Here is a 115,343-nt window from a genome sequence, read left to right as displayed (position 1 = left end):
TGCGGACCACGATGTTCTCGTCGGCCTTGAAGACGTTGGCGGAGCTCGTCACGTCCTCGGTACCGCCGACCTTCTTGAAGGCCTGCAGGTTCATGTAGTCGTACTGCATGGTCTGGAACGTGCCCTCGCCCGCGAGGTTCGTGCTGAACTCCACGGTCTCCTGTCCCGAGATGGTCTTGTCGTAGTAGGAGAGGTAGAAGTAGCCCGTCGCCTTGCCGTTTTCCTTGGCACCGTAGGCCTTGCGACTCACCACGTTGCCCAGCTCGTCGGGCTCGCAGTCGGTCTCGGAGCCCCAGCTGTTCTTGACGATCCAGGCGCCGTTGCCGGGGGCCGTCTCTGCGAAGTTGGTCGCAGGATAGTTGTCGTCGTAGCCAACGATGCAGACGCCGTGATTGGGGGGCTGGTTATCATCGTAGACGTACTGGCTGAACATCACCCCGCCGTCGTCGGTGGTGTTGGCGAAGGTCTTGTCGGTCGTGCCCTTTTCGGTCATTCCCGGGGCGTGGTAGGTGAGCATGATGCCGCGGCCGTTGAGCAGCTCCTGCTTCATGGCGCGCTGGGCGTCGGTGTTGATCGCGCCGCCAACCCAGTAGTCCGGCAGGAAGTTGCCGCTCTTGAGCACGTAGCCAGCGGTGAGCAGGCGGGTGCTACGGCCCATTCCGTCAACCTCGGGGACACGCCAGTCGTCCTTGCTGCTGTAGGTCATGGTCTCAGCGGTTTGGCTGCGCAGGAGCTCCTTGTACCGAGCAAATGCCTCATCATCGGTTAGATGACGTGCTTCGGCGAGTTCATGCAGGTACGCTTCGTAGGTCTTGCCTGCTGCAGCGGCCTCCTTCTCAAGCTGGGCCCTGGTGGCGGCGTCCGGATCCTCGTCAAAGTCGTCGAGCGTGGTGCGGGCATCCTTGCCGCGGTACGGGAAGGCCGCCTCCGGCAGGGGGCCGACGCCCTGCGCGTAGAGCGAGGTCATCATGATGCTGTTGCCGCCGTTGTCAAAGGGGGCGTTGATGTCCTCGCTCTTGAGCTGCGTACCCTCGCCGGCCTGCGCGGGATCGTCCGCTGCCGAGACGGGAGTCAGGGAGTACCAGACCAGATGACGCTCGGAGAGGTTTAAAGGATTACCCTTGGCGACGGTTTCTGCGTAGGTCGTTCCCGCTGCCGAAAGGAGCGAGCTCTCGCACGCGGCGGTGCCACCGAACGACCAGCAGGACTGGAACGGGCCCTGCTGCTTGACCGGGGTGACGAGCCCGTCGTCTCTGAGGTCATACTTTGACGGAAGCGCGGCCTGCGTCGTCATGGCATCAGGGGTCGACTCCCCGGTGTCCTGGGCCCATTCGGGGACGTCCGTGCTGATGGACTGGTCCGCCCCGGCGACGCCGGGGACCAGCGACGCGGCAAGCGTCACCCCCAACAGGCCGACGAGCGGCACATACCGAAACTTGGAACTGCGGCGACCTAACATAAGGCCTCCTCTCTGTCCGGCGGGGACGCGCATCGTCCCCGACGCGATTCCGATAGTTCGAAAGCTACCTGAAGGCAGACTGAAGGCTCGCCCCCGCTCGGCAATCGGTACGCAAAGGAAGGACGGATGCGGCAGCGGCCCGTCAGTCGTGGAGGCGATGTGTAGAGTTCCGCAACCCCAGAAGACGCAAGGGGGCTCAGCGAGCGCCGTACGGCGAGGCGCCGCGCCGCAAAGGGGGCGCAGGAAGCAGAGGCCGTTCTCTTCTCGGCACGTGATGAGCACTCCCACACCCGGACGCCAACCTGCGCGCGAGCACGCTCGAGCGCCGAGAGGCCATCGTCGGGCACGGACCCTCGCGGGTGGGCGAGGACGCTCGCTGTCATGCACGGCCCCGAGCACGGGGGCGTGTGGCAGTGGCCGTTACCTAACAAAAAAAGCCCCCGAGGAGCCTCGGGGGCGTGCGTTCGATCTGCGTGCGTGGCAGGGGCCGCTGGCGACTAGTCCTCGGCAGCGAGCTGCTCGGCGACCTCGTCGGAGACCTCCATGGAGGTGTAGACGCTCTGGACGTCGTCAAGCTCCTCGAGCTTGTCGATGAGGCGCTGGACCTTCTTGGCGTCAGCGAGCTCGAGGGAGTTGGGCGTGTTGGGGACCATGGTGAGCTCGGAGCCCTTGACCTCGATGCCCTGGGCCTCGAGGGCCTTCTGGACGGCCTGCATCTGGTCGTAGGCGGTGTAGACGATCCACTCCTCGCCGGCGTCCTCGTAGTCCTCGCCGTCGGCCTCGAGGACGGCCATCTCGAAGGCCTCCTCGTCCACGGCGTTCTCGCGGTCGGCGACCTTCTTGTCGTCGGACTTGATGATCTTGTCGATCGCGATGGAGCCCTTGCGGGTGAACTGGAAGGCGACGGAGCCGGAGGTGCCCAGCGAGCCGCCCGCGTGCGTGAAGGCGGAGCGGACGTCAGCCGCGGTGCGGTTGAGGTTGTCGGTCAGGCACTCGACGTAGAAGGCGACGCCAGCGGGGCCGTAGCCCTCGTAGGTGACCTCCTTGTAGACGACGGACTCGGCACCGGTGCCGAAGGCCTTGTCGATGGCGGCCTTGATCTTGGCGTTGGGCATGGAGACCATGCGGGCACGCGCGACGGCGGCGGCCAGGGAGGCGTTGTTGTCCGGGTTGGGGTCGCCGCCGGTGCGAGCGGCAACGGTGATGTTGCGGGAGTGCTTGGAGAAGAGCGCCGAGCGCTTGGCGTCGATGGCGGCCTTCTTGTGCTTGGTGGTGGCCCACTTAGAGTGTCCGGACATGTGATACTCCTTCTGACATTGGCAAAAACATATGAATGATACGAAATTGGGAACGCAAGGGCAAGGGGTTAATCCGAAGCTCCATCATGCGGCCTCGGATTGGCCCACATCGAAGGGAGCCCTTCGCCGCCCTGGTGCAAAAACGTGGTCCCGTGCGAAGATTCGCGAACCGGCCGAGCAAAAAGCGCCCTCCGTGCACAATCGCCCTCCCCCGGCCGGGGGCTCTCACGCGGGCATGCTGCATAAAAACAGACGTTCGCGCAGGTAAGCCGTGAAAGTATTCACGGCAAAGGCGTTAGACGCCGAGCGGATGCCGTAAGAACTTGCCACGGAAGGGCAAAACTGCTCACGCACACTCGAAATCTTTCCACGGAGGGTGGGTTTTGCATCGGCGGACGCCTCGGGAGCGCGGATGCCAGGCACAGAGATCCTAGGAGCCGGGCGTGACCTCGCGAACGAGCGCCTCGACGGCGAAGGGATCGTCGGTCAGCTTGGCGGAGTCCGCGACCTTGGAGGGCACGCTAGCCTCGGCTTCGGTCACGCTGCCGTGGCCGGAGAAGGCAAGCGCCACGTTCAGGTTCGCCTTGACGGGCACCGGCACGCCGTCGCCTGCGGGCACGCTGAACTCGAGGTCGAAGGCGACGGAGCGCGGGCGGCACTCGCGGTCGAAGCGGACGCGCAGCTCGCCGTCGCCGAGGAGGTCGACGATCTGGTCGACGTCCACGTCGGCGAAGGAGGCGGAGATGTCGCCCGAGCCCACGAAGGCGCGCAGCGCGGAGGCCGCGGGGATGGAGAGCTCGTAGGCGACCTGGTCGTCGGAGTCGTAGGCGACGCGCATGAACTTTGCCTCGGAGAGGACCCTGACCACCGTGGCGACGTCGATCTTGGTCGGCAGGGTGACCTCAGCACGACTCCACGCGCCCGGCGCGTCGTTGGGGCGCGTGACGTAGGCCACGACGCTCGGCCCCTGCTGCTCGACGTAGCCCATATAGGTGTGGCGCGACCCTCCGACCGAGGAGAGGTCGACGTCGACGGTCCCGCGCGCGGTCGTCGCGGCGGCGCTGCCCGAGATGTCGACGGGGATGCGCGTGCGGAACCCGGCAGCCTTCACCACGAGGTCGGCAGAGCCCTCCATGGCGTAGTTGCCGCAGTCGGGATGGGCGGCGAAGCGCACGAGGAGGTCCTCGGTGCTCGCGGGCTCGCCCAGGAAGGCGCAGCCGGCGAGGGCGCAGACCGCGACGGCTGCGACGAGCAGGGCGCAGGCCCTTCTTAGCTGTGCAAGTCTCATCTCTCCCCCATCGGTCTCGGTGTGGCGTGTGCCGGCCTGTGGCGCGCGGGCCCGGGAGTTCCGGGCCCGCGGGGCTACATCAGCTTGGTCTCCTCGAGCTTCTCCTCCATCCACTCGTTCACGCCCACGAGCGGCTTGCGCAGGACGAGGCCCAGCAGCAGGGCGGGGACGAGGTAGAGCGCGAGCGTGCCCATGGACAGCAGCCAGTCGTTGCCGTAGGTGCCGAACATGGCCGCGCGGAAGGCGTTCTCGGAGTAGACGAACGGCAGGAACGAGTAGAGCTTCTGGAAGATTGCAGGCAGCATCTGCACCGGGAAGGTGCCGCCGGAGCCTGCCACCTGGATGACCATGAACAGGACGCCGATCGCCTTGCCCACGTCGCCGAAGGACGTGGCGAGCGAGTAGATGATGTTGATGAACACGAACGACGCGAGCCAGCCCGTGAGCATGAACAGCCACGGGTTCACGCACTGCACGCCCAGGAAGAACAGGTCGCCCAGGAGCAGGATCGTGGACTGGAAGAAGCCGACCGTGAGGAAGAACGCGAGGCGGCCGAAGTAGGCATGGCGCGGGCGGGCGCGGGTCTCCTCGAGCGCGGCGTGGCTGAGGCCCGTGTAGAACAGGATGCCGAGCAGCGTGCCGCCGACCCAGAGCGCCATGGTGGTGTAGTACGGCGTCATGGCCGAGCCGTTGTTCTCGATCGGGTAGATGGCCGTGCGCTCGAGCTGGACGGGCGCGGCGAGGAAGTCGACGAGCGAGGACGGGTCGGCCGAGAAGATCTGGCGCAGGGTGTTGACGTCGCCGGAGGTGGCGGCGCTGCGAGCCTTGTCGTGGAGGGCGTCGACCTTGTCGGCGGCGGCGTTGAGCTTGCCCTCGGCCTCCTGGAGCGTCGACTCGAGCTTCGCCATGCCGCCCGTGGCCCCGTCGAGCATCGGCGAGACGCGGTCGACCTCGCCGCGCAGGCTGGTCGCGACGCCCTCGGCGCCGTTGGCGGCGTTGTCGATGGAGTCGGCCATGTCGGAGAGCGACGTGGTCAGCGTGGAGTCGATGCCGGAGCGCACGCCCTCGATGTCGGCCTTGGCCTGGTCGGCCAGGCGGCGGATCTCGTCCTTGGAGGCATGGGCGTCGGCGCGCGCGGTCTCGACGTCGGTGGTGGTGGAGTCGATGGTCTGGATGAGCGTGTCGAGGCTTGCGATCGCGGTGCCCACGCGGGCCTTGAGGTCGGCGCACATGCCCGCGACGGCATGCGCGCGCTCGACGACGATCGAGGACTCGTGGACCGCCTCGACGCGGGAGGCGAGGTCGTTGGCCGCGCCCTCCAGGGTCTGAAGGCGGTCGTAGAGGTTCTGCAGGCCGTCGCGGGCGCGGCTCGCGATGTCGCGCGCCTGGCCGAGGCCGGAGACGAGCTTGTCGACGTCGCCATCCGCGGAGGCGAAGGCGTTGTCAATGGTGGCACGCACGTCGTCGACCGAGGCCGAGCCGCGGTCGATCGCACCGGTGACCGTGGCGCTGGCGTCACCCGCGCTCTGCTTGAAGTCGCGCACGCCCGAGGCCGCGTCGCGCAGGCGCTGGGCCGCGTCGACGGAGAGCGAGTTCTTGCCCAGCACGACGTCGGAGCTGGATGCGACGTCGCGCATGGCGGCGAGCACGGAGCGGTAGGCGCCGAGGTCGCCCGAGGCGCGCCTCAGCGACGAGGAGCTCTTGTCGAGCGCCGACTCAAGGCGGCTCGCGAGGCCGATGACGTTGTCGTCGCTCGTGAAGTTCGAGACGTCGTCCATAACGCTGGTGGCGGCCTCGCTGACGGCCGCCGTGAAGCCCTCGTCGATCATGGTCTTGACCGAGCCGGAGGCCTTGTTCGTGACGATCGAGGCGATGGCGTTGCGCTTCTGGTTGACGTAGTAGTCGAGCTGCGGGTGCGTGGGGTCGGAGCTGGCCACGCTGAGCAGGCGCTCGGTGAAGTCGCGCGGGATGACGACCGCGGCGTAGTACTCGCCGGAGGCCACGCCCTCGCGGGCCTTTTCCTCGCTGGTGACGACGTAGCCGATCTTGGTGCTGCCGGTGAGCGACGTCACGACGCGCTCGCCGACGTTGACGTGCAGCGGGATGACGGTGCCCTCGAGCCCCTCGTCGGAGTTGGCGAGCGCGACCTTGACCTGGCCGGTGTTTCCGTAGGGGTCCCAGCCGCCCGCGATGTTGAACCACGCGTAGAGCGACGGCATGAAAGCCAGGCCCACGCAGACGAGAAGGACGATGACGTTGTTGCTGACGTGGCGGAAGTCACGCCTGATGACGGCAAGGATGCGACTCATCACGCATCGCCTCCCCTCTCGTAATCGCTGTCTTGGGCGGTGTCGGTGGCGCCGGGGGCGTCGGTGGAATCGGGAGCGTCGGGGGCGCCGGGGGCGTTGATGGCGGTGGTGGCGTCGGGGGAAGGCGGCTCGCTCTTCTCGGCGTCGTCATGCGATAGGACGCGCTGGCGGATGGACTCGATGACCTGGCCCTGCCTCTCCTGCAGCTGCTCGACCCTCTCGCGGCGCCCCTCGCGGCGCTCCTCCTGGCGCTCGCGGCGCTCGTCCTGGCGCTCGAGCACCTTGTCGATGGGCGCGAAGGGCATGAGCTCGTCGCGCAGGGTGTCGTTGAGGACCTCGCGCAGCTCCTCGCGTGGCATGTCGGTCAGGGCGCGCTTGTGGGCGATGCGGTCGTGGAAGTACTCGACCACGATCAGGAAGGAGTAGATGAGGATGAGGGCGACGACCAGCAGCGCGATGGTGGGCAGCTGGGCGTCGAGGAAGAGCATGAGCAGGAAGAAGAAGAGCGGCAGCAGGAAGAGGGCGAGGATGCCGCCGCGCACGAGGCCGGGATAGGCGCGCTCGAAGGCGGCGCTGCGCTCGTCGAAGGTGGCGCGGTACTCGCGCGGACTGTGGTAGGCCTTGACGACCGTGGCCAGGCGGTAGTGGTTGCCCTCGATGGCGACCGGCTCGCTGACGGCGAGGTGGTCCGTCTCGCGCAGCCTGTGGTCGAACAGGGCGTTGACGTTGACGAGGTGGCCGCGGGCCGTCACGCCGACGAGGATCGCCGGGATGACGAAGACGAGCAGCATGGCCAGGTTGAAGGCGAGGTTGGAGCCGTAGAGGCCGGCGATGGCCTCGCGCATGGCGTTGTTGGAGTAGGTGAAGGGAAGCCAGGGGCCGATGGCCTGGAAGAACGGAGGCATCATCTCGATGGGATAGGTGCCGGCAGACCCCGGGACCTGCAGGATGACGAGGGTGAAGGCGAGTGCCTTGCCCAGGTGCTTGAAGGCCACGGAGAGCGCGTAGATGATGTTCACGAACGCGAACGACGCGACGATCGCGGAGAGGAAGAGCGCCCAGGGGTGCGCGCACTGGATGCCGATGACGAGGTCGCCGGCGACGCAGATGACGGCCTGCAGGACGCCGACGAGGACGAACAGCATCCAGCGGCCGAAGTAGGCCTGCCACGGGCGGACGCGGCCGACGCCCTCCTCGTCGACCTCGAGCTTGAAGATGGCGACCAGCGCGATGCCGCCGACCCAGAGCGCGAGGCTCGTGAAGAACGGGGCGACGCCCGAGGCGTAGTTCTCGACCGGAAAGAGGGCGACCTGGTTGACGTCGACCGGGGCGGAGAGGAAGTCGCTCACTCCCTCGGGGGTGGCGCCCGAGACGCCCTTGATGGTCTGCCAGGCGCTGGAGGCGCGGATGGCGGAGAGCTCTGACTCGATGTTGGAGACCTCGGTGTTGAGGTCCTGCACGGTCTTGCGGGTGCCGTCGAGGGCGCCGCCGGTCTTGTTGAGCGCCTCGGCGAGGCGGCGCGAGAGCGAGGAGGCCTGCGAGATGACGGGGTCGACGAGGCCCGCGGCGGTCTCGAGCTCCTGGCCGCGCTCGGCGAAGGTGTCGAGCACCTGGTTGACCTTGGTCAGCGTGCTGGTGACGGTCTCGTTCTGGGTCGTGGAGAGCGCGGAGGTCGCCGCCTGGACCCTGTCGTTGATGGTGCCGGACAGGCCCTTGACCTCCTGCACCGAGGCCTTGATCTTCTCGGACAGGGCCTTGAGCTCTTCGATCTTGGAGCGCTGCTCGTTGACGATGCCGTCGAGCGTGTCGATGTTGCCGGAGAGCTCGGAGCGGACGCGGTCCTTGATGGAGCGGGAGTCGGGGTCGACGGGGTCGATCGCGTCGAGGAGGTCGCGGGCGCGCACGAGCTGGTCGCGGACGCTCTCGCCCTCGCGGACCTGGGTCTCGAGGGCTGCGATGGCACCGTCGACCTGGGCCTGCGCCGAGGCGATGTCGCCCGAGAGCGCGGAGACGTCATAGGTCGCGCGCGAGGAGAGCGACGAGATCGAGCCGGACGCCGAGCCGAGGCGGCCGTTGAGGTCGGAGAGCAGGGCGTCGGCGTTGCTGCGGGTCTCGCCGAGGCGCGCGCGGGCGCCGGAGAGCTGGCCGCTGACGCGCGAGCCGAGGCCCTGCAGCGGGTCGAGCTTGTCGGCGGCGCCGTTGAGGGCGTCGCGCGCGGAGTTGATGCTGGTCTGGAGGTCGCCGAGCTGGGAGTCGACGTTGGAGAGCGCGGTGCGGACGTCGCCCAGGGTCGTCGAGCCGCGGCCGAGGGCGCCGTCGGTGTCCCCGGCGATCTTGTCGAGCGCGACGCCGACCTTCTCGGTGACGACCTCCCCCACCTTGGCGATGTACTTGCTGTCGATCTGGCTCTCGATGGTCGACGCGCCGGCGTCGGTCACCTTGGGGGCGATGGGGTTGACCTTCTCGTTGACGTAGTACTTGAGCTTGGCCTTCTCGGTGTTGCCGCTGAGGACGCCGGTGAGGTGGCCGGTGAAGTCGTTCGGGATCACGATGGCTGCGTAGTAGCGGCCGGAGCGCACGCCCTCGAGGGCCTCGTCCTCGTCGGTGAAGCGCCAGCCGATCTGGGTGTTCTCCTTGAGGGCGTCGACCATGAGGTCGCCGGCGCAGACGCTGCCGATGCTCTCGAGCGTGACCGCCTTGTCCTGGTTGACGACGGCGACCGGCACGTCGCTCGTGTTCTCGTAGGGGTCCCAGTTGGCGAGCACGTTGATCCACGCGTACAGGCACGGGACGACGGCGATGCCGATCACCACGACCAGGGCGACCGGGCTGCGGAAGATCCTGCGCAGGTCGCGACGAAATACTTCAAATGCCTTCTTCAAGATGCCACTCCAAGGTACGGTCTGCTTCTTGTCTCGGCCGCCGCACGGGTGCGCGCCTAGGCGGAGCCGATCTCGACGCGCTCGCCCTGCCGACATGAGGCGACGGAGCCTGCGGCGAAAGCCAGTAATGCCAATCCTAAATACCCTATTTTCGTACAAGTACGCAGTCGATGTAAGGTCAAATCGAATCACTATCCATGTGCGTGCGGACTGGCGACGAGACGCACTGGGTAAACGGAGAGACCTGCAGCTCAAAGTGGCCTCGAGGGCGCGAGTGCCGATGGCCCTCAGCGCAAAAGCGAGTCGAGGGCGCGAGTTTTTTGGCGTCTGCAGCGCAAAACAGCCTCGAGGGCGCGAGTTTTTGATGCCTTGCAGCGCAAATGCGGGTTGAGGGCGCGACCGTCAGCGCAGAATGGCCTCGAGGGCGCGACTGACCTCACGCCCTCGAGGCGGTATTGCGCTGCAGCTCACGCCCTCAACGGCATTCTGCGCTGACCCCTCGCGCCCTCGAGACCAGTTTGCGCTGCAGCTCACGCCCTCAACGGCATTCTGCGCTGACCCCTCGCGCCCTCGAAGCCAGTTTGCGCTGCAGTCGATTTTCGGTCACGCCCTCGAGGCACATTTGCGCCGCATGCATGACTGATGTATTCCGCGACCGCCAATCCCGGCGAGCGCCAATGAACCGGTTCGTTCGGTTTTTGATCTTATTTAGAAGGTAATTGAGGAGCCGCGCAACCCAAGGGCCCAATGATCGCCGAGCCCGATTTCTAACCTGCTGAAACATCCGCGTGTTGTGCATCTTCCGTGAAGCCCTAGTTGGGACCACGGCTCAGCACATCCACCACAACCCCATCTACCTGCTCCTAAAGATAAATGGTTCAGTCAGGTGCAAGCTGCAGGCCAGCCAGGGACAAGGTCGGAAGAGGATAACGTTCGCATGGACATCTACGTAACAGGGCCACGAGCCCTCGCGCTCATTCGCGAATCCCGCACCGGCGGAACCGCGCGCCTCCAGCCAGCTCCCAGCGCACAGGCGGGAACGGGCACGAGGCAGCTGCCCCCTGCGGAGCGCTTGTCGGTCGTCGCGCCCAAGGCTTTCGCGGACATTTCGGAGCGACGACCGCTTGACCTGACCTATGCGGACAAGGCCGAGCGCCGAAGGTCGAGACTAGTCCGGCCCCACTACGGCAAGGCCTCGGTGCCTGGCTCTTCCAGCAGGCTCGCGGTCCCGGCGGGCGTCCTGAGGTCCGCAGGACTTCCAAGCGACCTGCGGATCTTCGCAGACTCCCCCGCCCAGGCGTTCCTCAACGCGGCCGAGACGCTCTCGCGGCTCCAGGGCACCGGCAGCGTCGACCACACCTCGGCCGTCCTACGTCTCATATCGCTCGGCAGCGAGCTCTGCGGCAGCTACTCGCGCGACCCGCTCAGGCCGCACGGCGCCGACGTAACCTACAAGATCGCACCCGCTTCATCAGCAGAGGAAATCAGGTCTTACCTGCACCTCCGTGACCGTGTGCGGGGCATCGCGCTGGCACGGGAGGCCGCGGCGCACCTCACCGACGGCCTCGCCTCCCCTCTCGAGTGCGCGTTCTACTACGCCCTCGCCCTCCAACCCCGCCTGGGCGGCGCGTCCTTCCCAAAGCCCTTGGTCAACAAGCCGCTCGTGGAGGCGAGCCCAGAAGAGGGCGCCCCGTCAGCCGACTTCCCGTTCACGCACAACAGCAGGATCACGCCCGACCTCCAGTGGCCGCTCTCCAGCCTCGGCATCGCGGTCGAGGTCGACGGCTTCGTCTTCCATTCCGACAAGCAAGCCTTCAACACCGACCGTCTCCGCGACCAGGACTGCGCGCAGCACGGCTACCAGGTCATCCACGTGACGCACGAGAACCTCGCCTCGGTCGAGAGCCTCGAGCGCATCCTGGCGCTGCTGGTCGACAAGGCCGCCGACCGCCTTCCGCCCTCGCGCGTCGCCAACCTGCGCAGGAACCTGGCCAACCCCAAGGCGTCCGAGAGACGCGCGACCCTCATCGCCATCCTCGGCTGAACACGCCGGCCGCCGGCCTGCCCGCCGAGAAGAGCCTACGCATCGGACCCCACGATGCCTCGCGCCTAGCAGGCGACGACGCCTCCGAGCCAGCCCCAGCGCGGCTGGACGCTGGCCCCGTAGTAGGCCACCCACTCGGACAGTCTCATCTCTCGGACATATCCGTACACGGAGTCGCGGATCGAGCCGTTTCCGACGTAGATGCCCACGTGGCCGTAGATGGACCCTGCCTCGGTGTGCGGGTGGCTCGAAACGGCCACGATCATGCCGGGGCGGATGTCGGAGAGGCTGCCGCTCGCGCAGTACCAGTCGTAGAGGTCGCAGGCGTTGCCCATGAAGTCGCCGAGGCCGGCATTGGCGACCACGTTCTCGACCCAGGCGGCGCACCAGCCGGCCGGCGTGGCGGGCGTCCAGTGGGCGGCGTCGAGCAGGGTCGAGAGAATCCCGGATGCGGCGCTGAGCACACCGTCATTGTTGGCCCACAGCCACGAGCCAAGCCAGACGGCGTCGTTTCTCAGCTCGAATCCGTACTCACCGCGACCGAAGTAGCGCAGGCCGTCGACGACGAACTCGCCCACGCGGGCAAGCGACCAGCCGCCGTGGGTGCCGAGGTAGTAACGCTGCGTGCCCCGGCCGAAGGCGTCGGTGATAAGCCAGCCGTCGCCCGCGGCCAGCCGGCCGTCGCCGTTGGCGAGCCAGGCCCAGCCGTCGCCGCGGTCAACCGCGCCGCGCACCACGGCGCCCGTGCCGGTGGCGTACGCATAGTAGCCGGAGCCCTCGGACGCCTCGACGACGCGGTTGCGCGCGAGGGCGGCGTCGGAGCCGACCCAGTAGCGCTCGAGCGTGCCCCAGGAGCTGGTTACGAGCCAGAACCCGTCAATCCTGAGCTGGGCGTGGGAGGAGGCGCGCCAGGCCTCGCCCTCGCCACGCCAGCCGGCGGCGCGCAGGACGGCGTCCTCGGCGGTGCTGGTCGTGAAGTTGTGCGTGCCCGACGTAGCGTAAGGGTTGTACTGGCGAAGCACCGCCAGCGAGGCGGACGTAGCATCGGAGTACCAACCGATTCCCTCGTAGCGCCAGCCGACCGCCACGAGGTGGTCGCGCTCGACGGTCGAGAGCGTGTAGTGATGGTCGCCGCCGTAGGGATTGTAGAGGCGATAGACCGGGTCGCCCGCGTCGGGCGCGACCCAGCCGACGGACTCCCACTGCCAGCCGGCCTCGGCGACAGACTTCGCCTCGAAGAGCGAGGCCGTGTAGAAGTGCTCGCCGGACCACGGGTTGTAGAGGCGGTACATGTTGGAGTAGGTGGGCTGCGCCGCCTCGGCGACCTCCGCCTTGGCGGCGGGTGCGGGCTGAGTGGCGGAAGCGGACTGCGGTGCGGGCGTGACCTTGGCGGCGGGCGTGGGCTGCGCGGGCTCGGTGCCGGTGGGAGCCCCGCCCGGGTTCGCAGGCAGGGATGCGCTCTTCTCGGCGGCGCCCTCGTCCGGGGACGCGGGACTGGGCTTGGCGGTGGGGTCAGCGGTGTGGTCGACGATGGGGTCGGCGGTGTAGTCGACGGGCAGCGCGGCGTCCTTCGCTGGCGCGTCGGGGTCGGCGGCGTCTCGCGGGGACGCTGCATCGACGGGGGTCGCGGACGCGTCGGGCTCCGTCAGGCCGGCCGGCGCAGGCGTGGGAGCGCACGCCGGGGTGTCGGCGGGCGCGGAGGCGAAGTCGAGGGCGAGGGCCGCGTGCGGCGCGGCGAGCGCGAGGGCGATTGCGAGCGGGGCCGCGCGGAGCAGCGTGCGTGCGGGGAGGCGAGATGTCATGGGCCGACCAATCGGTTGCGGGATGGCGCAAAGACGAGCGCATAGCGCTTGAAAGTGCGAGGATACAGCACCCGCGCGGCCGATGGGGCGCCCTTTCGGCAGACGCGGCTAGAGCTCGAGCTTGGACTTGAGCGCCTGCCAGAGCTTGTGGGAGCCGGCCGACGTGGGGTGCACGTTGTCCTCGTTGAAGTCGGCGGTACCGACCGTGAGCGTGTCGAGCTGGGAGACACAGGTGCGGCCCTGCTCCGCGCAGACGGCCTCGAGCGCCGAGGCGATCTGGTCCATCCCGTAGAGCGGCGAGGCGTCGGTGCGCGCGTTGTCAGGCGGGCAGACGACCACGAGCTCCTTGCTCTTCTCGGCGGCCGCGGCGATGCCGGTTGCCGCGAAGGCGCGGAACTCGTCGACGGAGCAGTGGCAGGCGTCGTTGGTGCCCAGCATGACGATGGTGAGGTCGGCGCCGTCGGCGAGCCAGGCGTCGGGGGCCTGCGCGAGGTACTCCATGCGGAAGCCCGGGATGCCGGCGTTGACGAAGCTGGTCACGCCGTGGGCGGACGCCCACGTACGGAAGTCGTTGGCCCAGCAGGCGACCTGCGGGGACGTCTCGTTGTAGGTGCCCTGAGGGCCGGAGTAGATGACGACGTCGGTGTCGGGGTACTCGCCGAAGCCGTCGCAGAGCCAGCCGGCCGTGATCGAGTCGCCGATGAGGCGGATGGACCTGATGTCGCCCGCGGCGATCATCTTGGCGAGGCGGCCGTTGCCGAGGGGGTCGGCCGTGGTCGTGGCCGTGGTCGCGGGGGCGGCGGAGGTCGAAGTCGCGGCGCTGCCGGAGGAGGCGGACTGGGACGCGGTATCGGAGCTGGTGGACTGCGAGCGCGCCGGGGCGAGCAGGCCTCCCGGCTGGCTCAGCAGGACGAAGGCGGCTACGCCGCCCGCAAGCAGGACGAGCGTCGCGGTCAAGGCGATGGTGGCGCGACGTGCTGTGCTCTTCTCGGACATGAGGCCTGCCTTTCGATGCGGCGCAAGGCGCCGGGACGTTTGTCCCACAAGTCTAGCGCAGGGGGCGGGTGCCGCCCGAGGGCGCCGCGCCTACTGGAAGAGGCGGATGACGCCGCGGGGCTCGCCGTTGTCCCACATGTTGGCGACCCAGACGGAGGTGCCGGGGCCGGCGGCCTCGATGATGGTGTCGTCGCCGAGGTAGATCGCGACGTGGCCGACCCAGGAGATGAGGTCGCCGCGGCGGCGGTCGCCAAGCCCCACGTGCATGGCGCTGCCGTAGTCCCAGAGGTTGTTGGCGTCGTGGCTGTGCCAGCCGTCGTCGCCGGTGGCCATGTGGTCGAAGGGGTTGAACTCGCCGAGGTCCATCCCGACGGCGTAGCAGCACTGCATGACGAGGCCGACGCAGTCGACGCCGTCGCCCGGCGCCATGGCGTAGTTCCAGCGGTAGGGCGTGCCGAGGTACTCGGTCGCGCGCTGGATGAAGGCCTCGACACAGGCCTCGCGCGAGGCGTCGGGGCGGATGCGCGAGGGCGTCACGTAGGTGAAGTAGCCGTTGGCGTACGAGGGAAGCCGCACGTTGTAGGCGCTGACCTGGTAGAAGCCCGCGGGGTTCTGCCAGCCGATCTTGCCCGAGTCGATGCGCGAGGTCTTGCCGTCGCCGTCGGCCCAGTACCAGCCCGACGAGCGCCAGATGCACTCGTTGCACGAGACGTAGCCGCGCGCGGGGTCGGCGTAGTAGGTGGCGCCGTCCTGGTCGAACCAGCCGACGCGCGCCAGCGCATAGCCGCCCTGGTCGTGGAACCAGTAGCGCCTCAGGTTGCCGCCGTCGTAGGCGCCCGTGACGACCCAGCCGTTGCCGGTAGCGAGGCGGCCGTCCTGGTCGGCGTACCAGGCCCAGCCGTCGCCGCGGTCACGCGCGCCGCGCACGACCGCGCCCGAGCCGGTCGCATAGGCCCTCCAGCCGGAGCCCTCGGAGGGCTCGACCAGACGGTTGCGGGCGAGAAGAGCGTCGGCGCCGACCCAGTAGCGCTCAAGCGAGCCCCAGGCATTCGTTACGAGCCAGAACCCGTCAATCTTGATCCTGTCGTGCTTGGAGGCACGCCACGCCTCGCCCTCGCGGCGCCAGCCGAGGGACGCGAGGTGGCCGTCCTCCATCGTGCTGGTCGTGAAGTTGTGCGTGCCCGACGTAGCGTAGGGGTTGTACTGGCGAAGCACCGCCAGCGAGGCGGACGTGGCATCGGAGTACCAGCCGATGCCCTCGTAGCGCCAGCCGACCGACACGAGGTGGTCGCGCTCGACGGTCGAGAGCGTGTAGTGGTGGTCTCCCGCATAGGGGTTGTAGAGGCGGTAGACCGGGTCGCCCGCGTCGGGCGCGACCCAGCCCACGGACTCCCACTGCCAGCCGGCCTCGGCGACGGACTTCGCCTCGAAGAGCGAGGCCGTGTAGAAGTGCTCGCCGGTCCACGGGTTGTAGAGGCGGTACATGTTGGAGTAGGTGACCGTGGCGGCCTCGGCGACCTCGGCCTTGGAGGCGGGGGCCGCGACGGGCTTCGGGGCGTCCGCCGGCTTCGGGGCGTCCGCCGGCTTGGCAGACGAGGCAGCAGGCTGCGCGGGAGCGGCGTCCTGACCGGCCGGCTCGGCCGCGGGCGCGGCGCCCGTGGTCCCGGAGGCGGCCGCGAGCTCCTGTGGGAGGCTCTTCTCGCCGTCCGCGGGCGTAGCGGGAGACTGGGACGTAGGCTCCTCCCCCGCACCGGAGGCGGTCGGCGCGTCTGCGGCCTGCGGCGAGTCGCCGCCATGGCCGTCCGCGGGCAGGTCGCCCGTCGCGGGCGCGCCGGACGGGGCGTCGGCCTTGTCGGAGGAGGCGGGCAGCGAGACGCCGGGCTCGGCATCCGCCTCGGCATCGCCGAGCGGGACGACGACGCCCAGGGCCTTGTCGTCGGTCGGGGCCATGCCATCGCTTGCGAGCGCAAGCGACGGGGCGGCAAAGGTCAGCGCGGCCAAGATCGCAGCGGCGCACACCGCGCCGCGCGCAACAACTCGTCTCTCCATGACGTCACCCTCGTCAGAATAGGCAGCCCATGCAGGCTGCGACATATCAATGGCTGAATCAGAGCGTTAGCGCAGACTCTAGCACTAACGACGACGGGCAGCCCACAGACAAAGGGAAGAGCGCACAAGGTGAGCCTTGTCGCGCAGTGTCGCGAGAGGGGTCGTGGATTTGCAGGAGGTCCGCCCCGCTAGCCGCGGCGCATCCGACGGCGCGCGCGGCGCGCAGCCACACCCAGCACCACAAGCGAGACGCCCGCGGCCACGGCCATCGCAACGAGCGCGAGCGCAGCGGGGTCTCCCGTGGCCGCAAGCTGCACCACGTCGGCCGGCGTCGCGGCTGGGGCCGCCTTGGCCGCCGCGATCTCGTAGGTGGAGAAGCGGTCGGACGAGAAGGACAGCGTCGCGCCCGCGACCTCGTGGTCGACCAGGGCAGCCGAGCCACCGTGGTCGCGCGCCACCGCATAGGGGCCCGCGGCGAAGCCGTCGGGCAGGTCGAGCGCGACCACCACCGGCTCGAGCAGATCGCTGACCTGGCGCGGCTCGGCGTCCCCCACGCGCAGCCAGACCGTCACGTCGAGGTACGCCGCCGGGCCCACGTCCGGGCCGACCGCAGCGTCGAGCCTCGCGCGCACGTCGCCCGCGACGGTCGAGCCCACCTCGGCGACCTTGACCCACACGACGCCGTCCACGCCCGCGGCAATCAGCACGCGCTCATCCTCCGTGAGCTCGACCGAGCGCGCCAGCGTCGCGTCATCGACGCCCAGCCGTGCGCTTCCCCAGTTCTCGGGCCTGAGCTGCTGCGTGATCGTGCCGGGGTCGGTCGGCTCCCACTGCGCGTACAGCGTGTCGCCCCCGAGCGAGAGCGTGAACTCGTCGCCGGGCGAGAAGAGCCTGCCCGACCCGTCGGCGGCCGTGTTCCAGCCCGTGAAGCGATGCGCCGGGTAGAGGTAGTCGCAGGCCGCGACCGTGACCTTCTCGCCCTCGCGCCCGAGCTGCGTCTCGACCGATCCGAGCGGCGCGCCGTTGGCGTCGTAGGCAAGCTCGCCGGGCGGGAACCACTGTGCGAAGAGCACGTCGTCCTCCTCGGTCAGCGTGTACGTGTCGCCGGCCGCATACGCCGCACCCGACCCGTCGGGCTTGGTGTTCCAGCCCACGAACTCGTGCTTCTCCCATGAGAAGCCACCCTCGGGCACGATCACGCCCTCGCCGGTGCGGCCCTCCACGGCAGCGGTGCCGCCCGTCACGCGAGACCCGTTGGGGTCGAAGGTCAGCGTGTCGGGCACCACCTCGAAGGCAACCACGCCCTCGATGCCCTCCCAGTTGTCGGTCTCGTCCACGCGTGCGCGCATCTCCCACGAGCCGGCCTCGCCGGGCGCATCGGGCGACCACGCGTCCTCCCCCGCGCCGACGCGGCGGTACTCGAACGCGACCGCGCCGAAGCGCGCCTCGCCGACAGGAACCGACGGCGCCTGGCCGGCCACCCAGCCCTCGATGGCGGGCGCGACCACCCACTCGTTGGGCGCCTGCGTGACGCGCCAGGTGTGCGAGAGCTCGGGCGCACCCACGGCCGGCAGCTCGTAGTTCGCGGCCCTCTCGCCCGCAAGCGCGGTCGCGGTGAGGTCGTAGGCGCCGACGTCCGTGGCCGCGAGCCGCCCCTCGTAGGTGCCGACCGAGACATCGTCTCCCGCCAGCGCGTTTGCCAGCGCGGCCGCGGCGTAGCTCTTCTCGGCGCCGTCGTATACGAAGGAGTCGGGCGTGGCCCACGAAAGCTCGGCCACGCGCCGCGTGACCGTGAGCGCGGCGTCAACGAACGTCACATCATAGTTCGGCGAGCTCAGACCGCCCGGACGGACCGCGTAGGCGCCCACGTCCCATCCGACCTGGTAGGGAACGAGGTCCGCACCCTCGACCTTGCCGAACGCGTAGGTCAGCGTGCCGAGAAGAGCGCCCGCCGCGGGCTCGGGCTCGGCCGCGGAGGGGTCAGCCACGTCGGCCGGGGCGAGGTTCTCGAAGGTCACGCCGGCACCCTCGGGCACCTCGCCGTAGGTGACCGTCACCGGGCGGGCGCCCACAGTGAGCGCGCGGCGCCCCACGGAAAGCGGCCCGGCCACGTAGGAGAGCCCGTAGTTTCCGGCCACCGTCGCGCCCGCGGGGATGATCTGGTAGGTTCCGGCGGCGCTGCCCGGCGCGTAGGCGGCGCCCGAGCCGTCGGCGCGCTCGTTGTAGGCGTAGGAGACGCTCAGGCCGCCGAGGGCAGACTCACCCTCGCCCGGCGCGAAGCCCGCGAAGTCGACGCCGTCGTTGGCCGCCGCCTCGCCGTAGGTGACGGACGCGGGCCTGGCCGTGGCCGTGAGCGGGCGACGGGAGATGGCGAAGGCGGCCTTGGCGGTGGCACCGGCGTAGTCCGCGGTCTCGGCGATCGTGGCCCTGACCCAGTAGTCGCCCGCCTGCGTTGGCGCGCCCGACGGCGAGAGCTGGGTGGCCGGCGTCTCGCAGGCCTCGTCGGTGAAGTATGCGTAGGTGGCGGTCTCCGCACCGAAGTCCGCGGTGGTCACCGGCGCCTTGGCGGCCTCCCCGTAGGTCCAGCCCTCAATCGATACCGTGGCCGCGTTGGTTGCCTGAAGGATGTGCCACTCGTGGGAGGCATCGGCGGGAAGCACGTAGTTGGCGGCACGCGCACCGCCAAGCGTCGCGGCCGTGGCGGTGTAGGCGCCGGCGTGCGTGGCCGAGGTGGTGCCCGTGTACGAGGCGACCGTGACGGAGTCGCTGCCCACGAGCCCGCCCGGGGTCGCGCCGCCAAAGCTCTGCTCGGCGCCGTTGTAGGTGAGGTCTTCGGCCCACGAGAGCGTGACCGTCTTGGGCGTGACCGTGAGCGCGCCGGAGGCGATGGTGACGTCGTAGTTCGCGGCCGTGAGGTGTGAGGGCGTGATGTAGTAGGTGCCCGCGTCGCTGCCCGCGGCGTAGGCGGTGCCCGCGCCGGACGCGGCCGTGGTGTAGGCGTAGGCGGCCGTGCCCTCGACGACGCCCGCCTTGGGCTCGTCGCCGTCGCGGTCGGCGTCGACGAGGCCCGCATAGGACACGCCGTCGTTGGCGGCCGCGTCGCCGTAGGTGATGGTCTTGGGTTTGGCCGTGACCGTGAGCGGCGCGGGCGTGACGTCGAAGTTCGCCGAGACGGGACGTGCCGCGCAGACGGAACCCGCGGCCGTGGGCGTGACGGTGACCGTCGCCTTGGAGGAGGCCGAGGTGACGTTGACGTTGTTGTCCCAGCTGAGGGTGTAGTCGACGCCCTGCGTGAGCGCGCGACCATCGTCGTCGGTGACGGCGAAGGCTGGCTCGCGCCCGGTCCCGGCGTAGGTGGCCGAGGGGACCGTGGGCACCGTGAGCTCGATGGGCTCCCACGCGGCATAGAGCTCGGTCTCGCCGGCGACGCCCACGCGGTCGGACGGCGACCACACGCGGCCGGATCCGTCTGCCGTCTCGCACCAGCCGCGGAAGCGCCAGCCGCGCGGGACCTCGATGCCGGTCGCCGTGCGCTCAGGCAGGCTCACCTGGCCGTTGTCCGTCTCTGCGCGCAGGTCGGCGCCGGCGTAAGCAACGGGCGCAAGACCGGTCGAGGACGGGTAGTTGGACTCGAGCGTGACCTGCGGTCCCGCAGGCGCGGGCGCGTCGCCGTAGGCGGCGTAGACGTCGGCGTCGGAGGAGAGCGTGATCGTGCCGCCCACGAGGCTGGCCGGGTCGCCGAGGCTGGTGGTCGGGTCCTGGCCCGCCGACCAGCCGAGAAAGGAGACGGGCTCGCCGCCCACGGTGGTCGCCTGGAGCTTGGGCGCGTCGAGGTTCACGCGGGCTCCCGAGAAGAACGTGTTGGGGCTCCGCCTGCTCGTGCCGTCCGCGTCGTGGTAGGTGATCGTGCAGACCTTGCCGCTGATCCACTTGGCGTGGAGGGTGGTGTCGGCCGTGACGCGGTCGACCTCGAAGTCCCAGGGGACGAGGAACTCCTCGTCGCGGTACCAGCCGGCGAAGGTGTAGTCGACGGTCTCGCCGCCGATCTCCTCGCTGCGCGTCGGGTCGACGGGGCGCTCGAGGCGGTCGCCGGAGTCGACGGTCACGGGGTCGATGGGGCTGCCCTCCCCCGTGTCGAAGGTGACCGTGCGCTTGACGGGGACCCAGCCGGCGTAGGCGACGGTGTCCTTCTGCATCGTGTCGGAGGAGAAGTCGATACGACGGACCTGGGACTCCTCCTTCTCCGGGTTGTTCGCGGCGTCGGTGTCGAGGAACCAGCCCGCAAAGCGATAGGTGCGCCCGCCGATCGTGCGCGTGGCGGACCCGGTCAGGCCGGGGTCGAAGCTCGTGAGCGGCATGCCGAAGCTGACCGTGCGCGAGGTGGGCTCGACGAGGCCCATGCTCGCCCAGTCGACCGCCTCGACGTTCGCGAAGGAGAGCGTGTAGCTGTTGCGCGTGTAGTAGTAGTCGAGGCGATAGACGCCGTTGTCGTTGTAGGCCTTCTGCGGGTTGCGCTGTGTTTTCGGGAAGGCCTCCGTTATTTTGGCATTGCTGTTGTTGCCGCAGCTCCACGCCCACTTCGAGAAGCCCTCGGTCGAGAAGTACTCCTCGGACGGCTCCACGCGGATCTGATGATCGCGCCAGGCGTACGACGTCTGGCGGTCGCGCGTCTTGGCGGGGTCGGAGCGAAGCGTGCGCGTCACGCCGTCGAAGGTCACCTGGATGACCTCGCCCTCCTCACCCGAGGGCTCCTCGTCGCCGTCGATCACCTCGTAGTAGAAGGTCTCGCGGATGGACGATGCGTACACCCACAGGTAGACGTGCATGTTCATGCTCGTCTTGTCGGGCAGGGCCATGCTGGGATACTGCGGGTACGACGAGGTCCAGCTCAGGTTGTCGCTCAGCGACACGGTGCTGACGCTCGACTCGAAGACGCAGTAGCGCGTGCCCGCCGAGTTGTGGCACTGCATGAGGTACTCGCGCACGCGCCCCTGGGCGTCCCAGACCTCCGGGTCCTCGCCCCACTTGACGTAGCCCTCGTACTTCGGGTCGTTGCCGACGTCGATCGGGGTGGACGCGTTCTGCTTGTAGTAGGAGGGCCGGTACCTGTTGCGGTTGTGGTACACGTTCTTCGTCGCGATCCCGTCCGGCGTCACGGTCACGACCGTGGCATTGGCGGCCGGCCCGGGGCCGAGCTCGCCCTCGCCCGCAATGTGATACTCGGCGATCTCGTAGGGCTCGAGGGCGATTTCGCTTCCCACCGGCCCGACTCGCGACTCGGTGCTGTAGTAGGCGTAGGTTCCCTCGCCGGGGCCACCCTCGGGTCCCTCGATCCAGTGGACGATCGAGTAGGTCGCCTGGTCGGGGACCCACTTGGCATAGACGACGGCAGTGGGGTCGTCGATCGTCCTCTCGGGATCGTCGGCCGTGATGGGGTCGGAGTACTCCCAGGTCTCGGGGTCGTCCCCCGTGCGCGTGAGGTACCACCCGTCGAAGACGTAGCCCTGGCGGAATCCCGCGGCAGAGGCGGCTTCGGTGGGAAGGTCCTCATAGGAGAGCGTCCAGCGGTTGTCGGTCCCGTCGACGAGCGGGGCGAAGACGTTCGAGAGCGAAGGGGCGCCGGACATGTCGAGCCTGACCCACTGGCCCTGGGCGAGCACCGGGAAGAGATGGGCATCGGCCGAGAGCGTGATCTTCGCGTCCGCCCCATAGGTGGCGATGTACCTGTCGCCGTCGTAGGCGTCCCAGCCCACGAGCTTGAAGCCGCCCTCCGGCGCGAAGGACGAGCGCGAGAGGTCGCACTCGCCGCCCGCGGAGGACTTGACGCTGTCGGCGACGAGGCCGGAGTTCTCCTCGCCGTGGGGAGCCTTGTGCAGGTAGGCGCGCCAGCCGACGCCGAAGTCGGCAGTGGCCGTGAGGGCGCTGAGGTTGTCGGCGCCCGCGACCGCGCTGCCGAGTGCGGCGAGCGCGGCAACGTCGGCCGCGGCGAGCGTGCGGTTGAGGTAGGGCGTGATGTCGGTGTCGCCGACCTTCCAGGCGGCGAGGACCTTGCCGTCCTCCGGCGGCGTGGGGTCGGGCGCCTCGATGGTGTCGCCCTCGCGCACGACCTGCGTGGAGAGAAGCACGTGGTTGCTCGTGAAGGTGACGCTCGCGCGCTGGAAGACGTCGGGGCGTGTGACGTCGCCGACGATGCCGTAGACGGAGAAGTCGGTGGCCGCGAAGTCCGCGCGGGAGGGGTCGGCGCCAGCAACGACCTCGGCCGATCCGTCGTCGCGGACGTGGACCGCCGAGAAGGACTGGCCGTCGGGCGCCCAGAGGGGGCGCAGGCTGACGCTGACGGAGGTGCCAGCCGCGGGCTCGACCTCGTAGCCGTCGGAGATGAACGAGATGTCGACCGCGCGGGCGTCGACGGGGTCGCCGTCGACCACGTTACGGGCGGCGTCGAGGAAGGCGTCGCGGTCGGCGGAGCGGACGCTTGCGACCGTACCCGCGGGAAAGGCGCCTTCAGGCGCGTGGAGCTCGACGATCACGCCGTTGCTCGCGGACATGACGAGGTCGAGGGCTGGGGCGTCGGAGGAGGCGGGATCGGCAGGGGCGGCGTCCGGGGCGGCGGCGTCCGGCGTGGCGGCGTCAAGCGCGGCGTCCGGCCGGGCGACGTCGTCAGTCAGAGCGGCGCCGTCGGAGGAGTCGGTGGCCAGGGGTGCTGACTCGCTCCCCGAGGCCTGCTCGGACAAGGATTGCGCGCTCTTCTCGTCGAGCCCTGACGCTGCGGAGGGAGCCTCGTCGCCCGACGACGGCGCCGCCACCGCGACGGCGCGCGCGGGCATGCCCTGCGTCGCAAGCGCGACGGAGAGCATGATCGCTGCGGCGAGCCGTGCGCCGCGCTGCTTCCTGTCGGTTCGAGGGTGGCGCATCGCCGTTCCGTCTCTCGCGTGTTTACGTGCCGTTTGAGCAGTGCGTTCTCACCAGAAACGTACCAAAGGGCAGATGGTCGCACAAGGAATTGTCGGCGTCGTAGCAGCATAGGGACGCGAACGATGCGGCGGGCGGCGCGGCAGGCGCGGCCGCCAGACGTATCTGCAGCGCAAAATGCCGTTGAGGGCGTGAATCAGCAGCGCAGAAGTGCCTCGAGGGCGCGAGTTTTTCCAGCATTCGTGCATCCACTCGGCATCGTACTTGCTTCATACGTCCGTGTACCCCTGACGCCCCAACAGGCTCTGCCGCCGCTCACGGCTCCGAGCTGCCCGTCGTTTGCAACCTCCTTGCCAGATGAGGCAATGACCGCAGATAATCTTGCATACATTGATGACGCCAACAGTTTTTTATCGCCTTGTAGTGCAAGAGCCGAAAACCAGAAGGCGAGGACTCGTCTCGAACCGCAGACGGTACATGAGCTCAGCGAAGTGTTTTGAAAGAAAACGACTTGAATGACGACAGCTCGATATGGGGCTGCGGTGAAGATGGACAAGGGCGTGACTGACACGAGTTATTCGACAGCTGGGACGGAGGCGGCTGCGTCATGAAGAGGGTATCGAGAGAGCCGAAGAGTCTTTTGCTGGCATTGGTGCTGGCCATTGGGTTCTTGTTTGCGACGAGTGGGACGGCATATGCGGTCGAGAATGTCAGCTACGTCGAGAAGAGCTGGGACGGCACGAAGGTCACGTCGGAAACGAAGACCGCCGAGTGTGCGCCCATTACAAAAGACACTGAGAGCATACAAGGCTGGTACTACGTGAGCGGTGACGTCGAGAGCAAGAATAGAATCAAGGTTGCGGAGGGGGCGGAGGCCAACATCATCCTCACGGACGGTTCCAAGCTCACGCTGGAAAAGGGCATCAATGTCTATTGGTCATCGAAGATCAACATCTATGCCCAGCAGGGAGAAACAGGCGAGCTAGTCTGCTATGCCGACACCAGCAAAGAGAACGCGCCAATAGGCTCCGACAATAACACGGGTCCGAACGGCCCCATCACGATTCATGGCGGCAAAATAACTGCCAATAACGATAACAATGACGCTCACGCAGCGGGCATCGGTGCCGGCAAAACGGGTGCCGGCGGCACCATCACCATCTACGGCGGCACGATCGAGGCACGTGGCGGCAACGGCTCCGCCGGCATCGGCGGCGGCGATGCCTACGGCCCAGGCCGGGACGGCGGCGTAATCACCATCTACGGAGGCGATGTCAAGGCGTACGGCGGTGGTGGGGCCGCCGGCATCGGCGGTAGTAGGGGCGGAAACGGCGGCACCATCACCATCTGGGGCGGCAAGGTCTATGCAAAAGGCGGCCCTCAGTCATCTTATAGCTTTCCCAATGATAGCGGCGCAGGTATCGGTTCGGGCGACGACGACGCGGGCAGCACGGCAACCACTGGCGGCACGATTAGCATCTACGGCGGCGAGGTCGAGGCCTACGGCGGCCCGGACGGCGCAGGCATTGGCGGTGGCGATGGCTGCATCGGGGGTAACATCACCATTGCCGGTGGTACTGTGAAAGCCTCGAGCAATGGCTACGCATCGGGTATCGGTGCAGGTGATGACACCGACGGCAGGGTCAATGCCAGCACTATCAATATCACTGGCGGCACTATAGAAGCTACGGGCGGCAAGTATGGGGCCGGCATCGGCGGCGGCGAAGGCGGCGGTGGCGGCAACATCAACATTTCCGGTGGCGCCGTAACTGCAAGCGCTGGATCCGATGCAGCTGGTATCGGCGGCGGGAAGGGCGGCAACGGCGACAACGTCACCATCTCCGGCGGCACTGTTGTAGCCACCGGCAACGCAGGCGGCGCGGGCATCGGCGGCGGCGACCGTGGCGCCGGCACCACCATCACCATCAGTGGCGGCACCGTAGAATCCATAGGTGGCGCCAATGGATCTGGCATCGGCAACGGTAAAGATGGAACCGGCCTTGCGACCACCATCACGCTGAAGTACGCCGAAGACGAATACGACATAAGTGTCAAAGCGACTTCTTACCGCTGCAACAACGAAGATACGTCAGTCACACTGACGATGGAAAGACCCTTCACGGACAAGAGTACAAGGGAAGCCTTTGCGGCCACGAGTTATACTGCAGCTAATCTTGACACGCTTAATAACAAGACTTTGGTTCGTGCGAGCACCTTTGGGGTTACCGCGTCTGAGGCTCAAGGCGGCAGCGTTGTCGTCGGCAAGTCTCGTGCGGTGCCGGGTAGCACAGTGACTCTCACCGTAGCGCCGGACGCAGGCGGCTGGGTGCTAAAGCCCGGCACACTGAAGGCTACAGCTGGAGAAACCGAGCTCGCGCTCACTCAGGATACAAGCGATTCTTCCAAATACACCTTCGCCATGCCCGCGGCAGATGTGACCGTAACGGCAGAATTCGTGAGGAAGGTTGCCGTGGAGAGCGTCTCGCTCAACAAGGAGGAAACCAATCTTGTCGTAGGTAACACAGAGACACTGGTGGCCACGGTTTCACCCGAAGGCTCTGACACCATCGTGGTGGACAAGACCGTCACCTGGAAAAGCAGCAACGAGAGCGTCGCCACGGTGGATAGTACCGGCAAGGTGTCCGCCGTTGCTGTGGGCGAGTCGACCATCACCGTCACCGCGACCAACGGAACGGACGATACAGCAGATGACAAGACTGCAACCTGCTCGGTAAAGGTAACCCATGCGCAGGTGGCTGCACCTGAGATCGATTCCAAACCCTACACAGGCGAAAAACAAGTCGCCGACGTGCCCGCGAGCGACCTATACACCGTGACAGAAAACAAGGGCGGCACGGAGCCTGGGACCTACCCCGTTGTGCTCACGCTGAAAGACCCCACCAAATACGCGTGGGAAGGCGTCGAGGGCCCGACCGTGACGCTGGGCTTCGTAATCCGCGAGAGCGAGCACGACTGGAACGATCCCATCTATACATGGAATGAAAACAATACCCAGGTCACGGCGAAGCGCGTCTGCAAGAAGGACGCAAGCCACGAAGAGACAGAGACCGTGGACGTCACCTCCGAGGTGACCAAACAGCCTGAGGGAGACGAACTCGGCGTGAGAACGTATACGTCGGGCTCCTTCGCCAATCCGGCCTTCACCGTGCAGACCAGGACGGAAACGATTTCGGCAGAGGGGCACTCACACAGCTGGACAGAGCCGACTTACGAATGGGCGGCCGACAACATGGAAGTAAAAGCCTCGCGCGCCTTGACGGATAATCCAAGCTTCGTAGAGGTCGAGACGGTTACCCCCATCATTACGGACGTGAATCCAAAATGTACCGAAGCGGGCTCAAGAACCTACACGGCAAGCTTCAAGAACATCGCCTTCGCGACGCAGGCGAGGACAAGCGAGGTTCCCGCGACAGGCCATACGGCCGCCGCGCCCGTGCGTGAAAACGAGGTGGCGGCCACGTGCGAGAAAGCCGGAAGCTACGACGAGGTCGTCTACTGCTCGGTTTGCGGCGCCGAGCTTTCTCACGAGGCCAAAGCCATCCACCCGCTCGGCCATGACTGGGGCGATCCGACCTACGAGTGGGCGGCCGACAACGGCAGCGTGACGGCGACGCTCATCTGCAAGAGGGACGCAAGCCATGTTGAGACGGAAACCGCCAAGGCCACGTCGGCGGTAACCAAGGAGCCGACGGAAGCCGAAGAAGGCGTGAAGACCTATACGGCGACCTTCACAAACCCTGCCTTCAAAACTCAAGCCAAGACCGAGCCGATCCCCAAGCTGAGGCCAGATGAGGGCGTTTCCTACAGGAGCGTCGAAGGCGACGGCCTGCGGTGGACGAAGGGCAGCTCGGCGACGGCAGACTTCGCGTTCAAGCGCTCGGTGGACGACAGCGTGACCTTCTCCCACTTCACCGGCATCCAAGTGGACGGGAAGGACGTCGACGCGGCCGACTACACGGCAGAGCCTGGCAGCGTCATCGTGAAGCTGAAGCCGGCCTACCTCGAGACGCTGGCCGTGGGCGAGCATACCCTGAACGCGATATTCGATGACGCCGGCAGCGTGGATGCGAGCTTCGAGGTGCTTGAAGCGCCTGCCGCGAGGGGCGCCGTCTCGAGGGGCGGCGCCGTGGTGGCCAACACCGGCGACTCCACGCCAGTCGCGCTGCTTGCGTCGCTCGCCGCCATGAGCGCCGCCGCGCTGCTCGCGGTCGCGGTTGAGACCCGCTTCCGCCGTTCGGCGCATGTGGGCAAGCATATCCGCCGCTAGCTTGCAGGAGGTCCGCCATCTCCATGCCGGAAGGCGTGCCCATCCCGAAGGCGGAAGCCACCCGCAGCTACGGCGGCGAAGTCGCGCTGGCACCAGGCAACTACGTCGATGCAACGGCGGAAGTCGCAAGGCTGGCCAAGGAAGAGGGCCTCACGTTCGCCCATCTCTTCGCCGGTCCGTTCGTGATCGCGGGGCAGGGCACGCTTGGCTTGGAGATCTTGGAGCAGGCGCCCGATGTGGAACAGATCGTGGTGCCCGTCGGCGGCGGCGGGCTCGCCACCGGCGTCGCCGTGGCGGTTAAGTCCATCCACCCCAACGTCAAGGTGATCGGCGTGCAGGCGCCGAGCATCCCCTCGATGTCTGTATCGGTGACAAGCAGCGAGGTCACCACCATCAAGGACGGCCCCACCAATGCGAACGGCATCCACGTACCCACCCCGGGCAACATGACCTTCGACCTGGTGAGCCGCTATGTGGACGATGTCGTGACGGTAACCGAAGACGAGATCGCGGCGGTCATCGTGGCGCTGCTGGAAGGCCCGAAGACCATGGCGGAAGGCGCGGGCGCCTCCAGCGCGGCCGCCGACCTGTTCGGCAGGGTCGACACGCCGCTCAAGGCCGTCGCCCTGGTCTCCGGCGGCAATGTGGACATCACCACGTTGGCCTGGATCATTATCAGGGGCATGCAGCAGACCGGGCGTATCGCAAGGCAAGCCACGAAGTTCGTGGACAAGGCCGACAACCTAGCCAAGCTAGTACAGCTGGTGACCGACGATGGTGCCAACGTGCTGGAGATTTATCAAGGGAAGACGCGAAGACGGAGGTCAATTCCTGCACGCCTCGAGCGGGTTTTGCGCTGACGGCTACAGCGCGTACTTGCGCACGACCCTCCTGATGGAGCGCTCCCACGGGAGCCAGATCAGCGCCAGGAACACGACGGTCGACGTGGCGTGCATGAGGTCGTACGGGGCGGCGAGCGCGATGGCCCCCAGGGCGCCCGGCCACGTCAGCGGCTTGACGTAGCCCAGGATGTAGAAGCCGTTGAGTATGAGCGCATATCCCAGCGACGCGACGAAGCCGAAGGCGAGGGTCGCCCAGCGCCTTGCGAGCAGGCCGTGGTCGGCGAGCATGCCGGCGACATAGCCCATCAGGCCCCAGGCGTACATCTGCCAGGGCGTCCACTCCCCCTGACCGAAGAAGAGGTTGGAGGAGAGCGCCGCGAGCGCGCCCACCATGAAGCCGTCGCGCCTCCCGAGCGCGGCGCCCGCGACGATCACGATCGCGGAGACCGGCTGCACGTTGGGGATCGGCGCGAAGACGATCCGCCCCGCGGCGGCGACGGCGGCCAGGGTCGCGGCGGGCATGATCTGGCGAAGCGCCGGGCGCGATGCCTCGTAGCTCGCGAAGAACAGCACGAGGGTGAGCACGACCGAGAGGAGCGTAAGCGCCGCGGCCGCGGGCACGCCGAAGTACGCGCAGGCGCCCATCGTCGCAGGTACGAGCACCAGCGACGCGGTCCCGGCGACGCGCAGCACGCGAGACGCGAGGCTGACGGGCACAGCCCTTCCCTCCGGCGCGCTCATCGCGAGACTCCCCAGAGCCACGAGGTCTCGAAGAACTCCGGCGTGGGCTCGGTCGAGATGACCTTGCCGTCAAAGATCATCGACACGCTCGTCGCGCAGACGCGCACGAACTCCAGGTCGTGCGTGACCAGAAGGACCGTCGCGCCCGAGTCGGCGACGCGGGACACGGCACGCGCCACGGCGGCGCGGGCGGCGTCGTCGAGCCCCTTGGTAGGCTCGTCCAGAAGCAGCAGGCGCGGGCGCGTGAGCAGCACCTTCGCGAGTGCCACGAGCTGCTGCTGCCCGCCGGAGAGGTCATAGGGGTGCGATGCCAGCAGCCCCTCGGCAAGCCCCAGCTCGCCCATGGCCGCAAGCACGTCCCCGCGCGCGTACCCGACGGCGCGCGACCACTCCATGAGCTCCTCCTCGACGGACTCCGCCGTGAGCAGCGCCTTCGGGCTCTGCGGCAGGAGCGCCTGGCAGGCGGCGTCGGCGACCTCGACGCGCCCCCTCTGGGGCCTCGAGATCTGCGCCACGGCCGAGAGGAGCGAGGACTTGCCCGAGGCGTTTCCGCCGACGATGGCCCTGACCTCGCCCGCGCTCACGTCGAGGTCGCATCCGCGCAGGACCCAGGGTTCCTCGCGGCCGTAGCGCCACCAGACGTCGCGCAGCCGGACGCTCGCGCGCGCGTCGGCGGCGCGCGGGCCGTCGGCGGGCTTGGCGTCGTCCTCCCGGGCGACATCCGCCAGCCGCCCGCGACGCTCGAGGGCCGAGACCTCGACGGGGCGCACGGCGCCCTCCCCCACCTCGACGGCCATCGTGGCGAAGGGGGCGAGCGGCGCGGGGGCGTGGGTGGCGACGACCACGGTGACGCCGAGCTCGAGGTTCACGCGTTGCAGGAGCGACGCGAAGCTCTTCTCGGCAATGGGGTCGAGCATCGAGGTGGGCTCGTCGAGCAGAAGCACGCGCGGGCGCATGGCCAGCGTCGCCGCGAGCGCGAGCACCTGGCGCTGGCCGCCGGAGAGCTCGGCGGTCGGACGGGAGAACCACGGCTCCATGCCGAAGAAGTAGCTGACCTCGGCCACGCGGCGGCGCATCTGGGGCTCGGGGACCGCGAGGTTCTCGAGGCCGAACGCCATCTCGTGCCAGACGGTGTCGCAGACGATCTGGCTGTCGGGGTTCTGGAAGACGTAACCGACGGTCTCGGCGGAGGCGCGGCCGTCGAGCTCGCGCACGTCGCGGCCGCAGGCGAGCACGCGCCCGTCGAGGCTGCCGGCCGGCGCGATCTCGGGCTTGGCCAGGCGCAGGAGCGTGGTCTTGCCCGAGCCGGTGTCGCCCACGAGCAGGCAGAACGCGCCCTCGGGGACGCTCAGGTCGCAGCCGTCGAGCACGGGCCGGGCGGCGGCCGCATCGGAGGCGCCCTCGGGCGCGGGATAGGCGAAGCTCACGCCCTCAAAGGAGAGCGCGGCGGGCGTCTGCCTCGCCGCGGACGCGGCTGTGGTGTTGGCATTCGTCACGAGAGGGACCTCCAGCTCATCTCGTCATAGGTCGCAAGGGCACACGGCAGCAGCACGAGCGCGGCATAGGGCACGTAGCCCCACCACCAGCCGAGCTCGGCCATCGTGGGATAGAACCACCACGCCTGCATGGCCAGGGCCACGAGCAGCGCGTTGAGCGCGATGAGGCCCAGGACGCAGGCGAGAAGAGCGGCGTCGCGTGCGCGGAACTCCTGCCGGCGCCAGGTCGTGCGGCGCTCGCTCGCGCCCCACGCACGGGCGCGCATGGCGTCGGAGCGCTCGAGGGAGTCCTCCATCGCCCAGCTCATGAGGACGCCGGAGAGGCGCGCGGCGCGCACGTGCGGCGCGGCGGCGGGCGTGCGCGCGGCGGTGCAGGCGTCGAGGGCGCCTCCCACGGTGCGCGAGCGGCGCATGAGCTGCGGCACGAGCTGAGACACCATCACGACCATGGTCGAGACCACGGGCATGCGGGCGCCCAGAAGCGACAGCACGCTCTCGCTTGAGACGGTGGCCGCCGCGTTCTCGAACCACAGGACGGACGCCGCAAGGAGCGCGCCCATCGTGAGGCCGAAGGCCAGGCTCTCGGCGTAAACGCGCACGAAGCCCAGTTGAAGGACGAGGGTCGTGCCCTGCGCCGAGAAGAGCGGGTTGGCGAGGGCGACGATCGCGAGCATCGGCAGCTGCCAGCGCAGCTTGAGAGCGGTCGCGCGGAGGCCGCGGCACGCCAGCGAGTACGCGAGCGCGCCTGCGAGCGAGAGGGCCACGTAGACGGGCTGCAGCGCGAAGAGCGCGAGCAGGATGGTGCCGGCGAAGTACACAATCGGCACCGAGGCGTGCGCCGTCTCGAACGCGACGTGCCTCCGCCCTGCCATCAATCAGCTCCCGTCACGTAGGTCCAGCTCAGGTAGTCGCCATCGCCCATCTCGTACGACGAGCACGCCACGTTGACGCGTCCGCCGTTGACAGTGTAGACCCATCCGCTCGTAGGGCCGGCCTGCTTCTCAGCGACGCCGTTGATCGCGTCGACGTATATGCCGAAGCCCGTGGGGCGTGCGCTCACGCTCACGCCCGAGGCGAGCAGGGCGTCGTATGCGGTGGCCCCACGCTCGAGCGTGACTGTGGTCGAGCCGCCAGCCGCGCCCACGAGGCTCGCGTCGATCGAGACCGTGACGGTGATCTGCGAGGACTCCTCGGGCGCGGGAGCGGAGTCGGGCGAGCCGCCCTGGTCGGCGGGGGCGCTCGTCTGGCCCGAGCCGCCGCCCTGGGCGCCGGAGGTATCGGAGTCGGGGGCACCGGCGCCGTTGTCGGACGAGGCGCCATCGCTGGTGGTGCCGCCGGTGCCGTTGCCGCCTGCGCCTGCGGAACCCTGGCCTGCGGGGTTGCCGCCGGAGGCTGAGTCGGCCGAGCCGGCCGCGGGCGCGGCGGACTGTGCGGAGCCTGCGGAGGGCGCCACGGACTGCTTGGCCCGCTCGCCGCCCGAGGGGGCGCCGAAGGCCGAGGCGACGATGGCGATGGCGTCCTGCCCCTGCGAGTACGCATAGGCGGCCCACGAGAAGGCGGCGATCGCGATGACAGCGAAGACCGCGACGATCACCGGAGCCGGCGACAGGCGCGGGGCGGGCGCGCCGCCACGGGCGGGGGCGCCCCCGTCAGGGGCGTCTCCGTTGTGGCGGATGTAGGCGACCTTGGTCTCGCCGGCGGGTGCGGCGGGAGCGGAGGCGCTGCGGTCGGCCGCCTCGCTCTTATCGGGCGTGGGGCTCTGCCTCTCCGTCACGCTATCCCCTTTTCCTCATGGCGACGAGGGCGCCGGCAAGGACGACCACGCCAATGCCGATGCCCACGAAGGGCCAGACGGGCATGGAGGGCGCCTCGGCCTGGTCCTGCGTCTGGGACGTGGACTCGGAGCCCTTTCCGTCCTTCTTGGCGTCGGTGGTCGCAGCGGACGTCGCGGGCGCGGCGGCCGTGTCGGCGGCCTTGGTGCCCTGGTTCGAGGATGCGGCGCGCGGGGCGACGCTGCCCGAACCAGAGTTGTCATAGTCGACATCGTCAACGGAGTCGTCGCCGGCGTTGTCGGTGTTGCCGCCGTCGGTGTTGCCGCCCTCGGACGGAGCCGGCGCGGGGCTGGCGCCGCTCGCGATCTTGAAGAGCGTGCCGGAGTCGTTGGTGTAGTAGAGGTTACCGGCCGCGTCGCAGACCACCGAGGACATGCAGTAGTTGGCGTGGTCGGCGTCGGGGACGAAGATCTCGCGAGCCGCGGACCCTGCGGCAGGCACGCCGTAGACGGCGCCCGGCTCGGTGTTGCACGTGAAGTAGACCCAGGTCTCGCCGCCGGTTACGGAGACGAGGGGCGTGCTCTTGACCTCGGCGGGAAGGAACGCGCCCGACTCGAGGGTCGTGACGGTGAAGACGACCGTCATAGAGGAGAGGTCGATCGTCGCGAGCGCGCCCACGCTCTTGGAGCCGTTGCGGACCGCGCCACCGACGTACGCGCGGCCGTCCTTGATGGTGGGCGTGCCGGTGGAGTAGTCGCAGAAGTGGACCGAGCCGGTCTCGGAGAGACGCGCGCCCGAGAGCACGAGGCGATGCAGCACGCCGTCCTCGGTTACCACGTAGTAGGCGTCGCCGCCACGGACGATGCCGGCCCTGCAGGCCGCGCCAAGGTCGTGCGAGGCGAGCACGAGGCCCGAGGTGATGTTGAAGAGCTGGACTGCGCCCTTCTCGGATGCGGAGAGAAGGCCCGCAGGAGAGAGCGCCATGTTGGCCCAGTAGTAGCCGGCGCCCTCGTTGTCGTGGCGCCAGCGGGTGTGGCCGGACGCGAGGTCGATGCAGGCGACGCTGCCAAAGGAGCCGGGGACCGTGGCGTTGACGTAGATGCAGCCGTCGCCCACGACCACGGCGGAGTTGGCCTGCTGCAGGGTACCCTTGACGTCGGGGAGCTGGGCGCTCACCCAGAGGGTCTCGAGGCCGCGAGCCGTGATGGCCTGCACGCTGCCGCCCTGGAGCGGCACGAGGATGAGGCCGTCGGCGTACTGGATGCGCGAGACGAAGCCGATCGTGCCGGCGAGGGGCGCGGAGCCCTTGATGGCGCCGGTGGCAGAGTCGCGGACGTAGAGCGTGTCGCGAACAACCTGGTAGACATTGCCGTCGACGAGCAGGACGTCACTCGTGTTGGCGAAGAGCTCGCCCTCGCGCTTGAGACCGACCTGCCATGCGAGGGCGGCGGCAGCCTTGGGCGTGCTCCTCTCGACCACGCCCGTGCCGTCGTTGCCCTTGAAGCCGGCCCAATCGTGGGAGACCTCGGGGTGGGCGGCGCCGGGGTTGATGGGGACGTCGCTGGTGGGGATCGAATCGCCGTACGCGGCGTAGTACCAGACGATGGAGTCGCCGTCGCCCAGCTGGACGGAGCTCGCCCCAAGGTCGGAGGACTTGCCGTTAACGAAGAGCTGCCAGTAACGGCCGGTGGCCTCTTCGTACCCGGGCGACCACGTGGGATCAAAGGGCGAGGTGATGGAGTTGAGATAGAAGCCAAATTTGCCATAGCCGTAGTCGGCAGTGATGCCCGCGTCGCGGAGGATGTCCACGGTGAGCTTGTCCGCGGTGGTCGGGAAGTCGACGCTGCGCGAGGTCTCGGGCAGCCACGTCTCGACGTTGCCGAGGGCGTCGCGGCCGATGACGGTCACAGAGGCGGTGTTGGTGGGGAGGCTGTCGCCGTAGGCAGAGTAGTACCAGACGACGGAGTCGCCCTCATAGAGCTGAACGGAGCCGGCGCCGAGGTCGGAGAGAGTGCCGTTGACGAAGAGCTGCCAGTAGCGGCCCGTGGGCTCGTCATAGGCGAGGGTTCGCGCGCCGTCGGGCGAGGTGATGGACTTGAGGTAGAAGCCCCAGGTGCGATCAATCTCGGACGTGAGTCCCGAGGAGGCAAGAACGGACTCGGTGAGGTCGGAGGCCTTGGAGAAAGTCGGGACGGCATGGGAGGCCTCGCCCACCCACGACTCGGGACGGCCGTCGGCGTCGCGGCCGATGACAGACATCGTGACCGAGGAGGTCGCGGGTGGCAGCTCGTCGCCAAAAGCGGAGTAGTACCAGACGTAGGTGTCGCCGGCCGCGGGATGCACGTCGCTCGCGCCGACGCTGGAGGCCGCGCCGTTGACGAAGAGCTGCCAGTAGCGGCCGGTGGCCTCGTCGTAGCCGAGGGTACGCGCGCCGTCGGGCGAAGTGATGGTCTTCAGGTAGAGGCCGTACTCGGTGACGGAGTCGTAGGTGAGGTTGGATGCGTTCAGCGCGCTCATCGTGAGGTCGCCGGCGTTGGAGGTGGTGGGCACGGAGTAGTCCGTCGCCGCGGACCACGACTCGGGACGCCCGTTGGCATCGCGGCCGATGATGGCCATCGTGACGGAGACGGTTTCATCCTGGGTCGAGACGGGCGTGGCGCCGGCGTTGGCAACCTGCGCGGGGGCAGCGGCCTCGACGGGCGCGCTCACCGCAGGAGCGTCGTCGTCCTTGGAGGATGCCTCGTCGTCGGGGGCGTCAGCCTGCTGGTCGGAGGCGTCGCCCGAGTCGGACGGCACGCTCTTCTCGGCGGCGTCGTCGGATGCGACGGACGGCTGGGCCTCGTCAGGCGCCTCGGTCGCAACGGGAACGACCTCGTCGACGGACGTGTAGGAGGACTGGGCATCGATGGTGAGCTGGGCGTCAGCTCGCGCCGGCGTGCCGGCGACTGCGAGCGCGATCGCAAGGGCGCACGCGAGCGCGCGCCGCCAGATGGGGTTGTTTTGGGAAGTCATCGCCTTGCCTCTCTCCGCGTGGGCGGAATCATGAGGGCAGGCGCTGTTCGGACGGTGTCCGATGCGCAACGCCAGGCGCCGGCGCGGCAGGCGACGTCCGGGAGCGGGCGCGGCAGCCAGCGTGCGACGCGGGTGCGTTGCAACCTTGTGAGCACGGCTTTCGCAAATCCGGAGTCAAACCGGAATCCTTTTTCCGAGGCCTATGAGCTTTGGCCATGCCCTCGTGCGTATGTTGTGACAGATTCTATCAGACAGGTGCCAGCTAAAGGCCAGCTACGACGCTATACACGAAAACCGCGAGTGGGTATGGGCGGCTTTGCACGCAGGCGGCGCCCGAGGCAGGGCGGGCTCGCGGCACAAAGAGACCCCCGAGGCCTGCTTGCGCTGCAGGCATCGGGGGCCGTTGGGCCTCAGTTGATCGGAAGTCACTCCTGCTCTGCGGCGGGGGCGGGCGAGAGGAGCCCGCGCTGCGGCTCGTTGCGCCGCAGTGCCAGCACGACGACCATGACCCCAATGATCACGAGCGGGACCGAGAGCACCTGGCCCATGGTGAGCCAGTCGGTGCCCAGGAGGTATCCGACCTGCTTGTCGGGCAGGCGCACGAACTCGACGGCGAAGCGGAAGACGCCGTAGAGCGCCAGAAAGACGCCCAGGAAGGTTCCCTGCGGGCGCGGCGGGCGGCGACGCGAGAGGGCCAGCAGCACGACGAAGATCACGAGACCCTCGAGCAGGGCCTCGTAGAACTGCGAGGGGTGGCGGTAGATCGCCCCGCCGCCGGCGTCATCGAACATGACGCCCCAGGGCAGGTCGCAGGGCTTGCCCCAGAGCTCGCCGTTGACGAAGTTGGCGCAGCGCCCGAAGAAGAGGCCGAGCGGGGCGCCGATAACGGCGAGGTCGCACATCGTGGGGATGGAGTAGCCGATGGAGCGGCACGCGATCGCGCCGCCCACGACGGCACCGGCGAGGCCCCCGTGGAAGCTCATGCCGCCCTCGGAGAACGCGAGGATCTTGAGGGGGTTGGCCAGGTAGTAGCCGTCGCCGTAGAAGACGACGTAAAAGAGGCGCGCGCCGATGATCACGCCGAAGGCGATGCCGATCATGACGGTGGTGAGCTGGTCGACGGAGAGCCCGACGCCCCAGCGGCGCGCGACGCGATAGATCACGACCGCGGCGCACACGAAACCGAAGAAGTACGCCAGGCCGTACCAGCGGATCGCAAGCGGTCCGAGCTGCAGCGCGACGGGATTGAGCGAGTGGTAGAGCGCGTCAAGCCACATGCGACTCCCCTAGTCCTTGAGGCGGCTGGACGGGGTCGCGCCCGACTGGCCCTGGTAGTGGCTGCCGAGCCCCTTGCTGCCGTAGGGTCGCTCGGAGGGGCTGCTCATGCGCTCGAACGACATCTGACCGATCCTCATGCCGGGGTGCAGCACGATCGGCAGCGTCGCGACGTTGGAGAGCTCGAGCGTGATCTCGCCGTCCCAGCCCGGGTCGACGTAGCCGGCCGTGGAGTGGATCATGAGGCCGAGCCTGCCCAGCGTGGACTTGCCCTCGAGCTTGCCCAGGATGTCGTCGGCCACGGCGATGCGCTCGAGCGTGGTGCCAAGCGCGAACTGCCCGGGGTGCAGCACGAAGGTCTCCCCCTCCGGCACGTCGATCGACTCGGTGAGGCCGTGCTGCTCGACCGTGGGGTCGATGTAGGCGTTCGACGAGTTCTTGAAGATGCGGAAGTTGGACCCCAGGCGCACGTCGACGGAGGCCGGCTGGATGTCCTTCTCGTCCAGCGGCTCGACGCGAATGCGCCCCGCGGCCAGCTCGCGCTTGATGTCCCTGTCTGAAAGCACCATGCTCACTCACCCTCTCAAGCTGCCGAGAAGAGCATGCCTACGCTCTTCTCGGCGGCCTGCCAAAACGAATGTCGGTGGACGCCCAGGCGCCCACCGACGATTCTAGCCAAGCGTATTGTGCCTGTCGAACTGGCCGCACCGCACTTTTCGACCGTTGAGGGCCCGGCCAAGCCGACGAGGCGGGCGCCCTGCCACGACGACCCTATAATCTGTGCTCGTACGGTGTCCCTGCAAGGCACGGCCGATGGTCAGGAGGACGTTGTGCAAGAGGAAACCCGCAAGGCGTCAGGAGACGGCCTGAACGACTACATCCGGGTGAGCAGCCCGGGGGTCCTGGTCATCATCGGTGCGCTGTCGCTCGTGCTCGTCGCCACCATCGTGTGGGGCTTCATCGGCAAGATCCCCGTCACCACCACCGTCACCGGATGCGTGGTCGACACCGAGACGCTCATCAGGCAGGCGCAGGTCATCGGCAGCAGCGAGGAGGAGGCCCACGAGGCCGGGGGCCACTGGGTCGTCTGCTACGTCGACTCCTCAAAGTACAGCGCCGAGCAGCTCTCGAAGTTCGGCAACGATGTCACGATCACGATGCCCGACCGCACGACGACCAAGGGACAGATCGAGGCCGTGTCCGCCATCCCGCTCAATCGCGAGGAGGCGCGCGCGTACCTGAACGACGGCGCGTGGATCGCGGAGGAGTGCATAGACAGCAACTACAGCTGGGGCATCGCGGTCCATGTCCACGATGACATCTCTAACCACCTGTTCACGACGCCCGACGTCACGATCATCACCGACGAGGTCCCACCGATCCGATTCCTTGCGAGGTAGCCATGGGCAGAGACGTCGTCAAGGTACCCGTTGTCCTACAGATGGAAGAGCTCGACGGCGGCGCCGCATGCCTCGGGATGGTCATGGGCTACCACAACAAGTGGGTCGGCCTCGACCAGCTGCGTGGCGCCTGCGAGCTCTCACGCGACGGCATCCAGCCCGATTCGATCAAGCGCGCGGCCGAGGGCTACGGCCTCGACTGCACAATCGAGCGACTCGGCGTCGACGAGCTTCGCTCCGCAAGGCTGCCGGCAATCGTTGTGTGGAACGAGACCAACTACGTGGTGCTCTGCGGATTCGACCGCAAGGGGGTCTGCGTCAACCACCCCGCCCAGGGGACGACACGCCTTGACCTCGCGCAGTTCGAGAAGAGCTACGAGGGGACCTGTATGCTCTTCTCGCCCGGCGCGTCCTTCGAGGCGAGCGGCCAGAAGCCAGGCCTCCTCGACCACCTGAGCGCCGCGCTCGCGGAGCACGGCTCCATCGTCCGGCTCGTCATGGTCACGAGCATCCTCGCGACGTTCGCCGCAATCCTCTCCCCCATCTTCACCCGCATCTTCACCGACTACGTCCTGGGGCGCGACGGCTCGTCATGGTACCCGGGCGTGCTCTACGTCTTCGCGGCCGTGATCGCCTTCCAGCTCATCGCGTCCATCATCAACCAGGTCCTCATCATCCGCTCGAAGGGAAAGATCGCGGCGACGTCGAGCGCGCGGTTCCTGCGGCACGTCCTGTACCTTCCCATCGAGTTCTTCTACCAGCACAAGGCGGGCGACCTGGCCGACCGCCAGAACTCGAACAACGAGATCGCGGAGACGCTCATCGGCCAGCTCGCGCCGCTCGTCATCAACCTTCTGATGCTCGTCTTCTACCTCGTGGTCATGGCCCAGTACAACCTCTTGCTCACGGGGATCGGCGCCGCGACCGTGGTCATCAACCTCCTCGTCATCCGCAAGGTCGGGTCGATGCGACGCGAGATCACCGCGGTCGGCGCTCGCAACCGCGCGAACCTCAGCGCCACGACGGTCTCGGGCATCGACATGATCGAGTCGATCAAGGCGACAGGCTCCGAGGACGGCTACTTCAAGCGCTGGAGCGGCGTCCACGCCAGCCTCGCGAACACCAAGAGCAGGTTCACCAGAAAGACCATGTACCTCGGCAACTTCCCCGCCTTCATTCAGGAGGTCTCGGACTACGTCGTGATGTTCATGGGCTTCGTCCTGATCGTGCAGGGCCAGTTCACGGCAGGCCTGCTCCTCACCTTCCTGCAGTTCCTCAAGGCTATGATGGACCCCGTCAACATGCTGCTTGAGGCGGGCGAGAACCTCCAGGTCATGGGGGCCGCCATCGACCGCGTGAATGACGTGATGGAGTGTCCCGAGGAGGACGGCGCCCGCGGGCGCGCAGACCCCGCCTCCGTGCGCGACGCCCAGAAGCTCACCGGCGAGCTCGAGATCCGCAACGTGACCTTCGGCTACTCCCACGCCGCCGAGCCCCTCATCGAGAACTTCAGCCTCCGCCTCAAGCCCGGGCAGCGGGTCGCGCTCGTGGGCGGGTCCGGCTCGGGCAAGTCCACCATCGCAAAGATGCTCGTGGGGATCCACCAGCCCTGGAGCGGCGAGATCCTCTTCGACGGCAAGCCGATCGAGAACATACCCCGCCCGGTGTTCAAGGGGTCCCTCACGATGGTCGACCAGCAGGTGGTCCTGTTCCACGACACGATCCAGAACAACATCAAGATGTGGGACGACACCATCGAGGACTTCGAGATGGTGCTCTCTGCGCGCGACGCCGGCATACACAAGCAGATCTCGTCGCGCAAGGGCGGCTACCAGATGATGGTCGAGGAGGGCGGTCGCAACCTCTCGGGCGGCGAGCGCCAGCGCATCGAGATCGCACGCGTCCTGTCGAGCGACCCCTCCATCCTGATCATGGACGAGGCCACCTCGGCCCTGGACGCACGCACCGAGTACGAGATCTCCGAATACATCCACGCGCGCGGCATCACCTGCATCATCGTGGCGCACCGCCTCTCCACCATCCGCGACTGCGACGAGATCATCGTCCTCGACCGCGGCAAGGTGGTGCAGCGAGGCACCCACGACGACCTGATGTCAGACGGTGGCCTGTACAAGCAACTCATCATGACGGCGTAGGCACAAGGAACGGATGACCATGAGCCTATTTGGAGAACAGCTCGAGACGAGGCTGCAAAACGACGCGAAGGCGGTCGCGAGAAACGAGCGACAGCTCGGCGCCGCCCTGGGCGGAAGGCGCTCGTCGGCCACGGGCTCGAGGGTGTCCGCGGGCAGCGTCACCGAGCAGATGGACCTCATTGCCGGCTTCTTCCACATAGACGCGCCGGAGATCGCCGCAGAGGGCCGCGACGCCGACGAGGTGATCGCGGAGTACCTGCGCGTCACCAACATCGCCCAGAGGAGCGTGCTCCTGACCGGCCCCTGGTGGAAGGACGCCGACGGGCCGCTCCTCGCAAGGACCAAGGACGGCACGAGCGCCGTCGCCCTCTTCCCTGGTGCCCTGTCGGGGCTGTACTACGTGGACGGCGCCACGGGCAAGAGGACGCGCGTCACGAGGAAGAATGCGGGACAGTTCGGCGAGGAGGCGATCTGCTTCTACGAGCCCCTGCCCGCACGCCCGATGACGGGGCGCGAGTACTACCTGTTCATGCTGCGCCAAATCAGACCCGGAGACCTGGTCCTGTACTTCGTCGCCTCCGTCCTCATGTCGGTTGCCGGCATCGTCGCCACGACGGCCGTCAAGATCGCCTTCGACCGGATCATCCCCACGGGAACGATGACTCTGCTCATCTCGCTCTTCATCTTCCTGGTCGCGCTCGCCCTCGCGAACTTCCTCATGCGCTCGGCGCGATTCTCGCTCAACATGCGCATCCAGAACCGCCTCGACGTGTCGGCGGGCAGCAGCGTCATCCACCGCATCCTCAACCTCCCCGTCTGGTTCTTCGGGGAGAACACGGCCGGCGGCCTCTCGCAGAAGGTGCTCGCGCTGAGCACCCTTCCCAAGACGACCACTGACCTCCTCTTCGTGATCACCAACACGCTCGTCTCCGTGATCATGGCGCTTCCCATCATGTTCGTCGCGCCGGAGCTGCTTCCCGCCGAGCTCGGCGCCATCGCGCTCGTCATCGTCATCTACGCCGTCACCGTGATGCAGGAGCAGAAGCTGGCGTCACGCGAGCTCGCCAGCACCGAGAGGAACGGCGGCGTGGTGTTCGACCTCATCTCGGGCGCGCAGCGCTTGAAGCTCAGCGGCAGCGAGGACCGCGCATACGCACGCTGGCTCAGGGGCTATGCGGAGCAGGCCGGGACGACCTACAACACGAAGTTTCCCCTGTGCGCCCGCGCCCAGCTCATCACCATCTCCCGCCTGATCGGCATGCTCGCGGCCTTCTACCTCGCCTACCAGGGTCACGTCTCGGTGGCGAGCTTCGCGGCCTTCTCCACCTCCTACGGCATGGCAATGGGCTGTCTCAGCGCGGCCGCCCCGCGCTTCAAGTGGATCGCGCAGCTGGGGCCGTGCCTCAAGCAGGGGGAGCCGATCCTCCAGACGGCCCCGGAGTACGGCGAGGGAAAGGAACTGGTCTCGCAGCTCACGGGAAAGATCGAGCTCAACAACGTCACCTTCCGCTACGAGCAGGACAGCCCAGCAGTCCTCAACGACCTGTCACTCACCATCGAGCCGGGCGAGTACGTGGGCATCGTCGGCAGGAGCGGCTGTGGCAAGAGCTCGCTCGTGAAGGTTCTTCTCGGCTTCGAGACCCCGCAGGAGGGCACCGTCTCATACGACGGGCACGACACGGGCTCCACCAACCTGCGGACGCTTCGCAGCTGCATCGGCACGGTGCTGCAGGACGGCAAGCTGTTCGCGGGCGACATCTACTCCAACATCACCATCACCTCGCCCGGCCTCAGCGTCGAGCGCGCTTGGGACGCGGCGGAGAAGGTCGGCATGGCCGAGGACATCCGCCGCATGCCGATGGGCATGCACACCCTCATCTCCGAGGGCAGCGGCGGCATCTCCGGCGGCCAGAAGCAGCGCCTGATGATTGCGCGCGCGATCGTCGGGCGGCCAAAAATCCTCATCATGGACGAGGCCACGAGCGCGCTCGACAACCTGACGCAAAAGACCGTGACCGACTCGCTCGACGCGCTTGACTGCACGAGGATCGTCATCGCGCACCGCCTGTCCACCATCCGCTCGTGCGACCGCATCCTCGCCCTGGACAAGGGGCGCATCGTGGAGAGCGGCAGCTACGACGAGCTCATGGAGAGGAACGGCTTCTTCGCCGACCTCGTCAGGCGCCAGCAGATCGACGAGGCGTAGCCACCAAGAGGAGCGCGCCGCCATAGGCCCAACACGGCCCGGAAACGACGCGGACGCCGCTCTCGCACCCCTTCCCACGCACGCAAGAGGGGCGGGCCCGCCGGACTTCCGACGGACCCGCCCCCTCGCATGCGCAAATGGCCTTCCGCAGCGTCAGGCCTGACCGCGCCTCGCTAGTTGTCCCTTAGTTGTCCCTAGGAAGGTGCGCCGAGATGACCTCGACGACGTTGGAGAGCGGCATCGTCTGCAGGTAGATCGTGCCGGGGCCAGTAAGGACGGTGTTGAACAGGCCCTCGCCACCGAACATGACGTTCTTGGCACCCTGGATCTTCTCGACGCGAAGCTCGACGCCCTCGGTGAACCCGAGCACGTTACCCGTGTCGACGACCATCGACTGGCCCGCGGCGAGCTCATAGCGAACGAGCGAGCCATCGCACTCGACGAACACCATGCCCTGGCCGCTCAGGCGCTGCATGATGAAGCCCTCGCCGCCGAAGAACCCGCTGCCCAGCTTCTGGTTGAAGAAGGTCTCGATGGAGACGCCCATCTCCGAGGAGAGGAACGCCGTCTTCTGCGCGATGAAGTCCTGCCCCGGCTTGATCTCGATGGGCAGGATCTGTCCCGGGAAGCACGAACCGAAGGCGATCAGGCCGTCATCCTCCGCGGTGTAGACGTTCTGGAACATGCTCTCGCCCGAGAGCATGCGGCCGAACATCTTTCCGATGCCGCCACCACCGGTGTTGGTCTCCATCTTCATGACGGGGTCCATCCACACCATCGAGCCGCGCTCGGTCTTCATCTGCTCGCCGCGCTGCAGGTGACACACGACCGCGGGATATGGCTCGCCAACGATTTCGTACTTCATGGAGACTCCCTTCCGACCGCCTTGCCTGACATGACACACGAGCGACTATAACAGCCGAAACGAGGCTCCCCGACCCAATCGGGCGAACCCTACGGCCGCCGTCACGCATTCCAAGGCAAGCGACACCACCCGTCGCGCCGCGCGCACGAGCCGCGACCAAGGAATGTGCCAACGACCCCATAGGCCGAGAAGAGCCTACGCGGCGCAGTGGCAGATCGCCGGCACAGCCGCAAACTCCTACCCCGCAACGTCGTAGGGCGCCATACTACACAGGCCAAGCGGGCCCCTGTCCCTCACCTCGCAGTCGATCCCCACCGAGGAGAGCTCCTCGAGCAGCGCGTCAACGAGCCCGTCGGATGAGAAGTTCTGCGCGATCGCCAGGAAGAAGCCGTGGTTGATGCAGGTGACCTCGCAGACCACGTCCGTGACACCCGGCTCCGACAGCACGTAGAACTCCTCGACATAGGGGTCGAGGGGGCCGAAGGACCTGCCGCTCACGTAGGAGACCGACATGCTCCACCGCGGCGCGCTCATCGACTTTGCGATGGCCTCGAGCTTCACGTCCAAGGGGACCTGGGCGAGCCTCTCGGCGTTGGCCTTCCTCTGCCTCAGCGCCCAGAGGGAGTTCTCCGGCTGCGCCTGCGCGATGATCTGTCCGCGGGCGATGGTGCAGGCCCTCGCTAGGTCGTCCAGCGCCCGGTCACTCGCAAAGTCGAGCTCGACCACGCTTGCGAACAGGCGATAGTTGTCGTGGTTTCCCAGCATCGCCTTGTGGTCGATGGCGACCGCGACGCTGATGGTCTTGTCGCTTTCGGACTCGCTGCGTCTGGCCGCACGTGCCAGCATCACGGCCAGAAGCGCGTTCGGGCTCCCGTCGTTGTCACGGCAGAACCGCATCACCTGCGCCTCGGGCATCCTCACGTACGTGACGCGGGAGTCCGCCGCGGAGCCGTCGCTCGGTCGGAGGAAGTCGGTCGTGTGCTCCTTGACGTAGAGCGGCTCCTCCGCACCATCGATGTCGAGGCCCGCAAAGGGGTTTCCCACCTCGGACTCCGGAATCGCGTCGCCCGGCAGGCGGAAGCCCTCGCGGTCGAGGGAAACGTCGTACCTGCGCGACACGTAGAGCCACAGCGCGCTCTTGAAGTACGGGAGCAGCCCCGCCCCATCCGTGAGGGAGTGCGAGATCTCGAACGCGAGGCGTCTGCCCTCGTGCTTCCACGCGCCCAAGTGGAGGTTCGACTCCTTGGAGTTCAGGTCGATGGGCTCCCACGTCCCCCTCACCGTCATGGGAAGCGGATTGGCCTTGGGCACCAGGTCGTCGCCCTCGACGACGGCGCGAACGTAGAGGTACGGAAAGCGACGGCGCAGGTCATCCACGACGCCCGAGAGGATGTCATGGTCGACCTCGTCTCTCAGGGTGACGGACATGCCCATCGTGTTCGGGTGCTCGGGCGTAGACAGGTACAGCGTCGGCTCATAGAACTCTGCCATCCTCGACCCCCCTTCCGTGGCATCGGCTCATGCCTTGCGGCGCACGTGACCACCAGTCAGATTCGGCGAAAGCGCAAGCGCCACGAGAAGCGGCGCCTGGTAGACGAAGGGAACGATGTAGCGCGGCAGCGGGATCGGCCCGACCACGAGCGTGCCCCACTGCAGGAGGACCGCGAGGAGCACCGGGTAGGCCCAGCGCGCGCGACGGCGCAGAAGGGCGGCCGTGCACGCGAGCGGGATGAGCGTGACCCAGGCGTACTTGGCGAACAGCGGCGCAAGCACGTTGGCCACGTACAGGTAGATGCCATCAAGCGCAGCCGAGGCTCGCGAGATGGCCGGCGCGCGGAACATGCCGTCGAAGGTGGCGACGATCTCGTCGTAGGAGGCGTAGTCGCCAAACCAGTTCGCGAGCTGCACCTCGTGGCCCTTGGGCTCGGCGTCGGCCGGAGCGACGTTGTCGAGGTAGAACAGCAGGCTCTCCTCGCCCTCGCTCGAAAGGTCGAACCAGAGGATGGGCAGGTCGTTGGCCGCGCCCGCAAGCACGAAGGTGGCGGGGTGGCGCAGCGCGGCGCGCGCGTACCAGCCCAGGAACGCCGCACGGTCGGCGGCCGAGGCCGACTCCCTCCAATGGAGCTTGGTCGCGTCCGCGCGCGTGGGCACATAGGTTGCGGCCATGGCATCAAGGTCGTCGTAGACGGCAAGCAGCGTCTCGCGATCGGAGTCGTCCATCTCGTCGCCGTAGTTTCGCAGGTAGAGCGCAACCTGCTGCGACGGGATGGAGAACATCTCGCCCGACGGACCCTTTGCGATGCCGAGGGCCGGCAGCACGACGGAGCCCCACGCGACAAACGCCGCAAGCGCCACGGCCGCGGGCACGGCAGCGCGCCACCAGAGCCGGCGGCACCTGATCGCGAGCACCACGAACACGAGCGGGAAGATGTAGGCGCCCGTCTTCTTGGTGAGGGCGAGAAGAGCGAGCAGCGCCGCCAGGGCGACCATGCGCGACGGCGTGAGAGTGCGGCCCCGCGAGATCGCGACGTCGGAGACGGCCATCAGGAAGAGCACCCAGACCCAGGCGAAGAGCATGTCCTTTGCCATGGCCTGCGCGAAGAGCGCGATGGGCGGAAACAGCGCGAAGAAGAGCGTGGAGACGCGGCAGGCGGTCGGCGGCGTCGAGAGCCGCTCGCGCATGAAGGTGACGGCAAGCGAGAGGACGAGCGCCGTGATCGCCATCTGCCCCAGGCAGTAGAGCGCGAGCGGCACGGCGTGCGTGCCCACGAGGTCGCCCAGGTGCCAGACGCCGCCAAAGAGCAGCGTGTCGAAGGCCGGGTGATGGTCGCTGGCCGGTGCCATGCCGTAGGTCTGCAGAATCTGCCACTGCGTGTCGGGGTCGAGGTTGCCCGGGAAGCGCACGAGGAAGTAGGGCAGCCACGCGCAGAGGATCGCGGCCGCGCGGCGCCACGAGGCGGCGAGCGCGGCGCGCAGGAACGGCGCGGGCTTGGCGTCGGCGTCAGCCCCAGGCACGGCGTCGGGCACGGGGTCGCTCTTCTCGGCGGCGCGAGCGGCCGCGGCATCGGCGCGGTCGAACGCGAAGGCGAACGCGCGCTCGGCGAGCACGAGGAGGACGACGGCGCAGAGCGCGACCACGAGCATGCCCGCGAGGCCCTGGGTGGCGCCCGTGGCCTCGACGACGCGGTCGTTGGCGAGCGCGGCGAGCGCGAAGAAGGCCGACACGACGACCGCGCACCCCCACGACCAGGCCGAGTGGGCCGGGTTCGTGGCGAGCGCGCGGATGCGGGCGGCTAGGCCCGTCGCGGGGCTAGCGGGCGCGAGACTGGCGGGCGCGGCCATTACCACTCCATGGCGGGCATGACCTTGGTCACGCCCGGCACGTGCTCCTTGAGGATGCGCTCGATGCCCTCGCTCATGTCGTAGCTAGAGAGCGGGCAGCCGGCGCAGGCACCCTGCATCTCGAGGGTGACGACGCCCTCGTCGTCGACGTTGACGAGTGCGACGTCGCCGCCGTCGGCCTGGAGGCTCTGGCGGATGACGTCGAGGGTAGCCTCGAGCAGCTCGCGGTTGACGGGGGTCTTCTCGGTCTTTGCGTCGTTTTCGGCCATGTGAGGCACGTCCTTCCTTGCGGATGCGGCGGGCGGCGGGGCCGGCCCTGCCGGTTTGCTTGCGAAATCTTACGTCAGTCTACCCAAAGTCGCCCGCACGATGCGCGGCGCGGCGGTCGCGGGCTCGTGCTACGAGATCGCCATGAACAGGTGACCCGAGGTCGCGCCCTGCGCGCGGGCGGCAGGGCGATGCCCGGCGGCCACGGACTCGACGGCGCGGACCACGCGCTCGACGGCCTGGGCCGTCTCCTCCGCGGTGAGCAGCGTGCAGTCGGCCATGAGGCGCGTGACGCCCGCCGAGAGGAGCTCGCCCGCCTGGGGCGTGGCGTCGAGCGGGTGCGCGGCATAGATCCGGCTGCGGCCCTGGAGGTCGGTGCGCACGGGCATGAGGGCCCCGTTGTGGTCGCGCAGCGAGAGGCGACGGGCGCGCAGCGGGCAGCGGGCGCAGTCGTGGATGCAGCGGTCGGCCGTCTGCAGGACGCAGTGCTCGCTGGTCATGGCACGCGCGCGGCCGGAGACGACGAGGCCCACGGGGACCGAGGCGCGCGAGGCGAGGGCGCAGGCCTCCTCGAGCGTGAGCTCGCCGGAGAGCCAGACGCCAGCGACGCCCGCGCGCTCGAGCTCCACGAGGCAGCTCTCGTTGTGGATGGGGATGCAAGGCCTGACCTCGGGGTGGGCGCCGCGCTCGACGGCGAGCGCGAGCTCGGAGACGTTGCCAACGGCAACGGCGGCGCCGGGTGCGACGTGGCGGTCGAGGCGGTCGTGATCGCACTCGCGGCAGACCTCGTCGAGGGCGGGCACGAGCTCGACGCCCTCGGGCCAGGCCTTGCCCGCGCGCTCGGCCTCGGCCAGCACGTCGGAGGTGGCGTAGAGGCGAGTCGCCCCTGCGGCGTGCGCGGCCGCGGCGGTCTCGGGCGAGGCGACCAGGGCGCAGACCTCGGCGGCAGACGCGGCCTCGGACGCGGAGGTGGCGGCATGCGCGGGCTCGGCGATGCCGGCGGCGCTGCGGACGCCCTCGTTGGAGGCGGCGAGCGCGGCGTCGTCGGGCACGGGGGCGAGGCCCTCGGCGCGGACGTCTGCCGAGGACGGCGCCAGGATCTTCTCCTCCAGCAGGCGGCAGGCCTCGGCGCGCACCTTGTGCACCGCCGAGAAACCCATGCCGCAGCCCTCGTCGAGCTCGACGTCGATCGAGGCGGGCTCGAAGGGCGTGGTGCCCATGCGGCCCACGTGCTCGCGCAGGTCGTCGGCCGTGACGGAGCGGGTGCGGGCGGCCTCGACGACGAAGCCCTCGGCGCGGGCGACGACAGTACCGCGGCGGGCGTCGTCGGCCTCGAGCTCGACGGCGAAGGGCTCGCCGAGGCGCGAGGTCACGCGCACGCGGACGGCACGGCGCGGGGCGTCCTCCCCCTTCGCGGCGCGGGCGCCGGCGTCCATGGCGCGCTGCGAGCGGATGACGCGCACCGGTGAGCCGGCCTCCATGGGACGCTTGGCCAGGCAGGTGATGACATGGCCGGCGTCGGCGTCGGCCTCGGCGTGCACGGTGAGGAACTGCGACGGGTCGTCGACGGGGCGGATCTCGAGCAGGTCGCCGGCGCCGACGGGGTGCTCGAGCTCGATGTCGACCTCGGCGCGCGTGATGGTGCGGAAGCGGTCGCGGCCGCCGGCGCGGCCGCCGCGCTTGACCTTGGAGCTGCCCAGGTCGCGGCTCGCGAGCACCTGGCCCACGAGCTCGCCGCGGTTGTTGGAGCGCTCGTAGCTCATCATGTCGTTGTCGGAGCGGTGGTCGAGGTAGCTGTTCGTGAAGTCGCGGTTGAAGGCGCGGCGCAGCAGCTCGCGGCGGCGCTCCTGTGCGCCCTCGTCGGGCGTGCGCTCGGCCTCGAGGTCGTCGAGGACGCCGCGGTAGGCGCTCACGACGGAGTGCACGTAGTCGGGGGCCTTCATGCGGCCCTCGATCTTGAGCGAGCCGAGGCCAGCCTCGGCCAGGCGACGGACGTCGTCGAAGGTGTTGAAGTCCTTGGGGCAGAGGGGACGGTCCCACCCAGGCGGCGCGATCCTCTCGCCCGCCTCGTCCACGAGGTCGTAGGTCAGGCGGCAGGGCTGCGCGCAGAGGCCGCGGTTGGCCGAGCGGCTGCCCGCGAGCGCGCTCATCTGGCAGACGCCGGAGTAGCAGAAGCAGAGCGCGCCATGGCCGAAGCCCTCGAGCTCGACGCCCTCCTCGGCGATGCGGGCGATCTCTGCGACGGAGAGCTCGCGCGAGAGCGTCACGCGGTCGACGCCGAGCTCGCGGCACCACGCCACGCCGCGCGCGTCATGCACGTTGGCCTGCGTGGAGACGTGGCACTCGATCTCGGGCCAGAGCCTGCGCACCTCGGCGAGCAGGCCCCAGTCCTGGATGATGAAGGCGTCGGCGCCGAGCAGCCACGCGCGCCGCACGAGTGCGAGCGCGGCCGGCATCTCGTCGGTGCGGATGACGACGTTCTCGGTCACGTAGACGCGCGCGCCGGCCAGGTGGGCGGCGCGGCAGGCCGCCGCGAAGGTCTCGTCGTCGAAGTTGCGCGCGCCGCGGCGGGCGTTGAAGTCCGTCCCCAGGCCGCAGTAGATGGCGTCTGCCCCGGCCGCGAGCGCGGCGTTGAAGGGGTCGGGGCCACCGGCCGGCGCCAGCAGCTCGGGCGCGCGGTGGGTCGCCCTGAAGGGCGCCACCCTCTCGGAGCGCTCGGCCATGGCCTAGACCAGCCTCGCCCAGCGCTTCTTGCCGGACTGGACGGTGGTTCCCGCCGAGAAGAGCGCGGGGTCGACGTTGTAGCTCTTCGGGGCCACGGCCTCGCCGTTGACCTTGACGCCGCCGCCGTCGATGAGGCGACGACCCTCGCCGGCCGACTTGCAGATCTCGAGGTCGGCCAGGAGCTTGGCCAGGTAGACCTTGCCCTCGTCGTTGGTGGTGACGAGGCTCATCGGGAACTCCTTGACGTCGTCGGGCACCTCGTTCTTTTTGAACTGGGCGTCGAAGGCGGCCTCGGCCGCGACGCCCGCGCCCTCGCCGTGGTAGAGGTCCACGATGTTGCGGGCCAGCTGGCGCTTGAGCTTATAGGGGTCTGCGCTGCCGTCCTCGAAGGCGGCGTCGATGGCGTCGACCTCGTCGACCGGAAGGGTCGAGCAGAGGCGGAAGTACATGGGGACGATCTCGTCGGCGATCGACATGATCTTGCCGTACATGTCGTTGGGGGCGTCGGTGAGGCCCACGTAGTTGCCGTAGGACTTGGACATCTTCTTGTGGCCGTCGAGACCCACGAGCAGGGGCACCGTGAGGGCGACCTGGGGCTCCATCCCCTTGGCGCGCATGAGGTCGCGGCCGGCGAGGAGGTTGAAGATCTGGTCGTTGCCGCCCATCTCGAGGTCGGCCTCGATCACCACGGAGTCATAGGCCTGCAGCACCGGGTAGATGAACTCGTGCAGGCTGATGGACAGGCCGTTGGTGTAGCGGTTGTGGAAGTCCTCGCGCTCGAGGATGCGGGCCACGTTGAACTGGCTCATGAGCTCGAGCATCTTGGAGAGGTCGAGGGGCTTGAGCCACTCGCCGTTGTGGACGATCGTGGTCTTCTCGGGGTCGAGGACCTTCATGGCCTGCTCGACGTAGGTCTTGGCGTTGGCCTCGACCTGCTCCTCGGTGAGGGGCGGTCGGGTGCTGTCGCGGCCCGACGGGTCGCCGATGAGCGCGGTGCCGTTGCCGATGATGAGCGTGACGCGGTGCCCCAGGTCCTGGAACTGGCGCATCTTGCGCAGCGGCACGGCATGGCCGAGGTGCAGGTCGGGGCTCGTGGGGTCGACGCCGAGCTTGATGTTGAGGGGCACGCCCTTCTCGAGCTTCTTCTTGAGCTCCTCGAGGGGGACCACCTGCATGGTTCCGGAAAGGATCACCTTGAGCTGTTCGTCAACGGAAAGCACGTCATTCCTCCAAGTTCAAAGGGTCTGCCCGCATGTCCTGGGTGCGGCGGGCGTGAAGTCACATGCGTTACAGAATAGCGCAGGCAGGCCGCGTTCGCGTCCTCTACACGCACAAACAACGGCGCCCACACGTTCGTCCGACGCGCAAGTTATAGAGATGTGCGCCATACGCCGCCGCCAGACGGCGGCGGGCAGGCTGGCTGCGCTATCCTTGGGGAGTTGAATTGCACATCAGGCACCTCGTACGGAGGACTCATGACTGAGAACAGTGGCACGAACATCAAGATCTTCGTCTCGTCGCACAAGGGTGGGGTGAAGTTCCCCGACAGCGAGCTGGTCTGCCCCATCGAGGTGGGCGCCGCCCTGCACAAGAGCAAGGTCGAGGGCATCCTGCACGACGACGAGGGCGACAACATCTCCGAGAAGAACCCCCGCTACTGCGAGCTGACCGCCCAGTACTGGGCCTGGAAGAACGCCGACGCCGGCTACTATGGCTTCATGCACTACCGCCGCTACTTCTCGTTCAACCAGGGCGAGCAGTTCGAGACCAACCACTTCGGCGACGTGCTCATGGCCGCCAACGACGACAAGGCCATGCAGCTCATCGGCTACGGCGACGACGAGAAGATCGCCTCGCTCATCAGCCAGTACGACCTCATCGTGCCGCAGAAGGGCTCCTTCGTGGACAACTCCACGATCGGCGACGCCTACGCGAACGCCTGGGAGCAGCGCAAGGAGGACCTCGACTGCGTGCTCGAGATCATCGACGAGCGCCACCCCGAGTTCTCCCAGCCCGTGCGCGACTACCTCAACCAGACCGAGGGCTACTACTGCAACATGTTCATCATGCGCAAGGAGCTCTTCCAGGACTACTCCGCGTGGCTCTTCGACATCCTCGAGGAGCACGAGCGCAGGCGCGGCGCGGCCCTCGACGAGTACGACGTCACCACCAACCGCGTGAGCGGCTACCTCGCCGAGCGCCTCTGCGGCGCCTACCTCACGTGGCTGATCGACCAGGGCCACTCCTACACCACCCTGCAGCGCACGCTCTTCGGCGACGTCGACGGCGTCGAGACGCTCAAGCCGGCGTTTTCCGACAGCGCCAGCGAGCCCGTCGCCGTGGTCTTCTCGGCGAACGACTACTACACGCCCTACCTGGGGACGCTCCTCAAGTCGGTCGTGGACAACGCCTCCGACGACCGCAACTACGACCTGATCGTCCTGCACGAGGACTTCTCGGCGCGCAACATGGCTCTTCTCCGCGACCTTGTCGTGCGCGACAACGTGAGCCTGCGCTTCCTCAAGGTCACCGCCGCGATGCGCGAGTACCAGAGCAAGCTGTTCCTGCGCGGCCACTTCAAGCTCGAGACGTACTTCCGCCTCCTGCTGCCGCAGCTGCTGCCGGACTACCATAAGGTCCTCTACCTCGACGCCGACATGGTCAACCTGCACGACGTGGCCGACCTCTACGACGCCGACGTTAAGGACGTGCTGGTCGCCGCCGTGCGCGACGCCGACACCGCGGGCCTCTACAGCGGTGCGCCGCACAGCGGCACCAAGATGCCCAAGAAGGAGTACATGGACACGGTCCTCAAGATCGACAAGCCCTACGACTACTTCCAGGCCGGCGTCATCCTCTTCAACCTCGACGCGTGGCGCGACACCTACACGCCCGACGAGATCTTCGCGTTCGCCTCGTCCTACGACTGGCAGCTGCTCGACCAGGACGTCCTCAACTACCTCTGCCAGCACCGCGTGAAGTTCGTCGACATGGCGTGGAACGTCGTGATCGACTGGAGGGGCATCCGCATCAACGACATCATCAAGCGCGCCCCGCGCTGGATCTATGAGGCGTACATGGAGTCGCGCAAGGACCCCTACGTCATCCACTTCGCCGGCCCCGACAAGCCCTGGGTCAACCCGGAGAGCGACCTGGCCACGCACTTCTGGAAGTACTGCCGCCTGACGCCGTTCTACGAGACCGCGCTGCAGCGCATGGCCATCTCGATCGCGACCGCCGACGAGGGCAAGCCCGCCGCCATGCGCGCGAAGGAGTTCATCTACCGCAGGGTCGCCGTGCCGGCCGTGCACAAGATCCTCCCCGAGGGCAGTAAGGGCCTCGAGCTTGCGCGCTACCACTACCGCAAGATCCACCCGCGCCGCCACGAGGACTAGCGCCGGATCCAACCCCGCGATGTGACAGCGGCCCCACCTTGGTGGGGCCGCTTCTTGTGTGCGACGGATGCGATCCAGACGACGTCGCCGGCCAAGCGGGCCTGCAAACAAAGACGAACCCCGAGGGCGACCATGCCCCCGAGGCCCGTCCCATCTCACCGCCGAGGCGGTGGCTCTTCTCCCCTACCTCAGCCTGAACTGGGCGTCCCACTGGCTGAAGCAGTCGTTGATCGAGGGGTCGCCCATGGCGAAGCGCTCGCCATGGCGGCCGGCCAGGTGCGCATACTCCTGCAGGAAGCGGACCTGGTGGCGCCTGTCGGTCGCCTCGCGCCCGCGAGACGAGAACTCCTTGTGGTGCAGCTCGGCCCACGGCGTGTAGGTCACCTCGTAGCCGGCGTCGCGTGCGCGCAGGCAGAAGTCGCCGTCGTTGAAGGCCACGGCCAGCTCCTCGTCGTAGCCGCCGAGCTCCTCGAAGACCGAGCGGCGCACCATCTGGCAGGCGCCCGTCACCATGGTCGCGTCGTGCGGAAGGGCGACGTTATAGTCATGGTCGAGCAGGTCGGCCGGCGTAGTCTCCCCCATGTGCATGAAGTAGCCGTTGGGGTTGTGCGCCATGCCCGCGTGCTGCGTGAGCCCGTCGGGGAACACCAGCTTGGCGCCCACGACGGCCACGTCCTCGCGCTGCGCCAGCGCGGCGACCATCTCGTCGATCCAGCCGGGCGCGATGACGTCGGTGTCGTTGTTGAGGAACAGCAGCAGTTCGCCGGTCGCCTCGCGCGCGCCGTGGTTCACGATCGCCGAGTAGTTGAACGCGACGTCGCCGGTCGGCTCCCACGTGGTCACGCGCACGCGCGCGTCGGCGGCGCACACCTCGTCGTAGTAGGCGAAGGTCGCCTCGTCCTCGCTGTTGTTCTCGACGACGACGACCTCGAAGTCAGGGTAGGTCGTCTTCTCCAGGATCGACTCGAGGCACGGCCTCAGAAGCTCCAGGTGGTCCTTGTTTGGGATGATCACGCTCACGCGCGGCGCCTTGCCGAGAAGAGCGTAGCGCACGCGCCAGGTGCCGGCTGCGGGACCGGGCTCCACCGTGGCGGCTGCGCCCATGCGCTCGAGGTGACCCTCGAGCGCATGCTTCTGCGCCTCGAGCTCGTCGGCGTCGAACGTATGCGCGGGAACATGCGCGAGCACGCGGCACACGTGGTCGATGCCGCCGGTGAGCTCGAAGGCCCTCAGGTGGCGCCAGTAGGCGCGCGCTGCGTCAAGGTCCTCGGGCAGCGCGCCCATCTCGTCCACCAGGCGCCTGCTCATGAGCGAGAGGCTCCCCAGATAGTCGTATGCACGGAGCTTGCCCAGGTTCGGCCCGCACTTCAGCTGCGGCCTCAACAGGTGCCCACCCTCGAGCACGTCCTCGTCGCAGTACGCGAGGTCGACCCTCTCGCCCGCGTCGACCAGCTGCGCCAGGCACTCGAGCGCGTCAGGCTCCAGCACCACGCCGTCGTCCAAGAAGCACACGTAGTCGCCCGTGGCCTTCTCAAGCGCGGCCTGCTCGAGGGCAGACACGCTCGCGCATCCCTCGCGCACGAGAAGCCTCAGGCGGTCCTCCCCCTCGCTCACGGAGTCACCCTCAGCCGTGCTCAGCACGCCACGCGCGCCGGCGATGGCGACCTCGCGCGCGACGCTCGGCTCATGGTCGCCCACGATCAGCAGCTCCCACCTCGCGTAGGTCTGCGCCGACAGCGACGCGACCGTCTCACGCGACACCTCCGAGGTCGTCGCAAGCACCACGCTGATCTTCGGCGCAAGGCTCACGCTGTCGCGGCGCTCGACGGCGCGCGCGGGCGCGACGCGCTCCTGCATGAGCCAGCCCTCGTAGCACCACGAGTCCGCGGCCCCCGCCGGATAGCGCCCAAAGTCGCGCCAGAACTCGCCCAGGTCCTTGGGCATGATGACCTTGAAGTCGGCGTTCACGTCATCCGCGCCCAACGACGTGGCGAAGTAGAAGTACTCGACGTCGGCCGGCAGGCGCATCGAGAAGGTCACCTCGCGCACCGTGTCGGAATCGGTCCCGTCGGGAACCACCTGGTCCTCGAGCACCATGAACTCGCTCGAGATCTCGCGCGCGCCCATGTCGCACGCCACGATCCTCGGCGACACGAACTCGCACGGATTCGCGAAGCGCACGTGCACGCGCCACACCACGTCACCGGCACCCATGCGCCACGCGCCACTCACGACTAGGGGCGACGCCGCCGAGGGACGCCTGCGCTCGATCCCGCGCATGAAGCCCGCAAGCTCTGGCTTGCGCCTGGTCAAAAGCCTCGATGCCACCTTCGACGGCATCACGTGGAACGGGATGTCGAGAAGAGCCTGGCCTTGCTCGCCACGCGCGAACACGCTGAGGTCGACGTCGCAGTCCACGAGGGGAAACACTGCGACCCACGTGCGCTCACCGGCGACGGGCAGCGTCTCACGGCAGCCGTCGCAGACGAGCTTGCAGGGGATGGCGCGACCGTCCGCGGTGTGGGCGCGCACCACCGGGGTGAGCGAGGTGTCCATGCTCGAGAGGAGCGCGTAGCCATGGCCTTCTCCCCTGCACATGCCAACGAGGTTGATGCGTCCCATCCCATGCTCCCATCAAAAATGGCAAGCCCCTCTCGTCGAGCCCAAGCCCACAACGTGGCATCGGGCGCGGCCGAGAGGGGGATGCTGTGTTATCTACCTACTGATGCGTGTTCCAAACCCTACTGGCCCTGCTTGGCGTACTTGGCCTCGGTGGCCTCCTTGACGGGACGCCACCAGTCCTCGTTGTCGCGGTACCACTGGATGGTCTGGTCGAGGCCCTCCGAGAAGTCGGTGTGGGTCGGCTGCCAACCGAGCTCCTCGACGAGCTTGGTGTTGTCGATCGCGTAGCGGCGGTCGTGGCCGGGGCGGTCGCGCACCCAGTCGAAGGCGTCGGCCGGCTGGCCCATGCGCTCGAGGATCGCACGCAGGACGTCGATGTTGTTCCTCTCGCCGTTCGCTCCGATGAGGTAGGTCTCCCCCATGCGGCCCTTGGTCAGGATGTCCCAGACGCCGCTGGAGTGGTCCTCGGTGTGGATCCAGTCGCGGACGTTCTTGCCGTCGCCGTAGAGCTTGGGACGGATGCCGCAGATGACATTGGTGATCTGGCGCGGGATGAACTTCTCGACGTGCTGGTAGGGACCGTAGTTGTTCGAGCAGTTGGAGATCGTGGTGCGCAGGCCGTAGGTGCGCGTCCACGCACGGACGAGCAGGTCGGAGCTGGCCTTGGTGGAGCTGTAGGGCGAGCTGGGCTTGTAGGGGTCGTCCGGGCGGAACTTGCGCGGCTCGTCGAGGGCGAGGTCGCCGTAGACCTCGTCGGTGCTCACGTGGTGGTAGCGGATGCCGTACTTGCGCGTGGCCTCGAGCAGGCGGTAGGTACCCACCACGTTGGTCTGCACGAACGGGTCGGGGTTGGCGATCGAGTTGTCGTTGTGGGACTCAGCCGCGTAGTGGACGATCGCGTCGTGGCCGGGGACGATGCGGTCGAGGAGCTCCGCGTCGCAGATGTCGCCGACGACGAGCTCGACGCGGTCGGCGGGAAGGCCCTCGATGTTCTTCGGGTTGCCGGCGTAGGTGAGCTTGTCGAGCACGGTCACGTGCACGTCGGGGTGGTTGTTGACGACGTAGTGCACGAAGTTGCTGCCGATGAAGCCGCAGCCGCCCGTGACGATGATGTTCTTGAACTCCTCGGCCATGCGAGGTCCCCCTTCTCTCGGTGGGTGATGGTCAACTGTTATCGCGGAAGGGTCTCCAGGTACTCCGCGAGCTCGTCCTCCCAGTCGCGCGGCGAGAAGCCGGCCTTCTCGAGGCGGTCGAGCGAGAGCGTGGAGTAATGCGGGCGCGGGGCGATGGGGCCCTCGGCGTTCGCGTAGTACTCCTCGGTCGTGACGGGCTTGACCGCGTCGGAGTTGCCGTTGCGCGCGGCGAAGACGTCGGCGGCGATGTCGGCCCAGGACTTCGTGGCGCCGGAGCCCGTGAGGTCGTAGGTACCGAAGGGAGCGGGCTCGACCGCCATGGTCTGGCCCTCGCGGTAGCCCAGCAGGTGGAAGATGGCCTTGGCCATCTCGTCGGTGAAGGTGAGGCGGCCGAGCTGGTCGCTCACAACCGTGATCTGATCGAGGCCGTCAGAGGGGTCGGCCACGCGGTCGGAGAGGGCCGCCATGGTCTTGACGAAGTTCTTGCCGTCGCCGATGACCCAGCTGGAGCGGCAGATGAAGTGCCTGGGGCAGCCCGCGACCGCGAGGTCGCCGGCGGCCTTGGACTGGCCGTAGACGGAGAGCGGCGCCAGCGGCTCGTCCTCGTCGTGCAGCTCGCGGGTGCCGTCGAAGACGTAGTCGGACGAGACGTGCACGAGGGTGATGCCGTGCTCCGCGCAGGTGCGCGCCATGAGGGCGGGGCCGGTCGCGTTGGCGGACCAGCAGATGGTGCGACCCTCGGGCGTCTCGGCGCGATCGACCGCGGTGTAGGCGCCGCAGTTGATGACCGTTCCGTAGAGGTCCCAGTCGTACTTCTCGTAGTCAGCGGGCTTCGAGAGGTCGAAGGTGTCGATGTCGCAGTAGTCGAACGAGGAGGAGAGGCCGCTCTTCTCGGCCAGGGCACGCACGGCACGGCCGAGCTGGCCGTTGCAGCCGGTCACGAGGGTGCGGCGCGGGGCCATGGGCTTCACGTCGGCGAGCATGGGGTGGGCCTGGTCGGCCTCGGAGAGCTCGCATTCGGCAAGCGGGATCGGCCAGTCGATGGCGAGGTCGGGGTCGGCGAGGTTCACGAAGGTGTAGGTCTTCTTGAGCTCGGCGGACCAGTGAGCGTTGACCAGGTAGTTGTAGACGGTGCCGTCCTCGAGCGCCTGGAAGGAGTTGCCGACGCCGCGCGGGACGAAGATGGCCTTGGAGGGGTCGAGGATGCAGGTGAACACCTTGCCGAAGGTGGCGCTGCCCTCGCGCAGGTCGACCCAGGCGCCGAAGACGGAGCCGGTGACGACGGAGATGAACTTGTCCCAGGGCTCGGCGTGGATGCCGCGGGTGACGCCGCGCTCGGCGTTGAAGCTCACGTTGTTCTGGACGATGCGCAGGTCGGGAATGCCGAGGCCGACCATCTTGGCGCGCTGCCAGTTCTCCTTGAACCAGCCGCGGGAGTCGCCGTGGACGGTGAGGTCGAGGACCTTGAGGCCGGCGATGCCGGTCTCCTGGACAGAAAGCTGCTTCGAGAATTCCATTACCTTACTCCTCGCCATCCCTGCTCGGCGCAATGCCGCCCTCGGCGACAGTCCTGAGGTGCTTGCCGTAGTCGCTCTTGCCATAGCGCTCGGCGCACTCGAGCAGGCGCTCGCGGGAGACCCAGCCGTTCTCGAAGGCAATCTCCTCGGGCACGGAGACGGGCAGGTCCTGGGCCTGCTCGACGGTCTTGACGAACTGGCTAGCCTCGAAGAGGGACTCCATGGTGCCGGTGTCGAGCCATGCGAAGCCACGACCGAGGGTCATGACGTCGAGGGTGCCGTCCTCGAGGTACATGCGGTTGAGGTCGGTGATCTCGTACTCGCCGCGAGCGGAGGGCTCGACCTTGGCGGCGAGCTCGCAGACGCGGGAGTCGTAGAAGTACAGGCCGGTGACGGCGTAGTTGCTCTTGGGCTCGGCGGGCTTCTCCTCGATGGAGACGGCGTTGTAGTCCTTGTCGAACTCCACGACGCCGAAGCGCTCGGGGTCGTCGACGCGGTAGCCGAACACCGTGGCGCGGCCGTTCTCGGCGGCGCGCACCGCGTGGCGCAGGCGCTTGGAGAGGCCGTTGCCGTAGAAGATGTTGTCGCCGAGGACGAGGGCGCAGGGCTCGCCGGCGCAGAAGTCGGCGCCGATCACGAAGGCCTGGGCGAGTCCGTTGGGCTCGGGCTGCTCGGCGTAGGAGAGGCTCACGCCGAAGTCGGAGCCGTCGCCGAGGAGGTGCTTGAAGTTGGGGAGGTCCTTCGGCGTCGAGATGATGAGGATGTCACGGATGCCCGCCAGCATGAGAGTGGACAGCGGGTAGTAGACCATCGGCTTGTCGTACACGGGAAGAAGCTGCTTACTCGTTACCGTGGTGAGAGGGTACAGGCGCGTACCGGATCCACCAGCAAGGATAATTCCCTTCACGCTCGTCTCCTTTGGCGAAGTGATGTCAGAAACACAGTCTTTTATAGTCTAGCAGGCCTGCGCGGGTGCACAAAAAACGCTCTTTGCGAACACGCGGACGGCGGCACGGGAAGGCGGGCCGAGACCCTCTGCGGCCGCGAAACGAAACGGCCTCGGGGCGCGGTCGCGCCCCCGAGGCCGTCTGGCACCCAAGCGACTTACTCGACGGGGGTGCTGAAGTAGCCGAAGTAGCGATTGCGGACGCCGGCGTTGGGCGTGTAGTAGGGGTCGCTCCCCACGAACGCCTCCGCATGGCGCGACATGAGCAGTCCTCCCTCGCGCACGTCCGCCAGGCGGCTCGCGACGTCGGAGCGACGGGCCGGCCGGTTGGCAAGCGTGACGATGACGTTGTTCTGCTGGAGCGCGGGGCGTCCCTTGGCGGCAAGGCCGAGGCAGAGCGAGACGTCGAAGGTGCGTGGCAGGTCCTCGGCAAGGCCCTCGGCCGCGTCCCCGCGGCGGAGCAGCATACACGAAGCGGAGACCGCGCTCGCACGGTGCGGCAGCACGTTGTACTCGTAGTAGCCATCCGCGCGGGAGGGGTAGCCCTCAAAGACGCAGCGCGCGGGACGACCGTCGCCGACGAGGTAGCCGGCGCAGGCGATCGAGCGATCGAGGTGCTCGACCTTGGCACCGGCGCAACCCGATCCGGCGAGCGCAACGGGACCCACGAGCTCATCGAGCCAGTCGCCCCCCTCGAAGGCACAGGCGTTCTCGTCGAGAAGGAGCACGTACTCCCCCGTCGCGCGCTCGATCGCGCGGTTGAGCAGGGCAGGCACGTTGTTCGCGACAGACGGCGCACTCGAGGCGAGGCCGTCGACTACGACGAGCGTGCGACCGCTCCCCATGGCGCCGTCGAGGCGCGCCCGCTCATCCGCGGTGAGCGTGCCCGAGACGACGACCTCGAGGTTGGGCCAGTCGGTGCTCGAGATGAGCGCCTCGACGCAGGCGACGAGGTTGGGGTTGCCGTCGGAGTGGGCGATGCAGGCCGAGACGCGGCTCTTCTCGGCGAAGTCGTAGACGAGGTCGCAGCGCATGGGGCGGCGGCGCTCCATGGCGGCGGTCGCGGGGACGCCGAGACGGTCGAGGTGGGCCTGGACGGCGCGGCGCTCGGCCTCGAGCGCGTAGGACTTCTGGCCGACGCCCTCGGAGCCGGCCGTGGAGCCGGCGTGCATGCGCCAGTGGTAGAGGACGCGCGGGACGTGGCGGACGGCGTGGGCGTGGTCTCCGATGAGCAGGGTCATGTTGTGGTCCTGCGCGCCGTCGAACTCGCGGCCGGGCAGGCCGGTCTCGGCCGTGACGGCAAGCAGGGTCTCGCGGCGGACGCAGAGGAAGTGCGTGACGTAGTTCTCAAAGCAGAGCAGGTCGGGGTCCCAGTCGGGCTTGTAGAAGGGACCGATGCGGCGGCCGTCGAGCAGGTGGTCCTCGTCGCAGTAGATGAGGTCGACGTCGGGCGTCTCGAGCGCGGCGCGGGCGTAGAGCCAGAGGGCGTCGGGCTCGATTGTGTCGTCGTGGTCGAGGAAGCAGAGGAAGTCGCCCGTGGCCGCGCGGATGCCGGCGTTGGTGTTCTCGGTGATGCCGAGGTTGGCGTCGAGGTCGATGCGACGGACGCGGGAGTCGCGCGCGCAGGCGGCGTCGACGGCGGCGGAGAGCTCCGCGTTCTCGGGGCTCGCGTTCACGAGCAGGAGCTCGAGGTCGGGATAGGCCTGGTCAAGCACCGAGTCGAGCATCTCGGCGAAGAAGTCGGGCGGCGTGTTGTAGAGGGGCACGATGACCGAGAAGAGCGGGCGCTCGGGCATGAGGGGCAGGGCGGCGCGCATCTGGGCGAGGCGGCGCGTGCGATCCGCGTCCTCATGCTCGGTGCGGCGCTCGTACTCGTCGGTCTCGGCCGCGGATCGATAGCGAACCGCAGTCTCCTCGCGCAGGCGCTCGGCCTCGAAGGGCTCGAGCGTCTCGAAGGCGCCCCACTCCGGGAAGCCCTCGAGGCGGACCCACACGATAAGGCCCTCGCAGCTCCGGGAGAGCCTGGTGGAGAAGCGAAGACGGCGCAAGAGCGAGCCCGTGGGGACCCCGTTGGGAAGCGGGTTCGCGCCGGTAACGCCCTCCGCCGAGAAGAGCACGTCATCAAGATGGGCACAGGCCACGCTGATTGAGTCGCCCGAGATTGCCAGTACGTCGACGGAGATGGGTGCGAGCGCAATGGCCTCGTCGCGCACGCACAGCTCGACGGTTCCGCGGAGAAGCTCTTCTCCGCCGTCTCGAAGGAGCTCGTCGACGGAGAGGCGCACGCCCGAGGCACCGAGTTTGCGGTCTGCGTTTCGGATGGCCTCGGCGACGGGGTCCTTGCGCAGGGTGTTGATCGACGAGCTGATCTTGGACCGATAGCGGCCAAGGACCTTCCGCCCGCCGCCCATGACGCAGCCATCTGCGTCGAAGGCGTCGACGAGCAGTGTCTGGTCGCCCTCGACGACGGAGACGAAGGCGACCCAGGACTCATCGTCGATCCGCAGACAAGACGCGGGCAGAGAGCGGCCGCCCTCCCCCTTCGACGAGACGCCGATGCGGCTCGCGCCGGGAGCGCCCACGAGCACGAACACCTTGCCGCCGCCACGCGTGACCTTGCCGAACGTGACGCTCACGCGGTTGCTCATAGGAAAGCCCTCCCATAGCCCGGGCCGTAGTAGCCGAAGGCGTCGAAGATTTCAGAATAGTAGCGGCTCGGGGCGCAGGCCACCTGGGGCCAGCGGGACCTGAGGACGGCGCGGTCGCGCACGAGGTTGAGCCTGTCGGTCCCGGCCGAGGCCGGGACGCCGGTCGTGGAGGCGTCGAGCGCCGCGTCCCAGACGGGGAGGCGCAGGTCCTCGCGGACGGCATCCACCTCGACGAGGGCCATGGGCACCTCGACGCTCTCGAGGCCGCGGTCGCGCGCGGCGAGGCTCAGGCCGACGGACCAGAAGCCGCCGAGGTCGGCGTCGAGCCCCAGCTCGAGCAGGAGCTCGCGGCGAATCACGACGAAGTGACCGGAGACGGCGTCCACCTCGTGCGGGAAGATCTCGAACCCGCGGGACTGGTGGTCGCCCTCGGGCATGGCGCGGTCGACGAGGACCGGTCCCTCGTCGCTGAAGGCATAGGCGCCGCCGCACTTGGTCCCGTCCGGAAGGACGGCCTTGCCGCTCGTGAGGCCGACCTCGTCCCTCTCGGCGACGACGAGGAGGCGGCTCAGCAGGTCGGACACATGCGGACGCGGCCTCAGGGCGTCCGAGAGGATCACGAAGTCGGACTCGCTCGAGCGCGCCGTGTCGAGGGCGGCCCCGATGCGCTCGCAGCGGTCTCCCAGGTTCCTGAGATCGACGACGTCGCCGATGCCGGCGAGTTCCCACGGTGCGCCGACAGAGGCATCAGCCCCCTCCCCCATGAGGACGAGCGTGCAGCTGGGGAGCCCCGCGTCGTCGTTCATGAGCGAGACGTAGCAGTGGGCCATCATCGGGACGTTCTCGACGTGCGCACGGACCCCGATGCGGTCCAGATGCTCCTGGATCGCACGGCGACCTGCCTCGAGCGACTCGGGCTTGGCCTGGCTGTTGCCCGCCGTGGAGGTCTCGCTCACGCGCCAGTGGTAGAGCATCTTGCGCGCGTGGAAGGTGTGGCGCAGGTGCTCGGAGGCGACGAGCCCCAGGCGGTGGTCCTGCGCGCCGTCGTAGACGCGCGTGGGAGTCGGCAGGCTGCGCAGCAGCTCGCGGCGGACCGTGAGCATGTGACAGACGTAGTTGTTCGTCTCGAGCAGCTGGAGCGAGAAGTCCGGCTTGAACGTGGGGAAGAAGTAGCGACCGTCCTCGAGCTTGTCCTCGTCGCAGTAGAGCAGGTCGATCTTGGGGTCGGCCCCGATGGCGGTGGCATAGTGGAAGAGCAGGTCGGGCTCGATGATGTCGTCGTGGTCGAAGAAGCAGACGAAGTCGCCCTTCGCCACGTCGATGCCCGCGTTGGTGTTCTCGGTGATGCCGAGGTTGCTCTCGAGCTCGACCACGCGCACGCGCTCGTCGGCGGCCGCAAGGTCGCTCACGGCGCGGGCGAGCGCGACGTCCGCCGGCGTGGAGTTCACGAGCACGAGCTCGAGGTTGTCGTAGGTCTGACAGAGAACGGAGTCGGCCATCTCGAGGAAGAAGTCGAGCGGCGTGTGGTAGAGGGGCACGATGATCGAGAAGAGCGGGCGCGTCGGCAGCGAGGCGGCCGCAAGGCGCTGGTCGGCCAGCTCCGCGACGCTCGTGCGCTGGGCGCGAAACCATGCGTCGTAGTTGGCGGCGGGCTCGATGGCGAGGCGGTGCCAGCCGAACTCCTCGCGCAGGCGGTGCAGCTCGTCGCCGTCGAGCGAGAGCTCGAGGGAGTGCTCGCCGCAGGTCACGGCGACGCACAGGGCGTCCTGCTCGCGGCCGATCTCGATCGAGACCCAGGCGTCGCGCCAGCGCACACCGAGGGCGGCATCCGGCGTGACGGTGGAGCCGAGGGTGAGGCCGTCGCTCCTCTCGCCCGTCGAAGGGTCAACACCAAGGGAGGCGATGGGCTCGTCTGTGCGCTCGTCGCCGCGCAAGGGAAAGCGCACCCCCAGCTGGATACGGTCGGTCGCGACCGCAGTCGCGAGTACGCGCGCACCCGTGAGCGTCATGTCTTCTGTCACGTTCTTCTCCTGATCTCTCGCCCGAGGGCCGCTAGTCGACGTACTTCTTGAGGCAGCGGTGCTCGTTGTGGCGGACGAGGTTGGGGTTGAGGTAGGGGTCGCCGTCCACGAAGTAGCGCGGGTAGAGCTGCATCATGCGGCCGTTCTCGGCGCAGGAGCGGTGCGCCGCGGGGCCGCGCGAGGCCTGGCCGCGCGAGATGGACTCGTGGTGGTAGAGGACGACGTCGGGGTTGTAGAGCACGCGGCGGCCGTGCTGCTGCGCGCGCAGGCAGAAGTCGATGTCGTTGTACTCGACGGCGAAGGTCTCGTCGAGGCCGCCGAGCTCGTCCCACGTCGCGCGCGAGCACATGAGGCAGGCGCCCGTGACCGCAGTGAGGTCCTGCGCGAGGTTGCAGAGGTTGAAGTAGTCCTGCGTGTCGGAGGGCAGGGTCTTGCCGAAGTGGCCGGGCGCGTCGAAGTGGAAGAAGACGCCGGCGTGCTGGATGAGGCCGTCCGGGTAGAGGAGCTTGGCGCCCACGAGGCCGATGTCCTCGCGACGGCAGGGCCCGGCCAGGCGCTCGAGCCAGTCGGGGGTGATGACCTCGGTGTCGTTGTTGAGCATGAGGAGGAACTCGCCCTTGGCCTGCGAGAATCCGTAGTTCACGGTGCGGGCGAAGTTGAAGGTGCCGTCGGCGGTGGGCTCGCTCACCACGCGCACGTTGGGCCAGCGGCGCTGGGCCTTCTCGTAGTAGGCGAACGTGGCCTCCTGCTCGCTGTTGTTCTCGACCACGACGACCTCATAGTTGGGGTAGGTGCTCTTCTCGGCAATCGAGACGAGGCAGCGGTCGAGCACGTCGGCCATGTCCTTGTTGGGGATGACGATCGAGACGAGCGGGTACTCGCTGAACGTGTAGTCGACGTGGTAGGTGTTGGGCGTCCGCTCGTCCATGCGGGCCGTGGCCTCGACGTGGGTGCGCTCGAGGTGGCGCTGGACGGCGAGGGTGCCGGCCACTGAGGTGTAGCTCTTGGAGTCGGGGTTGGCCGCCGTGGACTCGGGGTGGACGCGCCAGTGGTAGAGGACGCGGCGCACGTGGTAGACGTTGCGGGCGACCTCGCCGACGCGCAGGGTCATGTGGTGGTCCTGGGCGCCGTCGAACTCGGCGCCGGGAAGCTCCATCTTAGCGACCACGGAGGCGCGCACGCACAGCAGGTGGCAGACGTAGTTGCACGAGCAGAGGAGGTCGGGCGACCAGTCGGGCTTGAAGAAGGCCTGGCAGAAGTGGCCGTCCATCAGCTTGTCCTCGTCGCAGTAGAGGAGGTCGGTGTCGGGGTGGCCCTCGACGGCGCGCGCGTAGTGGTAGAGCAGGTCGGGCTCGATCACGTCGTCGTGGTCGAGGAAGCACAGGAAGTCGCCGCGGGCGGCCTTGATGCCCTCGTTGGTGTTGAGCGTGATGCCGCGGTTCTCGTCGAGCTCGACCACGCGCACGCGCCCGTCGCGCCCTGCGTAGGCGGCGACCTCGGCGGCGAGCCCCTCGTCCTCGGGGCTCGCGTTCACGAGCAGGAGCTCGAGGTTGGGGTAGGTCTGCGCGAGCACCGAGTCGGCCATCTCGCGCAGGTAGGCGATCGGCGTGCGATAGAGGGGCACGATCAGCGAGAAGAGCGGGGCGCCCTCCCCCCAGCTCGCTCGGCGCTGCGCCTCGAGGTCGAGCTCGGTGGCGCGCAGGTGGTCGAGGAACCAGCGCTCGTACTCGCCGTCGCGGTCGGCCGAGCAGGTGCGACGCCAGAAGTCCTCGCGGCGCTCGCGCATGCGGAAGGACTCGACGCACACGAAGGCGTCGCCGAGGCTGGCGGCGGCGCTCTGCGCCCAGAGGACGACCTGGCAGTCGCGAGTGGGGATGCGCACCGAGAAGCTCACGGTACGCACGAGCAGGCCGGCGCGTTCGGCGTCGGCGCGCAGCGTGTCGCCCATGACGATGACGTCGCCCACGTTGACGGACGTGCCATGCGCGCCGAGGACGCGCACCTCGATGTCGGCCCCGGCCTCGGCGCGATCCCACGAGAGCACGCGGACCTCGCCGCGCAGGACGTCCTCTCCCCCGCCGCAGACGATCTCGTCGGTGTGGGCGATGGTGATGCCGCAGGCACCCTCGCGCGGCGCGGGCGCGTCGCAGTTGCGGATCCTCGCGGCGACGTCGTTTCGAGTGGCGGTGTTGATCTGGGACCGGAGGCGCGACGAGCGCGCGGAGAGGCTCTTCTCGGCGTGCGCGATGGCGGCGCCCGAGGCGTCGAGCACGCGGACGCTCACGTTCTGGGTGACGTCGAGCACGGGCAGGACACAGACCGGGCCTGCGACGCCAGGCACGCTCACGCACGTGGCCGGCAGCTGGTCGCCGGACTCGGTGTGCGAGGAGACCTCGACCGTGGCGCCCTCGGGCGCGCCCTCGAGGGCGAGGTGGCAGTAGATCTTTCCCGAACCGCGCGTGAGCTCTGCGAAGCGGACTTCCATACGTTGGACCCCTTGGTACGGTGACGTTAACCCATCCATTGAATCACAAGGGCGCATCCTGCGCGGCGCCTCGGGGGCGGCGGCGCAAAAACAACGCGGCGCCGGGCGAGAGGAGCGCGGCCTTCGCGGGCACGCCCTGCGGGTCGCGCGGCGCCTCGGGTCACGGCGCTAGTAGTAGGTGACGACCGTCGTGGACGAGGGGACCTCGGCGTTGATGTAGTAGGCGTCGTTGATGTCGAGGCGGACGCAGCCGTGCGAGACCGACGCGCCGAGCGTGGGGTCGAGCGGCTCGAAGGTGCCCTCGTAGTAGAGGGTGGAGTGGAAGAGGTAGTCGCCGTAGAACTGCGTCCAGTAGTAGCAGGTGAGGCCCGAGCCGAACGAGTAGCCGCGGCTGCCGATCTGGAAGACGCCCTCGACAGTGGGCGTCTCGGGGGCGCCGCAGCTGCAGGCGAAGCCGCGCTCGAGGCGCCACGCGCCCGCGCTGCCGCGGAAGACGCCGACCTGGTGGTCGGAGAGGTCGACCATGATCAGCCAGGACGTGGGGCTGTCGTATCCCTGGGCCCGGTGGAACATGTCCTCGAAGCCGGGCGGGGCGACGATCTCGGTGAGGCGGCCATCGGCATCGGCCTGCCAGATGCGGCCGTCGATGGTCCAGGTGGCGTTGATGAGGCAGTAGCCAGCGCCGGGGATGCCGTAGTAGGTGCTGCCGCCGAGCGAGAAGAACCCGACGCGGGCGCCCATGAGGCCGTCGCCGGGCGCGGTGTCGATGCGGTAGCGGCAGAGGTAGCCGTCGTAGACGTCGGTCACGAGCCAGCCCTCCTGCCAGGCAAGGCGACCGTCGTTGTCGGCGAGGAGCACGCCGTCGCCCCAGCTCATCTTGCCGCGCAGGACGTAGCCGGCGGAGGTGCCGAGGTAGTGCGCGCCGTCTCGCTGGAAGTGGCCGACGCGCGCGAGCGAGTAGTCGCCGCGGCTCTCGAGCCAGTAGCGCTGGAGGCCCTGGCCGAAGGCATCCGAGACGACCCAGCCGCTGCCGGTGGCGAGGCGGCCGTCCTGGTCGGCGAGCCAGGCCCAGCCGTCGCCGCGGTCGCGCCCGCCGCGGACGACCGCGCCGGTGTGGGTGGCGTAGGCGAGCCAGCCGGCGCCCTCGTCGGGCGTGACGAGCCTGCTGCGGGCGATCTGGCAGTCGGCGCCGACCCAGTAGCGATCGAGCGAGCCCCAGGCACCTGTGACGAGCCAGAAGCCGTCGATCTTGAGGGTCTCGTGGTTGGACGCGCGCCAGGCCTCGCCCTCGCGCCTCCAGCCGACGGAGGCGAGGTGGGCGTCCTCGGCGGGACTCGTGGTGAAGTTGTGCGCACCGGCCGTCGCGTAGGGGTTGTACTGGCGCAGCACCGCGAGCGAGTCTGCCGAGCCGTCGGAGTACCAGCCGATGCCCTCGTAGCGCCAGCCGACGCTCACGAGGTGGTCGCGCTCGACGGTCGAGAGGGTGTAGTGGTGGTCGCCCGCATAGGGGTTATACAGGCGGAAGACGGGGTCGCCCGCGTCGGGTGCGACCCAGCCCACGGCCTCCCACTGCCAGCCGGCCTCGGCGACACGCGCGGCCTCAAAGAGCGAGGCGGTGTAGAAGTGCTCGCCGGTCCAGGGGTTGTAGAGGCGGTACATGTTGGAGTAGGTGACCTCGGGTGCGGGCTCGGGGTCGGCCGGGGTGGCCGGGTCAGGCTCGGGCTTCGCGTCCGCAGCGGGCGACGTCGCAGACGCGGGGGCCTCCGATGCGGGACGGGTCGCGGGGTCGGCGGTGGCTGCGGGGTCGGCAGGCGTTGCGGCGTTGGTTGGGGTCGCGGGGTCGGCGGTGGCTGCGGGGTCGGCGATGGTCGCGGGATCGGCGACCCCGGCATCGCCCTCTGGATCGGGGGCGCCGGGTGCCTCGGGGACGTCCGCGCCCGCAGGGGCAGAGGCGCCGGGGGCGAGGGGCAGGCTCTTCTCGCCCGCCTGGGCCGCGTTCGGCGAGGCGGCCTCTGCGGGAGCCAGGCCCGACGTGGGCGGCGTCGCCTCCTGGGCGAGGGCCGCGGTCGCAGGAAGCGCCAGGAGCGTCGCCGCAAGTGTCGCCGCGAGGGCCATTCGATGGGTCATGCGCACGCCAGGTTGGATGCAAGCCATGGGAACCTCCGCGACTAGACAACGTGAGGCGAGGGTAGCACCGCCCGGGCGTGCGGGCTCGGCCGCGTCGAGCTGCGGCGCGAAAGCGCGAGTCGACGGCGCGCGACATAAAAAGTGGCCCCGTCCGCAAGGGACGAGGCCACCGTGCGAGCGCCTTTGCGCGCGGTCTTACCAGCCAGCCGCAACCTGCGCGGTCGGCGAGGTGTGCACCTTGAGCGGCGAGGTGGCCGACGGGGAGACCGTGACGGTGTAGCTGATGGACACGGTCCCCTCCATCGGGATCGTGATGCGCGTACCCCAGACGTTGAGGCCGGTGTAGGTGAAGTCGGTCACCTCTGAGCCGTCGCTCACCGTGATGTTGGACAGCTTGCCACCGCCGGGAGGCGTGAGGTAGACGCCCTCGACCATCGAGGTCTTGTCGAACCGATCGGCATGTCCGAGCACGTAGTCGGGGGCGATCTTGGCGGTCTGCGGATCGAGCATGTTGGTGAAGCTCGTGGTCACCTGGTACGAGGTGGTGCCGTCGGCGTTCTTGGTGGCGGCGCCGATGGAGTTCTCAAGCTTGAGGTACCACTCGATCTTCGAGAAGGTCTGGTCGTTGAAGTAGACGCCGGCCACGGGGTCCTTCTCGTCGGAGGCGAAGTTGCCGCTGAGGTCGAGCTCGGTGATCGCGCGCTCCTCAGCGGCGTCCTTCATCCAGACCTGGACGCGGCCCTCCTCGGCGCTCTTCTGGACCTCCTCGAGCAGGCCCGACATGTCGACGCCGCCCAGGTTGCCCATCAGCTGCGCGAAGGAGCGGGCCGCCACCTCGGCGAAGAAGATGTCGGTCTGCTCGGGCTCCATGTTCCAGTAGGAGTCGTGCAGCAGCGCGGCGGCAGCGTTCGTGCCGTCGACGACGGTGCCGTCGCTCGTCGTGATGCCGCCGGCAAGGCGCAGCAGCGTCTGCAGGAAGACGGGGTCGACCGCGATGGTGCCGTCGATTGCCTGGCCCGTGAGGCCCTCCCAGTACTGGGCGGCCACGTCGCCGGCGCGGCTGAAGTCGTAGAGGTAGCCGGTCGAGCCGGGGTTGGAGCGGATGTGGTCGCCGAAGACGGTGATCTCGGCGTCGGTGACGGAGGGCATGATGTCCTCGGTGATCTCGGTATTCTGGATCTTCTGGGACCCGCCGAGCTCGATCTTGCCGTCGGTCACCGTGAGCACGCTCCAGGAGCCGTAGAAGCCGCCGGTGGAGCGGGCCTCGGCGTTGTTCTGGGCCACGAGCAGGTAGTTCCTCGTCTGGCCGTTGCCGCCGAGCATCTTGGGCAGGTGCGGCGCGATGAGGTTCAGCTTGGTGACGGCGTCGGAGGCCGTGGAGATCTTGCCCGTGACGTTGCCCATGACGTCCTTCACCTGCGGGATGTGCGCCTCGGGCAGCGCCTTGAGCGTGGCGTCGCTGCGCTGGATGACGGGGGCGGCCTGCTGCAGCGCGCTGGCAAGCTGCTCGAAGACGGGCACGTTAACGGCGCCGGCGCTCATGAGGTTGCTGAGCTTGACGGCGTCGGAGTTGGACGCCAGCGGCGTCAGCGCGTTGTCTGAGAGGTCGACCATGACGTCGCCCAGGGCGCGCACGCTCCTGACGTCGTCGCCCAGGACGGGCACGAGCGACGCGAAGGTCCAGGCCGGCGAGGCGAGCTCGTTCTGGATGTTGTGCGCCGAGACGTTGATGTCGGACGAGACGCGCGAGAGGGCCGCGGCGTCGCCCGACTTGGCGGCCGTCTTGAGCGAGTCGACCGACCCCATCGCGACGCTGGCGTCGTTCTTGATCGTCTTGACCGAGTTGAAGAGGAGGAACCCCTCGACGCCCGCGACGACGACAAGCAAAAGCACGATGGTCAGGATGACCTTGGCCGCGGTGTGCCTCTTCTTGGGCTTGCCGAAGTTGGAGTCGTCGAAGCCGGAACCCTGGTAGCTCGCGCGCGGTGCGCGGGAGTAGGCGCCGTAGGGGCGGGCCGGCTGGGGCGCCTGCGCGAAGCTGTGCGCGGCAGTCGCCTGGTGCTCGGCCGAGGGGCCGTTTGCGAAGTGTTTACCCATGCTGCAACCTATCCGTTTCGATACGTATGACCTGCGGGCGAGACGAGACGCAGCCAATAGCCACAAGAAACGCCCACGCTAAACATCTAATTAGTGTTGCACATCCAGGCAGGTATGCCCGCGAGAACGTCGCAAATCGCCTACAAATTCCTAGTGAGGGCAGTCGAGTGGAGAAGACGAGAAGAGCTGCCGCCAGGGCCGCGGGACGGTGATGGCACCGCGACGGCGGCAAAACCCCTGCCGCACGGCAGACGCGCAGCTAATCGGCACAAACCCGCATGCTAGCATTGAAGAATAATGCACTCTTCGTCCGTGATGCACTGGAGGCCCACATGCCGAAGCAACATGCATGGCTCTTCTCCGCCCTCCTGGTCCTTGTTTGTGCCTGCGCCTCGATCGCCTACGCCGCTGCGAGCGGCAGCGCCTACCCCGTTACGGGCGAAGGCGCGAAGCCACGCGTGCAGGTGAGCTTTGTCGCCGACGGCGCCGTCACGTCGCGGCAGATCGTCCACGAGGGCGACACCCTCGAGGCGCCCGCCTCCCCCGCCGCGGGCGACGGCAAGGTCTTCCACCACTGGCAAACAGGGTCGAGCGACCTGACCGCATACCTCGGCACTCCCCTCACGTCCGCGCAGATCGCCGCCCTTGGGGACATGGGGTCGCGCACGGGCGACAACCTCTCGCTTGTCGAGGCGCAGCCATCCTACGCCGACGGATACACCGTCTCGTTCCACCAGTACACGCGCGAGGAGTGCGCCGAGGACCCCTCCCTCGCCGACGTCTACTCGTACTCGACGCTCTGCGCGGGCTCCGCCTCCCTGACAGCGGCCTCGCGGGCATACGTGCCCATCGTGGAGGGCGTGGACGCGAAGCTCGCCATGTGGGACCGCTACGACGGCGCAGCCGCGGAGCCCACGGCCTCATACGCGACGACCGCGACCGTGCGTGGTCTCACCTCCGACGTCGAGCTCTACCCGCGCCTTGCGAGCGGATTCTGGGTCACGCTCGACACCGGCGGGGGCGCCCCTCCCCTGGACGCGCTCTTCGTTGCCGACGCAGGCTCAGGCGCGGGCACGCTCGCCTACGACAGTCTCCCCACCGAGAAGAGCCTCGCTGGCGACGCGTATCACGAAGACACCGACAGCTACGACGAGGGCTACCGCGGCTGGCACCAGGGCTGGAGCCTGGAGGGCTGGTACGAGGACGCGGGGCGCGAGCACAAGGTGGAGGCCGACAGGCAGATCACGCAGGACACGACCCTGTATGCCAAGTGGACCCCGCGAACCGACACGCCCTACACCGTCGTTCACTGGGTCGAGGGGGCCGACGGCACGCCCGGCAACGGCACCTACACGCAGTACGGCAAGGAGCTGCTCACGGGCGAGACCGGGGCCGCTCCCGGCGTCGCCGGCGGCTGGTCGGGCCACTCGTACCGGATCGGCTACTACTACGCGCTGGACGCACCCCACACGGGACGGACCGACTGCCCAGTGGGCAGCGACACCATCGAGGCCGACGGCTCGTCCGTGGTCAACGTATACCACGACCGCACCTACTGGGTCATCAGGTTCACCAATCCCAATACGACGAGAACCATCAAATGGGGCGAGGGGCCAAACGACTATGACCCCGACAGCTCCATTCGCAACAAGACATCCTGGAGCAAGCTTCCCGCCACGGTTGCGTGGCATGGAGGCAATGCCGAGAACACCAAGGGATACACACTCTTCCTGGGCGGGCTAAGCGGCTCGAACACGACCCTTCCCACCCTTCCGTTCGGCCGTGGCAGCACGATCACCCTTGAGCGCTACAACAAGACCATTAACCACTTCCAGGAGTACGACGTCTACCACGAGCTCCTCGACTCGGAGCCGGACTGCGATCACATGGTCACGCTAGAGCGAGTCGGCGAGAAGCGTCGCTTCGTCTACTCGCACACCGACGACCACCTCTGCACGACAGGCGACAACAACTCCTGGGGGTACGTGCCCGTGAACGGCGAATACGTGTCGTGGTGCGTGCGCAAGTCCGACGGCACAATCAACTCCTCAGGGTGGACGGTGGGCGCCAAGCACGAGGAGCAAAACTACGGCATGACCCGCGGCACGCACCCCGAGAGCGACGGCGTCTCGCGCCCGCGCGCCGACGGCAGCAAAGTGCGCTACGTGGAGGCGTTCGAGGTCCGTTCGCGCCACAGCATCGTCTTCTCAAACACCACTGGCGTGCACGACGCAGAAGCGCCACAAACGGTCGAGGGCGTGCAGTTCGGCGAGACGCTCGGACGCGCGTGCTCGCCCGGGTTCGTCGAGGGCGAGACAACGCGCACGGTCGGCGGCGTCAACTACGTGTTCAGGGGCTGGTTCTACGACAACGCGAGCGCCGAGTACCCCACGAGGCCCGAGTCGCAGGCCCAAAAGGTGGACTTCGCAACGGCCACAATGCCCGCCGCGGACCTCGTCGTCTACGCCGGCTGGGAGAGCATGTCGTGCGCGGTGACGTTCGACGCCAACGGCGGCGCCTTCGCCGGCGGCGAGCCGACGCTGGTGGAGACCGTGGCGAGCGGGTCCCTGCTCACGCGCCCCGCGACGCCCGTCAAGGTGGAGGGCGGCGTAGAGTACACGTTCGTGGGCTGGTACAGGGACCAGGATCTCACCGAGGCCTGGAACTTCGACTCCTCCACGATCAAGGAGCCCACCACCCTCTGGGCGAAGTGGGTCAAGGGTCGCGTCTACGGCGTGACGTACAGGGCCGAGGACGGGACACCCATCGAGGGCGCGGACGCGCAGCGCTACCGCTACGGGGCGAGCGTCACCGTCGCGGCCCGAGAGCTCGCGCCGGCGGGTGACAAGCCGTTCCTGGGATGGTCGCGCGTCCGCGACAACGCGTCCCACATCGTGGGGCAGACCTTCACGATCACCAGCAACACCGACCTGTACGCCGTCTACGGCGACGCCATGCCGGGCGCCGCCGAGGGGGACGTCGCGCCAGGCGCCCCCACCGTGACCCTCGCGTCCAACTACCCGCCGGACGTCACCCCGCCGGAGGTCACGCGCACGCTCCAGGTCGAGCGCGCGAACGCCACGGCCTCCCTCCCGACGACGCTTGCGGGGGCGACCGCTCCGGCGCGGCACATCGCGAGCTGGAACACGGAGCCCGACGGCAGGGGAACGTCGTTCGACCTCGGCGAGACGATAGCCGTCCCGACCGACGACGTCCTGTACGCCCAGTGGTCCGCAAACGAGTTGTCCGCCACCCTGGACGCGCACCTCACCTACGACGGAAGCGAGCAGGAGCCCGTGCCCGACGTCACCGGCTGGGACGGGGCCGCGCTTACCAAGGACGTCGACTTCGAGCTCAACTACAGGGACAACGTCGACGTCGGGACGGCCGAGGTGACGGTCACGGGCATGGGCGAGCACGCCATGAGCGCGCCCGTCACGCTCACGTTCGAGATCGCGAAGCGGCCCGTGACGCTCACGGCCGAAAACGCGGCGAGCAGAAAGGACGAGAATCTCGCGCCCCTGCAGTGGACGATGACGGGAGACCTCGCGAGCGAAGGCGACCTCGGCGAAATCCAGGCGACGACGACGGCAGACAAGACCACCGTGGGTACCTACCCCATCACGGTCGGCTACGATTCGAACGACAACTACGAGGTCAGCGTCGTCGAGGGAACCTATCGCGTGAGCGCCGCCACGCTCGCGGTGAGCCCACAGGGCTGGAGCGGCACCTACGACGGCGGCGCCCACGGAGCCGCCGTCACCCTGGCTCCCGAGGCCGCCATTGCCGATGGCGTCAAGGTCTGGTGGTCAAGCACGCAGCTCAATGACGACAACTACTCGACCGGCTCGCCCGAAGCCCCATCACTCACGAACGTGGGCACGCAGCGCGCCTACTACTATGTCCAAGGAACCGCGAGCTACATGCCCGACGAGGGCGCCAAGGCCGGCTACGTCGACCTGGTCGTGACGAAGGCGCCGTTGACATGCCAGGCGCTGCCCGCCTCCATTGACTATGGAGAAGAGCCTGCCAACAAAGGCGTCGAGCTCAGCGGGCTGAGGGGCGCCGACACGCAGGAGAGCCTGGGGACCGCCGGGCTGTCCTTCTCCTATAAGACGCGCGACGACGTGCCCTACGCCGCCGGCAGCCCCGCCGGATCCTACCGCATCGTGCCTTCGGGACTGAGTTACGACAACTACGACGTGACGTACAGGGCGGGCGCCCTGACGGTCAACCGTCGCGTCGTGACACTCGCGTGGTCCGAGGCCACGGAGCTTGCCTACACGGGGTCGGTGCGCACGTACGCGGGAGCGAGGGTCACCAACGCGTTCGGAAGCGACGCGATCGCGTGCGACATGGCGGGGACGAGCGCCACGCACGCGGGCGAGTACACGGCCAGCGCCACGGGCCTCCTGGGTGCCAACGCCGCGAGCTACGCCCTCCCCGCCGACGGCACGACGGCCACCTGGAGGATCACCCAGGCGGCGAACGCGGTGAGCGCGGCCATGGACGACTGGACCTACGGCGGCGTGCAGGCGCTGCCGAGCTGCATCGCGGGCTTCGGCACCGAGACCGCCACCTTCGCCTACGCCGATGCCAAGGAGGGACCCTTCGCGCCCGAGGCGCCGCTGACGGCGGGGACGCACTACGTGCGGGCGACGATCGAGGCGACCGACGACTACGCGGGCGCGCAGAGCGAGCCCGTCGCGTACGAGATCGCCAAGGCCCCGCTCACCCTCACCGCCAACGACGTGACGCTGTCCTTTGGGGACGTGCCCACGGACGCTGGCTACAGCCTCTCGGGCCTCGCTGCCGGCGACACCCCCGAAAGCGTGGTCATAGACGGCCGCGTAACCTACCGCTTCAGCTGCACGGAGCGAAGCGGCGTCGGCACCTACACCATCGAGCCCGACGTGAGCGGCGCCAGGGCGGCGAACTACGACCTCGTCGGTGCCGCCGGCACCGTCACCATCCAGAAGGCCACCAACACGTGGACGCAGGAGCCCGCCATGGACAGCTGGGTGGCCGGCCAGGCACCGAGCGAGCCCCGGGGCGCGTCACGTTTCGGAACCGCGCAGCACTCCTATCGCCAGCGGGGAGCTGGCGAGGACGCGTGGGTCCCCGAGCGTCCCGAGGCCGTCGGCCTCTACGAGATGCGGGCCCACACGCCCGGGACCGACAACTACTCCGAGCTGACAGCCGTCGTCCCCTTCGAGATCGCCCCCGACCACCTGGCGTACAGCGCCAACAGCATCCTCGCGCAGGGCACGATGGAGCCGCAGACGGCCGCAACAGGCGAGCCCGTCGAGGTGCAGCCATGCGGCTTCGACTGGGACCGCCACGACTTCGTTGGCTGGAACACGGCCACCGACGGCTCAGGGACCTGGTACGAGGTCGGGACGCCCTACGTACTCACCGGCGGCGACGACGTGCTCTACGCCCAATGGAACCCGCAGGGCGAGCTTGCCTACGACGGCAACGGCGCGGACTCGGGAGAAACACCCGCGCAGCCGGGGCACGCCGGGGACGAAGTGTTGGTCGCCGACTGCGGCTTCGCCCGCGACGGCTTCGACTTCCTTGGGTGGAACACTGCCCGGGACGGAGGGGGCAGGGCCTATGCGCCCGGCGACACCCTCGCGCTCTCGGCCGGCGGCGACCTGCTGTACGCGCAGTGGCGCGAGCACCCGCAGCCGGCAGGCCGAAACGCGATGTATCGCCTGTACAACCCCTACACGGGCGAGCACTTCTACACCGCGAGCCCCCTCGAGCGCGACGCGGTTGCCGCGGCGGGCTGGAGCTACGAGGGCGTGGGCTGGGTGGCGCCCGCCGAGGAGGGCGAGCCGGTCTACCGCCTCTACAACGCCTACGCCGGGGACCACCACTACACGCTGTCCGCCGGGGAGCGCGACGTGCTGGTTACCGCAGGGTGGAACTACGAGGGCGTGGGCTGGCTATCGTGCCCCGAAGACGCCCAGGGCGCTCAACCCGTGTGGCGCCAGTACAACCCCTACGCGCGGACCGGCGCGCACAACTTCACGACCAGCATGGGCGAGCACGTGGCCCTGTGCGAGATGGGATGGCGCGGCGAGGGCGTCGCCTGGTACGGCCTGGCATAGCGGGCGCACGTACATGGAGGCCGCGCGGGCGGCGGGAGGCAAGGGTGCCGCCCGCCGCCCGCGCATGTGTCTGCCGCGACGAGGGAGGGAGAGCATCCGCCAGGGTGCGGCCAGGGTCGCCAAGGCACGCTCCCTCTCGCCCGCTCCACCCCTCATAGTGCACGTTCGGCACGCACAATCGCCGAGTACAGCGGGGGCGTCCGTACAATAAAAGAATACTGTAATTGGCTCATGTGGGGAGCATTTATGGACACCAAGGGCCTTGCCGTATCCACCCTTCGCGGAGTCGCCGCGCTCGCGCTTGCCGCCTGCGTATTCGCACAGCCGGCCTATGCCGCGGGCGGGAGCGCGGGACGACTGCGCGCCGCCACGGTCGAGCGGCTTAGCGTGCAGTCCGGGGAGGCGACGTCGCCGCTCGTCTACCCCGTCACGGGAGAGCGCGCGAGCAGGCGCATCGAGCTCACGTTCATGAGCTCGAGCGGAGAAGGCGCCGTCGTCGTTGAGCGGCGCATCGTGCACGCGGGCGAGGCGCTCGACGTCCCGAGTCCCGTTCCGGAAAGTCGCAACAGCACCCTTGACGCGTGGGTGGCCAAGGACGACGCTTCGGTGAACCTCAAGGAGCTCGGGTGCCTCGACGGGGCGCTGACCGAGGGGCAGATCGCAGCGCTGACCGCGGGGCTCACGCCCGAGGTGACCCAGGTGGCGGACGGGAGCGGCACCATGCAGGACGTCAGCCTGTACCGCCGCGAGATCGTGCCCACGTGGCACACGTGCCAGCGCGTATACCTGCGCCAGGGGACGAAGGGCAACGTCGACCTGCGCGACAACGTCGCCGCGGAGCTCGTCACGGACGCCGAGGGCAACGTGGACCTGAGCGTCGTCGACCCCAAGCCGTTCGAGGCCGTGGGCAACGTCAAGCTCGTCGCATGGGAGACCGAGGACGGCCGCACATTTGGCGCCTCCACCACCGCGACGGGCATCACGGTTGACACGACCCTCTACCCCATCCTTGCTCAGGGCACGTGGATCACGCTCGACGCCGGCGAGGGCGTGAGCGGGGTGCCCCGCGTCTTCGGCAGCCTGCCCGAAGGCGCCACCGGGCCCATCTTCGACGTGGACATGGAGGACCTCATCTCGTCTGGCGAGTACCTGGTGAACGGCTGGAACCCCGGCTACGACTTCGCCGGCTGGTACACCGAGGCGGGCGGCGCCGGCACGCAAGTCGTGACCGCCACCGTCAACGACGACGGCAGCGTCACGTGCGCGGCCGCGGAGGGCCAGGGCGACACGTACCGCCTCGAGGGCGAGCAGACCCTGCACGCCAAGTGGGTGGCGCGCACCGACACGCCCTACACCATCGTCCACATGGTCGAGGGCCCCGAGGGCGGCCCCGGCGAGGGCGTCTACACGCGCTACGCGTCCATCTGCAACAGCTCAACGGTTGGGAAGACGGGTGACCCCATTCCCGACAGCGCCTGGAACACCTACAAGATCTCCAAGTACCACCGGCTGGGCGCCAACGACTCGAGCCTCGGCTTTGCCGAGAAGCACACCACCGCGCCGGACGCGAGCAACAGCACCCAGGTGACGATCGCCGCCGACGGGTCGGCCGTCAAGTACATCTACTGGAACCGCGACCGCGTGAGGCCACGCCTGACCAACAAGGACAGGCTACCGTCAGGCGCCAGCAAGAACACCTACCTGCTCGATTACACCAAGGCCTCGTCCTCCTACAACAAATACGTCAAGTGGGGCATGAGCTCATCGCTCTGGGACCCGCAGAAGATCGCGTTCAACCTGACGACGCGCGAGGACCAGTGCGCCATAAACAAGAACCGCTACTACTTCGAGTTCTACAACATCGGCACCTGGATCGCGTTCAACTTCAACTCAAGCGGCGAGAACACGTTCCCCCAGAGCCCGTTTGCCGACGGCACCGACGGAACCACCCAGTACGTGGGTTCGGCCGGCAAGATCAAGATGACCAAGCTTGTGGACTACATCTACTACTACGAATCCGCAGACGGCACGGGTCCCAGGACCGCCACGCTCAGCGGCGTGACCAAGACCTTCGGCGAGCCCGTGACGCACCGCCTCTTCATGGACCGCGGTAACGGCGAGGTCAACCTCGAGTCCATCTGGAACATCGGCCTCATCGACGACATCGGCGACTCCCCGCGCTTCAAGCGCTGGGCATACGCGACCAAGGGAACCACGCTTCAGAAGATCACGGCCGCCGAGGGCGTGCCCCAGGCCATCTACAACATCAAGGACGTGACCGGCGACGGCGTGTACGACCTCGAGGTGTTCATGACCAGGCGCAGCTACAAGCTGTCGTTTGCGGAATGCGACGGAGTCGTGGGCAAGGCCGTTCCCACGGGCGCGAGCGGCGTCATGTACGAGGCGCCGCTTGCCACGTACGACCCGCACTTCGAGGTGGGCGTCACGCGTCGCTACCACGCGGGCGCGCTCTACGAGTTCAAGGGCTGGTTCTCCGACCTGACCGCGGCCAAGGACCCCGACGGGGCCGAGAGCGCCGCGTTTGCCGTCGACATCGCGAACGCGGGAATGCCCGAGCACGACCTCACGCTCTACGCCGGGTGGAAGCCCGTCGACCACACCGTGACCTTCGACGCCAACGGCGGCCACTTCGGCGACGACCCTGCCGCGACAACGGCCACGGTGACCGTCGCCTCCGGCAACCACGTGAGCGAGCCCGAGGCAGAGCTCAAGGACGAGAAAAGCCGCGTGTTCGCGGGCTGGTACACCGACTCCGCCCTGACGCACCCCTGGAGCATCGAGATCGACAACGTGGCCCAGGACGGTCTCACCCTGCACGCGCGCTGGCTCGACATCAGCGCCTACACGGTGACCTACCACGACTACGAGGGTGCCGAGGTGGAGGAGCTCAACGTGGGAACGAAGTACGTCGAGGACTCCAAGGTACCCCTCTCCCCCGTTCCCGCGGACATGCGCGAGCGGACCGAGGGCGGCGCGACCCAGGGCTTCCTGGGATGGAGCCGCGAGTCCGACCCCGCGAAGCGTGCGGGCTCCTTCCTCACCACGACCGTGGACATCAAGGGCGACGTCGACCTCTACCCCGCCTACGGCGACGCCGTGGACGAGGCCGGGCCCAGCGTGTCGCTCTCGACCAACTACGAGGACAACGCCAAGCAGTTCAAGCCCACGCTGACAGACGTCACCTTCACGCTGCCGGCCGTCGCACACCCGGGCGACGTCACCGTGCTGCCCACGCCTTCCCCGGACAGCGCAGAGTACCCCATCGAGGAGGTCGGCTACACCTTCGCGGGATGGAACACGGCCGCCGACGGGTCGGGCACACTCTTCTCGGGAGGCGAGGTCGTGGCCGCGGCATCGGAGACCACGCTCCACGCCATGTGGCAGGCGAAGGACGACAGCGTGTCGTACGAGGCCAACGTGCCTGCCGGCAGGACCGCCACCGGGTCGACGGCGCCGACGACGGGACGGACCTTCGACAGCGTGGCGGCCGCATCGTGCGGCTTTGCCTGCGAGGGCTTCCACTTCACGGGGTGGAACGCGGCCGCGGACGGGGGCGGCTCGTCCTATGCGGCCGGCGCCCCCTATCGCCTGACGCCCGACGACAACGTGCTCCACGCGCAGTGGGCCGGCAACTCCTACACGGTGAAGTTCAACGCCAACGCCTCGGGCGCCACCGGGACGATGGCGCCGCAGGAGCTCACCTATGGCGCCGCGGCCGTGCCCCTCAGGGAGAACGCGTTCGCGCGCAAGGGCTACACCTTCGACGAGTGGGCGACGGCCGAAGACGGGTCGGGGACGCGCTGGGGCGACAAGGCGGACGTGAGCGACCTGACGCCCGTGGACGGCGGAACCTACCAGCTGTACGCGCAGTGGGAGGCCAACGACTACGAGGTCACGCTGTCGGCGCCCGACGCCACGACCGCGGGGGCCGACAAGGTGACGGCGACGTTTGACGCGGCCATGCCCGCAGCCACGATGCCCGCGCGCACCGGCTACGACTTCGCGGGCTACTGGGACAGCGCCACGGGCGGCACCTGCTACTACGCGGCGGACGGCTCGAGCGCGAAGGCGTGGGACAAGGACGGGGCCACCACGCTCCACGCACGGTGGACCCCCAAGAGCTACGAGGTCACGCTGTCGGCGCCCAACGCCACGACCGCAGGCACCGACAAGGTGACGGCGACGTTTGATGCGGCCATGCCCGCGGCGACGATGCCCGCGCGCAACGGCTACGACTTCGCGGGTTACTTTGACGCGACCGAGGGCGGGACCTGCTACTACGCGGCGGACGGCTCGAGCGCGAAGGCGTGGGACAAGGACGGGGCGACCACGCTCCATGCCCAGTGGACGCCCAGGACCTACGAGGTCACGCTCCTCTCGCCCGACGCCACGACCGCGGGCACCGCAAAGGTGACGGCGACCTATGACGCCGGCATGCCCGAGGCGACGATGCCCGAGCGCATCGGCTACGGATTCGTGGGGTACTTCGACGCCGCCGAGGGCGGGACCTGCTACTACGGCGCGGACGGAGCGAGCGCGCACGTCTGGGACAAGGACGGCGACGCCACGCTCTACGCGCGCTGGAAGGCCGGCGAGTACACGGTGACGCTGACCGCCCCGGACGCCTCGACGGGCGGCACGGCGAGCGTGACGGCCACCTATGACTCGGACATGCCCCTCGAGGGCGTGACCATGCCGAAGCGTACGGGCTACCACTTCCTGGGATTCTGGGACGAGGACGAGGCCACCTGCTACTATGCCGGCGACGGTGCCTCCGCTCACACGTGGGACAAGCCGGGCAACGCGACGCTTCACGCGCGCTGGCAGCCCAAGTCCTGCGACATCACCGTGAGCGCCAACGGCGGCACGAACGCGCCCGCGGGCGTCGTGGCGACCTACGACCAGGGGATGCCGGCGCTCTCGGGGCTTCCCACCCGCGCCGGCCACACGCTCACCGGCATCACCGACGCGGAGGTCGGCGGCACGTTGTACTACCGGGCCGACGGGACGCCCGCGCGCGCCTGGGACCAGGACGTCGACTCCGCGATCCTGTACGCGCAGTGGGAGGTCCGCAGCTACCCCGTCGACTTTGCAAGCGAGCTTGCCGGCGTCGAGGGCATAGAGGACGCTCTTCTCGCCTACACGGACCCCGACGTCACGACGGCGTCCGTGGCCTATGGGGGCCGCGCGCCCGAGATCGTCACCGCGCCCGTCGACGTCTTCCAGTCGAGCGGCGCAAGCACCATCCACCACCGCCTGATCGGCTGGACCTGGTCGTACGTGGGCGCGGACGGGATGGAGCACGCGGGCACGCAGGCCGCGGGCGCCACCTCCGGATCCGACTCGTCGTATGCGAGCGTCGAGCTGTGGGGCCTCGAGGACGCCGCGCTCGCCGAGGGCACGACCATCACGCTCACGGCGGACTACACGATCATGCCGTACGTGAGCGCCACAGCCGAGAACGGCAAGGTGGGCGTCGCCCAGGGTTCGGGCGCGACGCCCGGGGCAAGCGGAACGTCGGCCTCGGTGGACACCACGGAGGCGTCCTCCATCGCCGACGTCACCGTGCGCTTCGAGCCCAACAGCAGGAACTGGAAGCTTGCCGATGGCGGGATCACCGTTCGCGACCAGTACGGCAACACGGGCCAGGTCGACGTGGGCGCCACGACGGAGCAGACCGTCTCGCTCTGCCCGGCCGGATCCACGACGCCGGCCTACACCGTGTCGGTGCTGCTCGCCTACGACGCCGGCTCGATCGACGCGGGGTATCTGACCATCACGAAGAACACCGCGAGCACGGAGGCGAGCGTTCCCCTGTCGGTGAGCTTCGCCTATGTGTTCGACCGCGTCCAGGCGACCTATGACCACCAGGTCATGCTCGAGCAGGCCGACGGGACCTACGTACAGTCGGGACCGACCGTCACGCACGAGGCGGTGGACGCGGGGTCGGAGGCGGCCGTCGAGCCGCCCGCGGCGCCCGCCGGCTACTCCTTCGCGTACGTGAGCTACCTTGACGGCGAGACGGGCGAGACGAGCGAGGCGCTGCCGGTGAGCTGGGACGACTCGACGGTCCTGAGGTACTACTACAGCCTGAACCACTACAGGGCTACCCTGAGATCTGCCGACGCCTGCTCGCTCGTGGGCGCAGAGGGCTGGGACGTAACCGAGCCCAGCGCCGCCTGGACGCGCACGTTCACCGTGCTGGACAGCTTCGACCTGCCCGTGGCCCGCGCAGACGACTACAGGCGCGGCTTCCTCGGCTGGAGGCCCACGGGCGGGGCCACCTGGCAGGAGGGCGTCGAGGCGGGGACGGCCGCGGACCTCGCGTTTGCGGCGGAGTACCGCGACCTGCGCGTGGTGCCGCGGCCCGCTACGTCAGGCGCGCTCACGTACACGGGAGCCGAGCAGGCCGCACCGGTGATCGTGCCCGAGGGCTTCACGCTCGTGGGCTACGACCTGGTCGACGGCGACGGCGTTGTCGTGGGGTCTGGCGCGGGCGAGCTCGCGGGCACGGATGCGGGCACCTACGACGCGACGTTCACGGTGAGCGACGGATCGGTCTGGGAGGGCGGCGGAAGCGACGTGCTCGCGCTTGCCTGGACCATCGAGCCCGCCGACGCGCGCGAGGCGGACGTGGCTGTCGGCGACTGCGTGTTCGACGGAACGCCCCAGAGGCCCGTTCCCGCGGTGACGCTTGAGGGCGTCAAGCTCGTGGCCGGCCGCGACTTCGACGTGACCTACGAGAGCAACGTGGAGGTCGGCACCGCACGGGCCATCGTCACGTTCAAGGGCAACTACGCGGGCACGGCCTCGGCCACGTTCGAGATCCTGAAGCCCAGGGACACGGGACAGGTGATGTACCGCCTGTACAACCCCTACTCGGGCGAGCACTTCTACACCGCGAGCCCCCTCGAGCGCGACGCGGTTGCCGCGGCGGGCTGGAGCTACGAGGGCGTGGGCTGGGTGGCGCCCGTCGAGGAGGGCGAGCCGGTCTACCGCCTCTACAACCCCTACGGCGGGGACCACCACTACACGCTGTCCGCCGGGGAGCGCGACGTGCTGGTTACCGCAGGGTGGAACTACGAGGGCGTGGGCTGGCTCTCGTGCCCCGAAGACGACCAGGGCGCTCAACCCGTGTGGCGTCAGTACAACCCCTACGCGCGGACCGGCTCGCACAACTTCACGACCAGCATGGGCGAGCACGTGGCCCTGTGCGAGATGGGATGGCGCGGCGAGGGCGTCGCCTGGTACGGCCTTGCGCAGTAGCGAGGCGCAGTTGACAGAGAAGCGAGCGCGGAGGCGCCGCATGCCCGAGATGGCGGGGCGTGCGGCGCCTCGCTCTTCTCGGCCGCTTGACGCCATGACCGCGCATGGATGGCGCATTTCGGCGCGGCGGATAGGGATGCGTTCTGATTTGGTGTGAAGACCTGCCGTTTCGGGCGCTTACGGTGCGCCGCTCGGTTTCTTCTCTATAATAGTTCCGTCTGTATCTAGTAGGAGGAATCATATGAGCATCCGCATCCGCAGGGCCCACCTGCACTCCCGCACCCACATCGTTGGGTTCGGAATCGCAGCGGTCTTCGGTTTCGTCGCTCTTCTCATGGCAGCGCTGTTCCTGTCGCTCAGCTCGCTGGTGAGCAACTGGCTCACCGACCTGCCCGACTACACGTCGACCGACGCCTACCTCGTGGCCGAGCCCACGACGGTCTACGCGGCCGACAACTCGGTGATAGCCGAGTACTACCTGCAGAACCGCCGCTCGGTCGACCTCGACAAGATCTCCGACTACGCCAAGACCGCGATCGTCGACACCGAGGACGTCCGCTTCTACAAGCACAACGGCGTCGACCCGCAGGGCATCGTCCGAGCGGCCGTGGCCCAGGTCACCGGCGGCTCCGAGGGCGCCTCCACCATCACGCAGCAGCTCGTGCGCAACACCGTCCTGTCGGACGAGCAGTTCGAGCAGTCGCTCAAGAGAAAGGTCCGCGAGGCCTACATCTCGATCCAGATGGAGAAGATGTACACGAAGGACCAGATCCTCAACATGTACCTCAACACCATCTACTTCGGCCACAGCGCCTACGGCATCCAGGCGGCGGCCGTCACCTACTTCAACAAGGACGCGGCCGACCTGACGCTCGCCGAGGCCGCGACCATCTGTGGTCTCCCCCAGTCGCCCTCGGCCTACGACCCGCTGCAGAACCCCGAGGCCGCGACCGCGAGGCGCAACAAGGTCCTCGAGCGCATGTACAACGCGGGCCACATCTCCAAGGAGCAGTACGAGTCGACCTGCGCCGAGCCGCTCGTGACCCACGAGGGCCACTTCGCGGATTCCGTCGGCGCGTACCCGTTCTTCTCCGACTACGTCAAGCAGCTCCTGCTGGAGGACTTCGACTCCGAGACCGTCATGCAGGGCGGCCTCAAGGTCCACACCACCCTCGACCCCGCCACGCAGGAGGCCGCGCAGAACGCCGTGACCGCCCGCATGGACGCCATCGGCAACGACGAGCTCGACGCCGCGCTGGTCGCCGTCGACCCGACGAACGGCTACATCAAGGCGATCGTGGGCGGCAAGGACTACAACACCAACCAGTACAACCTCGCCACGCAGGCACAGCGCCAGCCCGGCTCCTCCTTCAAGACGTTCACGCTCGCGACCGCGATCTCGCAGGGCATGAACCCCAACATCTACATCAACTCCAACTCGCCCATGACCTTCTCGCCCGCATGGAAGGTCCAGAACTTCGGCAACACGAGCTACGGCTACATCCCGCTGTCCCGTGCGTTCGCCGTCTCGTCCAACACCGCCTTCGCCCAGGTAATCCAGGCGGTCGGCGCGACGAACGTGGTCAGCATGGCCAAGCAGATGGGCGTCGACGTCGACATGCCCGCCTACGACTCGATCACCCTCGGTACCGTCGGCATCCCCGTCGTCCAGATGGCCGAGGCCTACTCCACGATCGCGAGCGGCGGCCAGCACCGTGACGCCATCGCCATCACCAAGATCCTCGACCGCAACAACAACGTGGTCTACGAGCACAAGGACGCCCCGTCTCAGGTCCTCACTCCCGAGGTCGCCTCGGCCACGATCGACGTCATGGAGGGCGTCACCAGCGGCGTCGGCACCGCCAACGACGTCTCCGCCCAAATGACGGTCAACCAGCCGGTCGGCGGCAAGACCGGTACGTCCGAGAACTACCGCGACCTCTGGTTCTGCGGCATCACCCCGCAGCTCTCCGTCGCCGTCTGGTGCGGATATCGCCAGGAGGACACGGTCATGGTCTACGGCGACTACGGCCACCCGTACAACACCGCCGTCCCCATCTACATCGACTTCGTCAACAACGCGCTCAACGGCATCGCGCGCGCCGAGTTCCCGAAGGGTTCCGGCAGCGTCAACTACAAGCCCAACAGCTCGTGGTCGTTCTCGAACACGAGCTCGTCGGCGAACAGCTACTCATCCAACAGCTACTCCAATAGCTACTCCAACAGCTACTCGACGCAGAGCTACACGAGCGACACGTCGAGCGACACCCAGAGCCAGAGTCAGAGCCAGACTCAGGACCAGAGCCAGGGCCAGCAGGTCGAGACCAACGCGACGCAGCAGACGACCGGCGGAACCACCGACACGACGCAACAGACCCAGACGACCAACTAGGCCGTCGCACAGAGCGAGCACCGAGGCGCCCCGTCCGATTGGATGGGGCGCCTTTCTTGTGGCCGTCGAGGGCTCGGGGCCCTCCCCTGCCGACGGACGTCAATCAGGCAGGGCATTGCCCGGACGGCCCTCGGGTGGCGCGAAGGCAGCCAAAAGAAAAGCGGTCCCACAGGGACCGCTTCCAAGGTAATGGCCGCACGGGGGACGGTACCCCAGTGCGGGTTGGAGCCTAGTTGCGCGTGTCGCGAAGCTTGTTGACGAGGTGGACGAGATCCTCGGCGGCCTCGGTGCTGCCGGAGACGACGAGCACGGTGTCGTTGCCGGCGACCGAGCCCATGACCTCGGGCAGGGCGGCGGCGTCGACGGCGGCGGCGACGCCGGGGGCGGTGCCGGGCTGCGACTTGATGATGACGAGGTTGTCGGCCCTGGAGACGGTGCCGACGAACTCGGAGACCATGCGCTGGAGGTGGAGGTCCTCGGCCAGGACGTAGATGCCCTCGGCGAGCTTGCGCAGGCCCATGTCGGCGATGTCGCGCGAGACGGTGGCCTGGGTGCAGTTGAAGCCGATGGCCTGAAGCTCATCGACGAGGGCGCGCTGGGTGTGGATCGACTTGCCGCGAACGATGTCTCGAATCGCATCCTGCCTATTGTTGCGCCTCTTGACCATAGGGCCGCCTCCAGTGGACTAGCTAAACAAAAAATGAATATCAGTACGTCTATTTTCGCACGTATGATTCAAACTACGAGAGATATTGACGCATGTCAAGCGAGAACGCCCCGTCTTCACGCAGGCGGTGGCTCCGCTTCCGATCAATTTAGAAGCCCTGCGCTGTCCATCGGAATCCAATCACTTCCAATCAGGGCAGGCCGGGCGATGGGCTAGCAGGGCCGTGACCGTTTCGATGACGCGCCCGCACATGAGCCCAAGGCGAAGCCCATGGGACGGCGAGCCCCGTCCCATGGGCCAGTGCATACTACGGCTCGGTCCTATGCTCGATCCAGCCCGCGTAGACGACCAACGGCTGGGTCGAGGTCCAGGGCACGGCAAGAACGCTGCCGGAGACGACCGCGCCCGTCGGCCCGATAAGTTGGTCGCCCTCGCGACCGGGTGCAGCATGGTAGCCGGCGAACTCGTAGCTGAGCAAGGGGTCAACGGACGCGCGCACCGGCACAGAATAGGTGGATGGCGGCCTGACACCATAGGTGAGCGTCGCCGTCCCCTGGCCACCTGAGCCACCCTGGTCGTCAAGCGTCAGCGTATAGGTCGCACGGTCGTAGAACACGTCAAGCGTGACGCTTCCGTCCGAGAGGACCTCCGTCTGCGTGATGGTGGGCGCCACGAAGCCAGGATAGTCCTGCGCCTCGGCGGACGTCTGCCCGCCGACGCGGCCCTCGAGGGTCTGTGACAGCGCAAGCGCGTAGTCGGTGCACGTGGGCTGCTCGCCCTCCGCGACCGGTTCCGTGACGGTGCGGTCGGTGCCGGCGACGGCCGTGGCGTCGGCGTTCACCTTCTGCTGCCAGTGGCGCACCGTGTAGGTGGCCAGGGGTGCCCACTTGGCGTAAAGCTTCGTGTCCGTCTCGAAGTTCCAGGGTCGCTGCCAGGTGCCGGTGGCATCCACGTAGCAGTCTCCGCCTCCCCCGGGAGCGCTGTAGTAACCGTCGAACTCGGCGTGTTCCTTGGTCGGAAGGTCGGTGAGCGGGTCGGGCACCTGGGTGTAGGGGACCTCCACCGTGGAGGTGGCGGGCGTCGCACCCTCGCCGTTGTCGAGCGTCGCGGTGAGCTTGGGATAGTCGGTCAGCTCGCCGTAGTAGGGGTATCCGTCATTGATGGAGTCGTCCTGCGTCCAGGGTCCACCGAGCTTGTTGCCATTGAGCTTGAAGGCCATGACCTTGGACTTCATCACCTCGGTCGAGCGGCCGCCCGCGCCGTTGTTTGAGCCGAAGCACTTGGAGTTGTCATAGAAGCAGTTGCTGACACTGCCAAGGGGGGTGATGATGTTTCCGTTGATGGGTCCGGCGTTATAGGAGTTTGAGACCCTTGTGGCTCCAGCATTGTACTTCCTGCCGTCTGGGTACTGCGTTCCCAGGAAACCGCCCTTGCTCCGCCCGTCGACCGACGCGGTGATGAAGCAGTTTTCCGCCACGAAGTAGGGCCTGGAGCTGCTATACAGCGTTCCGAAGAAGCCGCCGGTGTAGTACCTAGCCGATCCCCGCACCGAGCCTCCTTGGACCGAACACTGGTAGAAGCAGTAAGCTCCTCCACTCATGGTCCCGCCGCTGATGGCGCCCACGCCGTCACTGGAGCCATAGACCGTGCTGTTGCGAACGTGGACGTTGGTGAACGTCGTCGAGGCCTGGAAGAGTCCGACGACGATGGCGACGCGGTCTCCGCCGGAGGCGGAGGAGTCGGCAAACGTGAGGTTGCTCATGGTCGTGACTCCGCGTGCTATGCCAATGAACCCGATCTTGTTTCCGCTTGGCATTCGCAGGTGCGAGATCACATGGTCATTGCCCTCGATGGCACCGCTGAAGTTGCCCATCGGCACCCACGCGAGCGCCTGCGTCTCGCTAGCACCCCAGCGCAGCCCCTGCATGTCAAGGTCGGCGCAGATGGCAAATGTCCTTCCCGTGCCTTCGGGGATCTTGTTGTTCGTGTTGATGTAGGCGACGTAGGCCAGCTGCTCGGGCGTCGTCACCTGCCAACCGCCGGCTTCGGCGTCAAAGGCCGGCGGGTCTCCCGCGCCAATGGAGGAGTCTGCGTCATAGACAGCCTTGCCGACCGAGCCCCAGTTGTCGATCTTCACCCACTTGACGTGGAGGACCCTGGGCTCCAGCTCGCGCCAGTCGTCGACCCAGGCGCCGTAACTGTCCACGTACATCTTGCCCGTGCCGCCCGCACCGCTCCAGTAGCCCGCGAACACGTACCCCGAGCGCTTCGGCACCTCGATGTTGGACGGCCGCTGCAGGAAGTAGACCTCCTGCTGCCGCGTACCCTCCAGCCCCGCGTCCGCGCCCGCGCTGTCAAGCGTGATGGTGTAGGGCGACTCGTCGAGGAGCCTGCCGAAGGTGGGATACCCCGCGTTGGCCGCACCCTCGACGGCCGTGTCGCGCGACCAGGGCGTGGTCGACCAGTCCGCAAACAGTTCGCTTCCGTTGAGGACATAGGCCTGCGTCTTGTTCTTGAGGTCGGCGGGCGCCACGCGCGCGCAGGCCCCGTCGGCGCGGCTGCCCTTGAACGAGCTCGAGGTGTCCACGAAGCAGTTCTCGACCGTGGCCCCGGAGTTGTTGATGCTCTTGCCCGAGAGCGCCGTGGTGGCGAGCACCGCGCCGCACCGGTTCTGGCGCACGTTCGAGGTGACCGCGCGCGCGACCCCCTGGAAGTAGGCGTTGCTCACCCGCGCGCCCGCCTGCGACGCCACGCAGATGCCGGCGGCCGTCGAGCTCTGGTAGCGCCAGTTGTGGTTGGTCGCGTGCGTGCTCACGTTGGTGCCGCGAACGTACACGTCCTCCATGGACGCCCTGCCGCGCAGCGTGCCCACCATGCCGGCGACGCGCTCGTTGTGCACCGACTTGCGATGGTCGATGTAGACCGAGCCGCCCTCGATGCCCACGCGGTTGATGCGCGTGGAGCCCTCGGCGATGCCGGCCAGCGTCGCCGTGGTCGAGAACGTCGTGCGTCCCGCCTTCTTGGTGTTCTGGGCATAGACATTCGGCTCCTGGATGATAAGGTCGTGGACGTTGGCGTTCACCAGGCGCTTGAATATGCCAGTGGCGTTTCCGGTGGAGTAGTAGCCCTCGCCATGGCGGACGCCGCCGGAGGTGGAGCTGAAGACGTTGCTGATCTTGAGCGTGGTGAGCCGGTGCACGACCTCCTGCCCCGCGGCGTCGGCACCGAGGCCGGAGAACTCGCCGGAGTAGTTGTTGCACGGCGTCCACAGCAGGGGGCTGCCCGAGCTGCCGCCCAGGGTCACCTCGCCCTGGGAGCTCGCGTAGGTCTCGGAGCCCGTGAGGTCGATGTCGGCGGTCATGAGCATGTTCGTGGTGCGGCCGCGCGGGATCTGGCCGTTGTTAACGGCACCCACGACGTAGGCGAGCTCGAGGTTCGTGGACACGTTCCACCTTCCCGAGGCCGCGTCGTAGGTGGGGAGCTCGGGATAGCCGTCAATGCGATCGCGCATGGGGAAGTAGGTCTGCCCCCAGGTCTGGGCGGGTCCCATGACGTAGTAGGCGTACAGGCGCACCCCACCATTGTGCCCCGCGGGCAGCTCGGTGAGGACCTCGCCCTCGTTGTCGATGCGCCACCCCACGAGCCTGGCACCTGGCGTGACGCCCACCTCGGCCTCGGAGGGAAGCGCCTTCGCCTCGTCGGTGTTGTAGAACGTCCAGCCCTGGTCGAAGAGCGTCTTCTGGGGCAAGCTCTTCGCCCACGAGTAGGGGAAGACGTAGTCGATGGTGTTGCCCTTCCAGTTGGCGTGCAGGGTCGCGCCCTCGGGCCTGTCCCAGGGGACGAGCCAGTCGCCGTTCTCGTCGATGTACCTGGTTCCCCTTCCGCCGTAGTCGGAGTAGTACCCCTCGAAGGTATAGCCGTCCAGCTGAGGCGGCACGATCTTCTCGGCCAGCCTGCCGTACCAGACGCGCTGGGAGTCCGTGCCCGCCTCCCCCGCGTTCGAGCGCACGCAGTCGAGCCTGACCGTGTAGGGCGAGCCGTCGGACAGCTTGCCGAACACGGGATAGCCCGCGTTCTGCGCGTTCACCTGCGTCCAGGGGCTGCCAAAGGCAGACCCGTTGAGGTAGAACGCGGTGCTGGGGCGGCACATCTGCTCGGTCGCGTACGCCGTGAGGCCTTCGTCGGAGGCGTCCATGCACGTGGGAAGCAGGTCCGCGTCGTAGTAGCACACGTCATAGCGGGCGTCGCCCGAGGCGATGGCCCACGAGGTCGCGAAGTCCGTGACGGCGCCGGCAAAGTAGGCGTGCGCGACGTCCACGCGGACCCCGTCGTCGGCCAGCACCAGGCCGGCGGCATCGTCCGTGGCGTTGATCTCGCAGGTGGCGTAGGCGTTGTCGATGGTGACGGGCGCCTCCGCGTGGCCGATCAGGCCGCCCACGCGCCCGTGACCGTCCTCGCAGGAGCCAAAGGCGCTCACCACGCCCTGCTGGACGCCCACGAGCCTGAGGTCGACGCGGCCCTGCGCATGGCCGCAGACGCCGCCGCAGGGAGCCGCCTCGGCATCGATTTCGCAGTCGAGAAGAGCGCACCCGTCGCACTCCAGCGCGCAACCCTCTGACGTGTGCCCCACCAGGCCCCCGGCACGCGCGCCCGAGGCCGTGACGCCTTTGAGGTTGGCGTCGGAGATGCGGCACGCGGTCCCCGCGGCGTCGGCCACCAGGCCGCCGACCGACCCTGCGCCAAAGACGCCCAGGTTGGTGGCCGTGACGCCCGTGACCTCGAGGTCGCCGCCCGCATGGGCGACGAGGGCGGCGGCGTCAGCGGCCGCGGACTCGACCGTCCAGTCGCTCGCGGCAAGGTCCTTTATGGTGGTGGGACCGGTCGTTGTCGCTATGAGCGCCGCGGCACCGTCCTCGGACACGCGCAGCCTCGATATGGTCCTGCCGTCCCCGTCAAAGGTGCCGGCAAAGCTGGCCATGGGGGTCCAGAGCAGGGGCTCGTCGCTGGTCCCGCCATAGGCCTCGCCCGTCATGTCGCAGTCGCCGGTAAGCATCACGTCGGTCGTGGTGCCCGCCGGGAGCAGGCCGTGGTTCGCCGCATAGCAGACCCAGGCAAGCTGCTCGGGACCGCTCACGTGCCAGGAGCCGGCCTGGTAGGTGGGCTTCTCGGGCAGGGTCACCTCCGCGCCGTCGTGGACGGGCTTCGTCCCCTCCTCCATCATCTGGCCGATGGTCTCCCACCGCGTGATGGCCGCCGCGTCCCACTTGGCCCACAGGGTGAGGCCGCCGACGGGCATCGAGAGCGTCGCGAAGTCCACGGGCTCTCCGTCCTCGCGGTCGAGGCACCATCCCGAGAAGACAAAGCCCGTGACCTCGGTCGGGGGACCCGGGTCGACTATGCGCGCGCCATAGGGGACCGTTCGCGCGGACGGCGCCGTACCGTGGCCGTTTGCCTGGAGGTCGAGCGCGTACGGGATGCGGTCGTAGTAGATGTCCACCACGCTCGAGCCGTCCTCGGCGATCGGGACCTGCGCGAAGGCGTGGCCGCGGAAGCCCTCGTAGGATTTGAACTCGGCGGCCGTCATGCTGCCCGCGTCGCCTCGCAGCGTCTGCGTGTCGGACGCGACGAGTTCGTAGTTGTCCGGCGTGCGCTCGCTTCCGGCGACGTCGGCGCCCTCCGCGTTCAGGCGCTGCGTCCAGTGGTTGACCGTATAGGGGGTCGTGCCGTCGGTCGCCCAGAGCGCCGTGAGGTACAGGTTCTCATCGCCCGTGAAGTCCTGGAGCCAACTGCCGTCACGCGCGACGTACTGAACGTCGAGCTCGGCGTCGCCCTCGACCACGCCCGCCCAGTACCCGCAGAACACGAAGTGCTCGCGCGTGGGCACCGCGACGTTCTGCGGGCGCTCGCCATACACCAGGTCGCAGGTCTGCTGCCCGCCCGTTCCGCCGTTGTCGTCGAGGTTGGCCACGAACTGCTTGGGGCGCCAGTCCGCGTAGAGCGTCAGGCCGTCGGCGGGCATGGTGTCGCTGCCGAACGCGAACACGTCGGCACCCGACTCGTCCTGGCTCCATGCGGTGAAGTCATATCCCGCGACGGCGGAGGGATTGCCCGGGTTGGGCACGAGGGCGCCGTAGACGGTCGGGTTGGCCTGGGGCACCGTCGCGCTCTTTCCGTTGGGCAGAAGCGCCGGCGTGAGGGACTCGCGCTCGTAGTAGACCTCGATGTTCGTGGAGCCGTCGCCCGCGATCGTCTTCTGCTCGAACGGCGTGACCACGAAGCCCTCGATGCCTCCCACGTCGGCGCTCGTGAGCTCGCCGGTGGTGCCCTCCCAGGACGCATCGTCGTCCTCGTCCACATAGCGCTCGAAGTTGTCCAGGTTGTGCTCGGTGCCCATGACGTCGGTCCCGGCGGCGTTGAGCTTTTGCACATAGCGGGTGACCGAGTAGGGCGTGTCCGTGTTGGCCCTGAAGTAGGCGGTGTAGACGCCCTCCGCCGGCCAGTAGCCGCTCTCGACCGTCGGGCGGAAGGTCTGCTCGCTCGACACCATGCGGCCCGTGGGACGCGACCCGCTCGCGACCTCGCCCTCGTACCACCCCTCGAAGGTGTAGCCCAGCTGCGCCGAGGTGACCGTCGCGGAGAACTCGGCGTCGGTGGCGAGCCTGCTCGGCAGGTGCGTGACGACGGGCTCGACCGTGCCGCCGGCGACGCCGGCCGTGGAGGAGGCGGCGACCATCCGGATCGTGGCCTCTCCGTCGAGGTCGGCCCACACCTTCGCCTGCGCGCTCACGTTGTCGTCGCCATAGGAGAGCGCGACCTCGAAGAAGCCCACGCCGCCCTCGGCCGACGTGGCGGCGATGCCGCCGTCGTCAAGGGAGAGCGCGGAGAGGTCACCCCGCTCTTCTCCGTCGACCCACAGGCGCGCGCCCATGTCCGCAAGAAGCCGGTCGCGTCCCAGCTCGTCTCTCGTCCGGTACGCCTCGGCGGGCTTGTGCGCGAAAATCGCCGCGCTGTGGCGCGGGTCGTCGTCGTTGTCGCGGGCGATGACGGTGCCGTCCGGCACGATGGTGACGGTCGTCTCGAAGCTCGCCCGCACGCCCGCCTCCGAGCGAGCCGAAAGCGTCAGCGAGTAGGTGCCCTGCGTGCCCGCGGAGATGGCCGCGATCTGCCCCTCCGTCAGGCTGTCCTCCAGGCGATCCGAGTCCAACGCAAGCCCCCGGCCGTCCACGCTCGCGCGCACGTTGAGAACCTCGGGGCCATAGAGGCGCCGAGAAGAGCCATCGCCCTCCCCCATGAGCTCCCTCGCCCGCGAGCTCGTGATCACCCCATGGCACGACCAGACGCTCGCCCAGTGGGCGGGCGCGCCCTCGTCGGGGCCGGACGCGACGGCGGACCCCTCGCGCGGCACGTAGACGTGGATGGTCGCCTCCTTGCCGGACGACGAGCGCACCACCACGGTGGTCTCGCCCTCGCCCACCGCCGTGATGCGACCCATGTTGTCAACGGTGGCCACGGCCGGGTCCGCGCTCGACCACGTGATGTCGTCGTTGTGGTCCTCCGGGGTTATGTGGATGTGCGGGGACGCGTCGAAGACGGTCCCGCAGGGCAGCGTGACGCCCGAGATGTCGGCCACGATGTCCCTCACGGGCACCTCCTCGGGAACCGCCCCGTACCAGGCAATCCCCTCGCCACGCCAGCCCAGCATGCAAAGGCTGAGGTGCTCACTCTTGGACGTCGAGAAGTTGTGGGCGCCCGTCAGGGCGTACGGGTTGTACTGGCGCCAGACGGGAACCTCCTCGTTGGCGTCGCTCAGCCAGCCCACGCCCTCAAAGTTCCAGCCCACTCCCACAAGCGCGTCGCGCTCCCCGGCGGACAGCGTGTAGTGGTGGTCGCCGACGTAGGCATTGTACAGGCGGTACACTTCTGCGCCCTCGTTCTTGGGCGCATACCACCCGATGCCCTCGTAGCTCCAGCCGGCGGCGACGGTCGCGTCGCGCTCGTAGACGCTCGCCGTGTAGAAGTGCTCGCCCGTGTAGGGGTTGTACAGGCGATGCATGGCGGCCGCGTCGCTGGGACGCACGATCGCCGCCGCAGGCGTCGCAACGCCGGCGACGGCGAAGCAGAACATGACCAAAGCTAGTGCGAACTTCCTCAGAACAGACATGGGAGTCCCAATCTTTTGGCACATATATGACAAATTTTATCCTGCAAAAGCCCCCATGCTCAACATGCGAACCGCGTACGGAGGTCGCGGGGAGCTCAACGCCGTGCACAAATCAAATCAGGACGATCCATGCCTCAGGCCAGGGCGATGACCCTCCTTCCCACTGATGGTGTGACCACAGGCGCCAGCCCTAAAGCGGCTCCAGCACCGTATCCGAGGCGGAACGCAACCATGGGCAACCCCTGGCCTGCGCCGACGAGGCCGACCATGGCGACGGCCAGAGGCTCGAGGAATGCCACAAGGGCCATTCATCCGCAATGGGCTCGCCTTAGCAGGTGCTAAAGGGAACCTCAAATAGACTCAACTATTGATGCTGCGAGCACGTGAGAATCGTCTGCTAGCGCACGCTTCGCCTCGAAGAGACCCGCCCCCAGCAACCCCATGAGAGCGCCGTTCCCATAATTGAGCAGCAATCGGCGTCGCTCTGCCATATGATTAGTGGGTGAAACTAGGCACTCTCATGGCTCAAACACACAACACAGCGCCCGAGGTGAGAATCATGCCCTACTCGCTCAACGACAATCACCGCCAGCCACGTCGCGACCACCCGCGCGGACCGTCGGACGAGAGGCGGGGCGGGGCACAGGGCCGCGGCCGCAAGGGGTCGCGCAAGAGGTCCCGTCGCCCGCAGGGCAGCGACCCGCTGCGCGGGGGCCAGTACAAGAGCAACCACAACTACCGCAGCCTGACCGGACACGACACGGGCTACAACCTTCGTCGTGGCGGCCTCGGCTCGAGCTTCAGCGGAGGCCTCGCCCCGCGCGGCATCGACCGCAGGACCGCCTTCCTGCTCGGCGCGGGCATCCTCATCATCGTCATGCTCTTCATCGTGATCTCCAGCTGCACGCGCAGCTGCTCGGCCCAGCAGGCCGAGGAGGAGGTCAAGTCCCAGGCCGAGGTCAACTCCTACGACACCAGGGTCTCCCCCGGCGTCTCCGAGGCCCTCACCAAGAAGTTCACGCCCGTCCTCGACCGCAACGACAAGCTCACCTGGATCGCCCAGAACGCGAGCAAGTACTCCGACGAGCGCCTGCCCGAGCTCGCCCTGCGCGAGAGCGCGGCGGTCAACTTCGTCGCGAACGTCCCCAACCACGACAAGACCGAGTCGGGCTACGGCGAGGGCACCGAGAAGGGCTCCTACCCGCAGTTCTACGACTGGGACGAGCGCTGGGGCTACCTCGACTACGGCGTGAGCAACGTGGGCGTCAACGGCTCGGCCCTCACCACGATGGCCATGGCCTACATGGGCCTCACCGGCAAGAACGACCAGTCCATCTCCAACCTCGCCAAGCTCGCGACCGACGGCAAGTTCGTCTCCAACGACGGCGACACCGCCAACGAGTTCTTCACCACGGTGGCGCCCACCATCGGCCTCGCCACGCGCGAGTACACCCCCTCCGGCGAGAACATCACGCTCGCCCTCGAGGGCAAGACGCCCGTCGCCGTCCACCTCAACGCGGGCCTCACCACGCCCTACGCGCACTGGGCGCTCGTCGTGAACGCCAACGGCGACGGCTCGGTCACCCTCTACGACCCCGACAGCTCGTCGGCGACCACGCGCACGTGGGCGCCAGGCACGATCGGCGCAAAGACGTCCAAGATGTTCGCCCTCTCCCTCGCCTCCGACGCAGGCACCTCGAGCGAGGGCGACGCGAGCTCCAACGCCTAGCCGAGAAGAGCCTCCCCGCGACCCTCGCCGCGTGCGGGGCCACGACATTCCACAGTCCACGCAAAGGGGCGGCCCGACCATCCGGTCGGGCCGCCCCCACTCGTGCGGTCCTGTGGCCCCATCGGGCCTGGGCCACTCCTACTTGAGGATGGCCTCAGAGGCAGCCTGGAGCTTGTCGCGGACGGCCTCGGACTCGGCGCGCGTGGCGCCCTTCGAGAAGAGATACGCCTTGACCTTGGGCTCGGTGCCGGACGGGCGGAAGATGACCTTGTTGTCGCCCTCGAGGCGGAACTCGATGACGTTGGCCGGCGGCAGCACCTGCGCGGCCTCCTTCTGCAGGCCAGAGGTGCGCGGCATCTCGGGGCCCGTGGCGTAGTCGGTCATGCCGACGACCTTGTAGCCGGCGATCTCGGTGGGCGGCTGCTTGCGCAGGCCGTCCATGATCTGGGCCATGCGCTCGGCGCCGGCCGCGCCCGGGTAGGCGGCGTTCACGGTGCCGTTGAGGTAGTAGCCGTACTTCTGGTACAGGTCCTCCATGGCCTCGTAGAGGTCCTTGCCCTGCGCGGCGTAGTGGGCGGCCATCTCGACGCACATCTCGACGGCGACGATGGCGTCCTTGTCACGCGCGTGCGTGCCGATGAGGTAGCCGTAGGACTCCTCGAAGCCCATGAGGTAGCGGTCCTCCTCGCCGGCGTCCTTGAGCTGGTCGATCTGGTCGCCGATGTACTTGAAGCCCGTGAGCACGCGGCGCAGCTCGAAGCCGAGGTCGGCCGCGAGCGCGTCCGGCATCGAGGACGAGACGATCGTGGTGACGGCGACCTTGCGGGCGACGTCCTCGCCCTTCTCGGCAGCCATCTCGGCGAGCCAGTTCATGAGCAGGACGCCCATCTCGTTGCCCGAGAGGAGCTTGTACTCGCCGGCGTGCGGGATCGCCGTGCCCATGCGGTCGGCGTCGGGGTCGGTGGCCACGACGAGGCTCGGCTTGACCTCCTCGGCGAGGTCGAGCGCGAGCTGGAGCGCCTCGCGGAACTCGGGGTTGGGGTACTTGCACGTGGGGAAGTTGCCGTCGGGCTCGCTCTGCTCGGGGACGACGGAGACGTTCTCGACGCCGACCTCCTTGAGGATGCGGCTGACGCACTCCATGCCGGTGCCGTTGAGCGGCGTGTAGACGACGGAGTAGGACGGGTCCGCCTTGAAGCCGGGGATGGAGACCTTCTTGACGTGCTCGATGAAGGAGTCGAGCACCTCCTCGGGCGTCCACTCGATGAGGCCCTTCTCGAGGCCCTCGTCGAAGTCCATCATCTTGACGCCGCCGAAGGTGTCGACGCCGGCGATGTTGGCCGAGATCTCGTTGGCCGCCTCGTCGGTGATCTGGCCGCCGTTGTCGTTGTAGACCTTGTAGCCGTTGTAGGCCGCGGGGTTGTGCGACGCCGTGAGGACGATGCCCGCGGAGGTCTTGAGGTAGCGCACGGCGAAGGAGAGCGTGGGGACCGGCTCGATGCGCGGGTAGAGGTAGACGTGGATGCCGTTGGCGGCGAGCACGCCGGCCGCGACCCTCTGGAAGTCCTCGCCCTTGAGACGCGAGTCGCGCGCGAGCGCGAGCGTGGGGTTGTCGTAGTGCGCGTTGAGGTAGTCGGCGAGGCCCTGCGTGGCCTGGGCGACCACGTAGACGTTCATGCGGTTGGTGCCGACGCCGAGCACGCCGCGAAGGCCGGCGGTGCCGAACGCGAGGTCGCGGTAGAAGGCGTCGTTGAGCTTCTCCTCGTCACCGGCGGCGACCAGCGCCTCGAGCTCCTCGAGCAGGTCGGCCTCCTTGACGTTGTCCCTCCACAGCTGGACCTTGGCCTCAGTTTCCTTGTCCATACATCTCTCCCAACGTGATTGACCGTGGGCGCATGGCGCCGCTTCTTGCATAACCGCCTAAATAATAAAACTTGCGCGCGCCCGAGACAGCGGCAAGCCTTCCAAACGTAACGCACGGGCGGGGCAGCGTGCGGCCGAGAGGAGCGCACGTCCGCGCCCGCCGGCCGCGCCTGGGCGCGCACATCCCCCTCAGTTGTGGGAAGTCGCTGGTATGCGGCGTGCGGCGCAGCCCACGCCCGTCCAGGCCCCTATGATGGTGTGACTTGAGGAATGGGGCCGCGCGCCCCCGAACGGGCGAAGGGTGTCCCGCATGACTGACAACGAAAACGACCAGAGGTTCTTTGCGACCTGTCCCATGGGCTTCGAGCAGCTGCTCGCAGGCGAGCTCGCCTCGCTTGGCATCGAGCGCCTGCGACCCCTCAAGGGGCGCGTCAGCTTCGAGGGGCCGCTCGAGGCCGCCCTTCGCGCCTGCCTCTGGTCTCGCCTCGCCTCGCGCGTGATCTGCGTGCTCGGCCGCGTCGACGCCACGAGCGCCGATGCCCTCTACGAGGGCCTCTCCCAGATCGCGTGGGAGGACCACGTGCGAGTCGGCGCCACGATCGCCGTCGACGCGCACGGCACCAACGCAGAGCTCCGCAACACGCAGTTCGTCGCCCTGCGCACCAAGGACGCCGTCGTCGACCGCCTCATGGCGCGCCGCGGCTCGCGACCCGTCGTGAACGTGGCCGCCCCCGACCTCACCATCTCCGTGCGCGTCGCGCGCGACCACGCCACCGTGGGCATCGACCTCTCCGGCGAGCCCCTCTTCAGGCGCGGCTACGAGTCCTCGCGCGGCTCGCGCTCCCCCATCGCCCCCGTGCGCCCCGACTACGCCGCGGCCCTGCTCGCCGCCGGCGGCTGGTACCGGTGCCTGCGCCACGACGACGCGGCCTGCGCCGTCGCCTTCCCGGGCGCCGGCACGGTCCTCGTCGAGGCCGCCGCGCAGGCCCTCGACGTCGCGCCCGGCCTCCTGAGGGCCCGCTGGGGCTTCCAGGGCTGGTCCGGCGCAGACGACGGCGCCTGGCAGCGCGAGCTCGAGGCGGCCCGCGACCGCAGGGACACCGCCTGCGGCCGCACCCCGTCCCTTCTCGCCTGCGAGACCCGCGCCGGCGCCGAGGCCGCGGCACGTGCGGCCCTTCGCGGCGCCGGCCTCGACGTCGACGTCACCTTCGACTCCCCCGCCGCGTGCGGGAGCGCGCTCGCCAGCCGCGCGGGCGCCCTCGCCGTGGCCGACCTCAGCTGGATCGCCGAGGACGACATCGCGAGCGAGGCCTCTGCCCTCTCCGAGCTGCGCGCCCTCGGCCGCAGCCTCGCGGACGCCGCCCCCGCCTCCGCAGCGTCCGCGGACGAGAAGGGCGGCGCCGCCCTCGTGGCCCTCTCCCACAGCGCGGCCGCAGACGCCGCCCTCGGCGGGAAGCCGAACGCCACCCTCGACGTCATGGTCGGCAGGAGCCCAGCCACGATCCGCGCGTACGACACGTCCGAGCTCGAGGTCTCCGCGCACGAGGCCACCGTCGTCGACCGCAACGGCCGCCAGGTGGGCGTACCCGTCTTCCTCCCCACGAGCGAGCAGTTCGCGCGCCGCCTCGCCAAGGTCTGGCGCCAGCGGCGCAAGTGGGCGCAGCGCGAGGACGTGACGTGCTTCCGCATCTACGACGCCGACCTCCCCGACTACGCCGTCTCAATCGACCTCTTCCAGGAATCCGAGCTCGCCGGCGGCGCCAGCGCCCGCGGCCGCTGGCTGCAGATCTACGAGTACGCCGCCCCGCGCGAGATCGACGCCGCCCTCGCCCGCGAGCGCCTGCTCGACGTGCTCGCCATCGCCCCGCGCGTCCTCGACGTCAAGCCCGAGGACACCTTCGTCAAGGTGCGCACCCGCTCGCGCGGCGGCTCCCAGTACGCCGACGAGGCCGAGCGCGGAGCCCGTGGACAGCGTGGCCGAGAAGAGCGCGGCGCCCGTGGCCGCGACGGGCGCGGGTCGAGGGGCGCCCGTGGTGGCCAGCCCGCGCTTCCCGCCGGCGCCCACCTCGTCGACGAGGGCGGCCTCACCTTCGAGGTCAACTTCTCCCGCCGCCTCGACTGCGGCATCTTCCTCGACCACCGCGACGCCCGCTCCCTGGTCCGCGAGATGATGAAGCAGACGCAGGGCTCCAAGCGCTTCCTCAATCTCTTCTCGTACACGGGAACCGCGACCTGCTACGCGGCGGACGGCGGCGCCAAGCACACGACCACGGTCGACCTGAGCCGTCCCTCGCTCGAGTGGGCGCAGCGCAACATGGAGCGCAACGGATTCGCCAACCGCGGGCGCGAGCGGCCGCACGAGTACGTGCAGGCCGACGTCGTCTCGTGGGTGAGCGAGCAGCGCCACACGAAAAACCGCTGGGACCTCATCTTCTGCGACGTGCCCACGTTCTCCAACTCGAGCCGCATGCGCAAGGGGTCCTGGGACGTCCAGCGCGACCACGCAGAGCTCATCATCGGCATATCCCGCCTGCTCACGCGTGGTGGAAGCGCGATCTTCTCGTGCAACCTGCGCACGTTCAGGCCGGACACCGAGACGCTTGCCAAGGCGGGCGTCGAGCTCGAGGACGTCACCGCGCAGACCATCGGGGAGGACTTCTCGCGCAACGCGAAGATCCACCACGCCTATATCGTCCGTCGCGTGCGGTAAAGTGATGCAGATGCGAGGCCGTGCCCCACATCACGGATTAGCCAGGTTCACGTTTTTGGCACGCAATTGTGTGCTCGGCGAACGACGCTTGCACGGGGCCGCGCGAGTGGTATCTTATGCGGGTTTGAATTTCGCCAGTACGCTGGCGCCATAGAGGTGCAATTCGACCAGGAGGTCAATATGTCAGCGGCAGCAGCCGACAGGCGCGCACACAAGGGAGCGATTCCCTTCTCAATGGGCATGGTCCTCGTGACCCTGGGCGTGGTCTACGGTGACATCGGCACGAGCCCGATGTACACCCTCAGGGCCATCATGACCGGCAACGGCGGCCTTCCCACCATGAGCTCCGACGTCGTGCTCGGCGCGCTCTCGCTCATCATCTGGACGATCACCCTCATCACCACGGTCAAGTACGTGCTCATCGCAATGAGGGCCGACAACCACCACGAGGGCGGCATCTTCGCCCTGTACAGCCTCGTCAAGCACTGTGGGGCCTGGCTCCTGTTCCCCGCCATGATCGGAGGGGCGGCTCTTCTCGCCGACGGCATCCTCACGCCGGCCGTCACCGTCACGACGGCCATCGAGGGCCTGCGCACGATCCCGGCGCTCTACGCGATCATGGGCGACAACCAGGCGATCGTCATCGTCATCACCGTCGCGATCATCAGCGCGCTGTTCCTCGTCCAGCGCGCGGGCACGTCCATGATCGGCAAGGCGTTCGGCCCGATCATGACCGTCTGGTTCCTGTTCCTGGGCATCAGCGGCGCCGTCAACATCTTCGGCGGCGCGGGCCTCGAGGTCCTGCGCGCGCTCAACCCCGTGCGCGGCATCACGTTCCTGTTCTCCGACATCAACGCCGCCGGCCTCATGGTGCTCGGCAACGTCTTCCTCTGCACCACGGGCGCCGAGGCACTCTACTCGGACATGGGCCACGTCGGCAAGGCGAACATCCACGCCAGCTGGCCGTTCGTGAAGGCGTGCCTCATCCTCAACTACCTCGGCCAGGGCTCCTGGATCCTGGCGCACGCCGGCAGCCCCACGCTGGCGGCCATGGACGACCTCAACCCGTTCTTCCAGATGGTGCCCGCCCACCTCAGGGTGTTCGCGGTCATCCTCTCCACCCTGGCGGCGATCATCGCGTCCCAGGCACTCATCACGGGCTCGTTCTCGCTCGTCTCGGAGGCCACGAGCCTCGACCTCATGCCGCACCTGCAGGTGCGCTACCCCTCCGACACCAAGGGCCAGCTTTACATCCCCATGGTCAACCACATCATGTGGGTCGGCTGCGTGCTGGTGGTCCTGCTCTTCCAGACGTCGAGCCACATGGAGGCGGCATACGGACTGGCAATCACCGTCACGATGCTGATGACGACGCTCTTGCTCACGACCTACATCGCCAAGATCATGCACGCGCCGGTGGCGGCCGTGCCCTTCGCGATCGCGTTTTTGGCGCTCGAGTCGACGTTCTTCTTCTCGAGCCTCACGAAGTTCATGCACGGCGGCTACTTCACCGTGGCGCTCGCCGCCGCGATCTTCGCCATCATGTACGTGTGGAGGCGCGGCACGGCGATCGAGCACACCCAGTCGGTCTTCCTGGACGCTAAGAGCTATATCGACCAGCTCTCGCGCCTGCGTGACGACGAGCGCTACCCGCTTCTGGCCGACAACCTCGTCTTCCTCACGAACGACTCCTCGTTCGACAAGCTCGACCGCGACATCCTCTACTCGATCCTGGACAAGGGCCCCAAGCGTGCCCGCGCCTACTGGTTCGTGAACGTCAAGGTCACCGACGAGCCGGCCGCGCACGCGTTCACGGTCAACGACTTCGGCACCGACTTCATCTTCAAGGTGCAGCTCAGGCTCGGCTTCCGCGTGAACCAGCGCGTCAACCAGTACCTCTACCAGGTCGTCGGCAGCCTCGTCGAGCAGGGCCGCCTCGCCGCGCAGCCGCGCAACTACTCGATCTACCGCGAGAAGGGCGCCGTCGGCAACTTCCGCTTCTGCCTCATCCACAAGATCGTGACGCCCGAGACCGACGTGAACGCCTCCGACGCCCGCGTCCTGAGCGCCAAGTACGTCATCCGTCGCCTCTGCGGCTCGCCCGCCCAGTGGTACGGCCTCGAGAACTCGACGATCATCTACGAGAACGTGCCCCTGTTCGCCAAGACCCGCCGCGAGCACCGACTCGACTACATCGAGCTGCGCGACCGCACCTCCGCCAAGGCCGCGGCCGTCATCGCGGACGAGAAGCGCGCCCAGGAGTCGACCGCCGCGGTCGAGGACGTCTTCAGCGCACGCATGGCGTCGGCCCGCGAGGCGACCAAGGACACGATCGAGAAGCTCGTCATCGGCGGCGACACGGCGACCTTCCGCCCACTGACCATCGAGGACGGCGTGGTCGTCGAGGACGAGGACGCCTCCGACTCGACGGACGCAAGCGCAGGCGAGAAGAGCGAGCCTGATTCCAGCAAGGCCGATGCGGGCACCCAGGAGGGTGACGGGCAGTAGGCCACGCTCCTCTCCCCCACGCCAGGCACGAACATGCGAGACCGCTCCGCCACACGGCGGGGCGGTCTCCTTTTGACGGGCCGAGGGAGGCCGTGCGGGCGCGGGCCGAGGGTGATCTGCGCCTAGAGCAGCGGCGCGAGGTGGCGCGCGACGCCCGCGTGGTCGCAGTCGTGGGCGCTCACGCAGGTCGCGGCGGCCTTGACGTCGGGCGAGGCGTTGGCCATCGCGACGAAGGTGCCGACGGCGGGCGCCATCGAGAGGTCGTTGGGCGAGTCGCCGAAGGCGATGGCGTCGGCGGGCGCGACGCCGAGGTGGGAGCAGAGCCAGCGCGCGGCGGAGCCCTTGGAGGTCGCAAGGTCCATCACCTCGACGTTGGTGGGGCCCGAGCTCGTGCAGTGGAGGGTGTCGTCGGCCGCGGCGGCGGCGAGCGCGGCGGCACCGGTGGCGTCGTCGGCCCAGATCATGGTGACGCGCTCGACGTCGGGGAGGCTCTCGAGGAGCGTGGGCACGTCAACGTCGAGCGGCGTGCGGAGGCTCATGATCGTGCGCAGGTCGTGCGGCTCGATCGGGAAGGTCGAGAGCAGCTCGAGGCGGCGGCGCTCGCTATAGACGCGGCCGTCCCAGAGGACGTCGAAGGTCACGGGCAGGTCGCGCACGCGCTCGTAGAGCTCGCGGGTGCGACGGACGCCCATCGACGAGAGGTGCAGGCGCATGGCCGGGCGCTCGTCGGCGGATGCGGTGTCGGGTGCGGTGGCGGGTGCGTCGTGGAGGCCCATGACCACGGCACCGTCGGAGCCTATGGCATAGCGCGTCGCCGGGTGGGCGAGCACCTCGGCCGGCAGCCCCCTCCAGATCCGGCCGGAGCAGGGCACGAAGGGCACGCTCTTCTCGGCCAGGCGGTCGAGGAGGGCGAGGTTCTCGCCCAGGACGCGCTTGTCGCGCGTGAGGAAGGTGCCGTCCATGTCGCAGAAGACGACGCGGATGGGCATGGCTAGGCCTTGCGCTCGGCGATGGGGACGTAGGTGCGGTCGGAGAAGACGGAGTTGTACGCCGGGCGGATGATGCGCGCGGGGCCGTAGATCTCCTCCATGCGGTGGGCGGCCCAGCCGGCCATGCGCGCGATCGCGAAGATCGGAGTGAAGAGGTCGTCGGGGATGCCGAGCATGCGGTAGACGATGCCGGTATAGAGGTCGATGTTGGCGCAGAGCGGCTTGGTGATGCCGCGAACGTCCCGCATGACCTCGGGGGCGAGGCGCTCGATCTTCTCGGCGAGCTCGAACTGGGCGGCGAGCTCGGGGCCCTTGCGCGCGGCCATGGTGCGGGCGTAGCCCTTGACGACCTGGGCGCGCGGGTCGCTCTTGGTGTAGACGGCGTGGCCGATGCCGTAGATGAGGCCGCGGCCGTCGAAGGCGTCGCCGGCGAGGACGCGGGCGAGGTAGTCGGCGACCTGGTCGTCGGAGGAGGGGTCGGCGATGTGCGCGAGGGCGTCCTCCACCATGAGGCCGGCCTTGGCGTTGGCGCCGCCGTGGCGCGGGCCCTTGAGCGAGCCGAGGGCCGAGGCGTAGGCGGAGTAGGCGTCGGTGGCCGAGCTGCTCAGGACCCTGCAGGTGAAGGTCGAGTTGTTGCCGCCGCCGTGCTCGGCGTGGAGCATGAGCATGACGTCGAGGAGCATGGCCTCCTCGCGGCTGAAGCCCTCGGGGCCGCGCAGCACGTCGAGGACGGTCTCGGCCATGGAGAAGTCCTCGCGCGCGGGCGGGATGACGAGGCGCTCGCCACTCTCGTGCGCGACGTAGGCCTGGTGGGCGATGCTGGCGACGCGCGGCCAGCGAGCGAGCAGCGACAGGGCGACGTCGACCTCGTGGACGGGGTCGGTGTCGTCGGCTGACTCGTCGAAGGCGTAGAGGAGCAGGGTCGCGCGCTGCAGGACGTTCATGATCGAGTGGCTGTAGGTGGCGCGCGGGAAGATGCTGATGTAGCCCTCGGGCAGCTGGCGGCGACTGCCGATGCGCGCGGAGAAGTCCGCGAGCTGGTCGGTGGTGGGAAGCGAGCCGGTCAGCAGCAGGTAGGCGACCTCCTCGTAGCCGAAGCGGCCCTCGCGCTGGGAGGCCTCGACCAGGTCGCCGACGTGGTAGCCGCGATAGCGCAGGTCGCCCTCGTCGGGCTCGACGCGGCCGTCGACGCGGCGGTAGCCGTGGACGTCCGAGATCGTGGTGAGGCCGACCAGGACGCCCGAGCCGTCGGCGTTGCGCAGGCCGCGCTTGACGTCGTACGTGGCGTAGAGCTCCGGGTCGACGTCGTCGACGGTGCGGCCGCCCTCGTAGAGGAGGCGCGCGGCGTCGCCGATGCCCATGCCCTCTGACGGCATGGGATACTCGTCCGCGATGTGGACGAGGGCGGAGGTCTGCTGCCTGGTGAGAAAACGCCTCCTCGGCGTGAGGGGGCGGGAGTCCTGAGCCATCGATCACTCCTCTCTCGAACGCCCGGTGCGCGGCCGCGCGGCGCGAGGCCGCGACGGCTAGAGCCGGTACATGAAGTTGAAGACTTCCTCGCGCTGCATGGTGATCTGCACGCCGAGCCTGCCGGAGAGCTCCTGCAGCTTGTCCTGGAGCTGCGCGAACTCCACGTCGGAGCCGGACAGGTCAACCAGCATGGTCATGGTGAAGATGCCCTGGAGGATGGTCTGCGAGATGTCCAGGATGTTGGCGTCGTGCTCGGCAAGGGTGCCGGCGACCTCGGCGACGATGCCGGAACGGTCGCTACCGAGCACGGTGATGATGGCGCGCGACTTGGACTCTTCGTTAGCTGTGGCCATGGTTCTCCCAACGTTCGTCGATACTTTCGCCATTGTACCCAACGCGGTGTCGCCGCCCCCGCACCTTGCTATAGTGAACCAGTATCGAAACGTTGACACCGCCGGAGCGCGGCACAAGGCCTTGGAGGCATCATGAACGACTTCGCGTGGACCTCTCCCACCCAGTTCGTCTTTGGCAGGGACGCCGAGGAGAAGATCGGTCCCTGGGCAGCCTCCGCGGGCGCGAGGCGGGCTCTTCTCGTCTTCGGACAGGGCCACGTCGTGAGGTCGGGCCTGCTGGCACGCGTCAAGGCGTCGCTCGAGGGCGCCGGCGTCACCTGCATCGAGCACGGCGGCGTGCGTCCCAACCCCGAGATCGCCCTCGTCCGTGACGGCGTCGCGGCCGCGCGCGAGGCCGAGGTCGACCTCATCGTGCCCATCGGTGGCGGATCGGCGATCGACACGGCCAAGGCGATCGCCTGCGGCGCCGTCTACGACGGTGACGCCTGGGACTTCTTCCGTCGTCCGAACCCCGTCCAGCCCACCGACGCCCTGCCCATCGCCGCGGTCCTCACGATCCCGGCCGCCGGCAGCGAGGCGTCCAACTCCTGCGTCATCCAGAACGACGCGGAGCACGCCAAGCGCGGCATGAACGCCGACCTCTTCAGGCCCCGCGCCGCGTTCATGAACCCCGAGCTCACGATGACGCTGCCGGCGTGGCAGACGTTCTCCGGCGTGACCGACATGTGCGCCCACATCTTCGAGCGGTTCTTCTCGTCGACCGGCTCCGTCGCGATGACCGACAACCTCGCGCTCGCCGCGCTGCGCACGATCCGCACCGAGGCGCTGCACCTCGTGCGCGACCCCGACGACTACGATGCCCGCGCGACCATCATGTGGGCGTCGACGCTTGCCCACAACGGCCTCTTCGGCGTGGGTCGCGACGAGGACTGGGCCTCGCACGGCCTCGAGCACGAGCTGTCCGCCGCGCACCCCGAGATCACGCACGGCGCCGGGCTTGCCGTCATGTTCCCCGCGTGGATGCGCCACGTCTGCCACGTCAACCCCGCGCGCTTCGTGCTGCTCGGCCGCGAGGTCTTCGGCCTGGTGCCCACCGGCGACGACCTCGCCGACGCGATGAGCGCCATCGACTGCGTGCAGGTGTTCTTCTGCTCGCTCGGCATGCCGCGCACGCTCGACGAGTTCAACATGACGAAGGACGAGGTCGACGGCCTGGTCGAGTCGATCAAGCTCAGCAAGGGAGAGCGCTTCGGCAGCTTCATGCAGCTGACCCCCGAGGACGTCCGCAAGATCTACCTGAGCGCGTTCAAGGACTAGCGAACCGGCGCCCCCTCGGGGGCGCGACCACAATCAGCCGATGCCAAGAAAACGGCCTCGGGGGCGCGAGTCGCCCTCGAGGCCGTCTGACGTCACGCGATGCGGCGGCTCCGCTACTGCGCCTTCGCGTAGTCGTCGGCGCGCTCGAACATGCCGAGCACCTCGTCCTCGGTGAGGTCGAGCGCGACGGAGAGCTCCTGCAGCGAGCGCTCTGACGCCTGCTTGAGCAGGCGCTGGTAGACCACGGGCGGCTTCTTGTTCGCCGCCTGCGCCTCGGCGATGCGACGGCGGAACGTCTTCACGACGCGCACGGCGTCACCGCAGGTGCCGAAGCGCAGCTCGTGCTTGAAGTGCTCCTCCTCGAGCGCGACGCTGCCGCCGTCGGTCTCCTCGACGTCCATGTCGCCGTAACCGTCGATCAGCCCCTGCGCCTGCTCGCGCGAGACGACGGGGCGCAGCCTCGACTCGCTCTCGACCGGGAAGCTGATGCGCATGCCATGGGAGTCGCTCAGCGGGTGCAGCATGTAGACGGACATGTCGCTCTCGACGACGCCCTCCACCCTGCAGACTCCCTGGCCGGGATGGACGATATACTCCCCTACCTGATACATGCGCACCTGCTTTCTCCTGCGGTTTTCCTAAAAGTCATGCTAGCACACGCGTTTGAGCCGCCCTGCAAATCTGCACATCTTGGGACGTGTCAACGCAGGCGAGAAGAGCTCGGCCGCCACGGCAGGAGCCGCGACGGCCGAGGACGACCAGCCTATGTCGCGACGCGAGCGTCCGCTACGCCGTGGGCTCCGGGCAGCAGGAGACGACCCAGGACACGAAGTTCGCCTGCGGGTCGCCCTCGCGCTCGGCGAGCTCGAAGCCCTTGCCCCAGACCTCGGTGAAGTCGACCTTCTGGACGCCGTCGAAGTGCGAGAGGGCGAGCGCGAGGTTGGCCTCGCAGGTCATCGAGACGTTGGTCTGGAAGAGACCCGCGTTGATGCGCCAGTTGGGCGCGACCGAGGCGGCACCGTAGCCCGCATAGTGGCCACTCAGGTGGTAGAGCGGGTTCATCGCGTTAACACGCTGGGCCATGTCGGCGTCCTGAGCGTCCTTCAAGACGACGTCGCCGGACCAGTCGGCGAGGTAGCTCTCCTGCCAGCCGGCAGCCTTGGCATACGCGTCATGGTTCTTGGAGACCAGCGACGCGATCGTGCCGTCGAAGTGCAGGGTCGACTTGTCGGCGATGCCGAAGAGCTGGTTGGCGACCGTGGAGCGGTCGGCGGCGTCGAACGCGCCGACGGAGCGATCAGGCCTGCGGCAGTGCGTGACGAAGTCCCAGAGTCCTGCCACGCGCGTCGTGTTTCGCGTGGAGCTGTGCGTGATCCAGCGGTAGTCGGAGTTGAGCGCCGCGATGTAGCTCGCGGGCGTGTCGTAGACCGTTGCCTCGACCGTAGAGACGCCCACCTGCGCGGCGGAGGGGTCGGCACCGGCGACCGCGGCATCCGTCGCGGCGTTCGCGCCGGCGGTCGCCACGGCGGCGTCCTGGGCGGTGCCCGCCATGAGGTCGACCTCGGCGGCGGCACCGGCCACGAGGTTGGGGTCGCCGGGGAAGGCCGGGTCGAGCACGCGCGAGGGCGTCTCGGTGTAGGGGAACTCGGTGCGCGAGAAGAAGTCGTTCGCGGCCGACTCGATCAGGTCGACCATGTGCTCGTAGTAGGAGCCCTCGAGGTACATGCCGTCATCGACTGACTCGAGCGTGAGGTGGGTGTCATTCTCGTCGCGCAGGTCCATCTGGTTGATGTAGTCGCCGTAGGACGCGGCGAGGTCGCGCGAGAGGGCCTGCGTCCAGGTGCCGTCGGCGCGGGCGCCGTCGTTTGCGAACTGGCCCATCATCCACTCGTAGGAGCTGTCGGCCACGTCGAACGAGGTGATGGGACACCACGACGCCGAGCCGAAGATGCGGTCGGAGATCGTCGCGCCCTTGCCGTCGTGAGTCGCCGCGCCGATGGACTCGAGGTACTTGGTGAACAGCGCCGAGTCGCCCGAGGCGCCGAGCACCGTCGAGACCCCGCCGCCGTAGCCATAGCCGAACGAGAAGATCCTCTCGGCGTTGCAGGGAAGCGCCTCGGCGTTGTAGCGCAGGTACCTGATGGCCGCCTTGAGGTCGACGACGGGCCAGGGGGCGCCTCCGGGGTACATCTCGGTGGAGCCGCTCACATAACCGCCCGACCTGCCGCGGAATCCCGCGTAGACGTAGATGAGGCCCTGCGAGAGGTAAGTGCCCAGGCCCTCGTAGGAGTAGGCCGCGGGGCAGGCGCGCGCGGCGAGGTTGGCGGAGTTGATCGGCATCACGATCGGCGCCGTCTTGGGCGTGAAGGAGCCCACGCGCGCGTCGGCCTTGGGCGTGCAGGTGAAGGTGTCGCCGTTGGGCTTCGCGTCGAAGTACGCGCCGGGGACGAAGATCGCCAGCGACTCGTAGCTGTCGTTGGCGGGCTTGAGGCAGTACTTCACGCCGAGCTGGTAGTAGCAGTCGTGCTCGGAGTCGTACTTCCAGGCGCCCTGGTTGAGCTCGAGTCCCTTGAACTCGTTGAGGTCGACCTGGGGCTCGCTCGGCTGGTCGTTCGCGGGCTGCGCCGGCTGGGCGCCCGCGCAGGCGGCAAGCCCCATCATCGAGGCCACGCCCGTCAGTGCGAGGAAGTTTCTCCTGGTGTAGTTCATCGTTCCTCCTAAGGCGGAAGCCGACTCCGCCGTCGTCCAACTCATCGAGCCTGGCGCGCACGAACGCCATGATGGGTGCTATTGTACGGCTTGACGCAACGGCCAACGCCACGGGGAGGCCCAGTGACGGCGAACACCAGCAAATCGACGGAAGGCGCGCACGAGCCGGGCGGGTTCGGCGCGCTTCGCCGCCTGCACCTCTCGTACGCCGGCGAGGTCCAGGGCGTCGGCTTCCGCTGGGCGTCCAAGCTCACCGCCGAGCGCGTGGGCTGCACCGGCTGGGTCAGAAACGAGCCCGACGGCACGGTCACGCAGGAGCTCCAGGGCACGCCTGACCAGATAGCGACCTACTTCGGCGCCTTCTCCCGCGTGTTCGCGGCCCACCCCATCGAGTACGTGATCGCCGAGAAGAGCGACATCTCCCCCATCGAGGACGAGCGGCTGTTCACGGTCAGGTTCTAGCCCCGGCCGAGTCTAGATGCAGCACCAGTCCACGCCCTCGCCGCCCGCGGCCTCAAGCGCCTCGTTCGCGCGCGAGAAGGGCCGAGAGCCCAAAAACGCCGGCAGATCCGCCGTGGCGCGACGCGCCGACAGCGGCGACGGGTGCGTCGACGCGATGACGCTCACGCTTGGAAGCACGTGCGACGGGACCGACTCGATGGTCGAGAGCGCCTGCTTGCCCCAGGCGAGCACGACGGTCGGGCGCCCCTGCGCGAGCGCGCACTCGAGGACCGCCGAGGTGACCTGCTGCCAGCCGAGGCGGGCGTGGCCGTTCGCCTGGTGCGGCGGGACCGTGAGGACGGTGTTGAGCAGGAGCACCCCCTGGCGAGCCCACGGCGTGAGGTCGCTCGAGGAGGCTACGTGGCCGAGGTCGGCCTCGAGCTCCTTCAGGATGTTGCGCAGCGACGGCGGGACGCGCACCCCCTCGCGCACCGAGAACGAGAGGCCCATGGCCTGACCCGGCTCGTGGTAGGGGTCCTGCCCCGTGACGATCACGCGGACCGCGTCGGGCGCGGTCTGCCGAAGCGCGTTGTAGACGTCCGCGCGCGGCGGGAAGAACTCCGCCTCGCCCGAGAGCTCGGGCAGGTTCTCCATGCGCCTCATCTGCTCCACGGTCTCGCGCGGAAGCACGTCGAGCCACGAGGCAAGGTGATCCTCGTGTCCAAGGTCGTCTCTCGGCGAGAGCATCAGGCTCCTCTCGGCCATCTAGGCCACCCCGTACCAGGCGACGCCCTCGTCGCGCCAGCCGAGGCTCACGAGGCAGTCACGCTCGTGGGCGCTTGTCGTGTAGTTGTGCGTGCCACACCAGGCATAGGGGTTGAACTGGCGCCAGAGCGGCACGGTCTGGGCGTCGTCGGAGTACCAGCCGACGCCCTCGTCGTTCCAGCCGACGCTCACGAGGCAGTCGCGCTCGTAGGCGCTCGTCGTGTAGTGATGGTCGCCGGCATAGGGATTGTACAGGCGGAAGACCGGCGTCTGGGAGGTCTCGGGCGCGACCCAGCCGACGCCCTCGTACCACCAGCCGACCTCGTTGATGCACTGGGCCTCGTGGCTGCTCGCGGTGTAGAAGTGCTCGCCGCTGAAGGGGTTGTACATGCGGTACATGCTGCCGGGCGCAACGTCCTCGGGGATGTCGACGACGTGACGGACGGGGCCAACGCCGAAGTCGAAGTCGATGTCGACGTTGCCGTTGATGCCGTTGACGTGCCCGCTCGAGGTCGCCTGCCAGAGCTGGTAGCTTCCGCCGTAGGTCGGCAGGAACTTGCCGTACTCGGGGTGCGCCCACTCGGCCAGCCAGTAGGTCCACTGGTCGAAGCAGGGGTCGGTCAGGAAGTTGCGACGCCAGTTGAGGTTCGAGTAGACGCCCGGGGTGTAGCCGGCCTCGTAGATGCGGTTGCAGAATGCGGTCGCCATCTGGCCGAGCATCCAGGCATTGTCGGAGGAGGCCATGTCGGCGTCCTCCAAGTCGAGGTAGACGGGGTAGCTCAGGCGCCTGCCACCGAGCTCTGCGACGACGGCGTTTGCCTCGTCGAGCACCTCCTTGACGTTGTGGGCCTCGCTGTAGCAGTAGACGCCATAGGGGATGCCAAGCGCGTCGCAGGCGTCGGCGTTCTGGCGCCACTTCGTGTCGACGTGCACGCCGCTGTTCTTGCCGGCGCCCTCGTCCCAGTGGTAGATGCGGATGATCGCGAACGACACGTCGTCGGCCTTGACGGCGTTCCAGTCGATGTCGCCCTGGTAGTAGCTGACGTCGACGCCACGCGCCCAGGCGCCGTAGATGGGCGTGGACCCGTCCGCGCTCACGTAGTGGGAGCCGTCCCAGGAGAACGGCGCGGCGGCATGGGCCGCGAGCGGGAAGCACAATGCGCCGACGAGAAGAGCGGCGACTACGAATAGGGCCGAGGCAAACCTGGAGTGCGTCATGGCAAATCCCCTCTCGGGTGGCATCTCTCGACATTTGCCAATGTATATGAAAAAAGCCAGGGGCACAAACCCCTGGCTTCTTCATGTATGGTGGCGGGGAAGGGAATCGAACCCCTGACACGGGGATTTTCAGTCCCCTGCTCTACCAACTGAGCTACCCAGCCGAAGTGCCTGCGAAAGCAAGCCTATTCAATATAGCAGAGTTTTACCGCGCGTCAACGACGTTCTGAAAATAGGGAAGATTTCTTGAAAAAGGCAGGTCACATGCCCTGTTTGACATGCGACCCGCCTGATTTGGTGCCCATGCGCGGCAATTAGAAGGCGCCACCGCCGCCTCCGCCGCCGAAGCCGCCGCCACCGCCGCCGGAGAACCCGCCGCCGCCACCGCCGCCGGAGCTCGACGACGAGGAGGAGAGGGCCGCGGTCGAGACCTTATGGGCCTCGGACATGGAGTTGCGGAACGCGTCGGCAGGCGCGCCGAGGCGGCCGCCGTAGTAGTACCAGCCGTAGACGGGCATCATCATCGGGTCGTCGAGCACCTGCGGCGCCACGACCTTGAGCTGCTTGATGACCTCGTCGGCGACGCCAAGGCTGACGGCCATGACGAGCAGCCTGTTCCAGAGGATGACGTCGGTGGGCACGGCCTCCTCGAGGCGCGTGAAGTCCTGCAGCCAGCGGCGCAGGGCCTCAAGCTGGGCCCTGACCTCGATCGCCTCGCGCGAGAGGTCGCGAGCCGAGCCGGCGACGACGAACATCAGGACGGCCGCGCCGACCAGGAGCGCGCCGCACGCGATCGCGATCAGGGGCTGGAGGATCTCCATCACCAGTAAGAAGACCATGAGACCGGCGCCGAGGAAGTCGAGGGCGCCGAAGGCGATGAGGCCGCCGGTTCCCAGCGGGTTCTCGTCGTTGAAGAAGCCGCGCTCGGTAGCGAGGTCGCTGACGGACTCCGTCCAGCCGGAGTAGGCGCGCTCGTAGGCGCTCGGGTGCTTCTTAGCAATCTTCTTGAGGTCCGAGAAGAACAGCACGCCGTCGGCCTTCCCCTCCGCCTCGGTGCGGTCGCTCTTGCGCGCGAGGTCGCGGAAGAGCATGTCGAGGGTGTCCTCGTCAAGCCTGCGGGTGATGTCGTTCGCGCGCGAGTCGCGGTAGTTGTCCGTCCGCGTGACGCGGTACTCCTCCGCGCTCTTCTCCTTGCCCATGAAGCCCTTGGAGGTCTCCTTCACGAGGTCGAGCTTCATCGCGCCGATGTCGGTGAGTCGCATGAGCGAGGCGGTCATGTCCTCGGTCGTCGGCTCGCCGTTGTGATAGAGGGCGCCGAGGATGGCCGGGTGGTCGTTCGTCGGCACGTCACGGAAGTACTTGTCGTCGAACTGGGGCTTATGGCTCTGCTTGTACTTGCGGCGGCGCGTCGCCGCGAAGATGGCGGAGACGACGGCGAGAAGGACGCCCGCGCCGCCGATGCCGTAGTTCAGCATGCGGGCGGCGTCGCGCTTCGCGTTGGCCTCGTCGGCCCACTTCTGCTCCTCGCCGAGGATGGTGTCGAGGTGGTTCTGCGCCACGGGGGTCGCGTCGGAGAGCCACTCCGACGGGAAGGCGATCCTGGCCTCGGCGAACTCCTCCGTGCCCACGCCGGGCACGTTGTACTTGACGCCGTACTCCATGAAGCCGACGTTCGCGTCAAGCGGGCCGTGGCCCCACGCACGCACGTTCTCCCCCGCCTTGACCGAGGCGCCGGCGGGCACGGGAAGGTGGACCAGGCAGGTGACCTTCTTCGACTCGACGTCCCAGCCGTCGGAGACGAACTTCCAGTAGAGCTCGCTGGTGTCCTGGTAGCGCGTGGCGAGGCCGGCGTCGGTGTAGTTGATGGCGAAGCGGGCACGCTCGTCGGTGTGGCGCGAATAGATCTTCACCTGGACGTAGTTGCCGTGGTTCGTCACCTCGAAGGTGCCGTCAGCGCCCGAGCTCGACTGCTCGAAGGGCTGGAACTGGCCATTGGTGACGATGCCGACCTCGCCGACCACGGGCACGATGTCCTTGCCCTGGTAGGTGCCGGCGGGAATCTTCCAGTACACGCCGTTGAACGACCCGTCGAAGTCGAAGAGTCGCTGCTCGGAGATCGCGACCGAGCCGTCACTGGATACCGTCGCGTCGATGTCGACCTGGTCGATCGTGTACGACTTGGCGTACGCCCTCGCCCCGAGCGCGAAGGATGCGACAAGGGCAAGGGTGACT

The 115,343-nt window shown here is 68.2% G+C and carries 57 protein-coding genes and 1 tRNA gene (2 of these 58 cut by a window edge); 15 read left to right on the top strand and 43 right to left on the bottom strand.

Going from position 1 to position 115,343, the window contains the following annotated elements:
- The 5 genes from M5D76_RS04685 to M5D76_RS04665 all read right to left on the bottom strand — a co-directional run.
- On the bottom strand, positions 1–1,459 hold the 5' portion of the coding sequence (locus M5D76_RS04685; protein ID WP_248922221.1) for a lectin like domain-containing protein. The gene continues 842 nt to the left of window position 1, outside the view; only the first 1,459 of its 2,301 coding nucleotides appear in the window; it begins with the start codon at positions 1,457–1,459; its stop codon lies off the left edge, out of view.
- A 497-nt stretch (positions 1,460–1,956) separates the two neighbouring features.
- Positions 1,957–2,757: a YebC/PmpR family DNA-binding transcriptional regulator gene (locus tag M5D76_RS04680; protein WP_248922220.1), complete on the bottom strand. Its 801-nt coding sequence runs from the start codon at positions 2,755–2,757 to the stop codon at positions 1,957–1,959.
- 430 nt (positions 2,758–3,187) lie between these two features.
- The gene (locus tag M5D76_RS04675; protein WP_248922219.1) at positions 3,188–4,045 is read right to left on the bottom strand and encodes a hypothetical protein; all 858 of its coding nucleotides are present in this window, start codon (positions 4,043–4,045) and stop codon (positions 3,188–3,190) included.
- A 74-nt stretch (positions 4,046–4,119) separates the two neighbouring features.
- On the bottom strand, positions 4,120–6,354 hold the full coding sequence (locus M5D76_RS04670) for a YhgE/Pip domain-containing protein (protein WP_248922218.1): 2,235 nt from the start codon (positions 6,352–6,354) through the stop codon (positions 4,120–4,122).
- On the bottom strand, positions 6,354–9,236 hold the full coding sequence (locus tag M5D76_RS04665; RefSeq protein WP_248922217.1) for a YhgE/Pip domain-containing protein: 2,883 nt from the start codon (positions 9,234–9,236) through the stop codon (positions 6,354–6,356). Before M5D76_RS04665 ends, M5D76_RS04670 begins: the two co-directional genes overlap by 1 nt.
- 1,198 nt (positions 9,237–10,434) lie before the next feature.
- Here M5D76_RS04665 and M5D76_RS04660 point away from each other — a divergent pair.
- On the top strand, positions 10,435–11,280 hold the full coding sequence (locus tag M5D76_RS04660; protein ID WP_248922216.1) for a hypothetical protein: 846 nt from the start codon (positions 10,435–10,437) through the stop codon (positions 11,278–11,280).
- A 65-nt stretch (positions 11,281–11,345) separates the two neighbouring features.
- On the opposite strand, the gene M5D76_RS04655 is transcribed toward M5D76_RS04660, so the two are convergent.
- The 4 genes from M5D76_RS04655 to M5D76_RS04640 all read right to left on the bottom strand — a co-directional run bounded on the left by M5D76_RS04655 (position 11,346) and on the right by M5D76_RS04640 (position 23,041).
- Entirely contained in the window at positions 11,346–13,082 is a 1,737-nt protein-coding gene (locus M5D76_RS04655; RefSeq protein WP_248922215.1) for a hypothetical protein, read from the bottom strand.
- Positions 13,083–13,190: 108 nt separating this feature from the next.
- Complete coding sequence (locus M5D76_RS04650; RefSeq protein ID WP_248922214.1) at positions 13,191–14,078, bottom strand: SGNH/GDSL hydrolase family protein; 888 nt, start codon at positions 14,076–14,078, stop codon at positions 13,191–13,193.
- Positions 14,079–14,168: 90 nt separating this feature from the next.
- Positions 14,169–16,127, bottom strand: coding sequence for an NlpC/P60 family protein (locus M5D76_RS04645; protein WP_248922213.1), 1,959 nt, complete (start codon positions 16,125–16,127; stop codon positions 14,169–14,171).
- A gap of 188 nt (positions 16,128–16,315) precedes the next feature.
- Complete coding sequence (locus M5D76_RS04640; protein WP_248922212.1) at positions 16,316–23,041, bottom strand: InlB B-repeat-containing protein; 6,726 nt, start codon at positions 23,039–23,041, stop codon at positions 16,316–16,318.
- Positions 23,042–23,646: 605 nt separating this feature from the next.
- Here M5D76_RS04640 and M5D76_RS04635 point away from each other — a divergent pair.
- Together M5D76_RS04635 and M5D76_RS04630 are read left to right on the top strand one after the other, a co-directional pair.
- Positions 23,647–27,327 carry an Ig-like domain-containing protein gene (locus tag M5D76_RS04635; protein ID WP_248922211.1) on the top strand — a complete coding sequence of 1,227 codons (3,681 nt, stop codon included), beginning with the start codon at positions 23,647–23,649 and terminating at the stop codon, positions 27,325–27,327.
- A 17-nt stretch (positions 27,328–27,344) separates the two neighbouring features.
- Entirely contained in the window at positions 27,345–28,187 is an 843-nt protein-coding gene (locus tag M5D76_RS04630; protein WP_428847227.1) for a pyridoxal-phosphate dependent enzyme, read from the top strand.
- 3 nt (positions 28,188–28,190) lie between these two features.
- Here M5D76_RS04630 and M5D76_RS04625 read toward each other — a convergent pair whose 3' ends face one another.
- The 7 genes from M5D76_RS04625 to dcd form a co-directional block, all read right to left on the bottom strand.
- Positions 28,191–28,910, bottom strand: coding sequence for an ECF transporter S component (locus M5D76_RS04625; RefSeq protein WP_248922209.1), 720 nt, complete (start codon positions 28,908–28,910; stop codon positions 28,191–28,193).
- Entirely contained in the window at positions 28,907–30,406 is a 1,500-nt protein-coding gene (locus M5D76_RS04620) for an ABC transporter ATP-binding protein (protein WP_248922208.1), read from the bottom strand. Before M5D76_RS04620 ends, M5D76_RS04625 begins: the two co-directional genes overlap by 4 nt.
- Positions 30,403–31,278 carry an energy-coupling factor transporter transmembrane component T gene (locus M5D76_RS04615; RefSeq protein ID WP_248922207.1) on the bottom strand — a complete coding sequence of 292 codons (876 nt, stop codon included), beginning with the start codon at positions 31,276–31,278 and terminating at the stop codon, positions 30,403–30,405. Before M5D76_RS04615 ends, M5D76_RS04620 begins: the two co-directional genes overlap by 4 nt.
- Positions 31,278–32,180 carry a DUF4430 domain-containing protein gene (locus M5D76_RS09135; protein WP_346348396.1) on the bottom strand — a complete coding sequence of 301 codons (903 nt, stop codon included), beginning with the start codon at positions 32,178–32,180 and terminating at the stop codon, positions 31,278–31,280. The genes M5D76_RS04615 and M5D76_RS09135 overlap by 1 nt, the downstream gene beginning before the upstream one ends.
- Before the next feature lies 1 nt (position 32,181).
- Positions 32,182–35,190: a DUF4430 domain-containing protein gene (locus tag M5D76_RS04600; RefSeq protein WP_248922206.1), complete on the bottom strand. Its 3,009-nt coding sequence runs from the start codon at positions 35,188–35,190 to the stop codon at positions 32,182–32,184.
- Positions 35,191–35,615: 425 nt separating this feature from the next.
- On the bottom strand, positions 35,616–36,467 hold the full coding sequence (lgt, locus tag M5D76_RS04595; protein WP_248922205.1) for a prolipoprotein diacylglyceryl transferase: 852 nt from the start codon (positions 36,465–36,467) through the stop codon (positions 35,616–35,618).
- Between the two features lie 9 nt (positions 36,468–36,476).
- The gene (gene dcd / locus M5D76_RS04590; RefSeq protein ID WP_248922204.1) at positions 36,477–37,034 is read right to left on the bottom strand and encodes a dCTP deaminase; all 558 of its coding nucleotides are present in this window, start codon (positions 37,032–37,034) and stop codon (positions 36,477–36,479) included.
- 261 nt (positions 37,035–37,295) lie between these two features.
- On the opposite strand from dcd, the gene M5D76_RS04585 reads away from it, so the two are divergent.
- The 3 genes from M5D76_RS04585 to M5D76_RS04575 are packed head-to-tail and all read left to right on the top strand — an operon-like array spanning position 37,296 to position 42,227.
- Complete coding sequence (locus tag M5D76_RS04585) at positions 37,296–37,865, top strand: hypothetical protein (RefSeq protein WP_248922203.1); 570 nt, start codon at positions 37,296–37,298, stop codon at positions 37,863–37,865.
- A gap of 2 nt (positions 37,866–37,867) precedes the next feature.
- Entirely contained in the window at positions 37,868–40,021 is a 2,154-nt protein-coding gene (locus M5D76_RS04580; protein WP_248922202.1) for an ATP-binding cassette domain-containing protein, read from the top strand.
- Between the two features lie 19 nt (positions 40,022–40,040).
- Positions 40,041–42,227: an ATP-binding cassette domain-containing protein gene (locus M5D76_RS04575; RefSeq protein ID WP_248922201.1), complete on the top strand. Its 2,187-nt coding sequence runs from the start codon at positions 40,041–40,043 to the stop codon at positions 42,225–42,227.
- A gap of 184 nt (positions 42,228–42,411) precedes the next feature.
- On the opposite strand, the gene M5D76_RS04570 is transcribed toward M5D76_RS04575, so the two are convergent.
- From M5D76_RS04570 to tyrS, 6 genes are all read right to left on the bottom strand, one after another.
- Positions 42,412–43,092 (bottom strand): TIGR00266 family protein, encoded by a 681-nt coding sequence (locus tag M5D76_RS04570; RefSeq protein ID WP_248922200.1) that lies wholly within the window; start codon positions 43,090–43,092, stop codon positions 42,412–42,414.
- A 237-nt stretch (positions 43,093–43,329) separates the two neighbouring features.
- Positions 43,330–44,583 (bottom strand): hypothetical protein, encoded by a 1,254-nt coding sequence (locus tag M5D76_RS04565; RefSeq protein WP_248922199.1) that lies wholly within the window; start codon positions 44,581–44,583, stop codon positions 43,330–43,332.
- A 27-nt stretch (positions 44,584–44,610) separates the two neighbouring features.
- Positions 44,611–46,434: a DUF6020 family protein gene (locus tag M5D76_RS04560; RefSeq protein ID WP_248922198.1), complete on the bottom strand. Its 1,824-nt coding sequence runs from the start codon at positions 46,432–46,434 to the stop codon at positions 44,611–44,613.
- Positions 46,434–46,703 (bottom strand): NifU family protein, encoded by a 270-nt coding sequence (locus M5D76_RS04555; RefSeq protein ID WP_248922197.1) that lies wholly within the window; start codon positions 46,701–46,703, stop codon positions 46,434–46,436. Before M5D76_RS04555 ends, M5D76_RS04560 begins: the two co-directional genes overlap by 1 nt.
- A gap of 129 nt (positions 46,704–46,832) precedes the next feature.
- Positions 46,833–49,424, bottom strand: a complete 2,592-nt coding sequence (locus M5D76_RS04550) for a U32 family peptidase (protein ID WP_248922196.1) — start codon at positions 49,422–49,424, stop codon at positions 46,833–46,835.
- A 3-nt stretch (positions 49,425–49,427) separates the two neighbouring features.
- On the bottom strand, positions 49,428–50,645 hold the full coding sequence (gene tyrS / locus M5D76_RS04545) for a tyrosine--tRNA ligase (RefSeq protein ID WP_248922195.1): 1,218 nt from the start codon (positions 50,643–50,645) through the stop codon (positions 49,428–49,430).
- 255 nt (positions 50,646–50,900) lie between these two features.
- Between tyrS and M5D76_RS04540 the strand changes: the two genes are divergently transcribed.
- Positions 50,901–52,820, top strand: a complete 1,920-nt coding sequence (locus M5D76_RS04540) for a DUF4422 domain-containing protein (RefSeq protein WP_248922194.1) — start codon at positions 50,901–50,903, stop codon at positions 52,818–52,820.
- Between the two features lie 183 nt (positions 52,821–53,003).
- Here the strand turns inward: M5D76_RS04540 and M5D76_RS04535 are convergent, their stop codons facing one another.
- The 9 genes from M5D76_RS04535 to M5D76_RS04495 form a co-directional block, all read right to left on the bottom strand.
- Entirely contained in the window at positions 53,004–55,442 is a 2,439-nt protein-coding gene (locus M5D76_RS04535; RefSeq protein ID WP_248922193.1) for a glycosyltransferase family 2 protein, read from the bottom strand.
- A 119-nt stretch (positions 55,443–55,561) separates the two neighbouring features.
- Positions 55,562–56,575, bottom strand: a complete 1,014-nt coding sequence (rfbB, locus tag M5D76_RS04530; RefSeq protein ID WP_248922192.1) for a dTDP-glucose 4,6-dehydratase — start codon at positions 56,573–56,575, stop codon at positions 55,562–55,564.
- Between the two features lie 38 nt (positions 56,576–56,613).
- The gene (locus tag M5D76_RS04525; RefSeq protein WP_248922191.1) at positions 56,614–58,092 is read right to left on the bottom strand and encodes a sugar nucleotide-binding protein; all 1,479 of its coding nucleotides are present in this window, start codon (positions 58,090–58,092) and stop codon (positions 56,614–56,616) included.
- 4 nt (positions 58,093–58,096) lie between these two features.
- The gene (gene rfbA, locus M5D76_RS04520) at positions 58,097–58,999 is read right to left on the bottom strand and encodes a glucose-1-phosphate thymidylyltransferase RfbA (protein ID WP_248922190.1); all 903 of its coding nucleotides are present in this window, start codon (positions 58,997–58,999) and stop codon (positions 58,097–58,099) included.
- 197 nt (positions 59,000–59,196) lie between these two features.
- Entirely contained in the window at positions 59,197–61,686 is a 2,490-nt protein-coding gene (locus M5D76_RS04515; protein WP_248922189.1) for a glycosyltransferase family 2 protein, read from the bottom strand.
- Positions 61,683–63,707 (bottom strand): glycosyltransferase, encoded by a 2,025-nt coding sequence (locus M5D76_RS04510; RefSeq protein ID WP_248922188.1) that lies wholly within the window; start codon positions 63,705–63,707, stop codon positions 61,683–61,685. The genes M5D76_RS04515 and M5D76_RS04510 overlap by 4 nt, the downstream gene beginning before the upstream one ends.
- Before the next feature lie 31 nt (positions 63,708–63,738).
- Complete coding sequence (locus M5D76_RS04505) at positions 63,739–66,192, bottom strand: glycosyltransferase family 2 protein (RefSeq protein ID WP_248922187.1); 2,454 nt, start codon at positions 66,190–66,192, stop codon at positions 63,739–63,741.
- Between the two features lie 168 nt (positions 66,193–66,360).
- Positions 66,361–68,346 (bottom strand): L,D-transpeptidase family protein, encoded by a 1,986-nt coding sequence (locus M5D76_RS04500; RefSeq protein ID WP_248922186.1) that lies wholly within the window; start codon positions 68,344–68,346, stop codon positions 66,361–66,363.
- Between the two features lie 168 nt (positions 68,347–68,514).
- Positions 68,515–70,416 (bottom strand): DUF4012 domain-containing protein, encoded by a 1,902-nt coding sequence (locus M5D76_RS04495; protein WP_248922185.1) that lies wholly within the window; start codon positions 70,414–70,416, stop codon positions 68,515–68,517.
- A gap of 332 nt (positions 70,417–70,748) precedes the next feature.
- Between M5D76_RS04495 and M5D76_RS04490 the strand changes: the two genes are divergently transcribed.
- The 3 genes from M5D76_RS04490 to M5D76_RS04480 all read left to right on the top strand — a co-directional run bounded on the left by M5D76_RS04490 (position 70,749) and on the right by M5D76_RS04480 (position 86,211).
- Entirely contained in the window at positions 70,749–76,532 is a 5,784-nt protein-coding gene (locus tag M5D76_RS04490; RefSeq protein WP_248922184.1) for an InlB B-repeat-containing protein, read from the top strand.
- A 246-nt stretch (positions 76,533–76,778) separates the two neighbouring features.
- Positions 76,779–83,819: an InlB B-repeat-containing protein gene (locus tag M5D76_RS04485; RefSeq protein ID WP_248922183.1), complete on the top strand. Its 7,041-nt coding sequence runs from the start codon at positions 76,779–76,781 to the stop codon at positions 83,817–83,819.
- A gap of 241 nt (positions 83,820–84,060) precedes the next feature.
- Positions 84,061–86,211, top strand: coding sequence for a transglycosylase domain-containing protein (locus tag M5D76_RS04480; RefSeq protein ID WP_248922182.1), 2,151 nt, complete (start codon positions 84,061–84,063; stop codon positions 86,209–86,211).
- A gap of 229 nt (positions 86,212–86,440) precedes the next feature.
- Here the strand turns inward: M5D76_RS04480 and M5D76_RS04475 are convergent, their stop codons facing one another.
- Positions 86,441–86,878 (bottom strand): arginine repressor, encoded by a 438-nt coding sequence (locus tag M5D76_RS04475; RefSeq protein ID WP_248922181.1) that lies wholly within the window; start codon positions 86,876–86,878, stop codon positions 86,441–86,443.
- Between the two features lie 307 nt (positions 86,879–87,185).
- The gene (locus M5D76_RS04470; RefSeq protein ID WP_248922180.1) at positions 87,186–95,039 is read right to left on the bottom strand and encodes an InlB B-repeat-containing protein; all 7,854 of its coding nucleotides are present in this window, start codon (positions 95,037–95,039) and stop codon (positions 87,186–87,188) included.
- A 559-nt stretch (positions 95,040–95,598) separates the two neighbouring features.
- On the opposite strand from M5D76_RS04470, the gene M5D76_RS04465 reads away from it, so the two are divergent.
- The gene (locus M5D76_RS04465) at positions 95,599–96,768 is read left to right on the top strand and encodes a hypothetical protein (protein WP_248922179.1); all 1,170 of its coding nucleotides are present in this window, start codon (positions 95,599–95,601) and stop codon (positions 96,766–96,768) included.
- Between the two features lie 138 nt (positions 96,769–96,906).
- Here M5D76_RS04465 and M5D76_RS04460 read toward each other — a convergent pair whose 3' ends face one another.
- The gene (locus tag M5D76_RS04460) at positions 96,907–98,631 is read right to left on the bottom strand and encodes a phospho-sugar mutase (protein WP_248922178.1); all 1,725 of its coding nucleotides are present in this window, start codon (positions 98,629–98,631) and stop codon (positions 96,907–96,909) included.
- A 310-nt stretch (positions 98,632–98,941) separates the two neighbouring features.
- On the opposite strand from M5D76_RS04460, the gene rlmKL reads away from it, so the two are divergent.
- Positions 98,942–101,341, top strand: coding sequence for a bifunctional 23S rRNA (guanine(2069)-N(7))-methyltransferase RlmK/23S rRNA (guanine(2445)-N(2))-methyltransferase RlmL (rlmKL, locus tag M5D76_RS04455; protein ID WP_248922177.1), 2,400 nt, complete (start codon positions 98,942–98,944; stop codon positions 101,339–101,341).
- 180 nt (positions 101,342–101,521) lie between these two features.
- Complete coding sequence (locus M5D76_RS04450; RefSeq protein ID WP_248922176.1) at positions 101,522–103,849, top strand: KUP/HAK/KT family potassium transporter; 2,328 nt, start codon at positions 101,522–101,524, stop codon at positions 103,847–103,849.
- Between the two features lie 122 nt (positions 103,850–103,971).
- On the opposite strand, the gene M5D76_RS04445 is transcribed toward M5D76_RS04450, so the two are convergent.
- Genes M5D76_RS04445 through M5D76_RS04435 form a run of 3 tightly spaced genes read right to left on the bottom strand, consistent with a single transcriptional unit; the run spans position 103,972 to position 106,661 of the window.
- Positions 103,972–104,838 carry an HAD family hydrolase gene (locus M5D76_RS04445; protein WP_248922175.1) on the bottom strand — a complete coding sequence of 289 codons (867 nt, stop codon included), beginning with the start codon at positions 104,836–104,838 and terminating at the stop codon, positions 103,972–103,974.
- 2 nt (positions 104,839–104,840) lie between these two features.
- On the bottom strand, positions 104,841–106,307 hold the full coding sequence (locus M5D76_RS04440; RefSeq protein ID WP_248922174.1) for a citrate synthase: 1,467 nt from the start codon (positions 106,305–106,307) through the stop codon (positions 104,841–104,843).
- A 57-nt stretch (positions 106,308–106,364) separates the two neighbouring features.
- Positions 106,365–106,661 carry an ACT domain-containing protein gene (locus M5D76_RS04435; protein WP_248922173.1) on the bottom strand — a complete coding sequence of 99 codons (297 nt, stop codon included), beginning with the start codon at positions 106,659–106,661 and terminating at the stop codon, positions 106,365–106,367.
- A gap of 132 nt (positions 106,662–106,793) precedes the next feature.
- On the opposite strand from M5D76_RS04435, the gene M5D76_RS04430 reads away from it, so the two are divergent.
- The gene (locus M5D76_RS04430) at positions 106,794–107,978 is read left to right on the top strand and encodes an iron-containing alcohol dehydrogenase (RefSeq protein WP_248922172.1); all 1,185 of its coding nucleotides are present in this window, start codon (positions 106,794–106,796) and stop codon (positions 107,976–107,978) included.
- 113 nt (positions 107,979–108,091) lie between these two features.
- Here M5D76_RS04430 and M5D76_RS04425 read toward each other — a convergent pair whose 3' ends face one another.
- Both M5D76_RS04425 and M5D76_RS04420 read right to left on the bottom strand, forming a co-directional pair.
- A complete protein-coding gene (locus M5D76_RS04425; protein ID WP_248922171.1) occupies positions 108,092–108,589 on the bottom strand; it encodes a CarD family transcriptional regulator in 498 nt (165 codons plus the stop codon).
- 175 nt (positions 108,590–108,764) lie between these two features.
- Positions 108,765–110,687: a subtype A tannase gene (locus M5D76_RS04420; RefSeq protein WP_248922170.1), complete on the bottom strand. Its 1,923-nt coding sequence runs from the start codon at positions 110,685–110,687 to the stop codon at positions 108,765–108,767.
- A gap of 123 nt (positions 110,688–110,810) precedes the next feature.
- Between M5D76_RS04420 and M5D76_RS04415 the strand changes: the two genes are divergently transcribed.
- The gene (locus tag M5D76_RS04415) at positions 110,811–111,149 is read left to right on the top strand and encodes an acylphosphatase (RefSeq protein ID WP_248922169.1); all 339 of its coding nucleotides are present in this window, start codon (positions 110,811–110,813) and stop codon (positions 111,147–111,149) included.
- 12 nt (positions 111,150–111,161) lie between these two features.
- Here the strand turns inward: M5D76_RS04415 and M5D76_RS04410 are convergent, their stop codons facing one another.
- The 4 genes from M5D76_RS04410 to M5D76_RS04395 form a co-directional block, all read right to left on the bottom strand.
- Positions 111,162–111,893: a uracil-DNA glycosylase gene (locus tag M5D76_RS04410; protein WP_248922168.1), complete on the bottom strand. Its 732-nt coding sequence runs from the start codon at positions 111,891–111,893 to the stop codon at positions 111,162–111,164.
- The gene (locus M5D76_RS04405) at positions 111,894–113,111 is read right to left on the bottom strand and encodes a glycoside hydrolase family 25 protein (protein WP_248922167.1); all 1,218 of its coding nucleotides are present in this window, start codon (positions 113,109–113,111) and stop codon (positions 111,894–111,896) included.
- An 88-nt stretch (positions 113,112–113,199) separates the two neighbouring features.
- Positions 113,200–113,275, bottom strand: a tRNA-Phe gene (locus tag M5D76_RS04400).
- 150 nt (positions 113,276–113,425) lie between these two features.
- On the bottom strand, positions 113,426–115,343 hold the 3' portion of the coding sequence (locus M5D76_RS04395; protein ID WP_248922166.1) for a DUF2207 domain-containing protein. 56 nt of this gene lie beyond the right edge of the window; 1,918 of the gene's 1,974 nt are visible here — the last part of the coding sequence; the start codon falls outside the window, past its right edge — the gene reads right to left on this strand; its stop codon occupies positions 113,426–113,428.

The sequence above is a fragment of the Olsenella intestinalis genome, from assembly GCF_023276655.1.
GTDB lineage: Bacteria > Actinomycetota > Coriobacteriia > Coriobacteriales > Atopobiaceae > Olsenella_J > Olsenella_J intestinalis.
The sequence above is the reverse complement of the archived record's forward strand: the minus strand, read 5'-3'. Positions and strand labels throughout refer to the sequence as shown.

Excerpts from the sequence above, each read along its gene's own strand:
- M5D76_RS04465 (WP_248922179.1), top strand. The coding sequence starts at position 95,599 with ATGCCCTACTCGCTCAACGACAATCACCGCCAGCCACGTCGCGACCAC.
- M5D76_RS04515 (WP_248922189.1), bottom strand. The coding sequence starts at position 61,686 with ATGAGCAACCGCGTGAGCGTCACGTTCGGCAAGGTCACGCGTGGCGGC.
- M5D76_RS04650 (WP_248922214.1), bottom strand. The coding sequence starts at position 14,078 with ATGTCCGAGAAGAGCACAGCACGTCGCGCCACCATCGCCTTGACCGCG.
- M5D76_RS04405 (WP_248922167.1), bottom strand. The coding sequence starts at position 113,111 with ATGACGCACTCCAGGTTTGCCTCGGCCCTATTCGTAGTCGCCGCTCTT.
- M5D76_RS04565 (WP_248922199.1), bottom strand. The coding sequence starts at position 44,583 with ATGGCAGAGTTCTATGAGCCGACGCTGTACCTGTCTACGCCCGAGCAC.
- M5D76_RS04615 (WP_248922207.1), bottom strand. The coding sequence starts at position 31,278 with ATGGCAGGGCGGAGGCACGTCGCGTTCGAGACGGCGCACGCCTCGGTG.
- M5D76_RS04550 (WP_248922196.1), bottom strand. The coding sequence starts at position 49,424 with ATGGCCGAGCGCTCCGAGAGGGTGGCGCCCTTCAGGGCGACCCACCGC.
- M5D76_RS04670 (WP_248922218.1), bottom strand. The coding sequence starts at position 6,354 with ATGAGTCGCATCCTTGCCGTCATCAGGCGTGACTTCCGCCACGTCAGC.
- M5D76_RS04580 (WP_248922202.1), top strand. The coding sequence starts at position 37,868 with ATGGGCAGAGACGTCGTCAAGGTACCCGTTGTCCTACAGATGGAAGAG.
- M5D76_RS04635 (WP_248922211.1), top strand. The coding sequence starts at position 23,647 with ATGAAGAGGGTATCGAGAGAGCCGAAGAGTCTTTTGCTGGCATTGGTG.
- dcd (WP_248922204.1), bottom strand. The coding sequence starts at position 37,034 with ATGGTGCTTTCAGACAGGGACATCAAGCGCGAGCTGGCCGCGGGGCGC.
- rfbB (WP_248922192.1), bottom strand. The coding sequence starts at position 56,575 with ATGGCCGAGGAGTTCAAGAACATCATCGTCACGGGCGGCTGCGGCTTC.
- M5D76_RS04535 (WP_248922193.1), bottom strand. The coding sequence starts at position 55,442 with ATGGGACGCATCAACCTCGTTGGCATGTGCAGGGGAGAAGGCCATGGC.
- M5D76_RS04425 (WP_248922171.1), bottom strand. The coding sequence starts at position 108,589 with ATGTATCAGGTAGGGGAGTATATCGTCCATCCCGGCCAGGGAGTCTGC.
- M5D76_RS04525 (WP_248922191.1), bottom strand. The coding sequence starts at position 58,092 with ATGGAATTCTCGAAGCAGCTTTCTGTCCAGGAGACCGGCATCGCCGGC.
- M5D76_RS04410 (WP_248922168.1), bottom strand. The coding sequence starts at position 111,893 with ATGGCCGAGAGGAGCCTGATGCTCTCGCCGAGAGACGACCTTGGACAC.
- M5D76_RS04445 (WP_248922175.1), bottom strand. The coding sequence starts at position 104,838 with ATGCCCATCCGCGTCGTCTTCTGCGACATGGACGGCACCTTCCTCACG.
- M5D76_RS04470 (WP_248922180.1), bottom strand. The coding sequence starts at position 95,039 with ATGTCTGTTCTGAGGAAGTTCGCACTAGCTTTGGTCATGTTCTGCTTC.
- M5D76_RS04420 (WP_248922170.1), bottom strand. The coding sequence starts at position 110,687 with ATGAACTACACCAGGAGAAACTTCCTCGCACTGACGGGCGTGGCCTCG.
- M5D76_RS04640 (WP_248922212.1), bottom strand. The coding sequence starts at position 23,041 with ATGCGCCACCCTCGAACCGACAGGAAGCAGCGCGGCGCACGGCTCGCC.
- M5D76_RS04655 (WP_248922215.1), bottom strand. The coding sequence starts at position 13,082 with ATGACATCTCGCCTCCCCGCACGCACGCTGCTCCGCGCGGCCCCGCTC.
- M5D76_RS04475 (WP_248922181.1), bottom strand. The coding sequence starts at position 86,878 with ATGGTCAAGAGGCGCAACAATAGGCAGGATGCGATTCGAGACATCGTT.
- M5D76_RS04645 (WP_248922213.1), bottom strand. The coding sequence starts at position 16,127 with ATGGAGAGACGAGTTGTTGCGCGCGGCGCGGTGTGCGCCGCTGCGATC.
- M5D76_RS04560 (WP_248922198.1), bottom strand. The coding sequence starts at position 46,434 with ATGGCCGCGCCCGCCAGTCTCGCGCCCGCTAGCCCCGCGACGGGCCTA.
- M5D76_RS04480 (WP_248922182.1), top strand. The coding sequence starts at position 84,061 with ATGAGCATCCGCATCCGCAGGGCCCACCTGCACTCCCGCACCCACATC.
- rlmKL (WP_248922177.1), top strand. The coding sequence starts at position 98,942 with ATGACTGACAACGAAAACGACCAGAGGTTCTTTGCGACCTGTCCCATG.
- M5D76_RS04570 (WP_248922200.1), bottom strand. The coding sequence starts at position 43,092 with ATGAAGTACGAAATCGTTGGCGAGCCATATCCCGCGGTCGTGTGTCAC.
- M5D76_RS04675 (WP_248922219.1), bottom strand. The coding sequence starts at position 4,045 with ATGAGACTTGCACAGCTAAGAAGGGCCTGCGCCCTGCTCGTCGCAGCC.
- M5D76_RS04680 (WP_248922220.1), bottom strand. The coding sequence starts at position 2,757 with ATGTCCGGACACTCTAAGTGGGCCACCACCAAGCACAAGAAGGCCGCC.
- M5D76_RS04430 (WP_248922172.1), top strand. The coding sequence starts at position 106,794 with ATGAACGACTTCGCGTGGACCTCTCCCACCCAGTTCGTCTTTGGCAGG.
- M5D76_RS04495 (WP_248922185.1), bottom strand. The coding sequence starts at position 70,416 with ATGGGTAAACACTTCGCAAACGGCCCCTCGGCCGAGCACCAGGCGACT.
- M5D76_RS04575 (WP_248922201.1), top strand. The coding sequence starts at position 40,041 with ATGAGCCTATTTGGAGAACAGCTCGAGACGAGGCTGCAAAACGACGCG.
- M5D76_RS04485 (WP_248922183.1), top strand. The coding sequence starts at position 76,779 with ATGGACACCAAGGGCCTTGCCGTATCCACCCTTCGCGGAGTCGCCGCG.
- M5D76_RS04440 (WP_248922174.1), bottom strand. The coding sequence starts at position 106,307 with ATGGCTCAGGACTCCCGCCCCCTCACGCCGAGGAGGCGTTTTCTCACC.
- M5D76_RS04435 (WP_248922173.1), bottom strand. The coding sequence starts at position 106,661 with ATGGCCACAGCTAACGAAGAGTCCAAGTCGCGCGCCATCATCACCGTG.
- M5D76_RS04505 (WP_248922187.1), bottom strand. The coding sequence starts at position 66,192 with ATGGAAGTCCGCTTCGCAGAGCTCACGCGCGGTTCGGGAAAGATCTAC.
- M5D76_RS04490 (WP_248922184.1), top strand. The coding sequence starts at position 70,749 with ATGCCGAAGCAACATGCATGGCTCTTCTCCGCCCTCCTGGTCCTTGTT.
- M5D76_RS04600 (WP_248922206.1), bottom strand. The coding sequence starts at position 35,190 with ATGACTTCCCAAAACAACCCCATCTGGCGGCGCGCGCTCGCGTGCGCC.
- M5D76_RS04540 (WP_248922194.1), top strand. The coding sequence starts at position 50,901 with ATGACTGAGAACAGTGGCACGAACATCAAGATCTTCGTCTCGTCGCAC.
- lgt (WP_248922205.1), bottom strand. The coding sequence starts at position 36,467 with ATGTGGCTTGACGCGCTCTACCACTCGCTCAATCCCGTCGCGCTGCAG.
- M5D76_RS04500 (WP_248922186.1), bottom strand. The coding sequence starts at position 68,346 with ATGGCTTGCATCCAACCTGGCGTGCGCATGACCCATCGAATGGCCCTC.
- M5D76_RS04460 (WP_248922178.1), bottom strand. The coding sequence starts at position 98,631 with ATGGACAAGGAAACTGAGGCCAAGGTCCAGCTGTGGAGGGACAACGTC.
- M5D76_RS04450 (WP_248922176.1), top strand. The coding sequence starts at position 101,522 with ATGTCAGCGGCAGCAGCCGACAGGCGCGCACACAAGGGAGCGATTCCC.
- M5D76_RS04555 (WP_248922197.1), bottom strand. The coding sequence starts at position 46,703 with ATGGCCGAAAACGACGCAAAGACCGAGAAGACCCCCGTCAACCGCGAG.
- M5D76_RS04625 (WP_248922209.1), bottom strand. The coding sequence starts at position 28,910 with ATGAGCGCGCCGGAGGGAAGGGCTGTGCCCGTCAGCCTCGCGTCTCGC.